This is a genomic window from Acinetobacter sp. MD2, from assembly GCF_035615575.1.
Classification (GTDB): Bacteria; Pseudomonadota; Gammaproteobacteria; order Pseudomonadales; family Moraxellaceae; genus Acinetobacter.
Genome location: NZ_VTDK01000001.1, coordinates 288357 through 403699 on the forward strand (window position 1 = coordinate 288357; position 115343 = coordinate 403699).

A 115343-nucleotide genomic window follows, 5' to 3' on the forward strand; every position below is an offset into this window, starting at 1 on the left:
TTTAACTCGTGCTTTGGCTGAAATGAGCCGTTTTGCAGTTGAACTGGGTGCAAATCCATTAACATTCTTAGGTTTGTCTGGAGTGGGCGATTTATTTGCCACTTGTAATAGTCCTCTGAGTCGTAATTATCAGGTGGGTTTTGCGCTAGGCAAAGGTAAGACACTTGCACAAGCAACGACCGAACTTGGACAAACCGCAGAAGGAATTAACACAATTGTGCAAGTGCGAACACGTGCACAAGAATTAAATGTTTATATGCCAATCACCAATGCTTTATATGAGGTGATTTTTGAAAATGCACCGCCGATGAATATTGCGTTGTCTTTAATGAAAAATGGACATCGTAGTGATGTTGAATTTGTGTTGCCACATCAAGCGGTATAAAAGTAATAGACTAATTTAATGAGATTTCTTGCAGCAATGCCTTTGTTTGTTATTCAATTTCCTACATAAATTCGTGTTGTTTTTTTTATGGCAGAATAAAACGATAGGCGGTTTAGGGGAAATACAAAGCCTATAAAAGGTAATGCAAGCAGTCGATTAATTTTATTGACATAAAATTTGGATGAATAGAAATGCAATTGACGTTAATTCGACATGGTGAAGCCATTCCTGCGGTGCATGGGCAAGACACCAAGCGCCCGCTTAGCCCGCGTGGTCATGCTCAAGCGCAGCAAACTGCAGAATTTGTAGCAAGTAAAATACAGCCCGACCTATTTGTAGTGAGTCCGCTGTTACGTGCGCAAGAAACATTAATCTATTTACAGCACAAATTTCCACAAGTGCCTGTGTTACTTTGTGATGCGATTAAACCTGAAGATGATGCCGCAGTTGCAGTGGAATGGTTGTCGAAGCTGCCATACGAGTCGATTGTGGTGGTGTGCCACATGAATGTGGTGGCATATATGGAAGAAATTTTATTAGAACAGTATTTTAATGCATTCGCTTTGGCTGAAGCACGAATTTACCAACAGCCTGTTATTGCACGTGGCTTATCGATCCCGCAAGTCGCCTTTGTACCAAGTGTTTAGAGGTGTTGATTTTCGGGCAGTTTTTATAAAGCTGCCCGAAAGTTTCAATAAGATGAAAAGGTTGAATGAATTAGCAACAGCTTTGTTACGAAACGTATAAATAAAGCGTTGTAGAGCATGGTGTTTTTTCGTTGTCATGCCTATAATAAGCCAAATTCAAATCTACAGACTTGATGACGTTATGATGTATTCTCTGGCTCGCCCTTTGTTGTTTTCTTTAGCACCAGAGCGTGCGCATGAACTTACATTGTCTTGGTTAAATACCGGTTATAAAATTGGACTGGTGAAAGCGCCGTTTATTTCAAAACCTGTGACCTGTATGGGCATTGAGTTTCCAAACCCTGTGGGTTTAGCTGCCGGCCTAGATAAAAATGGCGACCATATCGATGCCTTAGCTGCGCTCGGTTTTGGCTTTATTGAAATTGGAACTGTGACACCACGTCCGCAAGCAGGTAATCCACAGCCACGATTATTTAGACTACCCAAAGCCAAAGCGATTATTAACCGTATGGGCTTTAATAATGACGGGGTAGACAAATTAGTCGAAAATGTCAAAGCCGCCAATTATAAAGGTGTACTGGGCATTAATATTGGAAAGAATGCCGATACGCCCGTTGAAAATGCTGTAGATGATTATTTGATCTGTCTTGAAAAAGTTTATAATTACGCCTCTTACGTTACAGTCAATATCTCCTCTCCAAATACCAAAAATCTACGCAGTTTACAAAGCGGCGAAGCCTTAACCCAACTTCTTGAAACTTTAAAAAATCGCCAAGCAGAACTTGCCGAAGAATTTGGTCATTATGTGCCATTGGTGTTAAAAGTTGCCCCTGATTTAAGTACCGATGATATTGCGTTTATTGCTAAGCAGTTGTTGACTTATAAAGTAGATGGTTTAATTGTGACCAATACCACGCTGTCACGCGATGGGGTTGAAAACCTACCATTTGCTAAGGAAGCGGGCGGTTTATCTGGCGCACCTGTGTTTGATAAAAGCACGACTTGTTTAAAGAGTTTTGCCGCAGTATTAAAAAATCAGATTCCATTGATTGGTGTAGGTGGAATTTTATCGGGTGAACAAGCACATATTAAGCAACAGGCAGGTGCAGCCTTGGTGCAATTATATAGTGGTTTAATTTACACAGGCCCAAAGCTGATTCAGGACAGTGTAAAGGCGATGCAAATAGCATAAAATGAATGTGATTGATCTTGTTCTCGTCATTGTGCTTATTGTGGGTGGGCTAGGCGGTTTACGCCAAGGGCTAATCAAATCCTTAGCAAACCTGATTGGTTGGGTGTGTGCACTAATTTTAGGTGCGCGTTATACCAATGACTTAGCACCATTTATGACAGGACTCAGTCATGATGCAGTGGTGCAAAAAATTGCCGCTTTTGCATTTATTGTTTTAATTGTGGTGGTGTTTACTTGGTTGATTTCGGCAATTTGTAATAAATTGCTGAGTTCACTCAAGCTTGGGCCAGTGAATCGATTGGCAGGTGGTATTTTTGGTTCATTAAAAAGCTTACTGATTGTACTTATTACTATGCAAGGCATTGAGCCGTGGGTGCAAACCGCACAATTTTGGAAGCAGTCAAAAATGGTGCAAACCTTGCTGCCATATGCACCACTGGCAGCCGAAGCCTCAAAAGAAATTGCAAGTGATACAATTGAGCATTTGAACCAAAATGAATCGCAAGATGAAGTTTCTACGGTTGATCGTCCGTCTGAACAGGCGGTGACAACAAAACATCAATCGGGTCATTCAGCAGAAAACCCTTTTAATTAATCCAAGCGTGTTTGCGAGGTTGCTATGTGTGGTGTTGTTGGAATTGCTGGTAAGGCGCCAGTTAACCAATTGTTATTTGATGCTTTGACGATGTTGCAACATCGTGGACAAGATGCAGCAGGGATTGTGACTTGCGATAATGGTCGTCTGTTCTTACGCAAAGATAACGGTTTGGTTCGTGATGTGTTCCATACGCGCCATATGCGCGCTTTGCAAGGTAACTATGGTATTGGACATGTTCGTTACCCAACGGCAGGGTCATCAAGCAGTGCAGAAGCACAGCCATTTTATGTGAACTCACCTTACGGGATTACCTTGGCACATAATGGTAACTTAACCAATGCCGATGAAATTCGCCAAGATCTGTTCGAAACAGATTTACGCCACATGAATACCGATTCTGATTCAGAAGTGTTATTAAACGTTTTTGCGCATGAATTACAAAAATTAAGAACCTTGCATCCAACCGCTGAAGATATTTTCTATGCGGTGCATCGTGTTCATCAGCGTTGCCGCGGGGCTTATGGTGTCGTGGCGATGGTAACAGGCCAAGGTTTGGTGGGTTTTCGTGATCCAAACGGAATTCGTCCACTGATTTATGGTTCACGTGAAAATGACCAAGGGCAAAAAGAATATATTATTGCGTCCGAATCAGTTGCCATTACTGCACTTGGCTTTAAAGTTGAACGTGATATTGCACCAGGCGAAGCGATTTATATTAATGCTGAAGGTGAATTATTCTCTAAGCAATGTGCAACTGACCCAAAATATTTCCCATGTATTTTTGAGTATGTGTATTTTGCCCGTCCCGATGCGACTATTGATGGAATTTCGGTCTATAAAGCCCGTTTAAAAATGGGTGAAAAACTGGCCAATCGTATTTTGGCAGAATGGGGCGATGCACACGATATTGACGTGGTGATTCCAATTCCAGACACCAGTCGTACTTCGGCTTTAGAGCTTGCCAATGTGTTGGGTGTGAAATTCCGTGAAGGATTCATGAAAAACCGTTACATTGGGCGTACCTTCATTATGCCAGGTCAGCAACAACGCAAGAAGTCAGTGCGTCAAAAGCTAAACCCTGTTGAGCTTGAATTTAAAGACAAAAATGTCTTGCTTGTCGATGATTCAATCGTACGTGGTACGACCTGTAACGAAATTATTCAAATGGCACGTGATGCAGGCGCGAAAAAAGTATTTTTTGCATCGGCTGCGCCAATGGTGAAATATCCAAACGTTTACGGAATTGATATGCCTGCAAAAACGGAGCTGATTGCATCAGGTCGCAATGTAGATGAAATTCGTGACATTATTGGTGCAGATCGTTTAATTTTTCAAGACTTAGAAGATTTAAAAGAAGCGATTCGTATTCCAAAAGTACCAGAAGTAGCTGAATTTGATTGTTCAGTGTTTGACGGTGTTTATGTGACAGGCGATATTAGCGAACAATATTTAGATGACTTGCAACGTAGTCGCAGTGATTTAGCCAAAAAATCGAAAGATGGTTATATTGATGTAAATGTTGATGCCGCTTCAGTTGATTTAACTGGAATGTGATTCATCTTTAAGTGATGATAAAAAGCGGGAACTTCCCGCTTTTTTATTTTAAAATAAATGTGTTTTAACGTGCGTGAGGGTGTTTTAAGTTGGCAGTCAATACATTTTCTTCACAGCACCAGAAAAATCTATTCTGGCCAACAGCAATTTGTATTTTGGCAATTTTAATTACCTTAATTGTCTTAAATTTATCGTTTGGCTTACTTGCGCATTATATTGACCCTGAACAGTCTGTTTTTGGCTATCGTTATAGTCCTGCTGTGTTGTTGGTCATTTCAGGCGTTATGCTAAGTTCTGTCTTATACGAAGTTTATGTATTTCGTGAAGGCGGGCACTCTCTCGCTAAACAATTACGTGCGCGTTATGTCAATGCTTTAGAAAGCACGCCTGAAGAAATTACTGCCATTCATATTATTGAAAAATTCGCCGAGCAATTTCAGCTTAAAACGCCAAGTTTATATGTCTTACCAGATGAAGTCGGGGTAAATGCCCTAACTGCTGGTGTGCATGCCAGTGATACGGTGATTATCATTACGTGGGGTGCACTACAGAACCTTGATGAATTAGAATTATATGGTTTATTTAGCTATGCGTTTTATCAAATTTTAAGTGGTGAGACACAACAAAATACTCGTCTTAAAATTTTATTTAGTAGTTTAACTACATTTAATCAATTGGGTAGTAATGTTGCTCGGCTTGGGTTTAAGCCTTATCAACAGCAAAAACAGAATAAATTTGAAACCATTTTAGTCGCGCTTGGTGGCATTATTTGGTTGATGGGCAGTATGGGTTTACTCATTTCACGTCTGATTAAATTTATCACGTTATCGGGGCGTACGTTTAAAAATGATGGTTTGACCCATACCATGATTGGCAATGATGCGAATATTCAAACCTTATTACGAATTTATGTGCACCATGCGGGTTCACAAATTCATAGTCCATATTCAGAATCGATTTCTCACATGTGTTTTGCCAACTCATTAAGCCCACAAAGCTGGTTGAATATTCATCCGAGTAGCGAGCGTCGTATTTATGAACTTGACCCAAGTGTGTTGGAAGATTTACAGCTTGAAAATCTAAATAAACTGCGGACACAGCCGTGGTCAAGCTTGTTTATGCCTTTTGATGATACCAGTCCGGAAATTAATTTAAGTTGGTCAGCACCACAGCCATTGCCTTTGCTCCGCCTTTCTCCAATTAGTTTTTCGATGAAAGACGCCATCAAACCGTTAAATCCTGAAATTCGAGCGCAAATGGCACGACCCGATCAAATTAATCGGGCATTACAAACGGCAACAGGCTCAAGAGAGGTTTTAGTTGCAATTTTAATGATTCGCCAATATCGTGAATATATTCCGAAAAATGCGGCTGTGAGTAAGGCATTAGTCGATGCTTTATTAACGATTGATGGTCGTCAGCATGTGCAAATTTTTTATGATGCTTGTGATAATATCCATACGATGCCTGCCAGTTTCGCACGGCAATTTTTAACCAAGCTTGCACTGATTGTGCAGGCGGATGGCGAAATTGGTTTGCTTGATGCATTGTTGTTAGAGCGAGTGAAATATCAGTTAAACCTATTGCCAGAGCGAATGCCGACTGCATATGACGAAGTTTTACCTGAGGCGATGCGTTTAATGGATGCGTTATTGCATGTGCAGCAAATAAATAGTAGCAATCAATTAGAAGTGCGTGAAAAATTGCTTGTTGCCTTAATTGGCAAAGAACATCACGATTATGATCAAGATGTTGCAGATGAACCAATTGATTTGGGTGAAATTGTTCAAGATATTTCTGGCTTGTTGCTGCGTGATCGGTTAAAAATATTAGGACTCGCAGAGCAGTGTTTATGGCATGATCGAGTGATTACCCAAGATGAGCTAGATGTGTTGCAATTGCTGTATTGGCGGTTAGGCTTTGAATCGGAAGAAATAGTGAGTCATATTTTGAAAAAAAATAGCATCATGATTGTGTAGCAAATCGGCAGGATGACTATCCTTCACGCCCAAAAATGCCTAAACTAGCCATCCTTAAAATTTTTGAAGATAAACATGATTGAACATCGACAACAATTGCTGACCAGTATGGGAGTGGGGCTTTGGGCACCACGTCAGCTTGTTGCACGTTCAATTTCAGTCAATTCAATTTGGCGTGATCAAAACGAGGATTTGCCAGCCCTTAAAATTGAATTTCAGCTCGAGCAGCCATTAACTGAGATTCAGTCTAAATCATTTCCGATCATAGAAAAAACTCAAACGTCAATTGATGATACGTTTATTGAAGTTGCTTCAAGTAGCATTACACACGCTGTAACTGAGTCTGTACCGCTACAAATTACAGAGTTTCGTATATATGCACTCATTAATACACATTTTGTGGTGTTAGTAGAACAACAGCAATTGCCACCGGAATGTCAAAATTTATGGAAAAATATACAAACTAACCTGAATCTAGTTGAAGCTGATTTACAATGGCCTTTTCCGCTATTTGATTTACAAGATGGTAATTCAGCACAAGATTATATACATGGTTTCTTTGATGTAATTGCTACAGATAAACCACTTTTTTGTTTAGGAAATTTTCCAATTCGCATTATGCGTCCAATTGAAATTTTACCAAGCTTAACCGAAATGTTACAGCAACCTATTCGCAAACAAGTATTGTGGAAAACAATAGCGGCATTAATTGAATAAGAATAAGGTATATAAAAATAAGGGTCGTGTTTCAAAAAGTATGCTGGCATTAGACGAATCTATTGTTGATATAAAAGAAGACTAAATCAAAGGCTTTAAAAAGATTTTCGTGTAACATATGCTTAATTTGTATCGAATATTTAAGAACTCAGCTATCTCCAAGTGTTACTGATACATAAGTGGAACCCTACTTTAATTCAAATAGGATTCAGCGGAGGTTTACAGGCATAGCAATCTCAAGGCTTTCCTATTCTTCATTTGGGTTGGAATAGTTTCTGATTTATTTAAAACCATTGTGACAAATATGATGATATTCAACTATAGAGTATTTCTTAATTCTCGTGCCGTTTGTTGTAGTAAAGGCAAAATATGCTGAACTAAATATTCCTTTGTGGTTCGCATCGTTGGCGACACAATATTAAGTGCTGCCACAACACGTGATTGTTGTCCATAAATAGGAACAGCGAGTGCATGTACACCCAACTCATGTTCTTCACTTGAATAACACCAGTCTTGTTCTTTAATTGCCGATAGTAAGTCTAGAAAAATTAAATTATCGGTATGCGTATACTTAGTCAAACGTTGTAAAGGATATTGATCTAGCCATTCTTGCTGTGTAACCGTATCCAAATATGCCAATAAAATTTTACCTGCTGATGTGGCATGTGCGGGCAAGCGATTACCTAAATGTAAGCCATACGGATTAACGCGATCTGTTTGTTGATGTGCAGCACTTCGGGCAATCGTAATCGCTTCATAGCCATCGAGAACCATGACTGAATAGATCAGTGAGGTTTGTGTGGTCAATAAATTGAGTAAAGGCTGAGAAATTTTTGGGAGCTGAGCACCACCAAGATAAGAGCCTGAAAATTTTAATACTTTAGGTGATAAATAAAAAAAGTGTCCATCTGACTCTAAATAGCCTAAGTATTCTAAAGTCAATAAATGACGCCTTGCGGCTGCGCGTGTCATTCCTGTTTTTTCAGCAGCAGTACTAATATTTAAGCGCTGTCGATCTGTACCAAAACTATCCAAAATTGCCATGCCTTTACTGATGCCTGCAATAAAATCTTCGTGCCGAATATACTTTTTGTTATTGCTGTTGTAGAGCATATGATTTTGTCGTGACATTTTCTCGTCCATATATTGATATCCAAAGTGCTTACAAAAGAGAGCCGTATCTTGCTAAATAGGAGATCGCATTGTGGCATATTTTGTTCGATAATCGAATTAATACTTTAAATATCGAACAAAATAGCTAAAAGCCCACTAGAATTAAAAGTTAAATTTATAAAAAATGGTCGTATAAAGGAATTCATACTGAATAGCTAAGGAATAGTATTTCATTGATTTAAATTCGATTTCTTATGCCTTATAAATTTCATTTTTATTAAATTTGCTAAATGTGCACATTGGAGTTATCTGAATGATAGATAAAAGTGCAGCGACCCTTACGGAAGCGCTTTCCCACATTCAAGATGGAGCAACCATTTTAATTGGTGGTTTCGGCACAGCAGGTCAACCTGCAGAATTGATTGATGGTTTAATTGAATTGGGTCGTAAGGACTTAACTATTGTCAGTAATAATGCAGGCAATGGCGATTATGGTTTGGCAAAACTTCTTCAAACAGGTGCAGTCAAAAAAATTATCTGTTCTTTCCCACGTCAAGCAGACTCTTATGTGTTTGATGCGTTATATCGTGCAGGCAAAATTGAACTGGAAATTGTTCCACAAGGTAACTTGGCTTGCCGTATTCAAGCTGCTGGTATGGGTTTAGGACCCATCTATACCCCAACAGGTTTTGGAACATTGTTGGCAGAAGCTAAGCCGACCTTAAATTACGAAGGCAAAGATTACGTGCTTGAACATCCAATTAAAGCCGACTTTGCTTTAATTAAAGCGCATAAAGGCGATCGTTGGGGAAATTTGGTTTACCGCAAATCGGCGCGCAACTTTGGACCAATTATGGCAATGGCAGCCAGTGTTACCATTGCACAAGTGTCTGAAGTGGTTGGGTTGGGTGAGCTTGATCCAGAACATGTGGTGACCGCAGGGATTTTTGTTCAACACGTGGTTAAGGTTTAAGGAATATATATGAGCTATCAAAAACTAAGCCGCGACCAAATTGCCAAACGTGTTGCCCAAGATATTCCCGAAGGTGCTTATGTGAATTTAGGCATTGGATTACCAACCAAAATTGCCAGTTATTTACCCAGTGACAAAGAGATTTTTTTACATTCAGAAAATGGTTTATTGGCATTTGGTCCACCGCCTGTAGCGGGTGAAGAAGACCCTGAACTGATTAATGCAGGTAAAGAATTTGTCACCATGTTAGAAGGTGGTTGTTTCTTTCATCATGGTGATTCCTTTGCCATGATGCGTGGTGGACATTTGGATATTTGTGTTTTGGGTGCTTTTCAAATTGCAGCCAATGGTGATTTAGCCAATTGGCATACGGGTGCGCCTGATGCGATTCCTTCGGTTGGCGGTGCTATGGATTTAGCTGTGGGCGCTAAAAAAGTTTTTGTCACCACCGATCATGTCACCAAAACAGGTGAACCGAAAATCGTTGCAGAACTCACTTACCCTGCAACAGGTCAAAAATGTGTCGATCGTATTTATACCGATTTATGCATTATTGAGGTCACCCCAGAAGGTTTAAAAGTCACTGAAAAAGTGGACGGTTTAAGCTTTGCAGAATTACAACGTTTGACAGGTGCAGCATTAATTGATGCGACACAGGGATAAAACTTCTCAGCTTCTCTCCTAAAATGAAAGAAGCATGAATAGTCGTAAAAGTACCAAAGCTTAAAAGGATAGAACTTACAATGAAAAATGCTTATATCATTGATGCCATTCGTACCCCATTTGGACGTTATGCGGGTGGACTTGCCCCTGTCCGTGCAGATGATTTAGGTGCAGTACCCATTGCTGCATTAATTGAACGTCAGCCAACAGTAGATTGGTCACAAGTCGATGATGTGATTTATGGTTGTGCCAATCAGGCAGGTGAAGACAATCGTAATGTCGCACGGATGTCGGCATTATTGGCAGGACTACCCGTAGAAGTGCCTGCAACCACAGTGAATCGTTTATGTGGTTCATCGCTTGATGCGGTTGCACTGGCCGCACGTGCGATTAAAGCAGGTGAAGCACATTTAATCATCGCAGGTGGGGTTGAAAGCATGAGCCGTGCGCCCTATGTGATGGGGAAGTCCGAAGGTGTCTTTGGTCGTAGCCAAAAAATTGAAGATACCACGATGGGTTGGCGTTTTATTAATCCAAAACTTAAAGCCATGTATGGTGTAGACACTATGCCACAAACTGCTGAAAACGTGGCGGCACAGTTTCATATCAATCGTGAAGATCAAGACCAATTTGCGTACAACAGCCAGCAACGTACTGCGGTCGCACAGGCAAACGGTTATTTTGCCAAAGAAATTACGCCTGTGATCATTCCACAGCGCAAAGGCGATGCCATTGTGATTGATACAGATGAGCATCCACGCGCATCAACCACATTAGCAGCATTAGCCAAACTCAAAGGTGTGGTACAGCCTGAAGGTACAGTCACCGCAGGCAATGCGTCAGGCATTAACGATGGTGCGGCTGCTTTATTAATTGCATCTGATGACGCGATTGCACAATACAACTTAACGCCACGTGCCAAAATTATTGCATCGACCACAGTGGGAATTGAACCGCGAATTATGGGCTTTGCACCTGCACCTGCAATTCAAAAATTACTTAAACAAGCCAACATGACGCTTGATCAAATCGATGTAATCGAACTCAACGAAGCTTTTGCAGCACAAGCTTTGGCGTGTACGCGTGATCTAGGTTTAGCCGATGATGATGCTCGAGTTAATCCAAATGGTGGGGCGATTGCATTAGGTCATCCTTTAGGTGCATCGGGCGCACGTTTGGTCACCACCGCACTCAACCAATTGGAACAAACAGGGGGCAAATATGCACTGTGTTCAATGTGCATTGGTGTTGGTCAAGGAATTGCGCTCATTATTGAGCGAGTGAGCCAATAGGGGAACATGATGAGCCAGCTTTATGCCAGCCTGTTTTACCAAAAGGACGTGACGGAAATTTTCAGCGATCGTGCCTTGCTGTCTTATATGCTAGAGGCTGAAGTGGCTTTGGCGCAAGCTCAAGCCAGTATCGGAATTGTTCCACAAGCTGCTGCCGATTGTATTGCGCAAACAGCACACACCGCATTAGCGCAATTGGATATTGATGCATTGGTCATCGCCACAGGTTTGGCGGGTAATATTGCGATTCCCTTTGTTAAACAACTCACGGCAATGGTCAAAAATGTTGATGCTGATGCCGCACGCTATGTACATTGGGGTGCAACCAGTCAAGACATTTTAGATACTGCCTGTATGTTGCAATGTCGTGATGCACTGAAAATTGTGCAACAGCAAGTGCAAGCCTGTTATGCAACGGCGTTGCAACAGGCGCAGAAACATCGTGATCAAGTCATGATGGGGCGCACATGGTTGCAACAAGCCTTACCGATTACTTTTGGGCACAAGTTAGCGCGTTGGGCAGGTGTTTTTCAGCGCGATTTAGCCCGTATGGATGCCATGCAAACGCGTGTTTTGGTGGCACAGTTGGGTGGTGCAGTTGGTTCATTGGCATCCTTACAAGACCAAGGCACAGTAGTGCTACATGCTTATGCGCAACAATTAAATCTCGGCTATGCATCGTGTACATGGCACGGTGAGCGTGATCGTATTGTCGAAATTGCCAGTGTTTTGGCATTAATCACAGGCAATGTCGGCAAAATGGCACGTGATTGGTCATTGCTGATGCAAACCGAGATTGCTGAAGTATTTGAGCCCACTGCTCAAGGGCGTGGTGGCTCATCGACCATGCCACATAAACGTAATCCTGTGGCAGCGGCTTCGATATTGGCAGCCGCCAACCGTGTGCCTGTATTGATGTCGAGCATGTATCAAAGCATGGTGCAAGAACATGAACGCGGTTTGGGCGGTTGGCATGCAGAATGGTTGTCTTTGCCTGAAATTTTTCAGCTGACATCAGGTGCTTTAGAACGGACTTTGGATGTATTGCAAGGCATGCAAGTCAATGCCAAAAACATGCAAGCGAATATTGATTGCACTCACGGGCTGATCATGGCGGAAGCGGTGATGATGGCTTTAGCACCACATTTGGGTCGACTCAATGCACATCATGTGGTTGAAGCCGCCTGTCAAAAAGCAGTCGCAGAACAGCGACATTTAAAAGACATCATTGCGCGAGTCGATGCAGTGAATCAGCATTTCACGGCAACGCAATTGGACGATATTTTTAAGCCTGAACGTTATTTAGGCAATATTCAAGATCAAATTGATGCCGTATTGCAGGATGCACAAGGAGTGGCAACGTGAATATAAATCCTATTATGGTAAAAAATCGACAGGGAAAAATGTTGGCGGTGCAGGTGTACGGTCAATCCGATGCGCCTGTGGTGATGTTCTCCAATTCGTTGGGTACAGATCATCAAATGTGGCAATTGCAAGTGAAAGCATTAGAAGCACACTACAAAGTGGTGACCTATGACAGCCGTGGTCATGGTCAAAGTGATGTCATCAGTTCATCTACATTGCAAAATTTAGGTGAAGATGTCATCGATATCTTAGATGCACTTGATATTGAAAAAGCCCATTTTTGTGGTATTTCGATGGGTGGGATGATCGCACTATGGTTAGGCATTTATCAGCCGAGTCGTTTTAAGAGTATTACGGTGGCGAATTCAGCCGCAAAAATATGGACGTCTGAGGGTTGGAATGCCCGTGCAGCCAGTGTTGAAGCCAATGGCTTAGCTGATTTGGTCACATCGACACATACACGCTGGTTTAGTGACGCATTTGATTATCAACATAATGCCTTGGCACAGCAAACCATTCAAAGTTTAGCCGATACGCAAGCACAAGGTTATGCCAATGCCTGTCGTGCTTTGGCAACCGCAGATTTGCGTGAACAAATTGCGGACATTGCCATTGCGACCCTGATGATTGCGGGCAGTGCAGACCCTGTCACAACAGTGGCAGATGCGGAATTTATGCAACAGAAAATTGCAGGAAGTCAATTGGTGGTGTTGGATGCATCACATCTGTCGAATATCGAACAAGCAGATGAATTTAGTCAAAAATTGATAAAATTTATTCAATATACTCAATGATTTAGAGTGTAAAAAGGACTTTAAGCCCAAGGAGGCAATGATGGCGACTCAGGATTACGCTACTCAAAATAATAGTTTAGATGCGCAAGCACTCATTAATGATGCGCCTTTAAGTAAATATCAATGGTTAATCGCAATTATCTGTTTCTTAATTGTTTTTGTGGATGGCATTGATACTGCTGCTATGGGTTTTATTGCCCCCGCTTTGGCTCAGGATTGGGGGCTTGATCGTTCGCAGTTAGGTCCAGTCATGAGTGCGGCTTTAGGTGGCATGATTATTGGCGCATTGGTTTCTGGTCCAACAGCAGACCGTTTTGGACGCAAAATTGTTTTAGCAACTTCGATGCTTATTTTTGGTGGCTTTACCTTAGCCTGTGCCTATTCAAACAATTTAGATAGTTTGGTCATATTTCGTTTTTTAACAGGCATTGGTTTAGGTGCTGCGATGCCAAATGCGACGACATTATTTTCTGAATATTGTCCCGCACGAATTCGTTCATTGCTCGTGACCTGTATGTTTTGTGGTTATAACTTAGGCATGGCCATTGGTGGTTTCATTAGTAGTTGGTTGATTCCTGCTTTTGGCTGGCATAGCTTATTTTTATTAGGGGGTTGGGCTCCATTGGTGCTCATGCTGTTTGTGATTTTTGCATTGCCCGAATCCTATCGTTTCTTGATTGTTAAAAATCAGCCGGTTGAAAAAATAAAACGAATTTTGCAACGCATCGTCCCTGATCAAGTCCGTGATGTCACAAGCTTTCATGTACCACAAGAAAATGTAGAGCTTGCAAAAAAACATAATGTTTTTGGTATGTTGTTTTCGGCTAAATATGCCAAAGGTACAGTTTTGCTATGGCTCACTTATTTTATGGGCTTGGTTATGATTTACCTGCTCACCAGTTGGTTACCGACGTTAATGCGTGAAACAGGTGCAACCATGCAACGTGCTGCGTTTATTGGGGGATTATTCCAATTCGGTGGTGTGCTGAGTGCATTGTTTATTGGCTGGTCGATGGATCGTTTTAATCCTAACCGTATTATTGCAGGCTTTTATTTTGCCGCAGGGATTTTTGCCGTAATTGTTGGGCAAAGTCTATCGAATCCAACGCTATTGGCATTCTTTATTTTATGTGCAGGAATTGCAGTCAATGGCGCACAGTCTTCAATGCCTGTACTCAGCGCGCGCTTTTATCCAACCCAATGCCGTGCAACAGGTGTGGCGTGGATGTCAGGAATTGGTCGTTTTGGTGCAGTTTTTGGCGCGTGGATTGGTGCAGTACTTTTGGGCAACGGTTGGTCATTTAGCATGATTTTAAGCATGTTGATTATTCCTGCCTCTGCCGCAGCGATTGCTATTTTTGTGAAATCTGTTGTTGCACATACAGATGCAAGCTAACCCAACAAAGAGGATAAAGCGATGAATGATGAACAGCGTTATCAGCAAGGTATTCAAGTTCGTAGTGAGGTTTTAGGTGAAGCGCATGTTCATCGGTCACTGGAAAACTTAAATGATTTTAATGATGATTTTCAAAATTTTATTAGCCGTTTTGCATGGGGCGAAGTGTGGTCACGTCCGGGCTTGCCACGCCACACCCGCAGTCTTGTGACGATTGCAATTTTGTTGGGTTTAGGGCGAGAAGCCGAATTACGCATGCATTTACGGGCTTGTTTTAATAATGGCGTGAGTAAAGATGAACTGAAAGAGTTGATTTTACATTGTTCACTTTATGCAGGTTTACCTGCTGCCAATGCTGCGATGCATATGGCGGAAGAAGTATTTCAAGATCTAGGCATTGCCCCTGAAAAGATCAATCAGGATCAGTGAATTTAAAGGAATAAAGATATGTCGCAGTTGATATTAGGCAGTTATGCACAGCGTAATACTGAAGATCATCCACCAGCGTATGCACCGGGGTATAAAACCAGTGTGTTACGTTCACCTAAAAATGCACTCATTTCGATTGCAGAAACCTTAACAGAAGTGACAGCTCCTCATTTTAGTGCCGAGCAATTGGGTGCAAAAGACAACGATTTGATTTTGAATTTTGCCAAAGATGGTTTACCGGTTGGTGAACGCGTGATTGTACATGGTTATGTACGTGATCAATTTGGTCGTCCTGTCAAAAATGCCTTGATGGAAGTTTGGCAAGCCAATGCATCAGGTCGTTATCGCCATCCAAACGATCAATATATTGGGGCAATGGATCCTAATTTTGGTGGCTGTGGACGTATGCTCACCGACAGTAATGGTTATTATGTTTTTCGTACGATTAAGCCGGGACCTTATCCTTGGCGTAACCGAATTAATGAATGGCGACCTGCACATATTCATTTTTCATTAATTGCTGATGGTTGGGCACAGCGTCTCATTTCGCAATTTTATTTTGAAGGCGATACCTTAATTGATTCTTGCCCAATTTTAAAAACCATTCCATCGGAACAACAACGTCGTGCGCTGATTGCCTTGGAAGATAAGAGCAATTTTATTGAAGCAGATAGCCGTTGTTATCGTTTTGATATTACCTTACGTGGTCGTCGTGCGACCTACTTCGAAAATGATTTAACTTAATCGATGGAGTCAATCATGAACGGTTGGAATTTTCAGGAACTTAAAGAAACCCCATCGCAAACAGGCGGGCCATATGTGCATATTGGTTTATTGCCTCAACAAGCCAATATCGATGTGTTTGAACATAACTATGACAATAATTTAGTTCAACCACATACTCAAGGCGAGCGTATTCGCTTAGAAGGTCAGGTGTTTGATGGTTTAGGTTTGCCATTACGTGATGTATTGGTTGAAATTTGGCAAGCCGATGCCGATGGTGCATATCCAAGCCAAGCCGATACGCAAGATAAAACTGCCGATCCACATTTTTTAGGATGGGGGCGCACGGGGGCAGACTTTAATACTGGATTTTGGCATTTTGATACCATCAAACCCGGAGCAGTTGCAGGGCGTAAAGGTTCAACACAAGCGCCACATATTGCCCTGATTATTTTTGCCCGTGGCATCAATATTGGTCTAAATACCCGTGTTTATTTTGAGGATGAAGCTGAAGCGAATGGCAAAGACCCAGTATTAAATAGTATTGAATGGGCGGTGCGTCGGCAAACGCTGATCGCCAAACGAGAACAACGCGACGGAGAGATCGTATATCGATTTGATATTCGTGTGCAAGGTGAGGACGAAACGGTATTTTTTGATATCTAAACGATGTTGGAAAAGTTGCATGTGAAAGACATGCAACTGATTAACTTTACAAGGAAATGTAAAAATGAGAATGAATAAAATTTCAAAAAGTATGTACTTGAGTGCTGCTTTGCTGATGCCGATTGTGAGCGTCTCAAATAGTTATGCAACGGAACAGGTACAAACGACAGTCAAAGCATCATATCAGGTGAAAAATCTCAATATTGGTGAATTACCTGTTAAAACCATTGTGCCGATTACTGCTAAAACCAAAGAACAAGCGATTGCTCAAGCTAAAATTATTGCGGCTAACAAAAATGCAGATTTAGCAGAATTTCGAATTGATTTACTCGATTTTGCCAGTGATAGCAAACAAGTGATCGCATTAGGGCAAGAACTTAATCAAATTTTAAAAGATAAACCACTGCTTGCAACCATTCGCACAGCCAATGAAGGCGGTAAATTAAAGGTAACAGATGCTGAGTATGCGGCTATCTATCGTGCTTATTTAAAACAACCATTTATGCAACTGATTGATATTGAAATGATGCGTGATCCTCAAGTGGTTGCAGACCTGACGCGTTTAGCACATCAAAAAAAGGTATTGGTGGTGATGTCAAATCACGACTTTGATAAAACGCCAAGTGAACAAGAAATTGTGAGTCGATTACTCAAACAAGACCAAATGGGAGCAGATATTCTCAAAATTGCGGTGATGCCTAAATCAAAACAGGATGTATTTACCTTAATGAATGCCACCTTAAAGGTGAGCGAGCAGAGTCAAAAGCCTCTGTTGACTATGTCAATGGGGCGCTTAGGCACAATTTCTCGTATTGCAATTGCCAATACAGGAGGAAGTTTAAGCTTTGGTATGATTGGTGAAGCTTCTGCACCTGGTCAAATTGATGTGACCGACCTAAAAAAATTATTACAAACTGTACAACCCACCCCTTAATACATCGACAAAGGAATATGTCATGAAATTAACCTCTTTACGCCTCTCTTTATTGACGCTTAGCATCGTTACGTCTAGTTTTGCCGCAGCAGAAACCTATATTGTTGATCGTTATCAGGATGATAGTAATAAAGGAACATTACGTTGGGCGATTGAACAATCAAATGCGAATACCGCGCAAGCGAATGAAATTTTAATTCAGGCAGTCGGAAAAGCACCCTACGTCATCAAAGTAGATCAGCCTTTACCTCCAATTAAATCTGCTGTCAAAATTATAGGCACACAATGGGATAAAACTGGCGAATTCATTACCATTGATGGTTCAAATTATATTAAAGGTGAAGGCGAAAAAGCTTGTCCTGGGGCTGTTGAAGGCACGTATGGCACCAATGTACGCACCATGACTTTACCCGGTTTAGTCTTACAGGATGTGAATGGCGTTACACTTAAAGGTCTAGATATACACCGTTTTTGTATTGGTGTATTGGTCAATCGTTCCAGCAATAACCTGATTCAACATAACCGAATTACCAATAATTATGGTGGTTCAGGCATTATGATTACAGGTGATGATGGTAAAGGTAATCCAACGTCAACCACCACCAATAACAACAAAGTACTCGATAATGTTTTTCAGGATAACGGTGATGGACTTGAATTAACACGAGGCGCGGCTTTTAACTTAGTGGCGAATAATGTGTTTACCAATACCAAAGCGAACCCAGAGCCTTCACAAGGCATTGAAATTTTATGGGGAAATGACAATGCAGTGGTTGGAAATAAATTTGAAAACTATTCAGATGGTTTACAGATTAACTGGGGTAAACGTAATTACATTGCCTATAACGAATTAAGTAATAATTCATTAGGTCTTAACTTGACGGGCGATGGCAATATTTTTGATAGCAATAAAGTGCATGGAAACCGTATTGGCATTGCGATTCGTTCAGAAAAAGATGCCAATGCACGTATTACCCTCACTAAAAACCAAATTTGGGACAACGGTAAAGATATTAAGCGTTGTGAGGCGGGGGGAACGTGTGCACCAAATCAACACCTAGGCGCAATTGTATTCGGTGTACCTGGACTTGAGCATGAAGGCTTTGTCGGATCTCGTGGTGGCGGTGTCGTCATCGAGCCAAATAAACTACAAAAAACATGTACTCAGCCGAATCAACAAAGCTGTAATGCGGTGCCTAATCAGGGAATACAGCCACCAAAATTAACGCTGAATCACACACAAATTACCGTTGAAGTGCATGGATTCGCAAATCAGCGCTATCAAGTGGAATTCTTTGGAAATCACCAAGCATCTTCTTCTGAAGCCGAGCAATATTTAGATACCTTGGTTGTGGTCACTGATGCACAGGGGAATGCAAAAGCAAATTGGACACCTAAAGTGCGAATGGCATCGTTTACTGCTCATGTAACGGATTATTTAGGTGCTACATCAGCATTAAGTTCTGCAATAAAAATGAGATAATAGCGATATTCATTAGCATAGATTTGATTAAATTGAATAAATTTCTATGCTGATGAAATGGAAAAGGAATGAAATATGCAACATCTTTTTAAATTAGGTCTTTTATCGACCGCAATTTTAACCAGCCAAATTACACTGGCAAATGATTTTTGGTCGCAAGATCGTCAATGGTTATTGGGCGATTGGGGCGGAGAGCGTCAGCAATTAGAGCAGCAAGGCTATAAATTTAACGCGTCTATTATGAGTCAGGCAGCAACTAACTTAAGTGGTGGCTATAATGACAGTCATACAGTTGAAAATGCAGGGCAGTTGACTTTAGGTGCAACTTTCGATTTAAGTAAAATAGCAGGTTGGCAAGACACCACAGCATCGCTCATGATCACCAAACGTGATGGAAATGCATTAACTAATGAAACGATTAAAGACCCACGATCAACCACATTAAGTAATGCACAAGAGATTTATGGCCGTGGCAAAATTTGGCGTTTAAGTCAGGCGTGGATTAAAACAGGTTTGAATGACAATACGCTGCAACTCAAAATTGGTCGTATGGGCATGTCTGAGGATTTTAACAGTTCACAATGTGAATTCCAAAATTTACTGTTGTGTGGTGGACAACTGGGCAAATCGATTGGTTCAATTTGGTACAACAGTCCTGTGGGGATTTGGGGGGCGAATGTCAAATATCGCATTGCACCTGAGTGGACACTGGGCTTAGGTGTGTATGAGGTGAATCCAGATAATGTGAAAATCCAATCAAATCGTGATGGTTTTAATCTGGATATGAATAATGTTAAAGGTGCAACTATTCCTGTAGAGTTGGCATGGAAACCAAAACTTGCACTGTTCAATGGTTTAGCAGGCGAGTACAAAGTGGGGGCATTATATTCCACTGCTGATGCGAGTGATGTTGCAACAACGGCTAAAGTTCATGACGGTAAGCATAGTTTCTGGTTGAATACTCAACAGCAACTGACCGAACATGAAGGCGATGCTAAGCGTGGTCTCTTTGCAAGTTTAAATGTAGTGGTAAATGACAAAGCCACCACCATGGTACAAAGTACTCAGCAATTGGCATTGTGGTATAAAGGTGCTTTTGATCAGCGTCCAAATGATTCCATTGGCTTAGGTATTGCCAATTATGTGGTGAATAAGCGTGTACGAGATCGTCAAATTGCCACCAATATCAGCCGTGGCTATACCGAATACGATGCTGTCGCGTCAAATTATGTACCGATTCAGCGTGATGAGTTAAACCTTGAGCTGAATTACAGCTATCAGTGGTCACCAGCCGTGATGTTGCGCCCAAATCTGCAATATATTCATCATCCTGCTGGGGTTAAAGAAGTAGATAATGCATGGGTTGCAGGTTTATCGATGCGTGTAAATTTCTAAAATCATAGAAGATTTCATTTTATTGCTTTAAATATCAGCAATAGAGTGAATTCATTATCAGTTTAATTCGAACAGCTAAAGTTGCTAACACAGCTTTGGCTGAATGTGTTTTTACGTAATGATTATGGTGCAGAACAAACTGTCACGATAATCATTCCTATGGGTGGAGAAAGATGAATGTCTGACCCTCAAAAAAAATCGCACATCATATTGAAAATATGGTGTTTTATTCTTGGTTTGGCCTTACTCATTAGCGGTGCATTTTATGCTATTGGTGGTGGGAAACTGATTAGTTTAGGCGGATCTTGGTACTTCCTGATTACAGGTTTAATGATGCTTGCCTCGGCTTTTTTTATTTTCAAGAAAAAAGCAGCGGGGGTATGGCTGTATAGTGTTGCTTTTGTCGGTACTATCATTTGGGCGTTGATTGATGCTGGTTTTGAATTCTGGCCATTGCATTCACGTTTAATGTTTCCAGCAGGATTATTTGCGGCATTGATATTGACCTTACCTGCAATGCGTAAATACCAAAATCAAAACCCAATTACCGCACCTGCTTATATTATTGGTGGTTTAACCATCTTAGGTATGTTCGGTGGTTTGTATGGCATGTTTATTCCACATGCAACAGTACAAGCATCTGGTGAAGAGTTGCCTCTTGTCCCTGTTGATCCTGCTAAAAAACAGGTCAATTGGGAACATTATGGTAACGATAGCGGTGGTAGTCGCTTTGCCGCACTTGATCAGATTAACCGTAACAACGTAACGAAATTGAAAGAAGTTTGGCGTTTCCGTACAGGTGATTTGACCACAGGTACGGGGAATGGTGCGGAAGATCAAAGCACACCATTACAAATTGGAAGCAAAGTCTTCTTATGTACGCCACATAACAATATGATTGCTGTAGATGCAGATACAGGCAAACAAATTTGGAAAGCAGACGTCAACTCAACAGCCGATGCATGGGAACGTTGTCGTGGTGTAGCGTATTTTGATTCAACCAAAGCCATCGTTCAGCCAACCTTAAAAGGTGCAACCCCTGTTACGGCTGTTGCCAGTAATACTGTTTGCCCAAGACGTGTTTATACCAATACAGTTGATGGTCGACTGATTGCAGTGAATGCAGATACTGGCGCACGTTGTAAAGACTTTGGTGTCGATGGTACGGTCAATTTGCATGAAGGATTGGGCGAAGGCACGAAAGCACCGCGCTTTGAAGTAACGTCAGCACCAACCATTGCTGGAACAACGATTGTTGTGGGTAGTCGTATTGCAGATAACGTCGCGGCAGATATGCCAGGTGGTGTAATTCGCGCCTATGATGTAATTACAGGTAAATTACGTTGGGCATTCGATCCACGTAATCCAAATCCAAACCATGTGTTAAAAGCAGGCGAAACGTATAAGCGTAGTTCGACCAATTCATGGGCAGCAATGTCGTATGATCCACAAATGAATACCGTATTTTTGCCGATGGGGAGTTCATCAGTGGATGTTTGGGGTGGTAATCGTACTGCCGCAGATCATAAATATAATACCTCTGTTCTAGCACTTGATGCGACCACAGGCAAAGAAAAATGGGTTTATCAGACTGTACATAACGATCTTTGGGATTTTGACTTACCAATGCAACCAAGCTTGGTGGATTTCCCAATGAAAGATGGTTCGACTAAACCTGCCGTGGTGATTGGTACCAAGTCGGGTCAATTCTATGTATTAGACCGTGTGACGGGTCAACCGCTGACCAAAGTAGTAGACCAACAGGTTAAAGTTGCAGATATTCCAACTGAGCAATATAGTAAAGTACAACCGCGTTCAGTAGAAATGCCACAAATTGGCAACCAAACCATGAAAGAGTCTGATATGTGGGGTGCAACACCATTTGATCAGCTGATGTGTCGTATTAGCTTTAAGTCGATGCGTTACGATGGTTTGTATACAGCCCCTGGAACAGATGTCTCTTTAAGTTTCCCTGGTTCGTTAGGTGGCATGAATTGGGGCTCAATTGCCTTTGACCCGACTCATCGTTATATGTTTGTTAATGATATGCGTCTAGGACTTTGGATTCAGCTCATCAAACAAACACCTGAAGATATTAAAATTCAGGCAAATGGCGGTGAAAAAGTCAATACAGGTATGGGTGCTGTACCAATGAAAGGTACGCCGTATAAAGTTAATAAAAACCGTTTTATGTCAGCTTTAGGCATTCCGTGTCAGAAGCCTCCATTTGGAACGATGACCGCGATTGATATGAAAACGCGTCAAGTGGCTTGGCAAGTACCATTAGGAACGATTCAAGACACAGGTCCTATGGGTATTAAGATGGGCTTAAAAGCACCAATTGGGATGCCGACCATTGGTGGTCCAATGGCAACACAAGGTGGTTTAGTCTTCTTTGCAGCAACGCAAGATTATTACTTACGTGCCTTTGACTCATCAAATGGTAAAGAACTCTGGAAAGCTCGTTTACCTGTGGGTAGCCAAGGTACACCGATGAGCTATGTTTCACCAAAAACAGGCAAACAATATATCTTAATCTCTGCAGGCGGTGCACGCCAGTCACCAGATCATGGTGATTATGTGATTGCTTATGCTTTAGATAAATAAGTCATTCAAACTAGAAAAGGGGATTCAATTGAATCCCTTTTTTTATTTATAGCCAAGTTCTTAAATATTCAATACTATGAAAAACATAGGATATTCAAAAGATTTTAAAGAAAAAGTCATAGAAGCTATATTTAAATCAAGTGGTGATATCATTCAATACTCGCCCAAGAAATGTACTTGATTGGCATGATTCGCTATAAAAATTTATGCAATTATATGATTATTATAATAATTTCATTATCAATAATCCACTGATCTACCTAATACTAGTATGGTATAAAATATAAACAATTTATATTTATCATTTTATACAAGAGATCTGTAAGATGAATAACGCTACTATCCAACCCATAAATATTAAATATTATAGAGGCAGATATGAACAAAAAAGTAAAAAACGAAAAAATCAATCAGTTAGAACAAGAAGCGCACGTTGTTTCTGGTGGTCAGATATTGACCTCTTCTTTTGGTGTAGAGGTACTTGATAATCAAAATAGTTTAAAAGCGGGCGAGACTGGCCCGACCTTATTAGAGGATTTTTTGCTTCGAGATAAAATGATTCACTTTGACCGCGAACGTATTCCTGAACGGGTTGTTCATGCCCGTGGTTTGGGTGCACATGGCTATTTTGAAGCCTATGAAGGCAATGAAAAGTGGACGAAAGCACATTTCCTGACCGACACGAAAAATACCACGCCGTTGTTTATTCGCATATCGACCGTTCAAGGTGGCCGTGGCTCGGCCGATGTCGTTCGTGATGTACGTGGTTTTGCGATTAAATTTTATACCCAACAAGGCAATTACGATATTGTCGGAAATAACATTCCTGTCTTTTTTATTCAAGATGCCATTAAATTCCCAGATTTTGTCCATGCTGTGAAACCTGAAAATGGCAATGAAGTGCCAACAGGGCAATCCGCTCACGACAGTTTTTGGGATTTTATCTCGCTTAACACCGAAACTGCCCACATGACCACTTGGGTGATGTCAGATCGTGCTATTCCACGTAATTTAAGAAGTATTCAAGGTTTTGGTGTGCATACGTTTAGATTCATTAATGCCAATAATGACGCGTTTTTGATTAAATTTCACTGGACACCGAAACAAGGCGTTGCCCAAGTGTTGTGGGATGAAGCGTTAAAACTCAATGGTAAAGATCCAGATTTTCACCGCCGAGATTTTGAAGATGCCATTTTACAAGGCAATTATCCAGAGTGGGAATTAGGTGCGCAAATTTTTACCGAAGAAGAAGCTGCCCAGTGGGATTTTGATGTGTTAGACCCAACTAAACTGGTGCCTGAAGAACTAGTGCCCGTCACGCCATTGGGTAAAATCGTCATCAATAAATATACTGATGATTTCTTTGCAGAAACCGAACAAGTGGCTTTTAGCCCTGCCAATATTGTGCCTGGGATTGATTTTAGTAATGATCCGCTCCTTCAAGGTCGCTTATTTAGCTACACCGATACCCATTTGCATCGTTTAGGTGGTGCAAACTTCAATCAAATTCCAATTAATAAGCCTGTTTGCCCATATCACACCAACCGACGCGGTGGTTATGCCAACCATGAAATTCATCCTGGAAAAGCCAATTATGAGCCGAATACGCTTGATAATAATTGGCCACGAGAAGCAAAAAGTGATGCGACTGCTTTCAAAACACATCCAGAAAAAGTCCAAGGCAGTAAACTCCGAGTTCGTCCAGAAAGCTTTGCAGATCATTTCTCGCAAGCAACCTTGCATTATCAAAGCTTGGCTAAACACGAACAGCAACATATTAAAGACGCGTATGCTTTTGAACTGTCAAAAGTAAAATCTCAAGAAATTTGTGAACGTGTGATCAATGCAATTTTGGTTCATATCGATTTTGATTTAGCAAAATTTGTCGCTAATGAATTAGGCTTAGCCGTTCCAAAAAAATCTACGCTTCAAAAAGCGGCTGCTAAAATTAAAACCTCTAAAAAACTGAGTATTGAAGCTTTCCCTGCGCCCGACATTAAACAACGTAAAGTGGCACTGTTGGTACATGACAAAGCAAGTGCTCAATCTGTCGAGGCCATCAAGGTGTGGGCGGAAAGTGAAAATGTAATTATCAAGGTTTTAGCGCCGAATTCTGCCCCAATTCAATCGAAAGAGGGCAAAGAGATTGAGGTCGATGGTCGTCAAAATGGTGAACCATCGATCACTTTTGATGCTGTAGTGGTAATTGATGGTGATAATCTAGATGCTTTCCTCTCCGATGGTGTAGCTAAACATTATGTGTTAGAAAGTTATAAACATCTTAAACCGATTGTGCTATTAGGCGATAAACAAGTCTTGCTCAAACGACTCTTTCTTGAAAAAGATATTGCGTTATTTACAGCAGATTCATTTAAATCGGTGCAGGATAACTTCAAAAAAGCGATCCAAGCGCATCGTTTATGGGAGCGTGAAGACAAAACCGCAGCCATCCCAGCCTAGTATTCTGGCTGTTATAGCAATAAGCATAGCTAGTAGTTACTTATAAAGTCACCTTGTTGCATAAAGACTCTATAAGTATATGGTTAGACTCTAGATTGGCAGAACTTTATTTATATTTACCTGATGAGTATCCAAAGCTCTTTGGTCAACTTGTCAGGTTCTTTTAAATGATGCCTTCAAATGGAAGTTAAAATACTCTTTTTGAGATGCCATTAGATTTTTGGTAGTCAAAAAATTATACTGAAATAAAACAGGTAAGAGTTTGATAATATAGAAAAATTCTAGTCACTCTATAGATCAAATTTCCTACCTGTCTGAGCGACAGTATAAAGAAAAATGGCACAAAAGTGGATGGTAAACAAAATTATCAATGAATATGGACTGCTTACAATGTTATTGCTTCTGTAACAGCTGCTTGTAAAGTTGTTGTCGGTCGGCCAATTAATGCAGATAGTGTCTTTGTTTTATCGACCAATGCACCTGTAGGAATACCGCGACTCTCTATTTCTGCAACCATTTTTGCTACAAACAACGGTAATCCGACAGATTCTAAAAATAAAATATGCTCTGATTCATCAAGGTTTTTGTAGTGAAAATCCTTTTTTATTTGTCGTTCTACTTCATTTGCTAAGTCAGTCAGCGTATAAGATAAATCACCTGCGAGTTCATAGGTTTTTCCTTCATGTTTATCTTCTATTAATACTTGAACAGCTGCATCTGCATAGTCCTGACGTGTTGCCCAAGAAATTTTTGCATCACCTGCACTCCCTACAAACCCACCATGATCTAATGTTGCCATTAATCCACTCGTATGATTTTCCCAATACCAACCATTACGTAGAATAGTGAATTTTAATCCAGAGCTTTTAATCCATTTTTCTGTTGTAAGATGATCTTCTGCAAATGCAATACCCCATTGATCAGCATGCAATAGACTTGTATAAATAATACGTTGAACTCCTGCTTTCTGAGCCGCTTCAACGATATTTTTATGTTCTATTTGGCGTGTTTCAATTGAGCTTGAAGATATTAATAGCAAGGTATCAATGCCTGCAAATGCAGAGACCAAACTCTCGAAATCATTATAATCTGCTGCCCTGACAGCGATACCAAGATCACTTGCTTTGATAGGGTCTCGAGCTATTGCAATAATCTCTTCTAATTTGACCTTTTTAGACAAACTATCAATCACTTTCCGTCCAAGTTGTCCTGTTGCACCTGTAATGCCATAAGTTGTCATTAAGTAAATCTCCTAAAGCAATTCATTGAATAAGTTTAATTTATAAAGTCGTTTTTCTTAAATGTAAGTGCTTAATATCTAAAACATTAAACAATCTAGCATTACGCTAAATTATCTTATTGAGTATAAGGTTACTATTAAGAACTTAGGATGATATAGTTACTACTTTAAGACTACAAGAAGGCACATAGATGGAACCTAGTTACATGAATTTATCTAAGCCCACTGAAGATGAGTGCCGTGCAACAAGAGAAATATTAGATCGAATTGCTGACAAATGGACACTTTATGTTATTGGATCACTACATAATGGACCAAAACGTTTTAACGAATTAAGACGAGAAATTAATGGAGTATCACAGCGTATGCTCACTCTAACTTTAAGAGGACTAGAGCGAGATGGTTTAATTACACGCACAATTTTTCCATGTATTCCTCCACGTGTAGACTATGAATTAACAAAATTGGGATTCACTTTATTAGAACCAGTAGCTGTATTGATTAAATGGGTAGAAAAAAATCGTCCAATGATTCAATCAGCTCGCTTATGTTTTGATGAAAATAAAGATTGATTTAGTCAAATTAAAATTAAGGTGGTGTATCAAAAAGTATGCTGGCATTAGACGAATCCATTGTTGATATAAAAGAAGACTAAATCAAAGGCTTTGAGACGATGCTCAAGCTTTCAGGAGGAGTTAAACTTACCCTCAGTAGAATGGACGTGTTAAGAATTGCTTCAAAAATGAAATAAAAATCATTGTCAATATGGTCAATTTTATGCAAAATACTAAAAATAGTTTTGCGATTATTTTGCGATAGTTTTGTGGTGAGTGAAAAACAAACAGCAATAAGTTATATAAAAACAATAATTTAGTGAAATTTAGAATTTATTCTGATTTTTGTATAACTAATATCAATAAAAGGAATTGTTTGTTCCCCCCATTTTTGCCTACAATATCACAATTGAAGAAAACATGTTTTTTAGGTAGCTGCCGCCATGACCTTTGTTGTCACTGAAAATTGTATTAAATGTAAATTCCAAGATTGTGTTGAGGTTTGCCCTGTAGACTGTTTCTATGAAGGCCCAAACTTTTTAGTTATTAATCCCGATGAGTGTATTGACTGTGCTTTGTGTGAGCCAGAATGTCCTGCAAATGCAATTTTTTCTGAAGATGAATTACCAGAAGGTCAAGAAGTCTTTATCGAACTTAATGCAGAACTTGCGGTAAAATGGCCAAATATCACACAAATTGGCGATCAACCTGCGGATCGTGAAGAGTGGAATGGTAAAGCAGATAAATTGCAATATTTAGATAAAGGCGAATAATTTATTGTAGTTATTTGCATGCAATAAATGAGTATGCTAAGTGCATCTCATAAAAAAACCTGATCAATTCTAAGATCAGGTTTTTTTATTTTATCTTCAATTGAAATAGATTGATTCAATTATCATTGTAAATGATACGGAACGCCGTCATGCTAGAAAAAGATGTTAGCCTTGGTCATGGCATGACAACTGAGCTTGAGCCTAAAGACTGGCAAAATTTAAGTTTGATTGATATTCAAGCCTTGCAGCAAGATTATCCTATTTTAAAGGGTGAGATAACACTACTTTGGCATAGCCCGCGCCCATTTTCTTCTGCTGCATTGATACAAGTGAATGGACAAGCACGTTTTTTTATTAAGCGAAGTCACGGCTCTTTCCGTTCTGTGCAAGACCTTATGGAAGAGCATCAATTTATTGCGCACTTGGCGCAAAAAGGTTTGCATGTGCCAATAGTGATTTCAGCGCAAAATGGATGCAGTGCCATAGCGGTTAGCGCGTGGAGTTATGAGGTGCATCAATATACTGCTGCACAAGATATCTATGCCGATACGTTGTCATGGAAGCCTTTTTTCTGTCCTGAGCATGCTTATAAAACAGGTATAATCTTGGCAAAAATGCATCAAGCTGCACAAGATTATCCTGTACGAACGGGGCGTAGCACTTCTTATTTGTATTCGAACCAGAACTTACTTGAAAGTGAAGATATTATTACGGCATTGATGGACAAGATTCGTCAAAGTCCTGCACTATGTCATTATTTTAGTAATAAAGTGCTTGAACCTTTGTTTTTGCAACAGCTGCAATACACGCACCAAAATATTGCAATCCAACTGAGGCATTTTCCTAAAATTTGGACGCATAATGATTTACATGCTTCTAATTTGCTGTGGTGTTCTGATACCGCAGATTCAGAGATTGCACAAGTGATAGATTTTGGTTTGTGTGATTACACGTGTGCAGCTTATGATTTGGCTGTAACCGTAGAGCGAAACTTTATTGATTGGCTAGAATTATCTAAAACCAATGATTTATCGATTGATATGGCAGGGCTGACTCAATTTATTCATGCTTATGTTACGCAGAATGATCAGATTGACCAACTGTTGATTTTACCTGAATTATTGCCGATTATTCATGTCGATTTTGCATTGTCTGAGCTTGAATATTTCGTGGCCATTACGCAGAACATGCATCATGCTGATGCAGCATATTACGATTGGTTGATTGCGCATACTGCATGGTTCTTTTGCCCACAAGGTCAGATATTTAAAACTCAATTGATGGCGATCATTCATGAAACGGTGAAACGAATAAAGTTGTGAAATCGGTGTCTATTGCTATAGCTTTCTATGAGTTTAGCTTTTAATATTCTTTCTTTTTTGAATTAGCGTTTCATGGAACCGAAGCATTTCAAACCGCACGCCTTATATCAAGCCATTTCTTTCGCCCTTTTGCCATTGTGTTATGCCACTATAACGCATGCCAATTCTGAACAAATTCAACAATTAGCAACCATTCAGGTTAATGCTTCATCTGTAGATTCACGTTATGCTGCTCAAAATGTTGCGATACAAGGTTTTGGAACACAATCATTAAAAGAAATTCCTGCATCGGTTTCAGTGGTGACCTCTGAGCGTATGGCCGATCAACATGCCAAATTGCTTACCGATGTGGTTAAAAATGATGCCGCTGTCGGTGATGCTTATGCACCGATTGGTTATTATCCAAATTTTATTACCCGTGGATTTAGTTTAGACCAAGGTTCGAGCTATTTAATTAATGGGCATACGGTACGCGGTGAACAAAATGTTGCCTTAGAAAACAAAGATCAAATTGAAATTCTAAAAGGCATTTCAGCCATTCAAAGTAATGTATCCACGCCAGGCGGTGTAGTGAATTATGTCACCAAACGCCCGAAAGATATTCATAATATTACATTAGACGCCGATAATTATGGGGATAATACGATTTCGGCTGACGTAGGCGGTTTTTTAGGTACACAGCAGCAATTAGGTTATCGTGTTAACTTGGCACAACAAGCCATTCGTCCGTATGTCGAACATAGCAATGGTCAGCGTAGCTTCGGTTCTGTAGCACTCGATTGGAATATTTCAGAGCGTTCACAGTTGCAGTTTGATTTAGAATCTCAACGGCAGCAACAGCGCTCAGTTGCCGGTTATGAGTTGTTGGATGGAAAAACGGTTCCGTCAGATATCAATTCAGATCGTTTATTGGGTTACCAAAGCTGGAGCAAACCCGTTACGATGACCAGCTTAAATACCAGTGTGAAATATAATTATAAATTGAATGATGATTGGGCGATGAGTTTAAGTGCCGCGCATAGTAAAGTCAGAATTGATGATTATTCGGCATTTCCTTATGGTTTCTATGCCGATGGAACATATGATATTTATGATTATCAAAAACCCAATGATGCACGTACAACAGATGAGTTGAATGCTAACTTAACTGGCTATTTCCAAACAGGAAAGCTTGAACATCATTTAAATATGGCACTCACCCAAACGCAAAAAAATCAAAAACAATATAAAAGCATTAACAAATGGATTGGTACAGGTGATATTTATACGAATACCACAGATTTGAGTCCAAGTAGTGCAAGTTTAGGCCCTTACTATAAATCTTTAGATAGTCAGCAAACAGGTATGAGTGTGCAAGACCTGATTCAATGGAACACGCAGTGGTCAACCTTAATGGGGGGAAAATGGTTACATCTTAATGAGAAAGCCTACAATGCTGACGGTACAGAAAATCGTCACACTCAAATGGATAAATTTTTACCACAAATGGCTTTGATGTATCGCCCGTGGAAAAATACACATTTTTACGCATCTTATGCCAAAGGACTTGCTGATGGAGGTCAAGCACCTTGGTATGATGAAAATGCTGATGAGATATTGGCACCCATTGAGTCGATACAATATGAACTTGGCTTAAAGCAGCAAATTCAAAACTTTTTATTTACCGCTGCAATTTTTGATTTAACTCAGCAAAATCAATATAGTTGGCTAAATATACAAAATAATAAACAATACTTTATTCAACAAGGCAAACAGCATAATCTCGGTTTAGAGCTGTCTTTAAGTGGTGATATTACCCAGAATTTAGCAATCACATCATCGGTTGCATGGACACGTTCACGTTTAGAAGGTGTCGACGCTGCTGATTTAATGAACCATCAAACCCAAAATACACCAAAGCTGCGCGCAGCTGCACATTTGTCTTATGCAATACCACAAATGGAAGGTTTACGCTTACTGGGTGGCGTGCAATATAGCGCGCGTAAATATGCCAACAAAACAGGGTCGGTGAGTGTGCCTAGCTATACCATTTTTGATGCAGGTCTTGCCTATACTTTCAAATTATATAGCCATGACAGTACGTTACGTTTTAATGTTGATAACTTGTTAAATAAAAAATATTGGCGCGATGCAGGTGGTTATTTAGGCGATGACTATTTGTTTTTAGGCGCACCGCGTACCGCTAAATTATCATTTAGCTTTAACTTTTAAGCCATACTAATGCAAAGCAAAATCGCTATTGTTGGATTGGGTGGCGATTTTTGTTTAGCCTAAAACTTGATTTAAAAAAGAGGGAATTGATGCGAAATTTAGTACGTAGTGGTATTTTTTGGGGATTGAGTTGTATTAGCATACTGACTTATGCAGATACAGCGCAAAATCTGAATTGTTCGGCTGAACAATATAACATGAGCTTGAAATATCAGCAGTCAGCTGAAATTGAGGCTTTACAGTATCAAGCATATCAGCTTGCAACATATCGTTTAGAAGCAATTTTAAAACAACATCCCCATGCAAAAAACTTGGCGATAGTGACCGATTTAGATGAAACTGTTTTAGACAACAGTGCATTATTTGCGCGTGATGTGAAAAACTGCCAAGACTTTACCCAGTGGCATTCATGGGCAGAATGGGAGCGTACAGGGCATCCAAAGTTAATTACAGGCAGTTTAGATTTCTTTAATTTTGCGAGTCGGCATGGTGTTACCATTTATTATGTTTCTGACCGCTCGGAAGAAAATCGTCAGGCGACATTAAACACGCTTAAACATTTGGGTTTGCCACAAGTAAAATCTAAGCAATTGTTGTTGTATGGCACATCAAAACAACAGCGCCGTGAACAGGTGCAACAACAGCATAAAATTGTGATGTTGTTGGGTGATACATTGCATGATTTTTCTGAAGATTTTGAGCCGAAACTAAGCAAAACTGAAAAGCAAAAACGCATTGCTGCACAGCGTCAACATTTTGGGAAAAACTGGATTGTGCTGCCAAATTCAAGTTATGGCGCTTGGAGCGAAGATCCGCTTAATTCGACCAATGTTGAATAATTCTGGATAGATTGAACGAGTAAGGTCAGTGCTTCTTCAATGTGTGCTGACCATTCAAATGAACAATTAATTCTTAGAAAATGCTGCTGGGGGTTTAACAGATTAAACAATTGTGCGGGGGCAATGCTAATTTTAAACTGCAACAAGTATTGATAGATATACATGCTATTAAGATGTTCAGGTAGTTGAATCCATAGAAAATAACCACTTGGATAGTAAAAAACCTCGCAATTATTTGGTAGATGCTGAACCAAAAAACTGTAAAATTGTTTTTTACGGCTTTCTAATCGCCGTTTAAGTTGGCGTAGGTGCTGTTCATAGTGATGTCCCGACAAAAAATCGACCAAAGTATGTTGTATAAGATTATTGGCAGATAGGGTACTCATCAATTGTAAATGTTGAATAGTATTTGAAAACTTTCCTGCATGAATCCAGCCAATACGACAGTCTGCACCTAAGGTTTTTGAAAAAGAAGCACAATGTAGCACCCAATTGTCTTGATCGTAATATTTCATGGCACGAGGTTTAGTGTGTCCATAATACAGTTCTTCATAGACATCATCTTCAATTAAATAAACTTGATGTTGTTGTAATATCTGGGAAATTTTTAACTTAATTCCTTCATTTACGGTAAAGCCAATTGGATTATGGCTATTTAACATGAACCAACAAACTTTAATTGGATATGTGTTAAGGGCAGTACGGAAGGCTTCGAGATCAAAACCATCATGAGGATGCTCAGGAATGGTGATGACATTTAAACCTAAACGTTCTGCCGCTTGCCATGCACCATAAAAAATGGTCTGTTGTAATAAAATATAATCGCCCGCTTTGGCAACACTTTGTAAGGCGAGATTAAGCGCATCTAAACCACCAGAGGTAATGACAATATCATCGGCACTTGTTGCAACTCCTTGCATACGATAACGCTGCGCAATCTTTTCTCTTAATGCAAGTTGTCCTGGGGGAAGGCTATCCATAGGATTATAACGAGCAGGATGTCGTGCATGTTGTGCCATCATTTGTAGAAACTTGGGTGCATATAGCAACCGACTATCGGGGAAAGCTGAGCCAAATCCAATTATATCTGGCTGCTGTGTTGCTTTTAAATATTGAAATATTTTTGAGTTAATCTGAATTTTTTGATTTAAATTTGCACTCGGTTTTAACGTGGTGTTTGCTGAAATAAAGTATCCTGATTTTTCTTTGGCATAAATTAAACCTTGTGCTTCCAGTGTTTGATAGGCATTTCGAACGGTCATAAGACTAAAGCCAGAGCGTTGAGCTTGTTCACGCAAAGACGGTAATTTTTGATGACAATCCCATACACCATTTTGTATTTGCTGTTCGAGTTTTTGAGCCAGTTGTTTCGATTTATACATTTTAGATAAAATATTGAAATAAGAGAAAAAGAAGTTTTTAAACAAACTAAAACTTGTGCTAAAAGTATAACAGATGTACTCATAATTACCTATCTGTTATAGTTTTTTAGTCTCCGTCTGTGCCTGTTTCTTGTTTTTAAATCGGTTCACAATATAGATGAATGATGTAGGATTATGGAAAACGAGATGAAAAATACTGAACAAGAGCCGAAACCAAATACCAGTGGTATCTCTGAAAAAGCCTTTAAACGAATGATTTTGTTCTTTTTTATCTATGCTTCATTATTTTGTATTGGTGTGATTGTGGCTGTAAATTTGGATAAAGCTTAAGTTTACTCGCATGTTACACTACCGATATTATTCTCTATTTATTTGATATCGGTTGATTCATGCGTGTGTTTCCTTTAAATGACGTAAGTCAAATTAAATATCTGCCCCAAATGGCATTGGTTTTGATCACTGTCATTTGGGGTGGGACTTTTTTGGTAGTTCAACATGCATTAACTGCAAGCTCGCCAATGTTTTTTGTAGGATTCCGTTTTGCTACCGCAGCCGTTATTGTTGGCTTATTTTCAATTTCAGCTTTAAAGCAAATGACTTGTAAGGATGTTTTGGCAGGTAGTGCAATTGGCCTGAGCATTGCCGCAGGTTATGGTTCACAAACCATTGGTTTGCAGACTATTTCAAGCAGTGAATCGGCTTTTTTAACTGCTTTATATGTGCCAATGGTGCCGTTGTTACAGTTTATTCTGTTTCGAAAAAGCTTAAAAATAAGTACTTGGCTTGGTGTGTTATGTGCCTTTATTGGGTTGGTTTTACTGACAGGTAATGGGTGGCATGGGCTATCTTTTAATTTTGGACAAATGGTTACGCTTACAGGCTCAATTGCAATTGCACTTGAGATTTTACTGATTAGCCATTTTTCAAGTCAGGTACATGTAAAATGTGTGACGGTGATACAGCTCGCCGTGGCATCACTCGTGGCATTTATAAGCATGCCAATGGTGGGTGAAACGCAAATACCTGCAATCAGTACAACTTTGGTGGTTTCAGCAGTAGGATTAGGTCTTGCAAGTGCTTTGATCCAATTAACAATGAATTGGGCACAGCGTTCAGTTGAACCTTCACAAGCTGCGATTATCTATGCTGGAGAGCCTGTTTGGGCGGGGATTTTTGGGCGTATAGCAGGCGAGCGTTTAGGTACAGCTGCCTTATTGGGTGGTTTGTTTGTGGTGTTCGGCGTTGTGATTAGTGAGTTAAAATGGAAGTCGAAAAAAACAGCCAAAAACGTGTGCCTGTCTGAAGAAGGTTGAGCGTATTTTGTTAAAACTGAATTTAGGCTAATAAAAAAGCGAAGCACAGAGCTTCGCTTTTTTGCACGTTAGACTTAGATTTTTGCAATTAAGTCGTGAATTTGTTTGGCTTGTTCTGCCGCATTACCTGTGTAGCTTGCAGGTGTCATTTCAGCTAAACGCGCACGATCTTCAGCAGGAACTTGAGTCAATTCATTACCATTGACAAAGTTCACCATCATGTCGCGAGTCATTGCTTGACCACGTGTAAGCGCTTTTAATTTTTCATATGGTTTTTCAACATTGTAGCGACGCATAACAGTTTGAATTGGTTCTGCGAGTACTTCTTGTGCATTGTCTAAATCTTCATTTAAACGTAGTGCATTGAGTTCAAGTTTGCCAATACCTTTTAAGCATGCTTCAAATGCAATCAAACTTTGTGCAAAACCAACACCCATATTACGTAATACAGTTGAGTCAGTTAAGTCGCGCTGCCAACGAGAAATTGGAAGTTTCTCGCCTAAGTGTGCCAAGACTGCATTGGCAAGACCTAAGTTACCTTCAGAGTTTTCAAAGTCAATTGGATTTACTTTGTGCGGCATGGTTGATGAACCAACTTCACCTTCTTTTAAGCGTTGTTTGAAGAAACCTAACGAGATATAACCCCATACATCACGGTTAAAGTCGATTAGGATAGTATTGAAACGACGTAAGGCATCAAACAATTCTGCCATATAGTCATGTGGTTCAATTTGCGTGGTGTACGGGTTGAAATTTAAACCTAAAGATTCAACAAATGCTTGTGAATGTGCAGGCCAATCAATGTTTGGATAAGCAGAAAGGTGCGCGTTATAGTTACCTACAGCACCGTTAATTTTACCCAACAATTCAACATTGTTAAATTGTTTGATTTGGCGTGCCAAACGGTATGCAACGTTTGCCATTTCTTTACCCAAAGTGGTTGGGCTAGCCGTTTGACCATGTGTGCGAGACAACATTGGCTGTTCTGCATGTGTGGTTGCAAGTGCTGCAATATCAGTCACAATTTGCTGCATATTTTGCAATAAAACCTCACGGCCATTTTTAAGCATTAAAGCATGTGACAAGTTGTTAATGTCTTCAGAAGTACAGGCAAAGTGAATAAACTCACCTGCATTTTTGAGTTCATCAATATGTGCAATTTTTTCTTTTAAGAAATATTCAACGGCTTTCACATCATGATTGGTTGTGCGTTCAATTTCTTTAATACGTAAAGCATCATCTTCAGAGAATGCAGTTACAATGGCATCCAATGCTTGATTGGTGGCATCGCTAAATGCTGGAATTTCCAAAATTTCAGGATGTTTTGCAAGTGCTTGTAACCAGCGTACTTCAACGGTTACGCGGGCATGAATTAAACCAAACTCAGATAAGTAAGGACGTAGCGCGTCACATTTACTCGCATAGCGTCCATCTAATGGAGAGAGTGCAGTTAAAGCGTTCATAAAGTTTCCTTCAATATGGTGCAAAACACCTAAAACAAAACCGATTTACAGTTCACTAATTTGATATTGCAGGCGCGCAATGGCCTGAACATCTTGCAAAATTTTACGTTTCCCAAACATTAGTTGAATCGAGCTACCATGCATTTGTCGCCATAAATGTGCCATTTGTAAGCCAGTAAATAACAAAGCGCGAATACGATTGGTGTGTTGGGAATCTTTAAATGCTTCGGCATTACCACGCACTAAAATACGTGGATTAATTTGTCCTGCGGTATCGACATAGGTTTGGGCTAAATTGGCCAAAATGCTGGGGTGTAAATAATTTTGATCGAAAAAAGAAAGTTGCTTTAAAATTTTTTGTTGAGTCTGTTCAATAATTTTCACGAACTCTGGGTTTCGATAGACCTTTTTTTCTAAATGCAGTAATGCAATTGCATAACTCATGGGCAGTTTAGCGGCATTCAGTTTGGGAATTTTACTTTTAGGTAAAGGGCTAAACGGTTGGGTAATATTTTGTTCTAAGGTTTTTAGGCCTAAAGAAAGATCGGTAATTTGATGGAAAAAATCGAGGGTGTTACAGGCATTTTGTTGAATAGGGCGGATGTTTAAGCTAGCTTTGATGAGATGTTCAAAATAAAAATTCCCGCTTTCACCCATTCGACTCAGTCCTTTCATTGCCGTCATGTGCGTGAGCTGGGTGGCTTGAAACACTCCAGCTAACGCCAATACGCGGTTTTGTCGCGTAGTTAAATGCTGTGGCTGTTGAAAAGGAAGGTCAACCATGCCTGATTATTCCTACAAAAAAGCAGGTTTAGGTGCATTGGTATGATGAATCACACCCCCACCTAAACAATTGTCATCGATATAAAAGACCACGCTTTGACCTGGCGTAACCGCACGTTGAGCTTCGTCAAATTCGACACGAACACCATTTTCGCTATCGCGGAAAATTGTACATGCTTGGTCGGGCTGACGGTAACGAGTTTTAGCTGTGCAGCGTAAACCTTGGGTCGGAATGTCTTGTTCGCCTGCGACCCAATCAATTGCTTCGCTCCAAAGGGTAGTGCTTAGCATAAGTGGGTGTTCGTGACCTTGACCGACCACTAAACGATTTCCTGCAATATCCTTATGTAATACAAACCAAGCACCTTCTTCGGCATTACGCAAACCGCCCAAGCCAATCCCACCACGTTGCCCAAGCGTATAATACATTAAACCATGATGCTCACCGACTTCTTGGCCGTTATCAAGAACAATTTTACCCGGTTGTGCAGGCAAGTATTGTTTTAAGAAGTCATTAAAACGGCGTTCACCAATAAAACAAATACCAGTTGAGTCTTTTTTCTTGGCAGTGGCAAGATCAAGTTCGGCTGCAATTCGGCGTACTTCAGGCTTTTCAATTTCGCCAACAGGGAATAAGGTTTTATTAATCTCACGGCCATGTACGGCATGTAAGAAATAACTTTGATCTTTATTTTGGTCTAAACCACGTAGTAAAGGTGCATAGATGTCACCTTTACTATTGGTTTTGCTTTCACCGCGGCGTGTGTAATGACCTGTGGCAATAAAGTCTGCACCCAAAGTTACGGCATGGTCGATGAAGGCACGAAATTTAATTTCTTTATTACATAAAATATCGGGGTTAGGCGTGCGACCCGCTGCATATTCTGCAAGGAAGTGTTCAAAAACACGATCCCAATACTCCATGGCAAAGTTTGCAGTATGGAGTTTAATACCTAATTTATCTGCAACCGCTTGAGCATCGGCAAGGTCAGTCATTGCAGTGCAATATTCCGTTCCGTCATCTTCTTCCCAGTTCTTCATGAAAAGCCCTTCAACTTGATAACCTTGTTGAAGAAGTAATGCCGCAGAAACAGATGAATCTACACCACCAGACATACCGACGATGACACGTTGTTGCATAAAATTAAGCGTCCAATTGGGAAATAGGTTGAGAAGAAAAAGGATGTTCGTAAATCAGCGATAACGGAAATTTTTGTCCGTTGATTGCATCTTGTATTACTTTAATGACCAGTGGGCTGCGTGCACGACCAGAATTTCGTAACTCGTCTAAGCTCATCCAAACCGTTTGAATAATATCACGATCTAAGTTTGCACAGGGATGTTCTTGAGTAAGATGTGCTAAAAAGCAAAAGCGAAAATAGGTGCGATCAGGAAACATGGGTGGCGTGTAGGTATAAATTCCCAAAAAATGGTCAACTGCAATATCATGACCAGTTTCTTCTTTGGTTTCACGAATTGCTGCTTCGACTAAGCTTTCACCAACTTCAACATGCCCTGCGGGTTGATTAAATACAGCATGGGTAACCCCATCAGAATACTCTTCAACAAACAGATATTGACCATCTTTTTCAATCACTGTTGCAACAGTAACATGTGCTGTCCACGCAGTCATAAAAAAGCACCAAAGGCATTAAAAAGCGTATTTTACGAAATTTATGCCGTTGATGCTATGTTTGATTGTGAAAACAATCACAATCTAGTGATGTTTTTAAAATAATTTGCTAAAAAACTGCTTAACGTAATCAATCATACGAGAGAAAAAGCCTGCTTCATCAACTGCTTTGAGTGCAACGACAGGTTTTTCTGCAATCACTTTACCATCTAAAGTTGCCACTAATTTACCAATGACTTGACCTTGTTTAAGTGGTGCATTGAGTTCAGGTGAAACCTGTAGTTGGGTTTTAATGTCACCCGCCTGACCTTTAGGCATGGTCACATTAAAATCTTCCGCTAGACCTGCTGACACTTCATCTTCTTGGCCAAACCAAACGCGAACATTTTTAAGGGCTTGATTAGCAGGTTGTACTTTGACTGTTTCGTAATTTGCATAACCCCATGCCAATAATGTACGTGTTTGATTCGCCCGTTCATTGATACTTGGCGTGCCAAAAATAACGCTAATTAAACGCATAGGACCACGTTTACTTGACGTTGTTAAACAATAACCTGCTTCGTCAGTGTGACCTGTTTTTAAACCATCCACACTTGGGTCGGTATATAGCAGTGGGTTACGGTTGCCTTGTTTGATATTATTGAAGCTGAATGAACGTTCAGAGTAAATTGGGTAGTATTTAGCACTGTCGTGGATGATGTGCTGAGCCAAAATTGCCATGTCTTTTGCAGATGAATAATGTCCTTCAGCAGGTAAGCCTGTCGAATTAATAAAATGCGTATTATTCATGCCTAGACGTTTTGCTTCTTGGTTCATCATATCTGCAAAGGTACCTTCATTCCCTGCAATATGTTCGGCCATGGCTTTAGACGCATCATTTCCTGATTGGATGATAATCCCACGTAACATTTCTAAAGCAGTTGCAGTGCCATTCAAAGGCACATACATACACGATTCAGTACTGCTACCACGACACCATGCATCCTCATTCATGCGAACTTTTTCACCTTCGGTGAGTTGTCCTTTAAGAAGTTTTTGCTCAATGATGTAACTGGTCATCATTTTGGTCATTGATGCAGGTGCAAGTTTCTCATTTTCGTTTTTTGCCGCAAGTATTTGACCTGTTTCATAGTCCATCAGCACATAGGATTTATTATTTAAGTCCGGTGGCGAAGATAAGACAGTTGCTGCATAAGAAAAAGAAGGTAAAAGCAAGAGGGCAGCAAAGGCACTTTTTCGGCTCATTCGTGGTTTTCCAATCGTTATAAAAAGCGGATATGGCTTAGCATTGTAGGATAAAGCAAAGTTGACTGCTATAGCGTTGTCAACTTTACTCTTTAGGAATATTGTAACGAATTTATGGTGTTTGAGTATTACTTAACGTTGAAATTTCCTCACAAATTTCTTTGTTTTGTGCATCGCCTGCTTTTTTTGCATCCTGTTCGGCTTCTTTTAAATAAGGTTTAAATGCTTTGTCCTTGGCCATTTGTTCTAACGCATGTACAGGGTCATGCGTTTCGGGTAAGTTTTCTTTGACCAATGCGGCATAACCATTTTGGTATTTTTGATCTTTAAAACCATAACTTTTGCATAGTTTTGATAATACATAAATTGCAGCAAGTTCTTCTGAGGTTACGCTTGTTTGGGTTGGGGTAACTTCAATATTTTCGCTGTCGGTTGTATTTGAGCCTGCTTGTGGCTTGGCTTGAGCCATAGAAATGCAAAAAAATGATGCTGCACAAGCAGCTAGAATAAATTTTGTCATGAATTGATTCATAGAAATAAAGCTAAATATAAATAAATTATTTGAAAAGATTACCTTGTTTTTGCTGAAAGATCAGTAAAAAACTGTTGTTGAGATGTAGTTTTAGCAGGTGAGGTGGCCTGCTTGAGTGTGCGCAGCATACTTGGTGTTTCACCATAAAAAATTTAACGTATTGGCGCTAGAAAATGATGAATAATTTTATGGTTAAAGTGTGTGTTTTATGAACAGATAAAGAATGCGATGGCTGAAATTTAGATAAATGATACTGATGGCAGTCGTTAAAAAGTGTAGCGCTCTGTTGCGACTTTGTGAAAAAAATAGCAATTTCAGATTCTTTGAGCAAAATTTTGCTACTCTTATAATCTGTAACTAAATTATTTGGGTTGTTGAGAGGGTATCAAATGCCATTATTGCAATCGCCTTTTGTGAAAAATGAAGTTAAAAAATCAATGTTAAAACCTTTATCTTTATCGCTAGCATTACTTGCCGTTGCTGTACTTTCCGGTTGTGCTTCAAGACCTGAAGTACAGGCAACACACGCAATGAAAGCACCTGATTATTATACTGTGCGTAGTGGAGATACTTTAAGTGGTATCGCAAGTCGTTATGGTTTGAATTATATTACCGTAGCACAAATGAATGGTATTGCGCCGCCATATATTATTTACTTAAACCAATCATTGCGTTTAAAAGGTAGTACGGATAATTCACGTGTGGTGACTCAGCCAATGCAGAATACACCATCAATCCAACGACAACGTATTCCATTACCGAGTCAGCAAGCAGCGGCAACTGCGGCATCAAATACCATTGCCAATACCTCAGCGCCTGTGATCAGTAATCCTGCTGCGCCATTGAAGTGGGTACGACCTGCTAACGGTGCAATTGTAGATAATTTTAATTTAGCTAATAATATCAAAGGTATTCGTTTTGCAGGTCAACAGGGCGATCCTGTTTTTGCCGCAGCTGATGGACAAGTGGTATACGCAGATAGTGGCTTAAAAGAATATGGTAATTTAATTCTGATTAAGCACCGCAATGGTTATATCAGCGCGTATGCCTATAACAGTAAATTATTGGTGAAAAGTGGTATGGCAGTGAGTGTTGGTCAAAAAATTGCAGAAATGGGCTCAACAGGAAATGCTAATCGTGTAATGCTTGAATTCCAAATTCGTGCAGATGGTAAGCCAATTGACCCAATGCAAGTCATTCCACGTTCTTAAATCGATCAAACTGTAGTAAACCAATTGCTAAACATAAAGCCAATCATTAGATTGGCTTTATTGTATTGCTGATGCTGAATTATGCGGCTAAAAAGTCTTGAATGAGTGGGACTAAACGTGCAATTAAATCATCTGCTTCACTTTGCGTTAAATTAAGAGTGGGTAATAAACGAACAACATTGCCTGCGGTAACGTTAATAATTAATTGTTTTTGATCGCGTGCAATATTGACCAGTTCACCACAAGCCTTTGGTAGTTCAATACCAATCATTAAACCAAAACCACGTACAATGACATTGTTTTGCACCAATTGTGTACGCAATTGTTCAACAATATAAGCACCCATTTGGGCTGCATTTTCAACCAGATTTTCTTTTTGGATTTGATCAATTACGGTATAAACCACACGAGAACCGAGTGGTGTGCCCCCATAAGTCGAACCGTGATTACCTGCCTTTAAAACACCAACTGCACGACCTTGTGTCATCACTGCACCGACAGGAAACCCATTACCTAAACCCTTTGCGGTTGTGACTACATCTGGAATAATGTTGGTGTGTTGGTATGCAAAGTATTGACCTGTACGTCCATTGCCTGTTTGGACTTCATCTAGCATCATTAACCATTGGTTTTTATTGCAAATATCACGAATTTGTTCAAGATATTCAAACCCTTGTGGTGCAGTATTTACGCCACCTTCACCTTGAATCGGTTCAACTAAAATCGCGACAATATCAGGATGTACCAAAGCCAATTCTTCAATTGCTTCGATATCACCAAAAGGTACACGTAAAAAGCCTTCAACAAGTGGCGCAAAGCCTTCTTGAACTTTTTTGTTACCTGTTGCTGACAGCGTTGCTAAGGTACGACCGTGAAACGAGTGTTCAGCGACAATAATTTTAGGTAAAGCAACACCTTGTTCATGGCCATATTTACGGGCAATTTTAATGGCACCTTCGTTCGATTCTGCACCACTGTTCGAGAAAAACACTTCTTGCATGTCTGAAACTTCTGCAAGTTTTTGTGCCGCAGCCGTTTGCCATGGAATATCAAATAAATTACTGGTATGCACAAGCGTTTGGGCTTGCTCTGCAATTGCAGCAGCAATAACAGGATTAGCATGACCTAAACCACACACAGCAATACCTGTGAGTGCATCTAAATAGGCAGTGCCATCTTCGGTATATAAATAAGAACCTTGTCCTCGGACGAAACTGATTGGTTGGCGACCATAAGTTGCCATGACATGTGAGTTTTGATCAGTTTCAACAGGGGCAAGGGTAAATTGGTTCATTAAGATCTCGTATCAATTTAAACGGAGTAAAAGCTTTTTATATAAGCAAAATCTTAGGCAGATGAAAAGCAATAATTAAAGAAAAGTAGAAAAATTACCGTGCTTCATACCATCTTAGATAGATTAAGGTATAATAGCCCGATAATTGTTAAGGACTCAGATCTATGACTGAACAAGCACGAGACACAGAAGCATTAATTCGTGATCAAATCGCTAAACACGCAGTACTTCTTTATATGAAGGGCACACCACAATTTCCACAATGTGGTTTCTCTGCACGTGCTGTTGAAGCGCTCAGTCAAATTGGCCGTCCATTTGCATATGTAAATATTTTGGAAAACCAAGATATTCGTGCTGTACTGCCAAAAATTGCAAACTGGCCAACTTTTCCACAATTGTGGATTAATGGCGAACTGATTGGTGGTAGTGATATCATGTTAGACATGTTCCAAAAGGGTGAATTAAAAACTCTAGTTGAACAATACAGCGCAGCACCAGAAGCATAATTGTTTTAGTCTGCACAAAAAGCGCCAAATTGGCGCTTTTTTATTGGTTTGCAAATGAGTATTGGAAATAGACAAAGATGAAGATAAGTTTTGTGGGTTCGGGGAGAGTTGCAACACATTTAAGCGCTGCTTTACAACAGCAGGGGCATCAGATCATGCAAATTTGTAGCCCGAAACATGCAGCACAATTGGCACAAAAATACCAAGCTCAGGCAGTGAGTTGTATAAATGATTTAAATGCCGATATTGATGTGCTGATCATTTCGGTGAGTGACCAAGCGATTGCTACAGTAATTACAGCATTACCTCGTACTGTTGATGAGGTATGTGTGTTGCATACTTCAGGTAGTACCGATATACAGATTTTACTTGAGCATCATGCACATAGTGGTGTGTTGTATCCGTTACAAACGTTTAGTTTGGAAAAAAAAGTAAACTGGTCTGAAATTCCATTGTTAATTGAAGGTAGTACCCTAAAAGTACAAAATGTTGTGACTCAACTTGCAAATAGCCTAAGTAATAAGGTTTATCATTATTCGTCAAGTCAACGGTTAAGTTTGCATTTAGCAGCAGTATTTGCCTGCAACTTTAGTAATTATTGTTATGACATGGCAGATCAAATTACCGAAAAAGCGCAGATTGATTTTTCCTTGTTACATCCGCTTATTTTAGAAACGGCGCAAAAAGCTACACAGTTTAAGCCAAAAGATGTACAAACAGGGCCAGCCAAACGTCAAGATCAGAATATTTTGGCGCTGCATCAACAGCTACTTCAGCAGCAACAGCGCACAGATTTAGCCGAAATTTATCAAACCCTGAGTGAAGGAATTATCAAACAAGCCAATTAGTTTAGGACTATCTCAGTACAGTAGGGGCATATTGAATTAAATGTTCAGTCAATTTTGCCAAAGGTTCAGACTGACGTTTCCAATGGTGCCAATACAACTGCATTTCGGTATCTGCTTCAGGGAAAATTTCAATTAATCGCTGTTCTACTAAGGCGGTTTTAATTTGTAATTCGGGCACCATCCCATAGCCTAAACCGAGCTGAATGGCATGTACAAAAGATTCTGAAGATGGAACAAGGTGACAAGGATAAGTCCCTTTTGCTAATCCAAAAAATTGATATAGCAGTCGAATATGCATTTGATCATGATGGTTAAAAATCATGGCAGGCGCCGCCCGTAAAGCATCACGATGTACGCCTTGGCTAAACCATTTTTTATAAAACTGTGGAGAGGCAACCATTTTGTAACGAACCACGCCAAGTTTTTGGCTTTCACAGCCTTTCATTGCCTTACTTTCAATTGAAATACAGGCATTGGCTGCACCTGTTTCTAAAAGATGATAAGTGCGAGATTCATCATCTAGTTTCATCTCTAAGGCAATATTCTCACGTAATAACACAGGTTGTAACAGTGGTAAGAGCCATGTTGCCAAAGCATCGGCGTTGCTGGCCAATGTCACTTTAAAGAACTCTTGTTCACAATTTCCTTTTAAATGATGTAATAAATTCTGCTCTAAACGCTGACAATGTTGTAAGTGTTGAATGACTTCAAGCCCCGCTTGCGTGGGAACACAGGGACGACCACGAATCAGGAGCACATGCCCTAAGCTTTTTTCTAAAGCCTGCACGCGTAATGAAATGGCAGAAGGTGTAACGCAGAGTTTTAAGCCTGCGTGTTCAAATGAACCTGTTTCAATTACGGCTAAAAAGGCATCGGCTTGTCTGTAATCGAGCATAGCTAAAAATAATTTAGTTTCCCTGAGATGTTTTTAATTTTACTGAATTAAAATTAAGAAAACAGATAATAACACCAATAACTTTTTAATTTTTTGAGTAAAAATCATGTATGCATTTTTATATGGACTAAGCACGGGCTTTTCTTTGATTATTGCGATTGGGGCACAAAACGTTTTTGTTTTAAAGCAGGGATTAAAGAAACAATCAATTTTTTGGGTCTGTTTGATTTGTGCACTGTCAGATTCATTATTGATTCTGGCAGGAGTGCTTGGTATGTCTAAAGTTGTAGTTAAGTTTCCACAAGTTGTGATGATTGCAAAATATACGGGGGCGATATTTCTGGTCAGCTATGGTCTAATTCATTTAATTTCAGCAATTAAAAATAATGATCGGTTTGTGTTAGGTACAGAGCAGCATCAGTCGTTATATCGGGTTGTGTTGACATGCTTAGCATTTACTTGGCTGAATCCGCATGTGTATTTAGATGCGCTATTTTTAGTTGGTTCGATTTCACTTCAATTTGAAAGTTTTGCTTGGCAATTTGCTATTGGTGTGATTTTGGCATCATGGATTTTCTTTTTTAGTTTAGGTTATGGTGCACGTCTTTTATTGCCCTTACTGAAAAAAGCAGGCACATGGCGTTATTTAAATTTTTTAATTGCACTGATAATGTGGGGAATTGCTTACCGATTACTGGCCTTTACGGCCTAGTAATCGGTAGTAAAATGCAGGCTTAAATCTTTTTAAAAATAAAATCGTTAATTTTATGGCCTGCTTCTAAGCCGCGTTTCTCAAATTTGGTTAACGGACGCCATTCAGGACGTGGATAACTATTGCCTTTACCTGCGGTATTTTCAAGGTTTTCGCGGTTGTCTAAAACATCCAACATCCATTCTGCATATGGTTCCCAGTCGGTTGCTGCATGGAAGGTGCCGCCAAGTTTTAGTTTTTGCTCAACCAATGCCATACGCTCATGGCTGACAAAACGGCGTTTAAAGTGACGTTTTTTCTGCCAAGGATCTGGGAAATACAATTGCAATGTGTCGATGCTTGCATCTGGCATTTCACGTAAAACTTGAATGGCATCAGCATCAAGCACTTTTAGGTTATCTAGATTTGCCAAACCTGCTTCATACACACATTGTGCAATACCAGGAACATGAACTTCAATGCCAACATAGTTACGTTCAGGATTAGCCTGAGCCATGAGTACCAATGAACGCCCCATACCAAAACCAATTTCAACGGTTAGTGGACGTTCGGGATGGCTAAAATGTTGGCGTAAGTCGCCAACAGGGTATTCTAAAATAAAATGTTGATGCTGTTCCAACGCTGTTCGTTGTGAAGTGTTTAATGGCGCAGAACGGCGCATAAAGGTCACAATTTCACGGTGTTCATGTAAATTGTCCAAATCCACAATTTGGGTTTCTTCGATGAGATCGTTGGTCATAACGTTGCAGTCAATTCATTTATATTACAAAGGCGCTATTGTAAGTCTTAAGCGGGTGAAGTCAATTTTTTTAGGAAAATGAATTAAATATTTATGAGGGAAAGTAAAACAGGAGATTATTGCGCTATATTTAACATTAACGCATAACATGCAAATGCAATGACCGATGAGCAAATTCCCCCTAAACTGGCAATTATCTAGCCAATTTAGGGGGCTTAGATTATTTAAAGAAATAGCCAGTTTCAGGTGAACTGGCATTGGCCATACGTTTACGAGGCATACGTCCTGCTAAATAAGCTTCACGACCTGCTTCAACTGCTTTTTTCATGGCAGATGCCATTAAAATGGGTTGTTGTGCACCAGCAATTGCCGTATTCATCAACACGCCATCACAGCCAAGCTCCATCGCAATCGCAGCATCGCTTGCCGTGCCTACGCCTGCATCGACCAAGATTGGCACTTTGGCATTTTCTTTAATAATTGATAATGTGTGTGGATTTAAAATTCCCAAGCCTGAACCAATTAAACTGCCTAAAGGCATAATGGCAACACAGCCCATGCTTTCAAGTTCTTGCGCTACAATCGGATCGTCTGAGGTATACACCATCACTTCAAAACCATCGTCAATTAAGGTTTTGGCGGCTTTTAAGGTTTCTACAATATTCGGATAAAGCGTTTTTTCATCGCCCAAAACTTCAAGTTTCACCAAATTATGACCATCGAGCAGTTCGCGTGCCAACATGCAAGTGCGAACGGCGCTATTGGCATCAAAACAACCTGCTGTATTAGGTAAAATGGTGTATTTTTCAGGTGGAATCACCGACAATAAATTCGGTTGATCGGCATGTTGTCCAATATTAACGCGGCGAATGGCAACCGTCACAATTTCTGCGCCACTGGCTTGAATAGCAGCACCTGTTTCAGTTAAATCTTTGTATTTTCCCGTACCCACTAAAAGGCGCGATGAAAATTGGCGTGAACCAATAATTAACGGTGAATCTTGAACGAAATTTTGCATGATAACGACCTGTATTTAACCACCGCCCACAGCATGAATAATTTCAATGCGGTCTTGAGGCGAAATGGTTGTGCTTTCCAACCGAGATTTAGGAATAATCATTTCATTGTACTCAACCGCAAAACGTTTATTTTCTAAACCAAGCGATTGAACCAATTGTAAAAGATTGAGACAAGCAGTTTTAGTTGCTTGTCCATTTAAAAAAAATGCAGTCATTGAAGTGTCCTTACTTGCTCAGTTTGTAGGCATTCCAGGCTAGAAGTAGCCAACCTAAAATCATGAAGGTACCGCCAATCGGAGTGATTGCACCTAAAATACGTGGTAGGCCAAGTGCCATCAGGTAAAGTGAACCGCAAAAAAATACAATGCCAATTTGTAAGCATAGAAAGCTAGCTTTAATTGGAAATAGGGGGGAAACTTTGACTAAAATTGCAATGGCAAGTAAGCCAAGTGCATTATAAAAGAAATATTCGGTTGATGTATGCCACCAATTGAGTTGCTCTAAACTGGCTCGGCTTTTAAGGCCATGTGCGCCAAATGCACCCACGATTACAGCAATAGCTAAGTTGAGGGCAGAAATTGCAAGCCACATTGTGCGATTCCATCATTATTTTGCGCTATACCTTAGCATAAAACGCAGTTTTAATAATGGTTAAAATGTGCCAAAAATATAAAAAAAGGCTGATTTTTATCAGCCTTTTGAATGAAAAATTAGTTGGACGACATGGCCACTTTAATTTTTTCCATAGCATTTTTTTCAAGCTGACGAATGCGTTCAGCAGAAACATTATATTCTGCGGCAAGTTCATGCAAAGTCGACTTGTCGTCATCTAACCAACGGCGTTGTAAGATATTACGTGAACGATCGTCAAGTTGCTCCATCGCATCATGCAGTGCAGCATTACTTTGTTCTTCGTAATCTTCATCTTCGACTAATTTTGCTGGGTCATAACGATTATCTTCAAGGTAAAGTGCAGGCGCAACATGGGTTGAGCCTTCATCGTCATCGTCATTTTGTGCTTCAAATGCAGCATCATATGCCGTTAAGCGACCTTCCATTTCTAACACTTGTTCAGGTGTTACATTTAAGTCTTGGGCAATCGATTTTGCTTCTTCAAGTGTTAAACGTTTACTTGATTTCTTTAGGCTGCGTAAATTAAAAAACAGTTTTCGCTGTGCTTTGGTGGTCGCAATTTTGACAATCCGCCAGTTGCGAATCACGTATTCATGAATTTCAGCTTTAATCCAATGCACGGCAAAAGAGACTAAACGTACGCCCATATTGGGGTCAAAGCGTTTAACAGCTTTCATTAGCCCAAGGTTACCTTCTTGAATAAGGTCACCTTGCGGGAGTCCGTAACCTGCATAACTGCGTGCGATATGAACAACGAAGCGCAAATGTGACATAACTAATAATTTGGCCGCTTCTAAATCTTGATCGTAATAATAGCGATCAGCGAGTTCTTTTTCTTGCTCAGCAGTAAGGATAGGTAATTGATTCACAGTGCTGATGTATGCGCCAAGATTAATACCTGGTGCAGACAATGACAGGGGCATCAATTGATTGCTGCTGTCACTCATGGAGACTCCTTATAAGGATATTTGGCCTAAAGACCATTGGTTTTATCATAATCTGCTTAGATTACAGAATTAAGGAAAAAAGGGTAGAGAAATGTAAAAAAATATGCAACAAGGTATATGTTTTCGTATTTTACGCTTAAAGCTTAATCGAATAATGTAACTCGGTTTCAGACACTTTAATCATTTCACAAGATAACTGATGCATTTGACAATATCTTAAAATATCGATTTCACTATGTGGGTCAGACGATTTTAATAAAAATTGAGTCGGTATGGTTATAGATTTAATTGCACGCTTTAGCATGAGCAAAGGCATAGGACATGGTTTGCCTAAGGCATCAATTTCAATGATGGACAAATCATCCATTGGCTGAAGGGTCATGGCTTTAAATTAAATTATTAAAACTCAAATTTTAACAAAAAAATGCGCTTGAAAAAAGAGAAGAGGTTTAGATACGTTGTTCCACTTCGTATTGCTAAAAAATCCATATAATTCGCAAGATTTTACTACCAATTCTATATTAGCCATGCTAATCTCAGGAACGGATTACAGCAATGCTGATCATGAGAAATCACGATTATCATGCTGTAAAAATGTGGATATAACCGGAATTTGTTAATAGTTTTACAGAAATGTTCATAAGCTTAAAAATAATAACTATTTTTAAACTTTGTTCGCTTTGCTGTTTGCAACACCGGGGGAATCCTTTATTTGAATCACTGAGGATTAACTAATGACAGTACGTGAACAAGGCGTAGTTAAATGGTTTAACGATACTAAAGGTTTTGGTTTCATTCAACGTAGCGGTGGCGATGACGTTTTCGTTCATTTCCGCGCTATTATGGGTGAAGGTCACCGTTCTTTACGTGACGGCCAACGCGTTGAATTCAGCGTAGTAGAAGGTCAAAAAGGTTTTCAAGCTGAATCAGTTCAGCCACTTGACTAATCTTTATTGATTACGCATAAAAAAACGTCCCTCATTGGGGCGTTTTTTTGTGCTGCTTGTTTTAATTTAATTGCCTAAGTTGTTAAAAAATAGAGGTTTATTAAACATTATGATTGGTTTAAATCCCAGCTTTACTTAGGATTTCGATGCAGATGTGACACAAGCTTTAGGTATGCATTTTTGTAATTCTCGATTCAAATACTGAATAGACACGTGATTTATACAAACAAAATATGCTATTACACTTAAAATCAGGGAATATCTATTTGTATTTAGAGGCTAAATATTTTGAAAAAATTATTCATAGGCATGTTTATGGCTTTACCTATTCTTTTAACTGCATGTAGTTCAGTTCCATCAGATCAACATCAGCCGCAGGCAATCGGTATGGCTAATCCTGCAAGTGTCTATTGTGTCGAACAAGGAGGTAAGTTGATTCCACAAAAAGATAAAGATGGTGGAGAGTTTGCCCTTTGCCAACTACCAAATGGACAAACGATTGAGGAATGGCAATTATTTAGACAGAATCATCCACAGCCTCAAAAATAAAATCAATTAAATTTAGTCATTTAAAAGCAAGGAATATCTCCTTGCTTTTTCGTTTTGATTGAATATTGGGGGATTTGATTGATGTTAAGTATACTAAAGCGTATGACAACATCCTTATCTGAAAGCAAAAATAGATATTATTTTCGTTCAAGAATCCCATTTTTGGCGTTAGAGGTTAAATTTCTGTGGATAGTTATCTAATGCGCCTGTTAAGGCAGAAAGCAATATTGTTTTTGCTTCAATTGAAATTTCAGTTTGATTACTCATCCATTTTAATTGTTGTGTTGCTTTTTTTTCATTCACGCTTGAATAAACAGAAGTCATAGTCTTGCTCTGCGGTGAGTACAGTGTGGCAATTTGTTCACTGCTACAATCATGTGGTTTACATGCGTTAAAAACCAAATAATCTTTGCCTGCAATCTTTACACTTTTTGTTTCTGATGTCGTGCCGCCAGTCTTAATCCAACTAGGTAGGTTTTTATTTGCAGAAATTTTATTAAATTGTGCTTGAGCGATTTTATCCGAACTCAATGTTCTGGGTTGCTCTGCCTGTGCAAATGTTGTGGCTAAAATTGATGTGGTAAAGGTAAATAACATTATTTTTTTCATTAAGAAAGACCTTAAATAAGAAAGTGAAAGCATTACTTTAAACGGTTAAATTGATTTTTATAGATAAATAGTGTGGTGAATCTATAGGTTTTATATTGCGATAGTTTAACAGTGGCGCAGAAATTCAACCGAATCAAAATGATCAAGAGCATATTTAGTTGTTGTAAAACAGGTTAAAATATAAAAAATTTTAGAGCATTTGTCCCGTTCATGTCAGAAAAAATGATTTCACAGCAACATTTGTTAGTGCAGCTCAGTCAAATTGCTGAAGGTCTAAGCCAAACATTCAGTCCATTTTGTGAAGTTGTCGTACATGACTTAACCATGCCTGAACATGCAATTCATAATATTTATAATAATTTATCAGGGCGGCAACAAGGTGGTATGGCAACTGAACTTGGTCATGCACGCATTAATGATCCTGATTATCCTGCAATTATTGCCAATTATAAAAATCAATTTAAAGATGGTCGTCAGGTTAAAAGTACTTCGGTGGGAATTAAAAATGAAGCGGGCAACTATGTTGCAGCCTTATGTTTAAATGTTGATTTATCTATTTTTGCTGCGGTACAGAACATGCTAGGACAATTTACAGCATTTGAAAATCCTCATGCATTAGAATCTTTAGATCCATGCAGTTTGAACGGCTTGACCGAACGTATTGATCAATTTTCTGCACAAAAAGCCAGTGCTGTACAGGCACTTAAAACACAAGATCGTCGTGAGTTAATGCAAGTCTTAAAAGCAGAAGGATTTTTAGAGCTGCGCCATGCTATTGATACAATTGCAAATTATTTAGGTATTTCACGTACGACTGTTTATTCGTATATGAAAGCGCTTTAAGCGTGTGAGAGGAAAAATGCAAGCTCAATCACTTTGTTTCAATGATGTACTTGATGCAAGCCAACGGATCGCAGGCGTTGCAACGCAAACACCTGTATTGTGTTCTCGGCGTTTAAATGAGAAATTTTCCAGTGAAATCTTTTTCAAATGTGAGAATTTTCAGCGAACAGGGTCATTTAAATTTCGTGGTGCATTTAATGCATTATCTCGTTTAAATTCCGATCAAAAACAACGAGGTGTTGTGGCTTTTTCATCGGGGAATCATGCTCAAGGTATTGCACTCGCTGCGCACTTGTTAAATATTCCTACAACAATTGTCATGCCTAAGGATGCACCTAATATTAAAATTGCTGCAACCAAAGCCTATGGTGCAGACGTTATTTTTTATGATCGTTATACGCAAAATAGAGAACAAATTGCAGAGAAAATTGCATTAGAAAAAGGCTTAACGGTCATTCCTGCTTATGATCATGTGGATATTATCGCGGGGCAAGGCACAGCAGTCAAAGAGCTGATTGATGAGGTCGGGCATTTAGATATTTTACTCATTGGCTTGGGAGGAGGTGGTTTGCTTGCGGGAAGTTTACTTGCTGTGAAAGCATTATTACCCGCTTGTTTAGTTTATGGCGTGGAACCCGCTATGGGGGACGATGGGCAGCAATCGTTGCGTTCAGGTCGCATTGTGCATATTGATACGCCCGAAACGATTGCCGATGGCGCGCAAACACAACATGTGGGGCAATTAAATTTCCCAATTATTCAACAAAATGTAACGGATATTTTAACGGTACATGATGATGAATTAATTCAAGCGATGCAATGTTTAGCACGAACCATGAAAATTGTAGTTGAACCAACGGCGTGTTTGGGTGCAGCTGCATTATTACAACTTAAAGACAAAATTCAAGGCCAACGGGTCGGTACGATTTTAACGGGTGGAAATATCGATTTAAATTGTTATGCGCAGTATTTAAGCCAAGATATAGAATATTTGTTTGAATGATGATTTGCATAAAATAGTTTAAGTCTATGATATATATTGTTGTAAGTTTATATCCTTTTGTATATGCAGTGTCTAAATTTGAGTAGCAATTTAAAATGCTAAAATTGGCAGTAGGCTTAGCCGTATATGCGCTTCATTTCAAATTAGAATATAGTTTAGCGTAAATTTTAGCTGATTGTTAAAGCATAAAATAAGATGAGGGGCATAAGATGCAATAGACGTAGCTATAAATAGAATGTTATAGTGTTACATGTAATTGTGTGTTAATTTTATCTTATTGATTTTTATGTATTTAATGAATTAATCAAGGCTTAATTTAAACATGATTTAGTATATATACATTATTTGGGTGATGAAAAACACATGCCAATCCTATCTTCGTTGAAAAAAATAGAGCTCTCCCTCTCTCGTTTTAATCTATTGGTTGCTTGCTGGTTAGCGGGTGGACTAAATTTTAGTTTCTTCCAAAAAGTTTCTCAATTAAGTTCATATACAGGTATCGCATATTCATTGTTTATGTTTGCGACCTTTGTGTTGTTAGCAAGCTTTTATTTTTTAGTTTTACAACTCATTAATTGGAAACGGACAGCAAAATTGCTAAGTGCGATTTTAATTTTTGTGGGAGGCGGAGCGGCTTATTTTGTTAATCAGTTAGGTGCTGAGATTACCCGTAATCAAATGGAAAATGTAGCCCAAACCGATTTTCACGAGACACTCGATTTAGTTACAGCAACACCTTTTTTACTTTGGTTTGCTGGGATGGTGGTTTTACCTTTAATTGTTTTATTTTTTATCAAAATTAAAGCTTCAAGTTTTAAAAAGACTTTTATCACCAAAATTATCAGTATTGTATTAGCATTCGGTTGTATGGCAGGTAGTTTATTTGCCTTTTATGGTCAATATGCGCCTATTTTTCGTGAACATCGTGAGCTAAAAGCGAAAATTACCCCATTGAATGTATTGGCAAGTGGCCAAAGCTATTTAAAAAGTCGTTTTCATCACGCGACTAAACCACAGCCTTTGGTTCGTTATGGTGAAGATGCGCATGTAGTTCCAAGTGCCGCATCGAAACAGCCTAAAATTTTAGTGGTTGTTGTTGGCGAAACAGCACGTGCACAGAACTTTAGTTTAGATGGTTATGGAAAACTGACCAATCCTGAGCTGTCTAAGTTAGATATTATTAATTTTAGTAATGTTTCATCATGTGGTACACAAACTTCAGTGTCAGTACCTTGTATGTTCTCTGGTATGCCACGACATGAATACGATGAAGGTTTAGCCTCACATCGTGAAGGCTTGCTCGATATTGCACAGCGTGCAGGTTATAAAGTGACATGGATTGATAACAATTCAGGTTGTAAAGGGGCTTGTGATCGGATTAAAAATTATATTTCTCCGAAAGATGATCCGCGTTATAACAAGGCATGTAAAGATGGTGAATGTTATGATCAGGTTTTATTAGATGCATTAAATGATTATTTGAAAAGTTTGGATTTAAAAAACTTAAAGCAAAATCAGTTAATTGTATTGCATCAAGTGGGTAGTCATGGACCTGCGTATTATAAGCGTTATCCGCAAGAATTTAGAAAATTCACACCAACTTGCGACACCAACAATATTCAAAACTGTGACCACAACACTTTAATTAATACCTTTGATAATACCATTGTCTATACGGATCATATCTTGGCGACATTAATTCAAGATTTGAAGCAATTACCAATAGCAACAGGTATGATGTATTTGTCTGATCATGGTGAATCGACAGGTGAAAGTGGCATGTATTTGCATGGTGCACCTTATATGATGGCACCTAAAGAGCAAACCCATATTCCAATGATATTTTGGTTCTCTGGGCAATGGCCGCAAGAGGCAAAATTACGTAGTTGTCTAAATCAGCAACAAAAAGCCAAATTGAGTCAAGATAATTTATTCCCAACTGTTTTAGGCTTGTTAGACATTCAAACTCAAGTTTTAAATCCAAAATTAAACATGGCTGAGAATTGTCAGGTAGGAAATTAAGGTATTCACCGCAGTTATGAATAGTCGCCATTAGGTTACTTAAGTTAGAATAAACATGGGCTTAAACAATCAGTTTAGGCCCATTTTTTTGAGCGTTTTATAAGTATGGTTGATAAAAAATCTTGTCTTAACCATGTTTTGATTCGATTAAAAGCGCAGAACCACTTTTTAATTTTTATATGTTCAAATAATCAATAAAATTTTCATATTTCTTTAAATAGCCAGCGGAAATAGAATATATTCTCCTCCCTTTAAATATGATTTCAGTATATCTTAATGTCAATTAGCACATATGCTTACCAACGAGGAGAATAGGATGACTCACTTGAAAAAAATATTACCGCTGATGGTTTCAGGTTTGATGTATCTAACCGCAGCATCTACGGCGCAAGCGGCTTCATTTAATAATGTGGTGGTTTTTGGGGACAGTTTAAGTGATAGTGGTAATTTTTCTAAGAATTACTTGATTCCTTCATTTAAATTTACAACTAATTTCGGAAATACTACTGTTGAAAATGTGGCGGCAGCTTTAGGGCATCCCATCTCAGCATCTGAAATGGGTGGGACAAATTATGCTTGGGGGAGTGCGGGTGTAGAGAATAATTTTGATCCTAAGCATGAATATCTTAAAGTTAAAACATTACCCAATCAGTTAGATAGTTATTTGAGTAAAACGAATGGGCAAGCTGATTCCCATACCTTATATCAAGTTTGGGGTGGGGCAAATGATATTTTTGGTCTAGTAAGTAAAACGCAAGATCCAGTCATATTAATGTCTGGTGTTACAACTGCGGCAACCTCCGAATTAGGTTTACTGGCAAATTTAAAAGCAGCAGGTGCAAATTATGTTGTGGTCTATAATTTACCGAATATGGGACTAACGCCGCAGGCACATCAAGCAGAAAAAACCGTTCCTGGTTCAATTAAAGCTGCAACTCAGCTTTCTGGATTATATAACACGACATTAAATAGTGGTTTAGATTCACTGAGTGCTTCAGGGTTAAATATTATCCCTGTCAATGTCTATGGCTTACTCAATGAGGTGATTTCTAATCCAACAGCTTATGGCTTCAGCAATGTCACCGATGAAGCTTGTGGCAAAGCTTCACAATCTGTCGCATGTGGGCCTGTAGGTTCAGGTGCACTTTATACCTATGCAGCAGGAACGAACGATAGCTATTTATTTGCTGATCGTGTCCATCCAACAACAGCAGGACATCGTTTATTGGCACAAGCAGTGTTAGCCGAACTTGCTGCGCCTTCGCAAATGTCATTATTGTCAGAAGTGCCATTAAGTATTACCAAAGCACAGTACCGTGCCATAAAAAATGAGATGCTCAATGATGCTGATGGAAAGGATACTCGTGTCTTTTTAAATCTTGATTATAACCATCAAAAATTAACTGCATCGTCAGATTCGCCTGCGTTAAGTAATAACAATGTCAATTTAACTTTTGGCTCTGATGCAAAAGTAAATGATCAAGTCTCTGCGGGTGTTGGTATGAGTTTAAACCAACAAGATGGACATATTGCAGGTAATTTAGGGCAATATTCGTTATTTGATGTGAGTGCTTTGGGTTATGCGCTATATCATCAAGATAATATCTATTTGGGTGGTTTTGCAAATGCGGGCAGTTTGCACTTTAATAATATTAAACGCCGTATTCAATTAGGCAATGCAGAGCGAATTGAGACGGCAGATGCTCAAGGCTACCATATGGGTGCAGGGCTTGATGGGGGTTACTGGTTTAATATTCAAGACCTAAAAACAGGGCCATTTGTGCATGCAGAGTGGCAAACCATTAAGTTAAACAAATTTGCTGAAAAAGGCGCAGATAGCACTTCCATGTGGTTTGATGATCAGCAGCGCGATTCATTTGTAACCAGTCTAGGTTGGCGTTTAAAAGGTGATTGGGCCTATAACAATGTTATTTTCTCTCCATTTGCTGAACTTGCTTGGAATCACGATTTTCAAACTAATCCGCTGTCTGTACGTGCAGGTTTAAATACGATGGGCGGCAGTTTTGTAATGACGGGTTATACGCCTGAAAAAGACTGGGGAACTGTAAGTTTAGGTTTAAGCACGCAATATTCAAAAGATATGACCGCTTGGGTAAGTGCCAATAGCGACTTTTCTCATGCTAGTGCAGACAATTTAGGTTTGAATGTGGGGATGAAATATTCATTCTAATTCAGTAGCAAAAAGAAAAGGGAAAGCATTGTGCTTTCCCTTTTTTGATTCATCATTCACTGTTGAATCATCACGAAGTGATGAAGTTTTTTAACTTAAACCGAAGCCTTTGGTTGAATCATATTTTCAATGGCTAAAATTTCAGTCAATTGTTGTTCAGACAATAAGTTTTCTTCACGAATTAAATCTAAAACGCTTAGTTTTTCCTCATTGGCTTTCTTGGCAATACGGGTAGTATTTTCATATCCCAAATAAGGGTTAAGTGCTGTCACAATGCCAATTGAATTTTCGACTTGCTGTTTGCAATGCTCTTCATTTGCCGTAACAGTGCGAACACATTTGTCGTTAAACATGTGCATTGCTTTACTGAGAAGTTCAATTGATTCAAACAATTTAAAAGCAATTAAAGGTTCCATTGCATTAAGTTGTAACTGACCTGCATCGGCAGCAAGGGTAACTGCTAGGTCATTGGCAATCACTTGAAACGCTGCTAGGTTAACGGCTTCAGGAATTACAGGATTCACTTTACCCGGCATAATTGAGCTGCCCGGTTGGCGTGGTTCTAAATTAATTTCACCAATACCTGTGCGTGGGCCACTCGATAATAAACGTAAATCATTGGCAATTTTCGAAAGTTTGGTCGCCGTACGTTTTAAAATGCCTGAGAATAAAACAAAATCGCCCATGTCTGAAGTTGCTTCAACAAAATCAGGCGCAGCTTGAATGTTGTGCTGTGAAATTTTGCTTAAAGCTGCAATTGCAAGTGGGGTATAAGCAGCTTCTGTGGTAATTCCTGTACCAATTGCTGTGCCACCTAAATTCACATAGCCGAGCATTTCAGGCGCAATGCGATTCAATTGATTTAAGTCTTTTTGTAGGGTATGGGCAAAGGCTGCAAATTCCTGACCTAACGTCATTGGCACTGCATCTTGTAACTGTGTGCGTCCCATTTTTAAAACAGATTTAAACTCTTGTGCTTTTTGCTCAAAACCTTCAATTAGGGTTGCAAAAGCGTCTTGTAAACCTTTAAGGCTGAGTAAAAGACCAACACGAATTGCAGTTGGATATACGTCATTGGTTGATTGTGACATATTTACATCGTTATTTGGATGTAAGTTTTTATATTCGCCTTTAGCAAAGCCCATATGCTCTAAAGCAATATTGGCAATTACTTCATTGGCATTCATGTTAGTTGAAGTGCCTGCACCACCTTGTAGCATGTCTACAGGGAATTGCTCGTGATAATGGCCATCAATCAGTTTTTGGCATGCAGCAACAATCGCTTGATATTTTTCTTGGTTTAACGCGTTTAATGCATGATTTGCATCGGCACATGCCCATTTTACCATGGCCAAAGCACGGATAAAGTTTGGATGGTCACTAATCTTGCTTTGAGTCAAATTAAAATTTTCTATAGCTCTAAGTGTTTGAACCCCAAAATAAAATTGATTTGGAATATCACGATTGCCTAAAAGATCCTTTTCTGTACGAACAGCGACATTGGTATTCATTTGTTACACTTATTAAGATGTGGTGGAGTCATCATAGGAATAAAAACCACAAATTGATAATGTATAAAATGCAGTGTGTATGCAATTTTTGCATAAACCTTTATAATCGCGCTCACTTTAAAAAAACTTGTTAAAACGTGTGATATGAATTTGGAAATTCGTTGGGCGCTTGACCTTATTACCCTCGATCAGGAACGATCTATCTCAAAAGCAGCAGAAAAACGCTATATTTCACAATCAGCTTTTAGTCGTCGCTTACAACATTTGGAAGAAACCGTTGGTTTTAATTTAATTGAACGTCATTCGAAGGATATTTCCTTTACCGAGTTGGGGCAAATTTTGCTGACCACAGCACATTCATTACAATCTCAACTCAATGACAGTATGCATTTGATTAATCAAATCAAACAAACCAAAGAAAATACCATTAAATTTGCAGTGGCACATTCTTTGGTCAATAGCTTCTTTGCCGAATACTTACGCTTTATGCCAATAGAAGAACACGGTGTTAAATTTGAAATTATTGCCATTAATATTGGCGAAGGTTTGCAAATGCTAAAAGAAGGGAAAATTGATTTCTTAGTATCGTATTCTTCTAAAACCGTGAAACAAAAAGCGCAGTCGGATAGCTTGGTGGCAGTGAAAATTGGTGAAACCGAAATAATTCCTGTTTTTGCACCCGTCAATCATCGTCAAAGTTACGATTTAAATTCAGATTTTCCATTGTTGACCTATAGTCATCATGCTTACTTAAGGAATTTGGTTGATAAGGTGATTGAGGACAATAATTTAAATTGTCATATCTTATATGAAACCGATAATGCAGAAAATTTAAAGCAGTTGGTGTTGCAAGGTGCGGGCGTAGCATGGTTGCCTAGAATTACCATCACCGAAGAGTTGTTACAACAAAGACTGGTTGAGCTATCTACTGCACAAGTTGCGGTTACGCAAAATATTTTTATTTATAAAAATAAGCTAAACAACCATGAATTAACCAACTTGGTCTTTGAGCATTTTAAGCAGGAAGTAGAATGAAGGTGAAATAAGTCAGGATGAGATGCAACCATACCATCTTTAAAAGTTGTATGGTTGCTAATGGTTGTTTTAGAGATTCTAAATTTTGTTATAACATTCGGTATTTCATACACATAACGATATGATGATTGACGGTTTAAAAGAAAAATTTGGTTTATCTTGGCTAGAACTTGCCAATATTTCATTCTTTTTAAGTGTGTTTTATGCAGGTTTATATAAGTTAGGGTTTTATAGTAATCTTGGTATTTCATGGGTGTTAGGTATACTTCCTTTAAATTACATATTTTTCACTTCTGTTAAATATTTAATGTCTACAACTTTTGGAATCTTACTTGGTATTAGTATTGAAATTAAATCAAAGAATACTCGGTTTCACTTACCTATCATAATATTGTGGGCAGTGATTATTTGCATATTATTATTTATAAAAACATTTTATTTTGAACAAATAAAGCAAGTATTTGGTGGGAGTAGTATTTTATTTTTTATATTTTTAAATTGTATGCAGATTGCACAGTTAGCGTTTACTATAAAGTTATTTCGTGACAATAAAGCTAAAACAGCTATATGGATTTGGTGTCTAATAAGTTTATTTTCTCCCTTGGCTACTGGTTTTTTTGAAGCTGATGCATTGAGAAAATCACCTACCTATTTTACTAATATGGTTAAGCTAGAACGAGATCACACAAAGTGGTATTTAATTGAAATGTTAAATGATAAAGCCGTGATTAAAAAAGATGGTACAGATAAAATTTATAAAATTGTAGATGTCAAAGAGATTGAATTTTTTAAAGATACCAATAAATAAATTTGTTATTAGGTTGAACATTTATACTTTAAAATAAAAGGCTGATATTCAAATATCAGCCTTTTTTAGGTTTTATAAGATCTTTTTCAAGCGTTCAATCACTTGTTCACATTGGGCAATATCGGCAACCAACGCCATACGAACATGATTCTCTCCGGGATTACCCTGTAAGGTATCCCGCGATAAATACCGTCCCGGTAAGACTTTTACATTGGCTTCTTGTAATAACTTACGTGCAAATGCTTCATCATCTTCAACTTGTAACCAATAATAGAAACCTGCATCGGGTTTTTTCAGTGGTAACAGATGACCAAGTTCATTCTGGAATAAGTCAAATTTAGCACGATATTGGATACGGTTATCTTCAACATGTTGCTCGTCATCCCAAGCGGCAATAGATGCCCATTGGTGTTGAACAGGCATGGCAGCGCCGTGATAGGTTCTGTATTTTAAGTAAGGTGCAAGCAAATTAGCATCACCGGATACAAAACCTGAGCGCATACCGGGTAAATTAGAGCGTTTTGATAAAGAGTGGAACACCACACAGTTTTTATAATCGTGACGACCAATTTCGGCACAGACTTCTAATAAGCCAACAGGTGCTTGCTCGAACCAAAGCTCTGAATAGCATTCATCCGATGCAATCACAAAGTTATATTGGTCAGACAGTGCAATTAGTTTTTTAAATTGCTCTTTAGATAAAACAGCACCTGTTGGATTTCCTGGGGTACAAACCAATAATAATGCCGTTTTTTCCCAAACTTCGGCAGGTACGGCATCAAAGTCACCCAAATAGCCATTTTCTTGGGTACAGTTAATAAAATAGGGTTTGGCACCTGCAAGTAAAGCTGCACCTTCATAAATTTGGTAGAACGGATTTGGCATCACCACATAAGGGGCATCTTCTCGATTCACCAACGCTTGCACAAAAGAGAAAATAGCTTCGCGTGTACCCGAAACAGGTAAAATTTGTTGCTCTGCGCTCACGCTTTGTAAAGCGAAGCGGCGTGTGAGCCAATTGGCAATGCTTTGGCGCAGTTCAGGAATGCCTTTACTGTTTGGGTAAGTCGACAAATGCTGAAAATTGTTTTGCAGCGCTTGCTTGACAAATTCAGGCGCAGGATGTTTGGGTTCACCAATTGAAAGTGGAATTAAGGGTAAATTGACAGGTTGAATATCTTGAAATAACTGATTCAATTTTTCAAACGGATAAGGATGCAGCAAATCTAAACTCGAGTTCATGGAGATAACCAATGGCTAAAATTAATGGGGAATAACAACTTGATTGGATGCTTCATCTAAAGCGGCTTTGAGCTGTGCTGCAAAAACTTGTGCTTCATCATCATTCATCGGAATACCATTTTTCTTGGTCACAAAGAAAATATCCTCGGCACGTTCACCAAGGGTAGCAATTTTCGCAGAATGAATGTCAAAGCCTTGCATCATAAAAATACCACCGACGCGTGCCAATAAACCCGGATGATCAAGCGTGGCAATTTCAATCATATTTTGGTTTAAAACAGGATTTAAGCTAATTTCAACCGTGTTTTCAATGTCAAAATGGCGTAACTGACGTGGAATACGGCGTTGCATTAAACCTGGGTATTGGTCGGAGTGGCTTAAGGCTTGAATTAAGGCTTTTTTGACGGTCTTTTCTCGCTCAGGATCGGTAAGTAAAACCCCAAAACGATCTAGCAAAATATAGGTGTCCAAACTAAAGGCTTTAGTCGCAGTAATAATCCGTGCATCTTGCACATCCAAATTCATTCGGTCGAGTACCGCAACTGTGGTGGCAAATAAATTGGGTTGATCTTGGGTATAAATAAACAATTGCACCGCATCGGGGGCAGACTTACCGTGGGCACGTAGCATGACTAAGGGTTCAGGATTATCGCCATGTTCTAAAATTGCACGGGTGTGCCATGCAATATCCTCGGCAGATTCTTTGAGGAAATAATCATCACCAAGTTCTTGCCAGACTTTTTCAACATCGGCTAAGGAAAATTCATTGACTAATAATTCACTGGCAGTAAATTTGGTGTCTTCAATTAGCATTTGGTAGTCAACAGGGCGGTCGAGTCCTAAACGGATGCTGTCTCGTGTTTGAGCGTAAAGCTGACGCATTAAGGATGCGCGCCATGTATTCCAAAGTTTGGGATTGGTGGCATTAATATCGGCTACGGTTAAGGTATAAAGATGATCAAGATGCTCCATATCCCCAAGTTTTTCTGCAAAGGTTTTAATGACATCGGGGTCTGAAATATCTTTTTTCTGCGCCGTAAGCGACATAAGTAAATGGTTTTGAATCAGCCATGCAATCAGTTTACCTTCACGTTCAGTAAAACCATGCAAGCGACAAAACTCAAGCGCATCTTCTGCACCTAATTCGCTATGGTCACCACCACGACCTTTGGCAATGTCGTGAAAAAGTGCGGCAATCATAACAATGTCACGCCGTTGCATGCGTTGATACACTGAACTTACCACAGGGAACTGTTTGGCAAATTCAGGTTCTTTAAAGCGGCTTAAATTACGCAGTAATAACAGCGTGTGTTGATCTACGGTATAGATATGGAAGAGATCGTACTGCATTAAGCCCATAATCTGCCCAAAAGCAGGAATATAATTGCCTAAAATGCCGTAGCGCTTCATAGCAGACAATGTGTCGTATAAGCGTGATGAACTGCGAATAATCGACATAAATAAGGCTTGATGCTTAGGATTGTCACGAAAACCTTGGTCAATGCGTTTAGCGGCTAAAGACAATAAGCGCAATGTACGTGCACGAATACCTTGAATATCAGGATTTTGTGTAAGTAAGTAAAAGATTTCTAAAATGGCACTTGGGTCTTCGGCAAAGACTTTATGGTGTTGTACTGCAATTTTGCCATCGACCAATTTAAAGTTTTGATTAATTTCTTTAATATTGCGTTCGTAGTCGGGCAAACGCGGGGTAATGACCGATTCATTAAAATAGGCCAATAAAATTTCATTTAAGGTAAAGACTTGTTGCGCGGCGCGGTAATAGCGCTTCATAAATTGTTCAATTGGATAATTTGGAGACTTACCTTCTTCACGTAGATAACCAAATTTTGCCGCAATTTCACGTTGATAGTCGAATAATAAACGGTTTTCATCACGTTTGGTTAAGCGGTGTAAGTGATGGCGAATTTCCCAAAAGAATACTTCGGCATCTTCTAAGACTTTTAGTTCAAACTCGGAAATAAAACCCAAATGAACCAAGTCATAGACCCGATTGACCCGAAAATGACGTTTTGCAATCCAACCAATTTGGTTCATATCGCGAATGCCGCCTGGGGCGTTTTTAATATCAGGTTCTAAATTGCTTTCGGTGTTGTGATGCTGTGCATGGCGTTTGTCTTGCTCTTGCATTTTGGCATCAAAAAAGGTTTTGTCAGACCAAGTCTGTGCCACAATACGCCGTGGCCATTTACTCAGTTCTGCATTGCCAATAATCAGTCGTGCTTCAATTAGCGCCGTGGCAACGGTTAAATCGTCACGGGCTTGCTCAATACAGCTTTCAATTGAACGAACACTTACCCCAGGCTTGAAATTGCCGACATCCCATAAAGATGCAATAAACGCCGACACCTGTTGTTCGAGTTCAGGTGTGAGTTCATGTTCAGACAGTACCATCACATCGACGTCAGAGTACGGCAGCATTTCTTTACGGCCATAACCGCCTACAGCAAATAACGCTAAATTGCTGTGTTTTAAACCTGCATGTTGCCACAAAAAGGTCAGTGCTTCATCAATCATATTGGAGCGTGCCAAAATGATGTCACGAATGCTCTGACCTTGCTCAAATAATTGTTCGAGCTGTTGTTCTACCGCAGGTTTCCATTGGTTAATGGCTAAAATGTCTTGATCATGTTGAACATAATCCAAAAGGGGTAAGGTTTTTATCATGGCAAAGCCCTATTGTTATGCGTTTTGGTTAACCTGAACCTGTTCGGCTGCGTGTTGTGCAATCTCGCGTGCTTTGTCGGTCGTTTCGGCACGTGCGGTAACTACACCCATACGGCGGCGACGAAAGCCTTCAGGTTTACCAAATAGACGAATGTCAGTGTCTGCATGGCTTAAAGCTTGCTCAATATTGCTAAAGCTTAAGTTATTTGCATCTACACCTGCATAAATGACCGCACTTGCACCAACGCTATGGCATTTGGTATTCACAGGTAAACCCAAGATTGCACGTGCATGCAGTTCAAATTCGCTTTGGAACTGTGTAGCTAAAGTCACCAGTCCTGTATCGTGCGGACGTGGTGAAACTTCGCTAAACCAGACCTCATCACCTTTAATGAAAAGCTCAACTCCAAAAATGCCACAGCCACCTAATGCAACCGTTACTTTATCGGCAATTTGTTGTGAATTTGCCAATGCAATGGCAGACATTGGCTGTGGTTGCCAACTTTCGACATAATCGCCCGAGTCTTGACGATGTCCGATTGGGTCACAGAAATGAGTTTCGATATTACCTGTGATTGGATTTTTCGCGCGAACCGTGAGTAAGGTAATTTCAAAGTCAAAATCAATTTGACCTTCTACAATCACTTTGCCTTGATTGACACGCCCACCTTGCATGGCATATTCCCATGCAGCATCTACTTCATCAAAGTTTTTAACGCGCGATTGTCCTTTACCTGAAGATGACATGACAGGTTTAACAAAATTTGGATAACCAATATCGTCACATGCAGCACGGAAGCTTTCTAGGTTATCTGCAAAACGGTAGGCAGAGGTTGGTAAACCGAGTTCTTCGGCAGCCAAACGGCGGATACCTTCACGGTTCATGGTCAAGTTAACTGCTTTAGCAGATGGGATAATGGTTGCTTGTTGCGATTGCTCAATTTCAAGTAAAACTTCGGTTGCAATTGCTTCAATTTCAGGAACAATTAAATGCGGTTTGACTTGTTGAATAAGTGTTTTAAGTGCTTCAGGGTCTGCCATGTTAATGGCATAAGCAAAATGTGCAACTTGCATGGCAGGTGCATGTGGGTATCGGTCTGCGGCATGTACTTCTACGCCCAAACGTTGTAAAGAAATGACCACCTCTTTACCTAATTCACCAGAGCCTAAGAGTAAGACTTTAAATGCTGAAGATTGAAGAGGAGTACCGATCGTGACTTGCATGCAATTCATCCTTGTTTCAGGTGGACTTTTAGCATAACAGAACTGTGCGAGCTGTTAAGCCATGTTCGAAAAGAAAATTTAAAAAAACTGTTGAAATAAAAGACATTGTTTAAAATATATTCATCTTAAATTTTTATTGAAAAACATATAATAAGTATGGTTTAGTTTGAAATGATGCAATGCATTTATGGCTGATTTGTTCTGTTGATGATGAGGATGCATGTGCCACTCTGTGAGTGAAAGATGCAATATCAGCAAATATCCACTACACTACGCTTATGATATTCAATGAACTGATCCGCCTATTGCGGAACAATCAAATGGTTTAATGGCTATGTTACAAAAACACACGAACTTTATAAAAGTATTAAGTTTCGGCATTGTTTTGGCTTTGGCAGGTTGTCAACGTTCGAATGAACCTGAACATAAGGTTGAAATTAAGCCAGCACCAAAATTAAGTAATGATGCCACTGCATATGCAAAGCAGGCATGGCAGTTAATCAATCAAGTTGAGTCGGTTGTGAATTTGAATCAACCTCAGCAAATTAATGAACAATTGCGTAAGCCTTTACGTGAATTAGGCATTTCATGGAAAATTAATGTCAAAATGGGCGATGCGGTTACAGAAGGGAAATATGCCTTTTGCCGTAGAGCGTTAACCAGTTTGGATATGTGGGCAAAAGCGGTACAAGATCAAGATTCCAATACAGCACAAAGCAAGCAACAATATTTACAAGATAAAAATTTGTGTAAATATGCTTTGGATCATCCTGAATTAGGGAATACATCACCTAATTAAGCAGTTTTTCGGATATAAAAAAGCGGATTTATAATCCGCTTTTTTATATGTATAAAGATTAAACTTTTGGTTTTGCTGTAGGCGCAGGAGCCTCAGTTTTAGTTTTTTGAGTTTTTACAGCAGATTTATCTTTTTTCACGCCAGCCGAAGCAACACATTTCCCACCTTTATGGTGAGGACCTGTACCGCCTTGAAGTGAGCTTCCTTTTGGACATGCCATTGCACTCGCACTTGCAAGCGCCAGACTCAATACAGCTACAGATGCAAAAATTTTTTTCATTGTCTAAACATCGTTGGTTATCAGGTAAAAGTACCTAACAATTATCATAATCAAAATAATCATATAAAGAATGTAGTGAATGTGTATTTTTGATTTTTATTGGTTTTTATATTAGCAAAAGAAGAATGAATTGAATGGTTCTTTGTATCTTGTCTTTTTTGCTTATAAAAAAGGCTAGAAGAAAACTCTAGCCTTGAATAAAGTTATTCATTGTCTGTTCGCTTTCGATACTTTTGCTCGATTACTGCCCACAACGCAAATGCAGTTGAAACAACCAGTGCATATAAGAAATATTCAGCTTTTAAGTTTCCGCTAATGACACCTTGAAAGGCGAGGGTAAACATTAAAGCCATTGTGGTGACGCAATAGGTCAGCATGTGCTGATTGCTTTTTACGGCATTGATGAAGACTAATTTATGTGTTGAAGTCATCTTCATTTCTCCTGTTTGTCGAATGGACAACTGCGTTGAGGTGAGTAAATCAATTCTTACTGTTTTACTTTGTATTCGAATAAAGTTCAAGCGCTTTATCGCACTTTTATGAAACTAATATGACAAAAATGAAAAAATATTAATTTTTTTAAAGTGGTGGAAATTAAAGCGCAATTTTTTACAGCGGATATGCTGGTATTTAATAATATAAGCAAAAAAAATGCCTGAATCATTCAGGCATTTTTTTAAAAGGTGATTTATTTTTGTGCTTTTAATTTATCAAGCATAAAGCACAGCACGAAAACGATTACAGATGGCAATAACCATGCAAGGTTTTGCTCATTCAATGGTAAGTTCTGTAGTGCAGTCGGTACAATGTTGCTTAAGCTAGATGCTTTTAGACCTTCAAAAATACCAAAAAGGAAAGCAATTGCTGTTACAGGTAAGACAATCGTAGATGGCTTGTTAAAGAATTTCCAGAAGAAACTTAAAACAATCACGACAATTGCAGGTGGGTAAATTGCAGTTAACACAGGTACAGAAAAGGCGATCAGCTTATTTAAACCTAAGTTTGAAATAATTAATGCAAAGATCACCAAAACGAAGACTAAAACTTTATATGATATTTTAGTCAGTTCATGGAAATATTCTGCGCATGAGCAGGTTAAGCCAATTGCAGTAACTGTACATGCAAGGAAAATCAATGCGCTTAGGAATAATGCCCCCACATTACCAAAGGCATGCTGTACATATGCATGTAAAATAGCTGCGCCGTTACTGGCATTTGGAATAAAAGCATGGCTTTGTAAACCCAAACGGAATAAGCACAAGTACAATAAAGTTAAGCCTACGCCTGCAATTAAGCTTGCAATAATGGCATAACGCATCACTAATTTTTTGTCAGTTACGCCGCGCGAGTAAATCGCTTGAACAATTACAATACCAAAAACTAAAGCACCAAGCGTATCCATGGTTAAGTAACCATTGACTAAGCCTTCCGATACTGGGCGTTCTACATAATGCTGTACAGGCAACGATGAACCAATTACAGGAATGAGTAGTGTGGTAATACATAAAATTGCGAGTCCGACAATTTTAAGTGGTGCAAGAACCCGTCCGATGGTATCTAATAATTTATTTGGATATAACGAAACTGCGGCAACCAATGCAAAATAGATACAGCTATAGATAAACAAATGGCTGCTAGAATCACCAAAATAAGCAGAAAAACCAATTTCATAAGAAACAGTTGCGGTACGTGGTGTCGCAAACAATGGGCCAACTGCAAGATAACAGACAATAGTGAGGATTAAACTGGCTGTGCGGCCCAAAGGTTCACTCAGCTTTTCAATAGAGCCTTCAACGCGTGACAGCGCCATAATAGTCAGTACAGGTAAACCCACTGCGGTAATTAAGAAACCAAACGCAGCGAGCCAAACATTTGTGCCTGCTTGTTGTGCAACGATAGGAGGAAAAATAATATTGCCTGCACCAATAAAAAGTGCAAAGGTCATAAAACCAAGGGCAAGAATATCTCCATAATTAAGCTTAGTCATAGACGTGAATAATGCCTTCTAGATGAAGGGCTTGATTTTAGTGCAAAAACAATCTTTTTCAATCATTATTGCACTAAAAATACGCTAAGTTGGTTCGGTCTATGCCTTTATTTGCAACATTTTGGCTAAATTAAGACTGGATTAACTTGAGTAATTGTTCTGCAACTGCTTCAGAGCTGGCAGGGTTTTGACCTGTGATCAAATGACTATCTCTGACTGTAAATGATTGCCAATCTGTACCCTTAATATAATGTGCACCTTGTGCTTTAAATTCATCTTCAATTAAAAAGGGAACAATATGGCTTAACTGCACCGCGTCTTCTTCGCTATTAGAAAAGCCTGTAACTTGCTTATCTTTTACAAAAGCTTCGCCATTTGCTTTGGTTACATGTTTAAGTGCTGCAGGAGCATGACACACAAGACCAATAGGTTTATTGGTACGGTCGAAGGCTTGTATCAATTCAATTGAGTTTTGATCATTGGTCAAATCCCAAAGTGGCCCATGACCACCTGGATAAAACACCGCATCAAATTCTGAAGCATTGATTTCACTGAGTAGTTGTGTATGCGCTAATTGAGCTTGGGCTTCGGTATCTTGTTCAAAACGGCGGGTAGATTCTGTTTGGAAATCTGGAAGATTACTTTTAGGGTCAAGTGGTGGCTGTCCACCTTTAGGAGAGGCGAGTACGACACTTGCGCCTGCATCTTTAAAAACATAATAGGGTGCAGTGAATTCTTCTAACCAGAACCCTGTTTTTTCCGCTGTTTGACCCAGTTGGCTATGTGAGGTCAGTACCATTAAAATTTCCATTGTATTATCCTACTGCTGATGTTTGATTTGAATTTAGCATAAATTCTGTGGCAATTAATGCTTGGTGAAGTGGTGTTTTATCTTGATATAACTTGCTGAGTAACGCAGCTCCAAGCCACATTTGATAAATGGTCTGCGCCGTTACAATAGCGTTGGCTTGAGGTTGAATAGATTGATCTTCGATTCCTTGTTCAATCAGTTCAACAATGCGTGCAGTTAAACGCTTGGTACCTTGTTCCATAATGAGTCGCATATCTTCAGAAAGATCTGCAACTTCAGCTGCTAGTTTTACAATCAGACATCGATCAGCCCAGCTACTGGAATGATCTGGGTCGATAATCCATTTTTGGAAATAGGCCAAAAGATTGGCGTTGCCTGATTGAGGGTTGTCCCAAAGTACATTCAAGCGATTTTGGTAATTGAGGATATAGTGTTTGACCAGTTCGCAGCCAAACTCTTCTTTAGAATCGAAATAATGATAAAACGAACCTTTAGGGATGCCACATTTTTTCAAAATTTCTTGCAAACCAAGCCCAACAAAGCCTTTGGTTAAGACCAATTCAAGGCTTTGATCTAGGATATGTAAACGTTTGGCATCAGATTTTTTCATCTGAGGTGTGGACATACGAGAAATACCTTGCTTAAAATAGACCAGTCGTCTTGTTTTTAATTATAGCGTATACAATTATTGTGTAAAGCTTTAGATTGAAATCTAATTTGGCAGTTAATATGTGACTCAATCATTATTACTTTTGCATTACTGGATTATTCAGCATGATTATACTTCACCACTTAAATCAATCACGTTCATTACGCATTTTATGGTTGCTTGAGGAACTACAGCAGCCGTATCAACTCAAAACCTACGCACGCAATGCAAACACACGTTTAGCACCACCAAAGCTAAAACACATTCATCCATTGGGAAAGTCGCCTATTCTTGAGCTTAATGGCAAAGTAATTGCCGAATCTGGTGCCATCGTTGAGCTTTTGATTCAAAAGTTTGCACCACATTTAGCACCAACACCTGATACAGATGCCTATATGGACTATTTGCAGTGGATTCATTTTTCCGAAAGTTCAGCAATGGTGCCGTATTTATTAACTATTTTTAATGGTATTGAAAAGCAGAAGGGAACCCAACTGCAATTTTTAGATCAGTACGCATACAATGAATTACACAAAGTTTTTGCTTATTTAGATCAATCTTTAGCAGGCAAACAATTTCTAGTTGAAAACCGTCTTACGGGTGCAGATTTCATGTTGGGATTTGTCGTTCAAGGGGTTATCTATCATTTGCAACTAGCGGAACAATATCCAAATATTGCTCAATATCTTAAGAATCTTGAAGCATTACCAAGTTGGAAACGTGCATTAGACATTGAACAAAATCTTTAATTTTGATTGAAAATGATTGGCCTGAGCCTAGGCTGATCATTTTTAAATAGCCTAAGCATGATTTGATCTTTAAAATATAATTCATCAGCTAAATTTTTTGATTTTTATACATAGAATAGCTATTTCTAAAGATTCTATGTTACAACGAATAATTTGATTCAACTTCATTTATCAGGCTTTCATTCTCTTTTATGAGAATAAAAGCTCTGATTGATTATTTCGTAAAAATTAGACTGATTATTTTATTGAGTTTTTTGCCTCAATATTCAAGAGGAATGTAATATGCGCGCGTCAAAAGTGGTTATTAAAACCGAAAAAGATATCGAAAAATTAAGAATATCAGGACGTTTGGCGGCAGAAGTATTGGCAATGATTGGGGAATATATTCAGGTAGGCATAACAACGGCTGAATTAGATCGCATTTGTCACGAATTTATTGTGAATGTCCTTAAAGTAACGCCTGCAAATATTGGTTATCACGGTTATACAAAATCAACCTGTATTTCTCCAAATGAAGTTATCTGTCATGGAATACCCTCTGAAACGATTGTTTTAAAGGAAGGCGATATTGTAAATATCGATGTTGCGATTATTAAAGATGGTTACTATGGTGACACTAGCCGTATGTACTATGTTGGGCAGGTGAGTGCAGCTGCGCAAAAGCTGGTAGAAACTACCTATGCTGCAATGGTTGCAGGTATTCACGCCATTAAACCTGAAGCGACTTTGGGCGATGTTGGGCATGCAATTCAGCGTGTGGCTGAAAATGAAGGCTATAGCATTGTCCGAGAATATTGTGGGCATGGTATTGGTCAGGTTTATCATGAACAGCCAAGCGTTGTACATTATGGTACGCCGGGCATGGGGCTGAGTTTACGCAAAGGAATGGTATTTACCATTGAGCCGATGGTTAATATGGGTAAAAAACAAGTTAAAGAATTGGCAGATGGTTGGACAGTCGTTTCTGTAGATGGCTCATGGTCAGCACAATGGGAGCATATGGTTGCAGTGACGGATGATGGATTTGAATTATTAACGCCGTGGCCTGAAGGAACAGGAAATTTCCCTTTAATCTGATTATGCTAATTTTAAGGATGAAAAATGCAATATACCCAAAAGATCATTCAATTTAATAGCGTAGGTGAAACATTAGCGGCAGATCTATATGTGCCACAAACGGATGAACAGCCACCCGTAATTATTATGGCGAACGGTTTTGCTTGTGAACGCTGTTTTAGTTTACCTGATGTTGCGGCCGAACTTGCAAGTAATGGTTTTGCGGTCGTTCTATTTGATTACCGTGGGTTTGCAGAAAGTACGGGAGAGCCAAGGGAATTGGTTTCGCCGTCGCATCATTTAACTGATTGGCGTAATGTCATTCAGCAAGTTAGAACGTGGCAACATGTTGACTTAACCCGACTATTTTTATGGGGTGTTTCGTTTAGTGGAGGGCATGTATTGACGCTTGCAGCGGAACTTACGGGCATTCGTGCAATTATTGCTGTTGTTCCACATGTTGATGGTTTAGCCAGCGCGATGCGCTATCCTACAAAATACTTTTTTTCAGCACTCAAACTCTCTTTACAAGACCTTTGGCACTTAAAAACAGGGCAACCACCTGTGAGAATCCCTGTCGTTTCCAAAGATGGTGTGGCATGTTTGGCAGGTGAAGATAATTATCACGCATTTATGCAAACTGTTCCTGCCAGTTCAAATTGGAGCGGGGCAGTGCCTGCACGGATTATGCTTGATATCAATCGCTATCGTCCAATAACGACTGCACACAAAGTCAAATGTCCTGTGTTATTACTCGCTGCCGAAAATGATCGTCTTATTCCATTTCAATCAATTCAAAAAACCGTGAAAAAATTGGCAAATGTACAATTTTTTTATTTTCCAATGACCCATTTCGATCCTGTAAATAAGAATAGTCCTTTTTTTACACAGGTAATGCAGCATCAAATTGATTTCTTGAGTAGTCAAACCTAAGCTAATGCTTAGCTAAAAGGTTAGATTCTAATGTCTTTTAAAATAGCCTAAGCAAAAAATAAATTTTTGAATTTAACTGTAATCAAGTCAAATAAAAATATTTTTAAATAGAAATAGCTTTTTAAAAGCGTTGAATCTAAATTAGTTTAAATCAGAGGTCATAATCATGCAGAAGTTTTTATTGAGTTTAGTTTTGGCAATAACAACTATTTCAATGGCACATGCCAAAAGCCCGCTTCCACAGCCGAGTGATTATGCTGTGGAATCAGTCTATACAGGGCCAACCGCCAAATTGGATATTTCAGATCCAAGTGCAAATATATTTCGAACTCGACTCAGAGAGGCTTTAAAAGAAAAACCAGATTTTGCAGGAGAATATGTCACAACCATGTGGGGTTGTGGCGCAGATTGTCGTATGTATTCCTTTGTGAATAAGCGTACTGGACAACTTTTAGAAGATGGTTTTGGTGGTGAGGAGAACAGAGAGGATATTGTGTATACAAGTGCAAAGAGCCGTTTGCTGGTGACAGAAGAGGAGCATAGAGATCAAGACTTTAAGGTTGATCAGATCACAACGCATTTTTATGTGCTAGAAAAAAAACCGCTTAAAGTCGATCAAAACCATTGTTAAGCCTGTTGTAAAAGCCAAGAGATAAATGATTTTCAGTGCTGATTTAAAAAAAGGATTCAAAAATGAATCCTTTTTAGAACCAAACATTAACTAAAAATTAATGATTTTCTGAAGCATGGTTAATCGTATACTTTGGAATTTCGACTTCTAAGTCTTCATCTGTAATCACAACCTGACAAGATAAGCGAGAGTCAGGTTCTAATCCCCAAGCACGGTCAAGTAAATCTGCCTCGACATCATCCATTTCTTCTAGGCTGTCAAAACCTTTACGAACAACAACATGGCAGGTGGTACATGCAGATGACATATCGCAAGCATGTTCGATTTTAATCCCATTTTTTAATAGGCTTTGGCATAAATTGGCATTTTCTTCTACATTAAATTCCGCACCTTCTGGGCAAATTTGTGCATGAGGAAGAACTTTAATACGTGGCATCTGTCTTTACCTATTCAGAAGTTGAGTTTGACCAATCATCAAGTTTTGTACCTTTTAGTGCATGATCAATATGACTATTCATACGAACAGCAGCAAAAGCATCACTGTAGACTTTAAGCTGTTCGACTGCATGTTCGATGGCCTTAATGTCTTGAGTCTGTAATTGGTTTTGCAAATGATTTTTTGCAGTTTCAAGTGATTGTAATTGAGCTTGATTTAGTAATGCGGCATCTGCTTTTAAGGCTTGCTGCAAAGCTTCAAGTTCACGTTGAGCTTCTACTTTCGTTTCTTGCAAGTGGCGCAGTTGTTTATCTTGCTCGGCATATTCAAAACCTTCAAGTAACAAACGTTGCATGTCTTGGTCAGATAAACCATAAGACGGTTTAATATCAATGCTTGCTTCTACGCCTGATGTTGTTTCCTTGGCTGAAACTGCAAGTAACCCATCTGCATCGACTTGGAAAGTCACTTCAATACGTGCTTGACCCGCAGTCATCGGTGGAATACCGTGCAAAACAAAGCGTCCAAGCGAACGACAATGTTCAACCAAGTCACGCTCGCCTTGTACGACGTGAATGAGCATGGCACTTTGACCATCTTGATACGTAGTGAACTCTTGACGACGCGCAACAGGAATAGCGGTGTTTCTTGAAATCAAACGCTCAACCAAGCCGCCCATGGTTTCTAAACCAAGTGACAGTGGGGTAACATCAAGGAGTAATGCACCATCTTGGCGATTACCAATCAACTGATCTGCGGTAATTGCAGCACCAATCGCAACCACTTCATCTGGATTAATTGAGCAAAGCGGTGTTTGTTCAAAAAAAGCGGCAACTGCATTGCTAACTGCAAATGAACGTGTCGAACCACCCACCAAAACGACATTGTGAATGTCAGCCAAACTTAATTTAGCATCGCGCATTACACGTTTGCATACGCTAATGGTACGGTCTAATGCGACTTGAATAATATTGGAAAAGGTTGCTCGGTCAAGTGTAAGCGTGTGTTCTAGCAGCTGCAAGTCGACGTTTTCGGCTTCAGATAATTGTTCTTTCGCACGACGTGCTGCAATCATAAAATGTGCATATTCAACGTCAGTTAGCTGCTCTAGATGAAGTTGTTGTTTCGCCCATTTTACAATTAAGCGATCTAAGTCATCACCACCTAAAGCGGTATGTCCACCCGTGGCAAGTACTTCAAACACACCTTTAGAAAAACGTAAAATTGAAACATCAAAAGTACCACCACCTAAATCGTAAATTACATAATTACGATCGGTGGTCAAACTACTTTCTTGGTCTAAACCATAAGCAACAGCCGCCGCAGTCGGTTCATTTAGTAAACGTAGAACATTTAGACCCGCCAATTGTGCTGCGTCACGTGTAGCTTGGCGCTGTGCTTCATCAAAATATGCAGGAACAGTAATCACCGCACCATTAATCGGTTGTTGAATACTACTTTGAGCACGATCTTTTAACTGTTTTAATAGGTCTGCTGAAATCTCAACAGGGGTTTTTGCACCCAAAGTCGTTTGAAACGCCGGCATTTGATTCTCTTCACCCATCAATTCATACGGGTGTTGAAACTTAATATCGGTTTGCGAGCGACCCATAAAACGTTTGACTGATGCAATAGTATTTTTAGGATCTTGCGTTAAAAATGGTTTAGCTTCTTCGCCAAAAACCACTTCATGACCATAATGAACAATAGATGGTAACAGCACACGGCCTTGCTCATCTTGTAAAACTTTGGCTTGACCTGAACGCATCGTTGCAACCAAAGAATGTGTTGTTCCTAAGTCAATTCCAATCGCAATACGATGTTCGTGAGGAGCACTAGACTGACCTGGTTCAGCGATTTGCAAGAGCGCCATTGATAAAAATCCTTGAAAAATTAAACTTAAAACTCATCACTGAAATCAAATTGATCATCATCTAATAAACGATCTTCAGCTTTTTCGATGTCATTCATGACGCGTTGGAAAAATTTGAGTTTTCTTACGGTGTCGCGGGCTTCGGACCAATCTTCTGCGTCATAATCGATTTTAAATTCGCGTACTAAGCTTAAAATCCATTGCTCAACTTCTTGTTTTAGCCCGACAAGTTGATTTTCTGCAACAGCTTCGTCAAGTTGCTCACGAATCTCTAATGCCGATTGTAAAAATTCAAAATCATGAATAGATTGTTCTAAACCCTGATCTTGTTTTTTAAGCGACAATAAATAGGCTGCGCGACTATCAACCAATGAAAGGACTTTATAAGCTTGATTAATCTCACTTGATTGAATCAGGGCTTGTTGTTTATCTTGTGCTTTGTCGGGATGATATTGCTGCTGCAATTTTAAAAATTGCGATTTTAATACCGCTAAATCAATATCCAAAGCAGTTGTTAAGCCGAATAATTCAAAGTGATTCATGGGAATTTTCCACGAGCGATAAATATTAATAAAACAGCGCAATATACACTGTTTTATTAACGAAGGGGGAAGGGGAAGTGTTATACAGTGAATGATTCACCACAACCACATTCGCCCTTTTGATTTGGATTACTAAATTCAAAGCCTTCATTAAGACCATTTTTTACATAGTCCATCTCTAAACCATCAAGATAAACTAGGCTTTTCGGGTCAACAAAAACTTTCACACCAAAATGTTCAAACATTTTGTCATGCGGGTCGGTTTCATCAACAAACTCAAGTACATAGGCCAAACCTGAACAGCCTGAAGTTTTCACGCCAATACGGATACCTTCGCCTTTACCACGATTGAGTAAATAGTTGCGAATATGGGTTGCCGCATTTTCAGTTAAGTTAATCATGAAAACTCCATTTTGTCAGATTAGACATCTGCTTCTTGCTTGTTACGATAATCTTCAATTGCCGCTTTAATTGCATCTTCAGCGAGTACAGAACAGTGTACTTTTACAGGTGGAAGTGCAAGTTCAGTTGCAATATCAATGTTTTTAATGGCTTGTGCTTGATCAAGTGTTTTGCCTTTTAGCCACTCTGTTACAAGTGAGCTTGAAGCAATTGCAGAACCACAGCCATAAGTTTTAAAGCGTGCTTCTTCAATAATACCTTGTTCGTCTACTTGAATTTGTAGGCGCATCACGTCACCACATGCAGGTGCACCGACCATACCAGTACCAACATTGGCTGAGTTTTTGTCTAAAACGCCAACATTACGTGGGTTTTCATAATGGTCGATTACTTTTTCGCTGTATGCCATGTTATTTCTCCGAACCTAGGGTTTAGCCTGAGTATCAATATTTATATGCGGGTGAAAACATTAATCTCAAGATTAATGTTCAGCCCATTCAACTGTTGAAAGATCAATCCCTTCTTTATACATATCCCAAAGTGGAGAAAGTTCACGAAGTTTTTCTACAGCAGCTTTTGTTACGCCAATGACATGATCAATTTCTGCTTCGGTGGTGTATTTACCAAAACTAAAACGGATTGAACTGTGCGCCAATTCGTCTGAAAGACCTAATGCACGTAATACATAAGAAGGTTCAAGTGTTGCAGATGTACAAGCAGAACCACTTGAAACAGCGATATCTTTTAATGACATCATTAAAGATTCGCCTTCAACAAAGTTAAAGCTTACGTTTAAGTAGTTGGCTACGTTATATTCAGGATGACCATTTAAGAAGACTTGTTCTAAGTCTTGTAGGCCATTCCATAATCTGTCGCGTAGTACACGTAAACGCGCTTGTTCTTCTGCTAAGCTTTTGCCTGCAAGTTCAAATGCTTCACCCATACCTACAATTTGATGGGTTGCAAGCGTACCTGAACGCATACCACGTTCATGACCACCACCATGCATTTGTGCTTTTAAGCGTACACGTGGGCTACGGCGTACAAATAGTGCACCAATGCCTTTAGGGCCATAAACTTTGTGACCTGAAAAACTCATTAAGTCGACTTTAATTTGACTTAAATCAATTTCTACTTTACCTGCAGCTTGTGCGGCATCAACATGAAAAAACGTTTTGTTGGCACGTGTTAACTCGCCAATTGCGGCAACGTCAGTGACGGTACCAATTTCGTTGTTCACCATCATCAGTGAAACTAAAATAGTGTCAGGGCGTAATGCAGCTGCAACCATTTCAGGAGTAATTAAACCTGTTTGTGGTTGTGGCTCTAAATAAGTAATTTCGAAGCCTTCTTCTTCAAGCTCACGGCATGTATCTAAAACTGCCTTATGCTCAATTTTACTGGTAATAATGTGCTTACCTTTTGAACCGTAAAATTGTGCAATCCCTTTTAGCGCCAAGTTGTCAGATTCAGTTGCACCCGAAGTCCAAACAATTTCACGTGGGTCGGCTTTAACAAGGTTCGCAACTTGCTCTCGTGCATATTCAGCTTTTTCTTCTGCTTGCCAACCGTAAGCATGAGAACGTGAAGCAGGGTTACCAAAAGTACCCTCGAAAGTTAAACATTCCATCATGCGTTCAGCGACTTGTGGGTGAACAGGCGTCGTTGCTGCATAGTCAAGATAAATAGGGCGTGTCATGTTAAATACCTGTAACCGATAAAAGTTCTGAATCAAAATGAGCTGAATTTTGGCGTAGTGCAACGGTTTGAACATTGTCACGGACGAGTAGGTCAGCCAGTGAGATTTTGGCAAGGTAATCGGCGATATGGTTAGATAGGTTGTGCCATAAATCGTGAGTTAAACACATTGCACCATTTTGGCAGTTGCCTTGATGATCACAACGTGTTGCATCCACAGTTTCGTTTACAGCTTCAATAATTTCTAAAACGGTAATTTCTTCAGCGCGCTTCGCCAAATGGTAACCACCATTTGCGCCACGAACGCTAGAAACTAAGCCATGACGTTTAAGCTTTGCGAATAATTGCTCTAGATAAGCAACAGAGATCGTTTGACGCGTTGCAATTTCAGCGAGTGTAATCGTTTGATCGACAGGCTGTAATGCAAGATCAAGAAGAGCAGTCACCGCGTAGCGACCGCGAGTGGTTAAGCGCATGATTCGATACACATGTTTAGATGAGATATTTAAATTTTATGAATCCTGACTAAATTAGTCAAGTTTTTTTCATTTAAAAGTAAAATGGGATTTTTTTAAACAAATAAAGGACACTAGTGTGTCATTAAAGTATAACCTAAAATCACTGAAAGTACGATAATAATACTCATCAAGAAAAAGGTTAACTGCCGCTGTGAACTGCGTAGATGACGTATTCGATTCTTATATTGTTTAACTTCAATTTGTAGCGAATTAATTTTAGAGCGTTGAAACTCAATTTTTTCAAGTAAAGGATGAATACGATTTTTTGAAGCAATAACCTCATCTGAGCTTGGCTTGAAAAGCCATTTTTTCCAGTCAGAAATTAATTTAGGTAATGCAAGCTGGATTAATAAATCTTTAAATTGATCTTTAATTTCAGCATTAGTACCATACATTCGAATTGAACGAACACTTTTGGTGTTTCCTAAAACTAAGATTTGAATAAAACCAAAAAGAGTTGAGCTGATTTCTAAGTCCGGCTTTGTAGTTGGTGCTTGTAAATCAAATAAAATTCCTTTGTGGGTAAAACGCACATAAAAGTCTAAATAAGGCAGATAACAATTCACCTTTACGATCATTTCGTTATCAATCATTTTTTGCGCATGCATTTGCACGACATCATCATGCTTAAAAATAAAACTGTAGAAGGTTTCTAAAGCAATCATGCTGACATTTAATAAAAAATTAGGCTGTTCTTGTGTCTGCTGCGACTTATTCATATTGTTTCGAATTCCTCAAAGCGTATCTTTAAGACTATTAAATTAAATGATAAAGATAACCGTAAGGAGGGGTTTTAGATGAGTTTGATTAAATGTGCAAGTAATATATGTAACTTAAGCGCCATATTTGTAAAAATTAGCCAAATCATTTAGTCAGGTTGTTTTTTTAACTGGCGAATTCATGGCGTTATATGTGACCAGATCTTGAGAACCCATTATATAGCCGTCATTCGCTTAGAAGAAAGTTATACCAGCACAATGTAGAAGTTTTGGGCAATCATCCGATTTTTCCTGTTTTTTGTTCGGATTTACGCTGAATTTTCATAAAAGCATTTATAGAGTATTGCCTTTTGCCCCTAAGCATTGCTATAAAGGCGTTGTACGGTATATTTAAAAGCCTTGGACTTAAACAAACCCAATACTAAGAGGATTTAACCTTCATGAATAAATCAGAATTAATCGACGCGATTGCGACTAAAGGGGGATTGTCTAAAACTGATGCTGCTAAGGCATTGGACGCGACTATTGCTTCAATTACAGAAGCATTAAAAGGCGGTGATACCGTAACTTTAGTTGGTTTTGGTACTTTTAATGTAAAAGAGCGTAGCGCACGTACAGGTCGCAACCCGAAAACTGGTGAAGAACTACAAATTAAAGCAAGCAAAGTTCCAAGCTTTAAAGCAGGAAAAGGCTTGAAAGATTCTGTTGCTTAAGCCAGAGTCTATAGAGCGCGCCTTAAGGCGCGTTTTTTATTGGAATATGCAAAATAATGACTGTGAACGCATTCATTCATTTTGCGATTTCAGTTAAAATCGCACGCAAATAAAATATTGGAATACTTATGGAATCGTTTCGTAAACTGATTAAAGGTTGGTTGGGTATAGCATTGCTTGTGTTATTCCTGACCCCTTTGGCGTTAGTAGGTATTGAAGGATATTTTAGTGGATCGAAGAAAACCGATGTAGCTAAAACAGTCAATGGTCAAGATATCTTAAATAAAGACCTAGATGATTTGGTCAAAGCCTATCAGCAACAGTACCTACAATACGTACAAGGTGATGCATCACTTCTGAATATGGATGTGATTCGCAGTTCAGCCTTAGATACGCTCGTTGCTAAATCATTACTTCTACAACAAGCACAAAAACTAGGTATTCGTTTAAGCGATGCCCAATTTGTACAAATGTTGTCTCAAGTACCAGACTTTCAAGTGAATGGTAAATTTAGTGATGAAGTTTTTGGTAATTATTTACGTAGTAAAGGCATGACGAAAGATCAACTGATTGCAAGTTTACGTCAAGATAATTCACTAAAAATGCTATCAGGAACGATTTCGAGCTATGCAATTGTCAGTTCTACAGACATCGAACAATTGGCCAATATTGAAACTGAACAGCGTGAAATTTATTTAGCAAGCATTAAGCTTGATGAATATAAAAAGAATGTGCAGGTGAGCAACCAAGAGATTGCAACCTATTACAATCAGCATAAAAATAGCTTTAAACAAAATGCTGCTGTTGATGTTGATTATGTAATGCTTTCACCTGAAATGTATACGACAGCCGCTGCTGCACCCACAAATGCAGAGATTCAACAGGCATACCAAAAATATATCGATACATTAAATAAAAGTAATAATAAAATCGTACATCATATTTTGATTACTCACGATTCACGTAGTGATGCTGAAGCCTTAAAATTAGCAAATGACATTGAGGCAAAGATCAAAGCAGGACTGAGCTTTGAAGCAGCAGCTAAACAGTATTCAGAAGACCCAACCTCTAAAGCAAAAGGTGGCTTACTTGAAGGTTATCAAACAGGAACTTTAGGTTCAAAAGAATTTGATGCAGCCGTTGCTACTTTGGCGAATGGTCAAATCTCACAGCCAGTGAAAACAAGCTTTGGTTATCACATTATTGAAGCAAAAGCTGCTGATATTCACGTACCAAGTTTAGATAGCATGAAAGCACAACTGGTTACAGAGCTTGAAAAAGCTAAAAAAGCCAACGCATTTACGGATGCAGTCAATAGTTTGAATGAAACTGTCGTAAGCAGTGATGATTTAAATGTCATTACACAAAGCTTTAAAAGTGCAAAAGTAAATTCAGCCAAAAACTTAACAGCTTTAACCAAAGATCCTGTATTGGGTGATTTAAACGTTAAAGCAAAATTATTTAATGATGATGTTAAGAATGGCGACCGCAATATTTCGAGCAATATTCAGCTTGCAAATGGCAATGTGGTTTGGGTAAAAATTAAAAATTATTACCCAGCAGGCTTACAATCTTTAGCACAAGCAACATCTGCTATTAAAGCGAAAGTGATTGATCAAAAAGCTGAAGCTTTAGCACAGGCTAAAATTGCAGCAACGTTAAATGCTTTTAAAACACAGCCTGCCACACAAGTATTGGCAAATAGTCCAATTAAGTTTGAAAAAGCAGGTACTTTGGCCCGCCAAAACTTAAAAGCCAATATTGCCAATATTGCATTTACCTTACCTACACCAAAAGCAGGCATGTGGTCGGTTGGAACAGCAACTTTACCAAATGAAATGGCGGTGATTGCGGTGGCAAATGTGACGCGTACTGGTTCTAAAGGCATGAATGCTGAACAAGCATTACAACTTAAAAACTGGTATCAACAGTCACGCAATGAGCAAGAAATGGCAGATTATATTGAGTATTTGAAGTCTAAAGCCAAAATTAAGTAACAGCTTAATCTCATTTAATAAAGAGGCGCTTCGGCGCTTTTTTATTCGCAAAATTTTCTTGCTTTAGAAAAAAAAGTAGCGTATTTTGAAAATAGATTTTTTAATTTTGAAATTTATTATGTTACTTGTGCAACCTGTTCTTCAATACGCGTATTTTTGGCAATTTAGATAGTTGCCTAAACGTGTTTGGGCAAAATAGATAGGTTGCCCACAAGTGAAATTTAAACCTGACTGGCAACCCCAGTCAGGTTTTTTTATGTTTTTTTGATGAGGAATACAAAATGTTTAACGATTATTTTTCTTACTTTAGTTCATTTTTTGAGATGTCATTTTATATGCAGCATCAACAGCATAGAACACCTTTACATAGATAAATTAAAGAGGAGCAGTCCTCAGGATGAAGATCATGAACCAATGCCAGCCGATAACACAGCACTTAAGTACGCCACAGCAATTAAAACAAAATCTGCCTTTAGATTTTAATGCAGCCGAGCAAATTTCAACTCAGCGCAGAATTGTTCAAGAGATTTTAACAGGTCAGGATCCACGTTTATTGGTGATTGTTGGCCCTTGCTCAATTCACGATCCAATTGCAGCACTAGAATATGCTGAGAAACTACATACATTACAACAGCATGTACAAGATGATTTATTTATTGTGATGCGTGCTTATATTGAAAAACCAAGAACAACAATTGGCTGGAAAGGTTTCTTGTATGATCCTGATTTAGATGGGCAAGCAAATTTACAAAAAGGTTTAGAACAATCACGTCATTTATATTTGCAGTTAATTAAAATGGGCTTACCTATTGCAAGTGAAATTCTGAACCCGATGGTGACAGGATATTTCGATGATTTATTGGCATGGGGAGCAATAGGTGCACGCACTTCAGAATCGCAAACGCATCGTGAAATTAGCAGTGGTTTGAATTTCCCAATTGGTTTTAAAAATGGTACGGATGGTGCAATACAAATTGCACTTGATGCTATTCTTACTGCACAAAATGCACATCAGTTTTTTGCCATGAGCCAAATAGGCTTACCTTCAATTTTACAAACCCAAGGCAATCCACAGCCTCATTTAATTTTACGTGGTTCTAACACAGGCCCTAATTTTGATGTGCAACATGTTTCTGAAATAAAAAAACATCATCCAGATTGCCCAACAATCATTATTGATTGTAGCCATGGAAATAGCCAAAAAGACCCATTGAAACAACAATCTGTCTTAGACCAAATTATTGCAGAGCGTCATCAAACTGAAATTAAAGGGGTAATGCTCGAAAGTTTTTTAATCGATGGTCAGCAAAAAATTTCTGAAACTATGAACTATGGGCAATCTGTAACAGATGGCTGCTTAGGTTGGGAAAAAACAGAAAAATTATTGCTCAGGGCAGCTCAGCATTTACAACAGCACAAGCATGCAGAATTAATGAATCCATAACATTTAAAACAATGGAGCATTTCATTTAATGCTCCATTGTGACATCTAAAAAGAATTATAGACCAGCTTCATAGTCAGTATTTGACAATAAATTTTCAATATCTTGTAGATTCGTTGGTTTAATTTTATAGAGCCAACCTTTGCCATATGGATCATCATTTACAAAGTCTGGATCGTCTTCTAAATTTGTATTAATTTCAACAATGGTTCCTGCAACAGGAGCATAAATATCTGAAGCTGTTTTTACAGATTCAACCACACCTGTTTGTTCGCCTGCGGCAACTTCACGTCCAATTTCAGGTAACTCGATATATACCAAGTCGCCCAATGCATCTTGTGCATGGTCAGAAATACCCGTGACGATTACATCACCTTCAATTTTTGCCCATTCATGGCTTGCAGCATATTTTAGCTCGCTAGGATGTTGCATATAAAACTCCTTAAACTTCAAAAAATTGTGATTATTGAATGGTTCTAAGCATAAAACAAAATGCCAGAAAAAAACATCGCTTTTAAATGTAAGTCATAGATGATACCTGTGACAGCTTTTACTGCTTGTTTAAAACTTATTTTATCATTTAAATGAAAGTACTTTAAAATTACATTGTAATTACATTTCTATATAAAAATGCCCATATTAATGAGCATTTGAGAGGTTTGAATGAGCTAGAAGAATTACCACATTAAATCATCAGGAATGACATACGCTGCGTATGGGTCTTCTTCATCAGTTGTTTGTTGATTATCTTCAGATTTATTCCACAAAATAAAACCTACCATCTTTTGTTCAATACGTTCGGCAAGTGCATGTGGTAAGTACGCATATTGCTCATTTTCTTTGGCGATGACCAAACTGCCATTGACCAATGCATTATAAATCTGTTGATTTAAATAAACTTTTTTAATTTTATTTTCATCAATAAATTGATACGTGACATCACCTTCAAAATTTTTAATCTTATGCTGACCAATCATTTGAATAATATTGGCTTTTAGCGTTTTTACTTCAAGTACACGCTGTTTTTCAGCATCTAATTGCTGATCTTTACTGAGCTTGTCTAACTGATGTTGCTGAATACTTGCCTTTAAATCAGCACGATCGTCTCGTCCTAAGCGCTGCTCATGTTGTGCCTGTTTAGTCAGTTTTTTGGCTTTTTTATTGTCAACTAAACCCGACTTTAACAATTGAGCCTGTAATGCATTTTTGACCATGGAAACTCCGAAACTAATGATCTGTCACTTGTTGATGAATGTAAAGCATCCAATATACAAGGCTCATACTTAAGCTGAGAATGACAGGAATAAGAAAGGTATGTAGTTTAAGCTGAGGATAGAGAATTGCAACGATGATTCCTCCACATAAAAAACCACACAAAATTAAAACCAATAACCAAATACGGCGCTTTTCAATCTCTAATCCACGCATTAGATAACCCATCATTAAGCCCAAATCGGTAAGTAAGCCTGATAGGTGTGTAGTGCGAATAATGGCACCTTTATAATGACTGACCATTGCATTTTGTATACCCATAGCCACACAGGCCCATAGCAAAGCATAGCGTGGGTAATAAGGAATAATGGCCCAACAGAGCAAAATACATAGTGCAGTCAGAGTGAGTGGAATACCGTAACGGCGTCCCAATTGAAAATGGCTACTTCCTAAGATGTAGCCACTATATAAAGAACCAAGTATAAAACTAAAAATCACACAACAACCGTAAATGACTTGTTGTATTTGACCATTCGCTAGGGCAATGCCAAGTTGACTTACATTACCCGTCATATGTGAAACGGTCTGATGCCAGACACTGAGTAAACCAAGCGTATTGACCATGCCTGCATTACATGCAAGACCGAATGCGCCGAGTTGAACCCATTTAGGTAGTGTTTGAAATGGCATATAAGTCTAACAAACCATGTAGAATGACCTTGTATTACTTATCTTTATACCCTTGATCGACCGCAATAACAAATAGTACATCTGTTGATGAGTTAAGTGCTGTTTCAACTGAATCTTGTAACACGCTGATCACCATACCAATTGCAACTACTTTCATTGCCACTTCAGATGGAATACCAAATAGACCACAAGCCACAGGTACCAGTAACAATGAACCACCTGCAACACCCGAAGCACCACAAGCTGAAATTGTTGCAACAATACATAAAATAAGCATGGTTGAGAAATCAACATGAATACCTAGCGTATTCACCGTTGCTAGAGTAAGCGTGGTAATTGTAACTGCTGCGCCACACATATTGATGGTTGAACCTAAAGGCACAACAACATTGGTGGTCGACTCATCTACACCACAACTACGTGCTAACGCAAGGTTAACAGGAATATTGGCTGCTGAACTTCGTGTGAAGAATGCTGTAATCCCGCTTTCCTTTAAACATTTAAATACCAATGGATAAGGATTCGCTTTAATTACTAGCGCAACCATAATTGGATTAATCACTAAGCCAACAAAGAACATTGTGCCAAGTAATACCGCCAATAAATGCGTATAGCTTCTTAGCGTTTCTAAACCAGAAGACGCAAATGTTACGGTCACTAAACCAAAAATCCCGATTGGTGCAAATGCAATTACGAGTTTAATAACGCGACCAATCGCCTCTGCAGTATCGTGTAAGAAAACTTTGGTGGTCGCTGAACTATGGCGAAATGCAAAACCTAACACCAATGACCAAGCAAGAATACCAATAAAGTTTGCTTCAGAAAGTGCAACAACAGGATTAGATACGAAACTTAATACCAGATTTTTTAAGATAACGCTTAAACTACTTGGTGGTTGTACGGACTGTTCTGCGGTTAACTGTAGAATAAGTGTGGTCGGGAATAATTTATCTGCAACAACGGCACTGAACGCTGCAAGCAACATTCCAATGGTATACATAATGATAATTGGTTTAAAGTTTTTCGCACTTTGTGTCGTTTGGAAATTTGCAATAGAAGCAATGACCAAAACAAAAACTAAAATGGGAGCAACTGACTTTAAGCCTTTGATGAATAAATCACCAAGCAAGCTAAAATAAGGAGAAATATTGGGAGCGGTAAGCGCAACGATTATTCCTAGAATAATTGCAATGACAATTCTAGAAACTAAACTTAAGCGTTTAAGAGCTGACAGCATAAAGAAGCCTTAAGCCTATACAGGTTTTGAATTCGACAGGAGCAGTATTCTATACAAAAAAATGAGTTGCTTGAATTTAACTTGCACAAAAATAAGTCATTTTTTGCTCAAAAAAGGGGAGTTTTACTAAAAAAATGCGTTTTTTATAAAAATAAAGCGAGGATAAATAAGAATAATCTTTATAAGTAAAACAAATAAGAAGGTAATATCTTCTATTTCTAAATCAAGAAATTTAGAAATAGAAGATATTTGCTACGAGTTAATATTTTATGATTTAAACAACATGATGAAATTGATAGATATTGTTGAGTATTTGAATAAAGCGTTCATCTTTAATGGAATAAAAAATTTGTTTGCCAGCACGGCGTGTTTTGACCACATCATTTTTACGCAAAATCATGAGTTGCTGTGAAAGCGTTGGTTGTTGAATCGAACTTCTAGTTTCAATTTCTGAAACATTCAATTCATCTTTAAGCAAAAGCGTTAAAATTAATAAGCGATCTTTATTGGCTAAAGATTTTAATATACTCACGATATCGTCTGATAACTCACGAATAACTTCGACTTTAAGTTCTTCTGTCATGAGGGGATTCCTATTTATTACAACTAATTTAATCTATTAATAAATATACAAAAAATATGTGTATAAAAAATGGATTTTTCTGCATCAAAAGAAATTCATGCTCAAAATGACTGAGAAGATGAATATAAGTGGCTGTTTAATAAGAGCATAAATAAAACATTATTTAAATTTATATATTATAGTAGGTTATTGTATTTTTTATTTCATGAGTTTTGGGAAGTGAAAGCGAAATGATAGGGCTTGTCTAAAATTAAAAGCACTTGCATAAAAAAATTAATCGTGATTAAAATGCAAATGATTATTATTAACATAAATAATGGAGAATCCATGTCTTATCAACTGCCTGAACTTGCCTATGCATACGATGCACTAGAGCCGAATATTGATGCAAAAACCATGGAAATTCACTATACCAAGCATCATCAAACATATATTCAAAATATTAACGCAGCAATTGAAAATACGTCTTGGGCTTTGTTATCGGTTGAGGAATTATTAAGCCGTGTTAATGAGGTTCCTGAAAATTTAAAAAGTGCAGTCATGAATCATGCTGGTGGGCATGCCAATCACAGTTTATTTTGGAGTGTAATGAGTCCACAAGGCGGTGGTGCGCCTTTGGATGAATTAGCCAAAGCGATTGATCAACAACTCGGTGGCTTTGACGCCTTTAAACAAGCCTTTACCAAAGCAGCATTAAGCCGTTTTGGCAGTGGTTGGGCATGGTTGTCAGTCACGCCAGATCAGCAATTGGTCGTTGAAAGTAGTGCCAACCAAGATTCGCCTCTCACATGGGGCAATATTCCTATTTTAGGACTAGACGTCTGGGAACATGCTTATTATTTGCAATATCAAAACCGTCGACCTGAATATATTGCAGCATTTTATAATGTTATTGATTGGCCTGAAGTTTCACGGCGTTATCAAGCGGCTTTGGCGGCACGCGAACAGATTAAATAATAAAAAGAAGCCATAGTCAGCGTATGGAAAACAGGATAATTAATTATCTAGTTTTCCATCTTTAAAATGTTGCCGAATAATATTTAACCATGCTTGCACAGCAGGAGATTTTAGACTATTTTTTTTCCATGCCATCACTAAATGCCATGGAATATTGGGGTTTTCTAGTGGAATTGCAGCAAATAATTTGGGGTCAAGCATATTGGTATAATAGCTTGGGAGTAACGCAATGCCCATTCGCTGTTGCACCATGTCTGCCAACAAGCTCCATTGACTACTTCTGCAAATAATATTTGGCTTAAAACCGTGTTGATAGCAAGCATCTAAAATAATTTGATTTAACGAGAAGTTTTCAGGAAACATTAAAAAAGATTGATGTCTGAGTTCTTCCATATTTAGCACACGGCGTGTTGCCCATGCCGAACTTTGTGGTAAAACGACCCTTAATGGAAAGTTCACCAGTTCAACACAATCAAAAATTTCGCGATCAAATGGATCTAAAATCACACCGACATCTAACTGGTTGTCTATGAGGGCTTGTTCAATCGATTTTGATCCGACTTCTAAAAAAGAAAGCTCAATCTCAGGCCATTGCTGATGATAATCAAATAAAGCTGTTGTCAATAATTGCCCGCCTAAAGGTGGAACACCCAATTTAAGTTTTCCTGTTTTAAGCTGTTGGTAGTCTTTAATTTCTTCGAAAATATTTTGTTCGGCTTTTAGAAGTTCAACTGCATGTAGATAAACCTTTTCCCCAATTTCAGTCAGTTCAATTTGTCGTTTACGCCCATCTTTCGGCTTGAGCAACAATGGCACAGCGAGATCATCTTCAAGTTGCTGTAACATTTTACTAATGGTTGGTTGGGTTAAATTTAAAGCTTCGGCTGTACGAGTAAAGCTTTTACTTTGTACCACGTGCACAAAACACTGTAATGATTTTAATGACAGCATAATTTGATTTCAGATTATTCAATTTTGGAATAATTTTAACATGAACAATTCATATTGAAACAACTGAAACCAAGCTATTTTAGTTCTATCGTTTCCTTCTAACGAAATCACAATGAATATACAGCCAGAACCTCAATCTATTGCACTCAAAGCTTTTGAACTATTCAAGCAACTACTCATTTTAGGATGCTTTTGGGCCGCAGGTGAGGCATTAAACCAAATATTCCATATTCCTATTTCTGCGGGAATTTTAGGAATGTTTTTACTTTTAATCTGCTTATTTTTGAAGGTCATGAATATCGAACAAGTGGCAATCGGCGCATATGCCGTTTTAGGTGAATTATTATTGTTCTTCTTACCTGTTGTTGTGGCAGTGGTGCAATATAAAACTTTATTTTTAACCGAAGGTTGGCAAATTGTACTGTGCATTGTGATTGGCACAATGAGTGTAATGCTAAGCAGCTGCCTCACCATTTATTATTATCATACGATTCAGCGATATTGGCGGTTGCGTAAGCGCATACAGCATTTGTCTTAATATTTAGGAGCAATAGTAATGAATATTTGGGCAATTACTTGTTTGGTCTGGACATTATTGGCTTATGTTGTTGCCAAGAAAGTTTATGGTAAATATCCTAAAGTGGGTTTATCGCCTGCAATTACGGTACCCATTTTAACGCTGATTTTGATGGCGATATTTGGCATTTCATATCAAACCTATCAACAAGATACCACATGGTTAGTGCATTTAATTGGCCCTGCAACTGTCGCATTTGCAGTGCCTATTTATCGGTATAGAGCCACAATTCGTCAAAATATAGGCGTGCTGAGTTTAGCAATTTTAGTGAGCATGAGTGTTGGCGTGATTGGCGCTTATGAAATGTCTGAACTGTTTCATTTTAGCCCAGAAGTACGAAATAGTTTGATGGCCCGTTCAATTTCAACTCCTTTTGCGATGGAACTTGCTGATCATATTCAAGGTTCAAGCGCATTAGTGTCTTTATTTACGGTCATTACGGGTTTGGTTGGTATGATGTGTGGTGATTTTATTTTGGCAATCACTAAAATTCGTTCAAATATTGCAAATGGTGCAGCATTTGGCAGTAGTGCACACGGTTTTGGAACCATTCGCGCACAACAGCGCAATGAACAAGAAGGTGTAATTGCCAGTTTAACAATGGTGATGGCAGGTATTTTAATGGTGATTGCAGGCCCGAGCCTAATCCACTTATGGTTAATGTTATAAATCATTCAGCAGAATAAAAATCTTGGATAAAATGGATTCTATCCAAGATTTTTGATTTTAAGTGTAGTTAAGATTTAGATTGTGCCATCAACGCTTTAATTTCATCATCTGTTGGTGCTTGTAAGTCATATTTTTTAATTAAAGCCGCATATTCACCTGATTTTTTCAGTTTTTCTAAACCGTCACTAACGCGTTTAAAGGTTTCTGTATCGCCTTTACGCACTGCAATTCCACCCAAAAATGGAAAGAAGGGTTCTGTCGACGTCAATTCAACTTTGCCATTTAATTTTTTCACAGTATTACGTGCCACACTGCTGTCATCATATTGAGCATCTGCTGCTTTGGCCAAGACCGCTTGAATAGCTTGTGGTGAGGTATCAAATTCACGTACCGTAATGGCAGCTTTGCCTTTAGCCACACAGCTTTCTTTAGAGATTTGATTGAGTTGGTCAGGGTAGAGTGAACCTTTTTGGGTGGCGATGGTTTTGCCACATAAATCGTCACGAACTTTTGGTTTATAGCTTGAACTGCTTAAGACCAAAACGGCTTCGGTCGATTTAAAATATGGAATCATGTCTACTTTCTTTAATCGCTCAGGGGTAATATACATGCCTGAAATAACTGCATCATATTTTTTACCATCAAGCCCTGGAATCAAATTAGAAAAACGAGTATCAACAAAATTCGCTGTAATGTCCGATTGTTTTAAAATTGCGTGCATTAAGTCAATATCAAAACCAGCAGGTTGATTATTTTCAATATATTCAAAAGGTGGAAAGGTCATGTCTGAGCCAATATTAACCGTGGTTGTGGTTTTATTGGGACTCGACTCGGCACTTGTTTTTTCAGTTTGATTTTTATTACAAGCGGTTAAACTGCCCGCAAGCAACAGTGCAACAAAAGGATAAGCACAGCGTTTAATCATCGACATAACAAGCTCCAAAATAGGATTTTTTAGTATTGATTTATCTCTTGGTTATACTGGAGTTATTTTCAGAAAGTAATTTTGAAATTCCTATGTAGGGTTATTAAAAATCCGATCTAAGCTAAGCCAAAAAATCCATAAAATGAACCAAAGCCAATATGAGAGGAACGCTAGGTGGATGAGCAACAAATACGAATTGATTTAGCCGCATGTTTTCGCTTATTTGCCAAAATGGGGATGCACGAAGCGGTAGCCAATCATTTTAGTGCTGCGGTGTCGGCAGATGGTAAAAAGTTTTTATTGAACCCAAAGTGGAAACATTTTTCACGCATTAAAGCCAGTGACTTACTCTTGGTCGATGCTGATGACGAACATAGCTTTAAACGTGGCGATATTGACCCAACAGCTTGGGCTGTGCATGGACAAATTCATCGTTTACGTCCCGATATTCGTGTGGTACTGCATTTACATCCCATTTTTTGTACGGCAATCGCATGTTTAAATCATCCACAAATTTTGCCAATTGACCAAAATACGGCGCGCTATTTTAATCGAGTTGCCTATGACAGCCAATATGGCGGTATGGCAGATTCAAAAGCCGAAGGACAGCGTTTAGCACAGATTTTACAAGACAAAAAACGTTTAATGATGGGCAATCACGGCGTTTTAATTGGCTCGCACAGCATTGGGGTTGCTTTTGATGATATGTACACCATTGAACGTGCCTGTCAAATTCTTAGCACAGCGTATTCAACAGGGCAATCGTTAAAATTGTTGGCAGACGATGTCGCAGAAAAAACCGCGCAAGATTGGGAAAAGATTGAAGATTTTAGCGAAGCACATTTTGCTGAAATGAAATTATTGCTGGCAGAAGAAGACCCAAGTTTTATGGATTAATTGGTTTTGTTCCCTTAACAGAAAACATTCATGAAATTCACGGTATCTTTAGCACAACCATCTGTCTAGTTTTTATCGTATTGCAATTTTATAAATGTATGTTTAAAAGCAGGGCAATTCAGCCCTGTTTCACAATTTATCTACAACTGTATTACTTTTGAATAAACTGATGTAAACGAGGGTAATCGCCTTGTAATAAGACTTCAGGCGTATCATCAGCAACGACAATGCCATTTTCCATAAACATAACTCGGTCAGACACTTTAAACGCAAAGTTCATTTCATGAGTCACAATAATCATGGTTAAGCCTTCTTGTGCCAATTCTTCAATTACTTTTAAGACTTCATTGACTAATTCTGGGTCGAGTGCTGAGGTTGGTTCATCAAATAAAATAACCGCAGGTTGCATTGCAAGCGCACGTGCAATTGCGACGCGTTGTTGTTGCCCACCCGAAAGTTGATGCGGATATTTCTTGGCATGTTGTTTCATGCCGACTTTTTCAAGCATGGCAAGTGCAGTGACTTTATTGGCCATTTTTGTGTCAAGTCGATGATATTGTGGTGCTAACATCACATTTTCTAAAATCGTCTTATGCGGAAATAAGTTAAAACTTTGGAACACCATGCCGACATGCACAATTTGGTCTTTATAGGCTTGAGATGCGGTGGTGAGCTGTTGGTCTTGTAAAAATGGCTGTCCAAGCACATTAACGATGCCTTGATTTAGGCTTTCTAAACCATTTAAAGTGCGAATAAAGGTGGTTTTACCTGAACCAGATGGGCCAATAATGGAAATCACTTCGCCCCATTTTACATTTAAATGAATGCCTTTTAACACTTCATGTTCGGCATAAGACTTATGAATATTGATGGCTTGTAAAGCATATTTACCTTGTTGATCGGCTAAAATCTCTTTACGTTTAGAAATGGCAGGCACTGGAATATTCGCCAATAATGGATCATTGTCAGTGAATAAACCCGATTTTTTACGAGTCACATCCATACGTTTTTCTAAAAATTGCATGAGCCAGCCAAATAACGTCACAATCAACACATAGTAAAATGCTACGGCGAGCATGGTTTCCATTACCAAAAAGTTTTGTGTATACAGCCGTTGCCCAACCAGTAAAATTTCAGTCAGTGAAATGACTGATACTAACGATGTGAGTTTAACAATGGTGACGTATTCATTACCCAGTGAAGGTAGAGCAATGCGTAAGGCCTGTGGAATGACAATTAAGCGTTGAATCCCCGCATATTGCATACCCAGTGCTTTACCTGCCTCGATTTGACCTTTAGCCACCGCATTAAGCCCACCCCGATGAATTTCGGCAATATAAGCGGCTTCACTAAGTAACATGGCAACAAAACCTGCAAAAAATGGAGATGCCAAAACCTGACTTGTCGATGGGAAAATTTGCGGGAGGTTATAAATAAAGACCAGTAAAACCAGTAATGGCAAGCTTCTGAAAAACCAAATATAAAGTCCGCTGCTGACAGACAGTGCTTTGTATTGAGATTGTTTTGCCAGTGCCAATACAAAGCCCAAAATAATGGCGAATACCCATACCAAAACACTGAGTTCAACCACAGTCAATGTAGCATGCCAAAAGTCCGGATTACTGAGCAAACTGAGTGCATAATGCCAATCAAAAGTCATAAAAATCCCCAAAAACTCAAAATATCGTCTTAATATTTTTTATAACGGATTTGAATGAAAGATGTAATTTTGAAATCGTGATGTAGCTCTATGGAAAAGCTGAAGCGAAAACATGCAGCTTAAAATCATTTTCCTTCGCCTATAAAAAACGGCGAAGGAAAGACGCAGATGAATTATTGCAAACTGGCTAAGATTTTTTGTAAGAACCTATCGCACTGTAACAGTTGGTCAATCTCAACAAATTCATCGGGCTTATGTGCCACAGTAATAGAGCCAGGGCCACACACAATGACGGGGCAGTCGAGTGTTTGATAAAACAAACCACCTTCGGTACCAAAAGAGATTTTCTGTAACGGCATCGCTTCAGGCAATAAACTTTGCATAAATTTCACTGCTTGTAGCGTTGGTGATGTCAGTAAGCCTGGGTATTGATTAATTTCTTCAATATAAATAAATTTTTGAAACGGTTTTAGTGCAGCATGCTGTTGAATCGTCTGTTGAATGTGCTCGCTTGTATCTTGGGCAATATTTCGAATTTCATAATCAACCACACAATGATTCGGCACAATGTTCAGCGCCTTACCTCCTGAAATTTTGCCAACATGCACTGTTGTATAAGGCACATCATAGTCAAGATCTTGTTCGCCTGTTTGGGCAAGCTGTTGCTGCGTCTCAACTAAAGATTGCACCAAAGCGGTTGCAACATGAATGGCATTGGTAAATTGTGGCGCAAGTGCAGAATGTCCTTCTTGACCCGTACAGATTGCTTGAAATACCGCTTTACCTTTATGCCCCGTGGCAATTTGCATTAAGGTTGGTTCACCAATCACACAGCAAATTGGAGGAATCATATATTCCGATAAATGCTGCAAAATATCACGCACGCCAATACAGCCAATTTCTTCATCATAAGATAAACACAGATGCAGCGGTTTTGTTAACGTTTGCTGACTGGCTTGCAATAAAATATGAATTGCACAGGCAATAAAGCCTTTCATGTCGGCCGTACCACGCCCATAGATCTTGCCATTTTGTTCCAGTGCAATAAATGGATTACTATGCCAATTTTGTCCCTCTACAGGTACAACATCGCTATGTCCCGAAAGTAAAATACCAGCAACATCTTTTGGGCCAACGCTTGCAAACAAACAAGCTTTTTTTTGTTCATGATTGATTTTTAGTTTGACGTCAATACCCTGACTTTCAAGCAATTGCTGTACAAAATGAATCAATGCCAAATTACTTTTGCTTGAGGTGGTATCAAATTGAATCAGTTGTTTGAGTAATTCGACACTGCGTAAATCAGTCATGCGGTGCTTCCTCGGTACGTTTATACGGGTCATAAAAATGAGGTGCTGCCATTCCTGGAATGTATTGATCGGAAATAAACGCGCGGCAACGGCTAATGAAGGCTTGTGTCACAATATTTTGCACGGCATTTTTAGCCGTAGCTAAACCTATTTGCATAGGACGTTGTTCACCCGAAATTCGAACACGTACCAAGCGTTTTCCATCAAGAGAAGTGTTGATTTTGGGACGTACATTTAAAATGCTATAGCCAATATTATTGGCCACCATAGCGCGAATAACCTCCGAATTTTTTGAGGTTTTCACAATTTTAGGGTTCAAATTATTCTTTTTAAATAAAGAGATGAAATAATCATTGCTATATGGCATATCAAGCAGAATCATTGGCTGTTCGGAAAGTTCTTCTAAAGTCACAGCAGGAGCTTGTGCCAAAGGATGCTCTTCACTAAACAGTGCATACGGCGGTAACGATGCAAGTGGTTCAAAATGAATAAAATTGTCATCAATATTTAAATCGTAAGTCAACACCACATCTAAAACATTGCGCTGCAAACCGTTAATTAAAACTTCCTGATCACCCTCGCAGAGTTCTAAGTCTACGCTTTTATATAGATTGCTAAAACCATGAATAATTTCGGCATACAACATCGGTGCAAATGCGGTAAAACAGCCCAATTTTAATGGGCCACGAACCGAACCTGAAAAATTTGCTGCAAGTGCATATAAACTGCCAGCTTGAGCCAAAATCTGCTGACATTCCTTCATGACCTGTTCACCCACATTGGTGAGAATTAACCCTTTGGCATGTTGGCGAATAAACAGTTGCACCTGTAGTTCCGATTCAATATGGGCAATTGCCGCAGAAATGGAAGGTGAAGACACATGAATTTTTTCAGATGCGATAATAATGCTGCCACTTTCTGCTGTGGCAACAAAATATTCCATTTGACGAAGCGAAATACGATTTAACACGGTTTATTATTCCATTGGCTTTTTTATTTCGCTATGGATCACCCGCCACACCATAACTTGGAGAAGATGCAGGATTTAAAGCCCGTAATACATAATCTTCAACTTGTGGGGCATACATTTTCCAAAGCGCGCTTAGGGCTGCAATTGGGTCATCGTCAGACCAATCGACTCGTAAATCTACCACTGGCCAATCGACCTTGTCGACCACAAGCATTCCTGCCGAATGCACAGGGCCAGCTTCACCACCCGCAGCAAGTCCTGCTTGCATAGCAATTAATAGACGTTCTGCCAAAGCACCTTGGCTATATTCAAAAGCCTCACACATTACTTTAGGCACATCAGGATTAGCCAGTAAATTTCCTGCACAAGCGACATCTTGTCCTTGGTAGGACTGATAAATGCCTAAAGTATGTTCACCACTAAAGCATGCCGATTGACCTTGTGCATTGAGTACAAGTAATTGACGATACTCAATAAAATCGGTATTCGCAACCAATTCTTGAATGGCATCTGCTGCGGAAACATCGTATTTGATCAAATCTAGTAAAATATGCGCCAAATTGGGGTCGGTAATATTTTGACTGGCCGCCACACCCACCCCAGCTTTAGCACGAATACACCGTGCCGCAACCGCAGGTGAAGATGAACTGACTGCCGCACCTAGTTGTCCTGTCGCTTTACAGCGCGCAACAATTGAAAAGGTCATGGGGCATTCCTCTTAATCTGGAATAACCGCAGTGGCATCAATTTCAACCAACCATTCTGGACGTGCCAAAGCAGATACTACAATGCCTGTAGAAACAGGGTAAACCCCTTTTAGCCATTTACCCACGACACGGTAAACGTCTTCCCGAAAACGTGGGTCGGTAATATAAATGGTGATTTTGCAAATATCTTCTAATTCACCACCTGCTTCTTTTAACAGCATGTCAATATTAAACATCGCTTGTTCGGCTTGACCCTTGGCATCGCCAATACATACGCTCTCTGATGTATCTAAATTTTGCCCAATTTGCCCGCGCAAAAATACGGTGCGACCACGTGCGACCACCGCCTGACACAGGTCGTTATCTAAATTTTGCTCTGGATAAGTTGCTTTGGTATTAAAAGTACGGATGCGGGTGTGTTTCATGCTTAGCCCCTTATAAATGATGTTTTTAGTATGCGGATGCAATCGTTCAATACAATTTCTATTTTCCTAGTCCTTAATTCAGATAATCCTTACTAGATTGATTTTCATTAAAAAAATAAGACTGAACCACGATTCAGTTTTTTTGATGTAGTTCTTTTGGATATGTGATTTTCATTCTAAGGTGCAGTTTCTTAACATCGGAATAAATCAAGATATATCATGTGAAAAAATTCACATGAGGAATTAGTTTAAAGATAGGGCGGTGTAAGATGGATTTACCTAAAACAATAGACACAGTGGTCATTGGTGGTGGTCAGGCGGGTATTGCCGCAAGCGAGCATTTGGGGAATTTAGGCATTCCCTATATTGTATTGGAAAAAGCGCGTATTGCTGAAGCATGGCGCACACGGCGCTGGGATTCCTTAGTTGCAAATGGCCCATGTTGGCATGATCGTTTCCCGAATATGGAATTTACACATTCGCCCGAGGCCTTTGTCCATCACGACCAAGTTGCTGATTACTTTGAAGCCTATGCCAAGCAAATTCAAGCGCCTATTTTTAGTAATGTGGAAGTAATGCATTTAACCAAAAAAACCAATGATTTAGGCTATATTCTTAAAACCACACACGGCACAGTTGAAGCCAAACGCGTCATTATTGCTACAGGGCCATTTCAAAAAGCCATTATTCCTGCTATTGCACCGCAAAAGACAGCGTTATATCAAATTCACTCCGATCAATACAAAAATCCACAACAATTACCCGAAGGTAACGTGTTAGTGATTGGTGCAGGTTCATCAGGCGTGCAAATTGCCGATGAACTAAACCGTGCCGGCAAAAAAGTATTTTTATCGGTTGGAAAACATGAACGTCCACCACGGCGTTACCGCGGTCGTGATAATGTCTGGTGGTTAGGCGTATTGGGCGGTTGGGATGCTGAAAAACCAGACTCAGGGCCATTAAAAGGCTTTGCAGTGAGTGGCGCACATAATGGTCATACCGTTGACTTTAAAAAATTGGGGCAGCAGGGCATTACTTTAGTTGGAATGACCCAAGCTTTTGATGCGGATTGTGTAAGTTTTCAGCCCGATTTAGCTGAGAATATTCATCAAGCGGAGGAAAATTATTTAAAACTGCTTGATAAAGCTGATGCATTTATTGCCAATAATGGACTTAATTTACCTGAAGATCCCGATGCGCGTATTATATTAGATGATCCAGAATGTATTACTCATCCAATTTTAAAATTAAACTTTAATGATGAGAATATCACCAGCATTATTTGGGCATCGGGTTTTGGGTATGATTATGACTGGATTGATTTAGATATTTTTGATGAGAATAAACGTCCAAAACATAAGCAAGGCATAACGGCACAAGCAGGGATTTATTTTTTAGGTTTACCATATTTAACAGGTAGAGGTTCGAGTTTTATTTGGGGTGTTTGGCATGATGCAAAACGAATTGCTGAACATATTCAAATTAAGCATCAATATTTAAACTATCAACCTAATGATTAAATCGTCAGTTTATTTAAACCCCCACATTATGCAATGTATGTGGGGGGACTTCCAAAACAGTATCTTATTAAAATTATTATATATATCATAGTATTGAAACATCCAATTTAACATAATATACATTATACGAAATATTGCATTATAAGCCTTTGATTGTTATGGCTTTTTTGGAACTGGCTTAACGCTAAAAATCTGCATTTGCGCACCAAACTTGGTTTGTTGCTCTACAAACTGAATTTCAACCTCTTGGGCATTGTCTGCACATTCTTCTAAAATCGCTTGGATCTGTTCGACTGGCATCATTCCCGCAGTTGGCGTTAAGTTGTAACGCACTGGTGAGAAAACCGTGGTTGATAGATACGAGCGTTCTTTACCGTCTTTTTCAGAGCGATAAACAGTTGGCAAAATGGTGCGTGTATTGAATTGAACTTGCATGGTAATAGCCTCCTCAGGCAACTAAATGTAAGCCCTGATTTGGGCTGTATGGTGAAACTGGAATTTGATAGTCAGACGGCTGTTGATCGCACATCTTGAGTTCTAAAAGACGGACAAACGGAATAACCTTACCATTGGGGTTTTTAGCAAGATTCTGTAAATGAGCTTTTGAAATGCCAACATCTAAAAGAGATTTAACAGCGTCATAAAATGTTCGTTCGTTATAAAGAGCCTTTGTAGCGGTTAAGCCAATTTGACGCACTAATGCGTAAAATTTCATAGCATTGTTCGCTTTGGTATAGCTTGGTTTACCTGTCTTGGTATAAGTAACTAACTTAGATTTGAGTAAATCTAAGATTTCTCCATCACTTGAAAAATTCATATATTTACCCTTCATCGTGTCTAATATTGGATCAAACGCTACGTGCCATAGGCGTAGCAAAAGGTCTGGCTGTTGTTTCTGCAAATCAATTAATTGAAAAATATTGGTTGGATAACCATTTTTGGCTAAATATGTCTTGGTAATACGAGCTTCTAAACGGACAATTGCATTGGCAAATGGCAAAGCATCGTGCATAGCTACAACAAGTGCTTTAGAGCGCATACAACCCTTGTCTGCTTGTTTTTGAATCTTGTTTAATTGGGCTTTTACTTCTTCAAATTTGCCGTAGGCTTTTGGGCGAACACTGGCACCGTCATTACCCCAAGAAATATAGTTGTTGTATTTGACTTCACGGGCTTTACGATGACCAGATGCAAGATTAGCCATGTAATCTAAAACAGGCTGAACCATGTTCTGATGTGGCAATCTAAATAAATAGGTCGTATCAAGGCAGGATAATTCTGTATTTGCAACGTCTAAAATCGGGGCAAGCTTGGGAAATGCTGCGAGCAACATTCCAATCATGTGATATGTACCCAATTCAAGTGAATCAAAGCCATATACGTTATGACCCTGCAATAACTTCAAAGGCGAACCTTTAATCTCGACATAAGGCGCTGTGTTAAATGTTACGGTATAAAATTTAACTGCCATATCGGTGTAATCGCTTGGTAGCGATTCGTATGGGTGATAAAGCTCCCCTGTTGTTATTTTGCCTTCATCATCTTTAGAAACATGGCGAGTTGCAGCAGGCACACCAAAATCCAAAATATCGCCATTGAACCAATAACGATTGTCAAGGTTACAAACATGAGTCGGGATGATGGGAATCATTAAACGCTGAAAATCGTTCATAAGAATTAATTACCAAAAACACGAGAGCGAAATTGGTGAAACTCAATATCAGAAATCAAATTTGAAAAAAAACAAGCATCAATAAAGCCAATAGCAATACCCTTTTCAAGGTCAGTAACGGCAGCAAAAATAGCATTTTCAATATAATTTAAAGCTTGTTCTTTATTCATTATAAACCCTATTGGCAACATGCATGCATAAATGCATGTATTATTTTATGCAATCAACCAAAAGGTTAAAGAGAAAAGAAATGGTACAAAGCGTACGTCTAAATGACAAAGAGCAAGAAATGCTTAGAAAGAAAGCTGTTGAATTGAATAAAGTTCTAATTCAAAAAGGACAACAGCCAATTCGAGACAGCGAAGTAGTACATATATTAATAGAACATGGAATTGATCTAATAGAAGTAGGAAATAGTGGGAATTTAATAATACCAAAATAAGCATTAATGCGAATTAATCTCATTAATGCTAGAAGCTCCGTTATATATGGGTTACGGGGCAAATGTCGAAAAACTTTCCGCAGTCAGGCACACTATTTTAGATAGCAGTGTGCCCTTTCACAAAAATCGAATTTGCTCAATCAGTCGGTCGAACGTCCCTCCTCCCTCCCTCAATCGCATATTCGATTTTAAATAATAAACAGTATATTAAAAATATAATTTTATATTCGATTTCGCATAATAAAGATTGATGTTAAATAATAATTGGTGCATTAAAAAGATAATCGCATTTTATAAAAAGTTAATATCGAAACGATATTAACTTTTTATAAAAGATTATTATGTAACATAATCAAGACATTATGCGAAATGATGAATTGTAATCTTTGCAAGAATTATTTATGATTAGCGAGTACTTCCAATTATGACATTTAAAAATGGCCACAGTCGCATTCTTAGATTTAGAAGTGAATCCAGATAGCAAAAAAATTATTGATATTGGTGCGATTAAAACCAATGAAGAACAATTTCATCAAAACTCATTGCCAGCACTCACATCATTCTTATCTCAAACGGATTATCTGTGTGGTCATAATTTTATTCGGCACGATTTACATTATTTACAGCCAATTTTAAAGTCGCTTAATTTTCACCCAAACTGTATAATTGATACTTTATTTTTATCCGCATTATTATTTCCTGCACGCCCTTATCATGCATTAAATAAAAACTATAAATTACAGTTTGAATCGTCAAACTCGCCCTTAAACGATGCAATCATCACACGTGATTTATTACATAGCGAAATTGAAATTTTTTTAAGCTTAGATTTGCGCTTACAAGCCATTTTTTATTGGTTATTAAAAGATCAGATTGGTTTTAAGGCATTTTTTGAATATTTAAACTTTGTACCTGTGCAAGATGAACTGTTTGTACTTATTTATGAACTGTTTGCAGAAGAAATTTGTGAACAAGCCGATTTAGAAGGTTTTATTGAACGAAATCCTGTAGAACTTGCCTATACACTTTCATTAATTTATGTGAAAAATCGCTATTCAATTACACCCAAATGGTTATTGTTCCAATATCCTAAAATTGAAAGTATTTTATCTAAACTTAGAAGCACTCCATGTCGGCTAGGTTGTGCCTACTGCGCACAAAAGTTGAATCCTAAAATAGGATTAAAAAAGTTTTTTGGCTATGATAATTTCCGTCGTTATGACGATAAACCATTACAAGAACAAGCAGCCAAAGCCGCCATTGAAAATAAATCACTTTTGGCTATTTTCCCAACAGGCGGTGGTAAATCAATTACGTTTCAAGTTCCTGCATTAATGAGTGGCGAGAATAACAAAGGTTTAACGGTGGTTATTTCACCTTTACAGTCATTAATGAAAGACCAAGTCGATAATTTAGAACGTAATGGTATTACCGATGCAGTGACCATCAATGGCTTATTAGATCCGATTGAGCGCGCAAAATCGCTAGAACGTGTGATTGATGGATCAGCTGCCCTACTCTACATTTCGCCTGAATCGTTACGTTCACGCACCATCGAAAGAGCATTATTGGCGCGTAATGTGGTCAGGTTTGTGATTGATGAAGCACACTGTTTTTCTTCGTGGGGACAAGATTTTCGGGTTGATTATTTATATATTGCAGATTTCATTAAAAACCTACAAGAAACCAAACAATTAGCAGAACCTATAGCCGTTTCATGTTTCACTGCAACAGCTAAACAACGTGTGGTTGATGATATTTGTGCTTATTTTAAAACGCGCTTAGGACTTGAATTAGAAATTTTTTCTGCCAAAGTTTCTCGTAAAAACTTACGTTATCAAGTCTTTAACAAACAAGGACATGATGAAAAATATCAAACCTTACGCCAATTGATTGAAGATAAGAATTGTCCGACTATTATTTATGTTTCACGTACCAAACGAGTTAAAGCCCTTGTAGAACAACTCGGACAAGATGGATTTAATGTCCGTGGTTATCACGGAAAAATGCACAGCCAAGACAAAACGGCTAATCAAGAAGCCTTTATTGCGGGTGATGTGCAAATTATGGTGGCAACATCTGCTTTTGGTATGGGTGTTGATAAACGTGATGTTGGTGCTGTTATTCACTATGAAATTTCAGATTCATTAGAAAATTATGTGCAAGAAGCAGGTCGTGCGGGTCGAGATGAAAACCTGCAAGCTGAGTGTTTTGTTTTATTCGATGAAGAAGATTTAAGTAAGCATTTTATTTTGCTGAATCAAACTAAAATTTCAATTAAAGAGATTCAGCAAATTTGGAAAGCGATTAAAGATATGACCCGTGTACGTGCATCATTGTCGAATTCGGCATTAGAAATTGCCCGTAAAGCAGGTTGGGATGACACGGTAGACGATATCGAAAACCGCGTGACCACTGCAATTTCAGCGTTAGAAGACTCAGGTTATGTCAAACGCGGGCAAAATATGCCACGAGTTTTTGCCAATAGTATTTTGTGTAAGAATGCACAAGAAGCAATTGAAATTATTGAAAATTCTGAAAAATTAATTGAAGTGCAAAAACAAAAAGCTATTCGAATTATTAAAAAGCTGTTTTCCACCAAAAGTCGTAAGTTAGCCACTGATGAAGCCGCAGAGTCACGGGTTGATTATATCAGCGACCATCTTGGTATTGTGCGTGCAGAAGTCATCCAAATCATTAATATTTTTCGGGAAGAAAAAATTTTAGCCGACACACAAGACTTAACCGCTTTTATTAAGAAAACTGAAACGGCTAATAAATCATTCAATATTTTGAAAGATTTTATCGCCATTGAAAATGCCTTGTTGACACAGATTCATGCAGATGAAAATCACTACTCGGTCAAAGAGCTCAATCAGACGATTGATGAAATGAGCATACAACAAGTTACACCCAATAAAATTAAGACAATTCTCAACTTTTGGTCGATTAAAAACTGGGTGAAGAAAAAGAATATTGAACATCAACATCATCAAATTGCCCTGCTGTATCAAACTGAGCCTGCACAGCTATTAGAAAAAGTTGCCAAGCGTCACGCACTAGCACAATTCATTGTCGAATATTTATATCAACGTTATCAACAAGATCATTTATCTGCCCTAGAAAAAGAAGAATGCTTAATTGAATTTTCTATCCATGAACTCAAAGCGGCCTATGAAAAGACAGAAGATGTATTGACGTTAAAGATTGACTTAGATGATGTAGAAGACAGCTTATTTTATTTATCACGAATTGAAGCCATTAAAATTGAAGGTGGCTTTATGGTGATTTATAACCGTCTTAGCCTACAACGCCTTGAAAAAAACAACCTGAAAAAATACACCAAAGAAGATTATAAAAAGTTAGAACTTTATTACGACAACAAGGTGCAACAAATTCATATTGTCGGTGAATATGCCAAGAAAATGGTTGAAGATTATCAAGTTGCATTACAATTTGTAGAGGATTATTTTCAGCTTAATTATAGTAGTTTTTTAAGAAAATATTTCCCTGCCAGTAAAGGCGATTTTTTAAAACAAAAAATGACTGCTTCAAAATTCCAACGTCTTTTTGGTGAACTGTCCCCTGCACAACTTAAAATTATTAATGACAGTGAGAATCAGCATATTGTAGTTGCCGCTGGGCCTGGTAGTGGCAAAACCCGTGTTTTGGTGCATAAATTGGCATCTTTATTGATGATGGAAGATGTTAAACATGAGCAATTGTTAATGCTCACCTTCTCACGCGCCGCTGCATATGAGTTTAAATCACGCCTTATTCAGCTAATTGGGAATGCCGCAGCCTATGTTGAAATTAAAACCTTTCATTCATATTGTTTTGATTTACTTGGAAAAGTTGGAAGTTTGGAACAGTCAGATGCGATTGTACAACGTGCAACCGATAAAATTAAAACGGGCGATGTAGAGATCAATCGAATTAGCAAAATGGTGCTGGTGATTGATGAAGCGCAAGATATGAATGCGGTTCAATTTGAACTGGTTCAGACGCTTATGGAAAAAAATGAGGAAATGCGTGTTATTGCGGTTGGTGATGATGATCAAACCATTTATTCCTTCGCCCCTGTGTTTGCGAGCGCAAAACACCTACAAAGTTTGGTCGAGCAACACCATGCTGAGCAATATGAATTGGTCGAAAATTATCGGAGTAAGCAGAACTTGGTCGCTTTTAGCAACTATTTTGCCGACGGTATTCAGCAGCGGCTAAAAAAATTCCCAATTGTGGCCAAACAAACTGACAATGGCGAGATTCAACTGACACGTTACAGCAGCCATCACCTTATTCAGCCTTTAATTGAGCAGGTGCTGGCCACAAAGACAGATGGAAGTCGTTGTATTTTGGTGCAAACCAATGATGAAGCCGCACAAATTACCAGTCTGTTGTTACAACGTGGTATTGCCGCCAAACTTATTCAAAGTAATGAAGGTTTCAATGTCTTTGATTTACTTGAGATTCGAGCATTTTTTCATTATTTAGACTTAGGCGAACATGATTATATTATCTCGGCAGCGCGTTGGGATGATGCAATCATCAAACTCAAAAACAGATTCCAACGAAGCCAAAAGCTTGATCTATGCTTAAACCTGATTCAAATATTTGCCGCAATCCATCCCGAACAAAAATACCAATCTGACTTTCGGGTATTTGTACGAGAATCCAAACTTGAAGATTTTTACACCATCCAAGATGATATAGTTTTTGTATCGACCATTCACAAAAGTAAAGGCCGTGAATTTGATCAGGTCTTTTTAATGCTGAATCAATTTAAACTCAAAGATGATGATACAAAACGGCAACTGTATGTCGGATTAACCCGTGCAAAAAGTCACTTAAATATTTTATGTAATACCAATATTTTAGATGGGATTCAGGTCGAAAATTTAATTCTGATGAAAAATCAGACCAACTATGCCGCAACATCAGACTTTATCTTTTATTTAAATCATAAGAACATCTATTTAAATCATTTTATTCATCATGCAAGTGTTGTTCGCGACTTCGTCAGTGGCGATATTTTATTTGCCGATACAGACGGCTGTAAAAATGTAGAAGGTAGTTATGTCCTTAAATTTTCAAAGAGTTTTAAAGAGCAGTTACAAGCTAAATTAAAACAAGGCTATCACATTAAAAGTGCTAAAGTTAATTTTGTCGTGCTTTGGCATAAAGAAGATCATGCCGATGAATATCGTATTATTTTACCTGAACTGCACCTTATCAAAACACAATCTGATTATTAAAAATCTAATTGTGAATACTTATTTGCATAATCCTGACTTAATGCCTTGGCATCTTCAAGTGCATTATGCGGTATTGCAGAGAGCTGTGTACTCAATGACAAGTCAAGTAAAAAATGAATAGCAGGGACACTCAAACATTGACCCTGCCCAACCAGTAAGGTGCGATTAAATAATTCAATGTCTGAAGGATAATCGGCCACGATCGTGAGAGAACAAGATTCTACCGCATTTATTTCCCATAAGAAGCGACTTAACTTATTGGCCAACGCCCACAGTGGAATCGCATCTTTTCCAAGTACAGGTAAAACATGCTGTGCCACAAAAGGCAGTGGCTGACTACACGCTACAACTTCATAAAAACAGTATGTTGCATCGGCAGAAACCAATGCCAATGAAATAAGATCGCCTGTACTATGGTCATGCCAACCATTAAATTCACAATCTAAAAAAAGATGCATCCAATTCCTTGCCTGTTAATCTTTCAGATGTTGCTGTTGAAAGTCATGAATTGAAAGCTGATGCAATTGCCCTCTCCAAATCCATTTTAAAATACTCTCAGAAAAACAATCGCCTTCAAACCAAACAAAAACGCCTTCCATCATCTCAGGCCAATCACTCTTATTCAGTTGGGTCTGGTTATTCATAACCGCTAGCATTGCTGCAATAATAGTGTCGTGACTTACCGCCAAACTTAAACCGCCTGCTTGCTGCGGATGCGTCTGATAAATCAATTCCAATACATCAACCACCCCAGTAATCGGGTGTTTCATGCCAGGTAAGCCATTATTGACAAAACTATTCACAAAACCTAAAGCACCTTGTTGCTTAAAATAAGGGGCTGCTTGCTGAATATCGAGTACAAAACTACCCGGTTCGACCAATAAACCCTGTTCAATAATTTCAATATGATGCGTATTTTGCTGTATCGCAATTTGGTCAGCACCTTGAATCATTAATGCAGCAGTATCAATACAGCGCTGAATTGGACTTGAAATGCAGTGTTGTATCACACGGTCGGTATTTTGAATTAAATATTGTCCCCATGCTTGTGCAAGCTCACGCCCTTGTGTGGTGAGTTGTAAGTCGTATCCAGCCAAACCTTGCCCTGCTACAATCTCTCGAATCGAATGCCGAGTAAATAACGTCACAGGTGTATGTCTATCGGGCAGTAAATCAATTGCCTGAAACATACTTTTGGGGAGTAATTTTAAAGCCATTCCATGTGTTCGCATTTTATTTTAAGCATTAATATAACATGCTCTGGCAAAGTCCGTGGTTATTTTGCCATGTGCTGCAATGCTGTGATGCCTGCACTTTTACTGGCTTCAGAACGATAGGCCAAGAATCCTGAATTTAATAAGCTGCTGCGAATATTATAGCGAAATTTTTGACCATCTAAACCGATCAAACCACCACCAATGCTTTGAAGTAGACCTTGCCCTGCACTGGTGTCCCATTCACAAGTGGGATGAAAACGTGGATACAAGTCAATTTCCCCTTCAAGCATCAAACAAAACTTATAAGCGCTACCTGCGGTGATTGATTCAATACTATGATGCTGTGCTAAAAGTTCAGTAAATTGTTGATACTCAATCTGACGACTGCGATGACTTAAACCTAGCTTTAAGCAGTTTGATTCTAAAGGCGGCTGTGCTTGGTACTGCTGCCATGTGTTTTGATCTTGTAAGTATTTATAAGGCAATTGGTCGGTGTAACCCAAATAAACAATCCGTTGTGCAGGTACAGCAATCACTGAAAATAAGGTTTCACCTTGTTCAATTAAGCTTAAATTGATCGTAAACTCAGGGCGCTTTTTTAAAAATTCTTTCGTGCCGTCTAGCGGGTCAAGCAACCAGCATTTTTGCCATGTATGACGTAAATGCACATCTCCTTCTTCTGACAACACTGCAATTTCAGGGGTTATTTGCTGAAGTGCGTGTAAGATGAAATCATTACACTTTAGATCGGCTTGGGTAACAGGCGATAAATCATCTTTATGCTGTATTTTAAATGTTGCATCTGCCGCACAATAAGTTTGGTATTCTGCCTGCAATAACTGATTTGCACTGCAAATGATAGTTAAAATGTGCTGAATAAAAGCATCTTTTGGCGCAAGACATGGTGTAAACATAGGCATTCCTTAAATTTTGCAGCAAGTTAGGCTTGTAAATTTGAGCATCTACCTTATTGTATAATAGAGCTCTTGCACGATGAGTATCACTGCATTATTTTTGCATGATAGATCGCAATAAAACATAGGCTGCAAGAACTTTCATAGATGAATACGTTAAATTATTCATTTTGTATATATGATGAATAGGATGTATATGAAACAACATTCCGAACCAAAAGATAGTATGCGAGTCGACAAATGGCTTTGGGCAGCCCGATTTTTTAAAACTCGCTCAATTGCCAAAGCTGCAATTGAAGGTGGTAAAGTACATCATCAAAGTGAACGGGTTAAAGTTTCTAAAGAGATTCGTATCGGAATGGAATTGACTATTCAGCAAGGAATAGATAAAAAAACAGTGGTGATTACTGGCCTATCCGATATTCGTGGTCCTGCGCCTGTTGCACAATTACTTTACAGTGAAACAGAAACCAGTATTGCACGCCGTGAGCTCTTTGCATCGCAGCGGAAATTACAAAATTTAGCCCGCCCCGATCATCGTCCAAGTAAAAAAGATCGCCGTGACATTCATAAATTCAAACATCAGCATGATGCTCAATATGAAGCAACATGGGATGACTAATAGCGACAACTTATGTCGCACCCAATTAAATCAACATAGCCAATTTAAATTAAATCTGTCAGTATAATGCCCGTGGTGTCGAGATTCTTTTTCCTATACATCCACTTAAGTGTACAGACATAATCATCGTTTTGAGGTTGTAAGATGGATGAAAATAAAAGCAAAGCGTTAAATGCCGCTTTAAGTCAAATTGAAAAACAATTTGGTAAAAATACAGTAATGCGCCTCGGTGATAACACCGTTCAGGCGATAGAAGCCGTATCAACTGGTTCTTTAACGCTTGATATTGCACTTGGTATAGGTGGTTTACCTAAAGGCCGTATTGTTGAAATTTATGGCCCTGAATCGTCAGGTAAAACCACTATGACTTTGCAAGCGATTGCGCAATGTCAAAAAGCGGGTGGTACGTGTGCTTTTATTGATGCCGAACATGCACTTGACCCACAATATGCCCGCAAACTTGGCGTAGACATTGACAATTTATTGGTTTCACAGCCCGATAACGGTGAACAAGCACTCGAAATTGCCGATATGTTGGTTCGTTCAGGTGCAATTGATTTAATCGTGGTCGACTCTGTTGCCGCACTTACCCCGAAAGCTGAAATTGAAGGCGAAATGGGTGACTCGCACATGGGCTTACAAGCACGCTTAATGAGCCAAGCCTTGCGTAAAATTACTGGTAATGCCAAACGCCTCAATTGTATGGTGATTTTCATTAACCAAATCCGTATGAAAATTGGGGTTATGTTTGGTAGCCCTGAAACAACCACAGGTGGTAATGCATTAAAATTCTACGCTTCGGTGCGTTTAGACATTCGCCGTATTGGTCAAGTTAAAGAAGGCGATGAAATTATTGGTTCTGAAACCAAAGTAAAAGTCGTTAAAAACAAAATGGCACCACCATTTAAAGAAGCCCTTTTCCAAATTTTATATGGTAAAGGCGTTAATCAGCTAGGTGAAGTGGTTGACCTTGCGGTACAACAAGAAATTGTACAAAAAGCAGGTGCTTGGTACTCTTATCAAGGCAGTAAAATTGGCCAAGGTAAAAATAACGTGATTCGTTATTTAGAAGAGAATGCTCAGCTTGCAAAAGAAATTGAAACCCAAATTCGCGAGCAACTGTTAACCAAAAATGTGTCACCTACAGAGCAGACAGAAGAAGAAGCTGATTTCATTGAACCTTAATTAAATGTTTTATAGAACGCCCTTCGGGGCGTTTTTACTGTATAGAGAAACCGTTTATGTGGAAAAAATCATCTACTGAAATTGTAAAAACGCTGACAGGAACGCGGCTACGATCTTATGCTTTTGCACTTTTAGCCAAACGTGAATATTCCAAGCAAGAGCTACACAATAAGCTCGCTTGCTATGCTATTCATTTAGATGAAGTAATTGCATTGGTTGATGAGCTAGAACAGCAGCACTACCAAAGTGATGAGCGAATGGCGAAAATGGTTTTATCAAGTCAAGTTAGACAAGGTAAAGGTCCAAGACGTATTACGCAGGCTTTGCAAAAAAAAGCGATTGATCAAGAATATATTGAAACTGAACTTGATGAAATTGATTGGTTAAGTCAAGCATACCAATTAAAAGTAAAAAAATTTGGTGCTTTGGTCAGCCGTGATCAAAAGGAAATTGCGAAACAAATTCGTTATTTACAGTATCGTGGCTATGATATGGATGTGATTTTTAAGGCAATTAAGAAAGAAGCAGATGAGGATGAGTTCTTATAATATAAAATGGTGGCAGCCCTACTAGCAAAACCTCGGCACATCATATTTCTGTTACCGTTGCTACCTTCCGGTCCTGGCGGGGTTCACAGAGTACAATTGCGAAGCTACCAGCAGGGCTACCATTGCAACGACGATTATAGAGATTTTAAAATCTGATGCAAGATAAAATCAGATAAATTATTGAAATTTGGCATCGTTTGTCTGTAAAAAATACAATTCAATAAATTTACTCAATATTGTGTTTGTTTTTTCGGCTTACATTTTAAAAATGCTGTGAGATTGTAAATAGTTATTGCCTATTTTCAAAGAAACTTGATAATAAAACCATTCACTCTCTCGATTTATATTCGACTTTATCTTTTTTCAGGTTGTGTTATGAAGTTTAAAAAAACAGCGTTAGTATGTGTTGTCACCTGTCTAATGATTGGCTCGTTGTCAGCTGCACCCATTGAAAATGTCAATTTAAGCCAAAATACGGGTGCAAACACAACATCAGCTACCCCAGTTGCAACCACAACTGCTCCAAATATTCCAACCAATTTAAACTGGGAGTTGGTACAAAAAACAGAACGACTTGAAAATGAAGTACGTAGCTTACGTGGAAGTTTAGAAGAACAGCAAAACACTATTGACCAACTGAAAAAAGATGCTGAAAATCGTTACAATGATCTTGATCAACGGTTGCAATTATTACAGCAAAAGGTTGATCCAGAAAGTAATGCGAGTGAAGATGGCGATGATACTGCATCTGAACCAAGCAGCACAAATAGTACAAGCCCATCTGCCACAAGCGATAAAACAGCAACAACGACCGCAGCCGTACCTGTTACCCCTGTAAAAGCACCATCTACAAATACAGCAAGCTCAAATACAAATATAGATAAAACGACACCAACACCTAAACCTCAGAGTGAAAAGCAGGCCTACACCACCGCGCTAGATGCATATAAGCAAGGCGGGGCAAAATCTGCAATTTCACCAATGCAGAATTTTATTAAAACTTATCCAAATAGTATTTATATCGGAAATGCACATTTCTGGTTGGCTGAATTCAATTTAGCGATTGAACCGCCAAATTATACTGATGCCAAAAAAAACTATGAGATTGTTGCTAAGCAATATCCACAATCGGCCAAAGCTGCGCGCTCACTATATCAACTATATAGTATTGCCAAAAATATTGATAAAAATACCGTATCCGCTAATTTATATCGCCAGCAGCTGCTAACCAAATACCCTAAATCTGAAGAAGCAGGTTTTGTCAAAAAAGGCTGAAATAAAAAAGGCTAAACGGATGTTTAGCCTTTTTTATTTTGCAGAACAAACTTAACGTACGATACCACGCTCAGATTGCTCAATTGAGTCAATAAGTAACTGGACTTCTGCAACGTCAGCTAAAATTTCGGCACGAATACGCGCTACCGCTTCAACTGTCGTTAAGTTTTCTTTATACACCAACTTAAATGCTTCACGTAAGCCTTGAATCACTTCGCGTGACCAACCACGACGACGCATTCCCTCAAGATTCAAACCAAAAGCATGTGCAGGATTCCCTGACACTGTGACATAGGCAGGAACATCTTTTACAACTAAAGATGCTGCACCAATCATGCTGTACGCACCTACTCGACAGAATTGATGAATACCTGAGTTTCCACCGACAATGACATGACTGGCAATATGAACATGTCCAGCTACACCTACGTTATTGGCAAAAATATTGTGGTCACCGATTTGGCAATCGTGTGCAATATGGGTGTTTACCATTAATAAGTTATGACTGCCTAAGCGAGTCAGACTTTGGTCTTGCACTGTACCGCGATGTAAAGAAGCATGTTCACGAATGACATTATGGTCGCCAATTTCTAACCATGTTTCTTCGCCATTATATTTGAGGTCTTGGCAAACTTCACCAATACTGGCGAATTGAAAAATTTGATTGTGTTTACCAATACGAGTATATCCGCCAATCACAACATGTGAATGCAGTTTCGTCCCTGCACCAATCGTTACTTGTGGGCCAATAATACAGTATGGCCCGATTTCTACATCTGGTGCAATAACAGCAGATGAGTCAATAATAGCGGTTGGATGGATATATTCTTTACTACTCATGCCTGCTCTATGTTCTTTGGTGAGAGATAATAATTTCTGCAGCTGCAGCGACAACGCCGTCTACGCTTGCAGTACAATTATATTTGTAAATGCCGCGTTTTTGCATCAATAGTTCAGATTTTAGAACCAATTGATCGCCTGCAACGACTTGTTTTTTGAAACGGATTTTCTCTGCACCTGCAAACAGGAACAAAGATCCTGGTTTTGGTGTTTCATTATTCATCACAAAACCCAAAATTCCTGAAACTTGGGCTAAGGCTTCAATAATTAACACGCCTGGCATAATTGGATATTCAGGAAAATGTCCTTGAAGAAATTCTTCATTAATCGACACATTTTTATAACCAACAATGCTGTTATCTGTAATTTCAGTGACACGGTCAACCAATAAAAATGGATAACGATGTGGTAAATATTCACGAATTTTCTGAATTTTCATTGGTAATTCAGGAATTTCAAAAGCTGGAGTATTTGATTCTGTGATCATATTCATTTACGCGTATTCAAAGTTGATTCAAGGGACTCAATCTGAGCTTGTATATGATCTAATCGTTTCACGATATGGGTCAATGGCACATCTGCTAATTGTCGTAAGCGTACAACCGTTCTTTTCCATTGTGAATTTTCAAAAAGCCCTGTGCCTGAAGAATAGGTTCCTGCTTTAAAAATACTTTTTGTAGCTATTGACATTCCTGTCAATGTTACATTATCGGCAATTTCAATATGCCCTACAACCCCACATGCGCCTGCAAGTATACAGTTTTTGCCAATGGTTGTACTGCCAGCAATCCCAGATTTTGCAGCAATGGCGGTATTTTGCCCAATTTTTACGTTATGTGCGATTTGCACAAGGTTATCAATAATGACACCATCTTCTAAAATTGTGTCATCCAATGCACCACGGTCAATACTACAATTTGAACCAATTCTGACATTGTTTCCAATTTTAACTGAACCTAACTGTGCAATACGATGCCATTTGCCTTGATAAGGCGCAAAACCAAATCCCTCACCTCCAATTACAGTATTGGCGTGAATACGGACATGATGACCAATTTTGGTATAGCCCGTTAATGTTACATGCGAATCAATAAAGCAATGGTTACCAATTTCTACGCCATCATCAATTTTAACATGCGACTCAATGACACTGTCTTCCCCGACCACACAATCTTCACCAATCACGACATAATGGCCAATATAAGCACTATCGGCAATCATTGCTGAAGGATGAATTTTTGCTGTACTTTCAATGCCACGCATTGTTTTCTTTACTTCAAATGCATGGGTTAGAGTAGCAAAAGCCAAATAGGGATTACTCACCACAATAAAATTTTGATGCTGCGGAAGTTTATTTTGTAAATCTGCAGAAATAATCAATGCACCTGCTTTGGATGCCTGTGCTTTTTCTAGATATTTCTCACCATTTACAAAAGCAATCTGAGATTTGGTTGCATGTTCTAAACTGGCCAAGCCTGAAATTTTCATTTCAGGCTGACCAATTAACTCACCTTTGACAAGATGAGCTAATGCTTCTAATGAGTAAATTTGCTGATTCATGAATTATTTGATCGCATTAACCTTTTGAATCATTTTATCAGTTAAATCATTCTTAGCGTCATAGGCAAGAGCGGCATTTTTATTCAAAACAAGGTCTAAATTACCTTCTTTACGTAACTGCTCAGCAGTTTGTTGTACACGACTACTAAAGGTTTGA

116 protein-coding genes, 1 other RNA gene and 1 pseudogene (2 of these 118 cut by a window edge) are annotated in these 115343 nt (G+C 38.8%); 60 read left to right on the plus strand and 58 right to left on the minus strand.

The annotated features are described in order from the left end of the window. From FXN70_RS01365 to FXN70_RS01395, 7 genes are all read left to right on the plus strand, one after another. Positions 1-385, plus strand: partial view of an NAD(P)H-dependent glycerol-3-phosphate dehydrogenase gene (locus FXN70_RS01365; protein ID WP_324645621.1) — the 3' portion only. Its footprint begins 689 nt before the window's first position; the window shows 385 of its 1074 coding nt (coding positions 690-1074); its start codon lies off the left edge, out of view; it ends in the stop codon at positions 383-385. A gap of 191 nt (positions 386-576) precedes the next feature. Beyond that, positions 577-1032: a phosphoglycerate mutase family protein gene (locus FXN70_RS01370; protein ID WP_324645622.1), complete on the plus strand. Its 456-nt coding sequence runs from the start codon at positions 577-579 to the stop codon at positions 1030-1032. A 181-nt stretch (positions 1033-1213) separates the two neighbouring features. Then, positions 1214-2224 carry a quinone-dependent dihydroorotate dehydrogenase gene (locus tag FXN70_RS01375; protein WP_324645623.1) on the plus strand — a complete coding sequence of 337 codons (1011 nt, stop codon included), beginning with the start codon at positions 1214-1216 and terminating at the stop codon, positions 2222-2224. A gap of 1 nt (position 2225) precedes the next feature. Then, positions 2226-2819 (plus strand): CvpA family protein, encoded by a 594-nt coding sequence (locus tag FXN70_RS01380; protein WP_324645624.1) that lies wholly within the window; start codon positions 2226-2228, stop codon positions 2817-2819. A 24-nt stretch (positions 2820-2843) separates the two neighbouring features. Next, complete coding sequence (gene purF, locus FXN70_RS01385; RefSeq protein ID WP_324645625.1) at positions 2844-4376, plus strand: amidophosphoribosyltransferase; 1533 nt, start codon at positions 2844-2846, stop codon at positions 4374-4376. Between the two features lie 89 nt (positions 4377-4465). Next, positions 4466-6355 carry a peptidase M48 gene (locus FXN70_RS01390; protein WP_324645626.1) on the plus strand — a complete coding sequence of 630 codons (1890 nt, stop codon included), beginning with the start codon at positions 4466-4468 and terminating at the stop codon, positions 6353-6355. A 75-nt stretch (positions 6356-6430) separates the two neighbouring features. Next, positions 6431-7072, plus strand: coding sequence for a hypothetical protein (locus FXN70_RS01395; RefSeq protein ID WP_324645627.1), 642 nt, complete (start codon positions 6431-6433; stop codon positions 7070-7072). Positions 7073-7390: 318 nt separating this feature from the next. Here FXN70_RS01395 and pcaU read toward each other — a convergent pair whose 3' ends face one another. After that, a complete protein-coding gene (gene pcaU, locus FXN70_RS01400) occupies positions 7391-8203 on the minus strand; it encodes an IclR family transcriptional regulator PcaU (RefSeq protein WP_324645628.1) in 813 nt (270 codons plus the stop codon). A gap of 295 nt (positions 8204-8498) precedes the next feature. On the opposite strand from pcaU, the gene FXN70_RS01405 reads away from it, so the two are divergent. The 15 genes and pseudogenes from FXN70_RS01405 to FXN70_RS01475 all read left to right on the plus strand — a co-directional run. Then, a complete protein-coding gene (locus tag FXN70_RS01405; protein WP_324645629.1) occupies positions 8499-9158 on the plus strand; it encodes a 3-oxoacid CoA-transferase subunit A in 660 nt (219 codons plus the stop codon). Between the two features lie 9 nt (positions 9159-9167). Next, on the plus strand, positions 9168-9821 hold the full coding sequence (locus tag FXN70_RS01410) for a 3-oxoacid CoA-transferase subunit B (protein ID WP_324645630.1): 654 nt from the start codon (positions 9168-9170) through the stop codon (positions 9819-9821). 80 nt (positions 9822-9901) lie between these two features. Next, positions 9902-11113 (plus strand): 3-oxoadipyl-CoA thiolase, encoded by a 1212-nt coding sequence (pcaF, locus tag FXN70_RS01415; protein ID WP_324645631.1) that lies wholly within the window; start codon positions 9902-9904, stop codon positions 11111-11113. A 9-nt stretch (positions 11114-11122) separates the two neighbouring features. Then, positions 11123-12478, plus strand: coding sequence for a 3-carboxy-cis,cis-muconate cycloisomerase (gene pcaB, locus FXN70_RS01420; protein ID WP_324645632.1), 1356 nt, complete (start codon positions 11123-11125; stop codon positions 12476-12478). Positions 12479-12492: 14 nt separating this feature from the next. Continuing rightward, complete coding sequence (gene pcaD / locus FXN70_RS01425; protein ID WP_324646047.1) at positions 12493-13272, plus strand: 3-oxoadipate enol-lactonase; 780 nt, start codon at positions 12493-12495, stop codon at positions 13270-13272. 40 nt (positions 13273-13312) lie between these two features. Then, positions 13313-14668, plus strand: a complete 1356-nt coding sequence (locus FXN70_RS01430) for an MFS transporter (protein WP_324646048.1) — start codon at positions 13313-13315, stop codon at positions 14666-14668. 21 nt (positions 14669-14689) lie between these two features. Beyond that, positions 14690-15097, plus strand: a complete 408-nt coding sequence (pcaC, locus tag FXN70_RS01435) for a 4-carboxymuconolactone decarboxylase (protein WP_324645633.1) — start codon at positions 14690-14692, stop codon at positions 15095-15097. A gap of 18 nt (positions 15098-15115) precedes the next feature. Next, positions 15116-15841 carry a protocatechuate 3,4-dioxygenase subunit beta gene (gene pcaH, locus FXN70_RS01440; protein WP_324645634.1) on the plus strand — a complete coding sequence of 242 codons (726 nt, stop codon included), beginning with the start codon at positions 15116-15118 and terminating at the stop codon, positions 15839-15841. 15 nt (positions 15842-15856) lie between these two features. After that, positions 15857-16486 carry a protocatechuate 3,4-dioxygenase subunit alpha gene (gene pcaG / locus FXN70_RS01445; RefSeq protein ID WP_324645635.1) on the plus strand — a complete coding sequence of 210 codons (630 nt, stop codon included), beginning with the start codon at positions 15857-15859 and terminating at the stop codon, positions 16484-16486. A gap of 115 nt (positions 16487-16601) precedes the next feature. Continuing rightward, positions 16602-17420: a type I 3-dehydroquinate dehydratase gene (aroD, locus tag FXN70_RS01450; RefSeq protein ID WP_420714357.1), complete on the plus strand. Its 819-nt coding sequence runs from the start codon at positions 16602-16604 to the stop codon at positions 17418-17420. Between the two features lie 22 nt (positions 17421-17442). Continuing rightward, complete coding sequence (locus FXN70_RS01455; RefSeq protein ID WP_324645636.1) at positions 17443-18903, plus strand: right-handed parallel beta-helix repeat-containing protein; 1461 nt, start codon at positions 17443-17445, stop codon at positions 18901-18903. Positions 18904-18978: 75 nt separating this feature from the next. Continuing rightward, on the plus strand, positions 18979-20298 hold the full coding sequence (locus FXN70_RS01460; RefSeq protein ID WP_324645637.1) for a carbohydrate porin: 1320 nt from the start codon (positions 18979-18981) through the stop codon (positions 20296-20298). A 177-nt stretch (positions 20299-20475) separates the two neighbouring features. After that, positions 20476-22905 (plus strand): glucose/quinate/shikimate family membrane-bound PQQ-dependent dehydrogenase, encoded by a 2430-nt coding sequence (locus FXN70_RS01465; protein ID WP_324645638.1) that lies wholly within the window; start codon positions 20476-20478, stop codon positions 22903-22905. A gap of 378 nt (positions 22906-23283) precedes the next feature. Then, complete coding sequence (locus FXN70_RS01470) at positions 23284-25365, plus strand: catalase (RefSeq protein ID WP_324645639.1); 2082 nt, start codon at positions 23284-23286, stop codon at positions 25363-25365. A 296-nt stretch (positions 25366-25661) separates the two neighbouring features. Beyond that, positions 25662-25736: pseudogene (locus FXN70_RS01475) on the plus strand (transposase-like zinc-binding domain-containing protein); the annotation flags it as partial. 14 nt (positions 25737-25750) lie between these two features. Here FXN70_RS01475 and FXN70_RS01480 read toward each other — a convergent pair. Continuing rightward, the gene (locus FXN70_RS01480) at positions 25751-26605 is read right to left on the minus strand and encodes an SDR family oxidoreductase (RefSeq protein WP_324645640.1); all 855 of its coding nucleotides are present in this window, start codon (positions 26603-26605) and stop codon (positions 25751-25753) included. A gap of 206 nt (positions 26606-26811) precedes the next feature. On the opposite strand from FXN70_RS01480, the gene FXN70_RS01485 reads away from it, so the two are divergent. The 5 genes from FXN70_RS01485 (at position 26812) to FXN70_RS01505 (ending at position 32304) form a co-directional block, all read left to right on the plus strand. Further along, positions 26812-27177: a helix-turn-helix domain-containing protein gene (locus FXN70_RS01485; RefSeq protein WP_324645641.1), complete on the plus strand. Its 366-nt coding sequence runs from the start codon at positions 26812-26814 to the stop codon at positions 27175-27177. A gap of 425 nt (positions 27178-27602) precedes the next feature. Next, positions 27603-27932: a ferredoxin FdxA gene (gene fdxA / locus FXN70_RS01490; protein WP_324645642.1), complete on the plus strand. Its 330-nt coding sequence runs from the start codon at positions 27603-27605 to the stop codon at positions 27930-27932. 149 nt (positions 27933-28081) lie between these two features. Next, complete coding sequence (locus tag FXN70_RS01495; protein WP_324645643.1) at positions 28082-29254, plus strand: phosphotransferase enzyme family protein; 1173 nt, start codon at positions 28082-28084, stop codon at positions 29252-29254. A 72-nt stretch (positions 29255-29326) separates the two neighbouring features. Continuing rightward, positions 29327-31465: a TonB-dependent siderophore receptor gene (locus FXN70_RS01500; RefSeq protein WP_324645644.1), complete on the plus strand. Its 2139-nt coding sequence runs from the start codon at positions 29327-29329 to the stop codon at positions 31463-31465. 89 nt (positions 31466-31554) lie between these two features. Further along, a complete protein-coding gene (locus FXN70_RS01505; RefSeq protein ID WP_324645645.1) occupies positions 31555-32304 on the plus strand; it encodes a 5'-nucleotidase, lipoprotein e(P4) family in 750 nt (249 codons plus the stop codon). Here the strand turns inward: FXN70_RS01505 and FXN70_RS01510 are convergent. Further along, positions 32256-33686, minus strand: a complete 1431-nt coding sequence (locus tag FXN70_RS01510) for a PLP-dependent aminotransferase family protein (protein WP_324645646.1) — start codon at positions 33684-33686, stop codon at positions 32256-32258. The two genes, FXN70_RS01505 and FXN70_RS01510, sit on opposite strands and share 49 nt — an antisense overlap. A 186-nt stretch (positions 33687-33872) precedes the next feature. Between FXN70_RS01510 and FXN70_RS01515 the strand changes: the two genes are divergently transcribed. Next, positions 33873-34016 carry a hypothetical protein gene (locus tag FXN70_RS01515; RefSeq protein ID WP_324645647.1) on the plus strand — a complete coding sequence of 48 codons (144 nt, stop codon included), beginning with the start codon at positions 33873-33875 and terminating at the stop codon, positions 34014-34016. Positions 34017-34075: 59 nt separating this feature from the next. Further along, on the plus strand, positions 34076-34999 hold the full coding sequence (locus tag FXN70_RS01520) for a DMT family transporter (RefSeq protein ID WP_324645648.1): 924 nt from the start codon (positions 34076-34078) through the stop codon (positions 34997-34999). Positions 35000-35073: 74 nt separating this feature from the next. On the opposite strand, the gene purB is transcribed toward FXN70_RS01520, so the two are convergent. The 6 genes from purB to FXN70_RS01550 all read right to left on the minus strand — a co-directional run bounded on the left by purB (position 35074) and on the right by FXN70_RS01550 (position 40643). Beyond that, positions 35074-36462 carry an adenylosuccinate lyase gene (gene purB / locus FXN70_RS01525; RefSeq protein ID WP_324645649.1) on the minus strand — a complete coding sequence of 463 codons (1389 nt, stop codon included), beginning with the start codon at positions 36460-36462 and terminating at the stop codon, positions 35074-35076. A gap of 45 nt (positions 36463-36507) precedes the next feature. Beyond that, positions 36508-37245: a high frequency lysogenization protein HflD gene (gene hflD / locus FXN70_RS01530; RefSeq protein ID WP_324645650.1), complete on the minus strand. Its 738-nt coding sequence runs from the start codon at positions 37243-37245 to the stop codon at positions 36508-36510. 12 nt (positions 37246-37257) lie between these two features. After that, positions 37258-38385 carry a tRNA 2-thiouridine(34) synthase MnmA gene (gene mnmA / locus FXN70_RS01535; RefSeq protein WP_324645651.1) on the minus strand — a complete coding sequence of 376 codons (1128 nt, stop codon included), beginning with the start codon at positions 38383-38385 and terminating at the stop codon, positions 37258-37260. A 4-nt stretch (positions 38386-38389) separates the two neighbouring features. Further along, positions 38390-38878 (minus strand): NUDIX hydrolase, encoded by a 489-nt coding sequence (locus FXN70_RS01540; protein ID WP_324645652.1) that lies wholly within the window; start codon positions 38876-38878, stop codon positions 38390-38392. Positions 38879-38974: 96 nt separating this feature from the next. After that, positions 38975-40123 (minus strand): D-alanyl-D-alanine carboxypeptidase PBP5/6, encoded by a 1149-nt coding sequence (gene dacC / locus FXN70_RS01545; protein ID WP_324645653.1) that lies wholly within the window; start codon positions 40121-40123, stop codon positions 38975-38977. A 112-nt stretch (positions 40124-40235) separates the two neighbouring features. Further along, on the minus strand, positions 40236-40643 hold the full coding sequence (locus FXN70_RS01550; RefSeq protein WP_324645654.1) for an MCR_0457 family protein: 408 nt from the start codon (positions 40641-40643) through the stop codon (positions 40236-40238). A gap of 401 nt (positions 40644-41044) precedes the next feature. On the opposite strand from FXN70_RS01550, the gene FXN70_RS01555 reads away from it, so the two are divergent. Further along, complete coding sequence (locus tag FXN70_RS01555) at positions 41045-41866, plus strand: peptidoglycan DD-metalloendopeptidase family protein (protein ID WP_324645655.1); 822 nt, start codon at positions 41045-41047, stop codon at positions 41864-41866. Positions 41867-41945: 79 nt separating this feature from the next. Here the strand turns inward: FXN70_RS01555 and FXN70_RS01560 are convergent, their stop codons facing one another. After that, positions 41946-43160 carry an aspartate aminotransferase family protein gene (locus tag FXN70_RS01560; protein WP_324645656.1) on the minus strand — a complete coding sequence of 405 codons (1215 nt, stop codon included), beginning with the start codon at positions 43158-43160 and terminating at the stop codon, positions 41946-41948. A 164-nt stretch (positions 43161-43324) separates the two neighbouring features. On the opposite strand from FXN70_RS01560, the gene grxD reads away from it, so the two are divergent. Together grxD and FXN70_RS01570 are read left to right on the plus strand one after the other, a co-directional pair. After that, a complete protein-coding gene (gene grxD, locus FXN70_RS01565) occupies positions 43325-43666 on the plus strand; it encodes a Grx4 family monothiol glutaredoxin (RefSeq protein WP_324645657.1) in 342 nt (113 codons plus the stop codon). Positions 43667-43743: 77 nt separating this feature from the next. Further along, positions 43744-44514, plus strand: coding sequence for a Rossmann-like and DUF2520 domain-containing protein (locus FXN70_RS01570; RefSeq protein WP_324645658.1), 771 nt, complete (start codon positions 43744-43746; stop codon positions 44512-44514). Between the two features lie 7 nt (positions 44515-44521). On the opposite strand, the gene FXN70_RS01575 is transcribed toward FXN70_RS01570, so the two are convergent. Further along, positions 44522-45409, minus strand: coding sequence for a LysR family transcriptional regulator ArgP (locus FXN70_RS01575; protein ID WP_324645659.1), 888 nt, complete (start codon positions 45407-45409; stop codon positions 44522-44524). Positions 45410-45515: 106 nt separating this feature from the next. On the opposite strand from FXN70_RS01575, the gene FXN70_RS01580 reads away from it, so the two are divergent. Further along, positions 45516-46121, plus strand: coding sequence for a LysE/ArgO family amino acid transporter (locus FXN70_RS01580; protein WP_324645660.1), 606 nt, complete (start codon positions 45516-45518; stop codon positions 46119-46121). Between the two features lie 22 nt (positions 46122-46143). Here FXN70_RS01580 and trmB read toward each other — a convergent pair whose 3' ends face one another. From trmB to FXN70_RS01610, 6 genes are all read right to left on the minus strand, one after another. Next, the gene (trmB, locus tag FXN70_RS01585) at positions 46144-46860 is read right to left on the minus strand and encodes a tRNA (guanosine(46)-N7)-methyltransferase TrmB (RefSeq protein ID WP_324645661.1); all 717 of its coding nucleotides are present in this window, start codon (positions 46858-46860) and stop codon (positions 46144-46146) included. A gap of 220 nt (positions 46861-47080) precedes the next feature. Further along, positions 47081-47878 carry a thiazole synthase gene (locus FXN70_RS01590; RefSeq protein WP_324645662.1) on the minus strand — a complete coding sequence of 266 codons (798 nt, stop codon included), beginning with the start codon at positions 47876-47878 and terminating at the stop codon, positions 47081-47083. Positions 47879-47893: 15 nt separating this feature from the next. Continuing rightward, on the minus strand, positions 47894-48094 hold the full coding sequence (thiS, locus tag FXN70_RS01595) for a sulfur carrier protein ThiS (protein ID WP_324645663.1): 201 nt from the start codon (positions 48092-48094) through the stop codon (positions 47894-47896). Between the two features lie 10 nt (positions 48095-48104). Next, complete coding sequence (locus FXN70_RS01600) at positions 48105-48470, minus strand: DUF423 domain-containing protein (protein ID WP_324645664.1); 366 nt, start codon at positions 48468-48470, stop codon at positions 48105-48107. A 119-nt stretch (positions 48471-48589) separates the two neighbouring features. Then, positions 48590-49459 (minus strand): RNA polymerase sigma factor RpoH, encoded by an 870-nt coding sequence (gene rpoH, locus FXN70_RS01605; RefSeq protein ID WP_324645665.1) that lies wholly within the window; start codon positions 49457-49459, stop codon positions 48590-48592. A gap of 136 nt (positions 49460-49595) precedes the next feature. Next, the gene (locus FXN70_RS01610; protein ID WP_324646050.1) at positions 49596-49826 is read right to left on the minus strand and encodes a sulfurtransferase TusA family protein; all 231 of its coding nucleotides are present in this window, start codon (positions 49824-49826) and stop codon (positions 49596-49598) included. 367 nt (positions 49827-50193) lie between these two features. Here FXN70_RS01610 and FXN70_RS01615 point away from each other — a divergent pair, with 367 nt between their 5' ends. Both FXN70_RS01615 and FXN70_RS01620 read left to right on the plus strand, forming a co-directional pair. Next, positions 50194-50406, plus strand: a complete 213-nt coding sequence (locus FXN70_RS01615) for a cold-shock protein (RefSeq protein WP_324626020.1) — start codon at positions 50194-50196, stop codon at positions 50404-50406. A gap of 315 nt (positions 50407-50721) precedes the next feature. Then, the gene (locus tag FXN70_RS01620) at positions 50722-50955 is read left to right on the plus strand and encodes a DUF333 domain-containing protein (protein ID WP_324645666.1); all 234 of its coding nucleotides are present in this window, start codon (positions 50722-50724) and stop codon (positions 50953-50955) included. Positions 50956-51123: 168 nt separating this feature from the next. Here the strand turns inward: FXN70_RS01620 and FXN70_RS01625 are convergent, their stop codons facing one another. Next, a complete protein-coding gene (locus FXN70_RS01625; protein ID WP_324645667.1) occupies positions 51124-51564 on the minus strand; it encodes an Ivy family c-type lysozyme inhibitor in 441 nt (146 codons plus the stop codon). Positions 51565-51774: 210 nt separating this feature from the next. Here FXN70_RS01625 and FXN70_RS01630 point away from each other — a divergent pair, with 210 nt between their 5' ends. From FXN70_RS01630 to FXN70_RS01645, 4 genes are all read left to right on the plus strand, one after another. After that, positions 51775-52407: a helix-turn-helix transcriptional regulator gene (locus FXN70_RS01630; protein WP_324645668.1), complete on the plus strand. Its 633-nt coding sequence runs from the start codon at positions 51775-51777 to the stop codon at positions 52405-52407. A gap of 16 nt (positions 52408-52423) precedes the next feature. After that, a complete protein-coding gene (locus tag FXN70_RS01635; RefSeq protein WP_324645669.1) occupies positions 52424-53410 on the plus strand; it encodes a threo-3-hydroxy-L-aspartate ammonia-lyase in 987 nt (328 codons plus the stop codon). 363 nt (positions 53411-53773) lie between these two features. After that, a complete protein-coding gene (locus FXN70_RS01640; RefSeq protein WP_324645670.1) occupies positions 53774-55432 on the plus strand; it encodes a phosphoethanolamine--lipid A transferase in 1659 nt (552 codons plus the stop codon). A 316-nt stretch (positions 55433-55748) separates the two neighbouring features. Then, entirely contained in the window at positions 55749-57623 is a 1875-nt protein-coding gene (locus FXN70_RS01645; protein WP_324645671.1) for an autotransporter domain-containing protein, read from the plus strand. Positions 57624-57718: 95 nt separating this feature from the next. Here FXN70_RS01645 and FXN70_RS01650 read toward each other — a convergent pair whose 3' ends face one another. Further along, entirely contained in the window at positions 57719-59134 is a 1416-nt protein-coding gene (locus FXN70_RS01650) for an aspartate ammonia-lyase (protein WP_324645672.1), read from the minus strand. A gap of 144 nt (positions 59135-59278) precedes the next feature. Here FXN70_RS01650 and FXN70_RS01655 point away from each other — a divergent pair, with 144 nt between their 5' ends. Continuing rightward, the gene (locus tag FXN70_RS01655) at positions 59279-60169 is read left to right on the plus strand and encodes a LysR substrate-binding domain-containing protein (RefSeq protein WP_324645673.1); all 891 of its coding nucleotides are present in this window, start codon (positions 59279-59281) and stop codon (positions 60167-60169) included. A gap of 124 nt (positions 60170-60293) precedes the next feature. Further along, positions 60294-60977: a hypothetical protein gene (locus tag FXN70_RS01660; protein ID WP_324645674.1), complete on the plus strand. Its 684-nt coding sequence runs from the start codon at positions 60294-60296 to the stop codon at positions 60975-60977. A gap of 72 nt (positions 60978-61049) precedes the next feature. Here the strand turns inward: FXN70_RS01660 and dapC are convergent, their stop codons facing one another. The 3 genes from dapC to purT are packed head-to-tail and all read right to left on the minus strand — an operon-like array spanning position 61050 to position 66131. Beyond that, positions 61050-62219, minus strand: a complete 1170-nt coding sequence (dapC, locus tag FXN70_RS01665; protein ID WP_324645675.1) for a succinyldiaminopimelate transaminase — start codon at positions 62217-62219, stop codon at positions 61050-61052. A gap of 21 nt (positions 62220-62240) precedes the next feature. After that, positions 62241-64907, minus strand: coding sequence for a [protein-PII] uridylyltransferase (gene glnD / locus FXN70_RS01670; protein WP_324645676.1), 2667 nt, complete (start codon positions 64905-64907; stop codon positions 62241-62243). 15 nt (positions 64908-64922) lie between these two features. Then, positions 64923-66131 carry a formate-dependent phosphoribosylglycinamide formyltransferase gene (gene purT / locus FXN70_RS01675; protein WP_420714348.1) on the minus strand — a complete coding sequence of 403 codons (1209 nt, stop codon included), beginning with the start codon at positions 66129-66131 and terminating at the stop codon, positions 64923-64925. Between the two features lie 334 nt (positions 66132-66465). On the opposite strand from purT, the gene FXN70_RS01680 reads away from it, so the two are divergent. Next, positions 66466-66930 carry a hypothetical protein gene (locus tag FXN70_RS01680; protein WP_324645678.1) on the plus strand — a complete coding sequence of 155 codons (465 nt, stop codon included), beginning with the start codon at positions 66466-66468 and terminating at the stop codon, positions 66928-66930. Positions 66931-66988: 58 nt separating this feature from the next. On the opposite strand, the gene FXN70_RS01685 is transcribed toward FXN70_RS01680, so the two are convergent. The 5 genes from FXN70_RS01685 to FXN70_RS01705 all read right to left on the minus strand — a co-directional run bounded on the left by FXN70_RS01685 (position 66989) and on the right by FXN70_RS01705 (position 70633). After that, positions 66989-67210: a hypothetical protein gene (locus FXN70_RS01685; RefSeq protein ID WP_324645679.1), complete on the minus strand. Its 222-nt coding sequence runs from the start codon at positions 67208-67210 to the stop codon at positions 66989-66991. 203 nt (positions 67211-67413) lie between these two features. After that, positions 67414-67641, minus strand: a complete 228-nt coding sequence (locus FXN70_RS01690) for a hypothetical protein (protein ID WP_324645680.1) — start codon at positions 67639-67641, stop codon at positions 67414-67416. Between the two features lie 257 nt (positions 67642-67898). Continuing rightward, positions 67899-69197: a branched-chain amino acid transport system II carrier protein gene (gene brnQ, locus FXN70_RS01695; RefSeq protein WP_324645681.1), complete on the minus strand. Its 1299-nt coding sequence runs from the start codon at positions 69195-69197 to the stop codon at positions 67899-67901. A gap of 130 nt (positions 69198-69327) precedes the next feature. Then, the gene (locus FXN70_RS01700; RefSeq protein WP_324645682.1) at positions 69328-70008 is read right to left on the minus strand and encodes a type 1 glutamine amidotransferase domain-containing protein; all 681 of its coding nucleotides are present in this window, start codon (positions 70006-70008) and stop codon (positions 69328-69330) included. 4 nt (positions 70009-70012) lie between these two features. After that, positions 70013-70633, minus strand: coding sequence for a TetR/AcrR family transcriptional regulator (locus FXN70_RS01705; protein WP_324645683.1), 621 nt, complete (start codon positions 70631-70633; stop codon positions 70013-70015). Positions 70634-70782: 149 nt separating this feature from the next. On the opposite strand from FXN70_RS01705, the gene FXN70_RS01710 reads away from it, so the two are divergent. The 4 genes from FXN70_RS01710 to FXN70_RS01725 all read left to right on the plus strand — a co-directional run bounded on the left by FXN70_RS01710 (position 70783) and on the right by FXN70_RS01725 (position 74026). Next, positions 70783-71406: a glutathione S-transferase gene (locus FXN70_RS01710; RefSeq protein WP_324645684.1), complete on the plus strand. Its 624-nt coding sequence runs from the start codon at positions 70783-70785 to the stop codon at positions 71404-71406. A gap of 282 nt (positions 71407-71688) precedes the next feature. Beyond that, positions 71689-72483 (plus strand): type I methionyl aminopeptidase, encoded by a 795-nt coding sequence (gene map, locus FXN70_RS01715; RefSeq protein WP_324645685.1) that lies wholly within the window; start codon positions 71689-71691, stop codon positions 72481-72483. Between the two features lie 24 nt (positions 72484-72507). Then, complete coding sequence (locus tag FXN70_RS01720) at positions 72508-73395, plus strand: alpha/beta hydrolase (protein WP_324645686.1); 888 nt, start codon at positions 72508-72510, stop codon at positions 73393-73395. A 166-nt stretch (positions 73396-73561) separates the two neighbouring features. Continuing rightward, entirely contained in the window at positions 73562-74026 is a 465-nt protein-coding gene (locus FXN70_RS01725; RefSeq protein WP_324645687.1) for a hypothetical protein, read from the plus strand. A 97-nt stretch (positions 74027-74123) separates the two neighbouring features. On the opposite strand, the gene fdx is transcribed toward FXN70_RS01725, so the two are convergent. From fdx to FXN70_RS01765, 8 genes are all read right to left on the minus strand, one after another. Continuing rightward, a complete protein-coding gene (fdx, locus tag FXN70_RS01730; RefSeq protein WP_324645688.1) occupies positions 74124-74462 on the minus strand; it encodes an ISC system 2Fe-2S type ferredoxin in 339 nt (112 codons plus the stop codon). 10 nt (positions 74463-74472) lie between these two features. Continuing rightward, positions 74473-76335, minus strand: a complete 1863-nt coding sequence (gene hscA / locus FXN70_RS01735) for a Fe-S protein assembly chaperone HscA (protein ID WP_324645689.1) — start codon at positions 76333-76335, stop codon at positions 74473-74475. Positions 76336-76361: 26 nt separating this feature from the next. Then, a complete protein-coding gene (gene hscB / locus FXN70_RS01740; RefSeq protein WP_324645690.1) occupies positions 76362-76877 on the minus strand; it encodes a Fe-S protein assembly co-chaperone HscB in 516 nt (171 codons plus the stop codon). An 80-nt stretch (positions 76878-76957) separates the two neighbouring features. Continuing rightward, entirely contained in the window at positions 76958-77278 is a 321-nt protein-coding gene (gene iscA / locus FXN70_RS01745; protein WP_324645691.1) for an iron-sulfur cluster assembly protein IscA, read from the minus strand. 20 nt (positions 77279-77298) lie between these two features. Beyond that, a complete protein-coding gene (gene iscU, locus FXN70_RS01750; protein WP_324645692.1) occupies positions 77299-77688 on the minus strand; it encodes a Fe-S cluster assembly scaffold IscU in 390 nt (129 codons plus the stop codon). Between the two features lie 72 nt (positions 77689-77760). Next, complete coding sequence (locus FXN70_RS01755; RefSeq protein WP_324645693.1) at positions 77761-78978, minus strand: IscS subfamily cysteine desulfurase; 1218 nt, start codon at positions 78976-78978, stop codon at positions 77761-77763. 1 nt (position 78979) lies between these two features. Further along, a complete protein-coding gene (locus FXN70_RS01760; RefSeq protein ID WP_324645694.1) occupies positions 78980-79453 on the minus strand; it encodes an Rrf2 family transcriptional regulator in 474 nt (157 codons plus the stop codon). A gap of 113 nt (positions 79454-79566) precedes the next feature. Continuing rightward, a complete protein-coding gene (locus tag FXN70_RS01765) occupies positions 79567-80214 on the minus strand; it encodes a hypothetical protein (RefSeq protein ID WP_324645695.1) in 648 nt (215 codons plus the stop codon). Positions 80215-80654: 440 nt separating this feature from the next. Between FXN70_RS01765 and FXN70_RS01770 the strand changes: the two genes are divergently transcribed. The 3 genes from FXN70_RS01770 (at position 80655) to FXN70_RS01780 (ending at position 84368) form a co-directional block, all read left to right on the plus strand. Next, positions 80655-80927, plus strand: coding sequence for an HU family DNA-binding protein (locus FXN70_RS01770; protein ID WP_324645696.1), 273 nt, complete (start codon positions 80655-80657; stop codon positions 80925-80927). 128 nt (positions 80928-81055) lie between these two features. After that, complete coding sequence (locus tag FXN70_RS01775) at positions 81056-82924, plus strand: SurA N-terminal domain-containing protein (protein ID WP_324645697.1); 1869 nt, start codon at positions 81056-81058, stop codon at positions 82922-82924. Positions 82925-83330: 406 nt separating this feature from the next. Further along, on the plus strand, positions 83331-84368 hold the full coding sequence (locus FXN70_RS01780) for a 3-deoxy-7-phosphoheptulonate synthase (RefSeq protein WP_324645698.1): 1038 nt from the start codon (positions 83331-83333) through the stop codon (positions 84366-84368). A 55-nt stretch (positions 84369-84423) separates the two neighbouring features. Here FXN70_RS01780 and gcvH read toward each other — a convergent pair whose 3' ends face one another. The 5 genes from gcvH to FXN70_RS01805 form a co-directional block, all read right to left on the minus strand. Continuing rightward, positions 84424-84798 carry a glycine cleavage system protein GcvH gene (gene gcvH / locus FXN70_RS01785; RefSeq protein WP_324645699.1) on the minus strand — a complete coding sequence of 125 codons (375 nt, stop codon included), beginning with the start codon at positions 84796-84798 and terminating at the stop codon, positions 84424-84426. A 245-nt stretch (positions 84799-85043) separates the two neighbouring features. Next, complete coding sequence (locus FXN70_RS01790; protein WP_324645700.1) at positions 85044-85580, minus strand: DUF2058 domain-containing protein; 537 nt, start codon at positions 85578-85580, stop codon at positions 85044-85046. Between the two features lie 13 nt (positions 85581-85593). Next, entirely contained in the window at positions 85594-86268 is a 675-nt protein-coding gene (locus FXN70_RS01795) for a YoaK family protein (RefSeq protein WP_324645701.1), read from the minus strand. 34 nt (positions 86269-86302) lie between these two features. Continuing rightward, entirely contained in the window at positions 86303-87505 is a 1203-nt protein-coding gene (sstT, locus tag FXN70_RS01800) for a serine/threonine transporter SstT (RefSeq protein WP_324645702.1), read from the minus strand. Positions 87506-87779: 274 nt separating this feature from the next. Next, on the minus strand, positions 87780-88088 hold the full coding sequence (locus tag FXN70_RS01805) for a metalloregulator ArsR/SmtB family transcription factor (RefSeq protein WP_324645703.1): 309 nt from the start codon (positions 88086-88088) through the stop codon (positions 87780-87782). A gap of 327 nt (positions 88089-88415) precedes the next feature. Here FXN70_RS01805 and FXN70_RS01810 point away from each other — a divergent pair, with 327 nt between their 5' ends. Continuing rightward, positions 88416-89045, plus strand: coding sequence for a superoxide dismutase (locus tag FXN70_RS01810; protein WP_324645704.1), 630 nt, complete (start codon positions 88416-88418; stop codon positions 89043-89045). A 39-nt stretch (positions 89046-89084) separates the two neighbouring features. Here FXN70_RS01810 and FXN70_RS01815 read toward each other — a convergent pair whose 3' ends face one another. Continuing rightward, on the minus strand, positions 89085-89996 hold the full coding sequence (locus FXN70_RS01815) for a LysR family transcriptional regulator (RefSeq protein ID WP_324645705.1): 912 nt from the start codon (positions 89994-89996) through the stop codon (positions 89085-89087). A 112-nt stretch (positions 89997-90108) separates the two neighbouring features. On the opposite strand from FXN70_RS01815, the gene FXN70_RS01820 reads away from it, so the two are divergent. Further along, positions 90109-90534 carry a CidA/LrgA family protein gene (locus FXN70_RS01820; protein ID WP_324645706.1) on the plus strand — a complete coding sequence of 142 codons (426 nt, stop codon included), beginning with the start codon at positions 90109-90111 and terminating at the stop codon, positions 90532-90534. Between the two features lie 18 nt (positions 90535-90552). Next, positions 90553-91242 carry an LrgB family protein gene (locus FXN70_RS01825; RefSeq protein WP_324645707.1) on the plus strand — a complete coding sequence of 230 codons (690 nt, stop codon included), beginning with the start codon at positions 90553-90555 and terminating at the stop codon, positions 91240-91242. Positions 91243-91309: 67 nt separating this feature from the next. On the opposite strand, the gene FXN70_RS01830 is transcribed toward FXN70_RS01825, so the two are convergent. Beyond that, positions 91310-92173: an ABC transporter substrate-binding protein gene (locus FXN70_RS01830; protein WP_324645708.1), complete on the minus strand. Its 864-nt coding sequence runs from the start codon at positions 92171-92173 to the stop codon at positions 91310-91312. A 168-nt stretch (positions 92174-92341) separates the two neighbouring features. On the opposite strand from FXN70_RS01830, the gene FXN70_RS01835 reads away from it, so the two are divergent. After that, on the plus strand, positions 92342-93064 hold the full coding sequence (locus FXN70_RS01835; protein ID WP_324645709.1) for a class II aldolase and adducin N-terminal domain-containing protein: 723 nt from the start codon (positions 92342-92344) through the stop codon (positions 93062-93064). Between the two features lie 151 nt (positions 93065-93215). On the opposite strand, the gene FXN70_RS01840 is transcribed toward FXN70_RS01835, so the two are convergent. From FXN70_RS01840 to FXN70_RS01860, 5 genes are all read right to left on the minus strand, one after another. Next, positions 93216-94724, minus strand: coding sequence for an amino acid ABC transporter permease/ATP-binding protein (locus FXN70_RS01840; protein WP_324645710.1), 1509 nt, complete (start codon positions 94722-94724; stop codon positions 93216-93218). Between the two features lie 173 nt (positions 94725-94897). Continuing rightward, entirely contained in the window at positions 94898-96034 is a 1137-nt protein-coding gene (argE, locus tag FXN70_RS01845) for an acetylornithine deacetylase (RefSeq protein ID WP_324645711.1), read from the minus strand. Beyond that, on the minus strand, positions 96027-97004 hold the full coding sequence (locus tag FXN70_RS01850) for a LysR family transcriptional regulator (protein WP_324645712.1): 978 nt from the start codon (positions 97002-97004) through the stop codon (positions 96027-96029). Before FXN70_RS01850 ends, argE begins: the two co-directional genes overlap by 8 nt. 31 nt (positions 97005-97035) lie before the next feature. Next, positions 97036-97710, minus strand: a complete 675-nt coding sequence (locus FXN70_RS01855) for a DUF1028 domain-containing protein (protein ID WP_324645713.1) — start codon at positions 97708-97710, stop codon at positions 97036-97038. 12 nt (positions 97711-97722) lie between these two features. Beyond that, the gene (locus tag FXN70_RS01860) at positions 97723-98136 is read right to left on the minus strand and encodes a RidA family protein (RefSeq protein ID WP_324645714.1); all 414 of its coding nucleotides are present in this window, start codon (positions 98134-98136) and stop codon (positions 97723-97725) included. 269 nt (positions 98137-98405) lie between these two features. On the opposite strand from FXN70_RS01860, the gene FXN70_RS01865 reads away from it, so the two are divergent. Next, positions 98406-99656, plus strand: coding sequence for an NAD(P)/FAD-dependent oxidoreductase (locus FXN70_RS01865; RefSeq protein WP_324645715.1), 1251 nt, complete (start codon positions 98406-98408; stop codon positions 99654-99656). Positions 99657-99812: 156 nt separating this feature from the next. Here the strand turns inward: FXN70_RS01865 and FXN70_RS01870 are convergent, their stop codons facing one another. From FXN70_RS01870 to FXN70_RS01880, 3 genes are read right to left on the minus strand one after another with little or no spacing between them, the layout of a single operon-like run. Beyond that, positions 99813-100091: a hypothetical protein gene (locus FXN70_RS01870; RefSeq protein WP_324645716.1), complete on the minus strand. Its 279-nt coding sequence runs from the start codon at positions 100089-100091 to the stop codon at positions 99813-99815. 13 nt (positions 100092-100104) lie between these two features. Further along, complete coding sequence (locus FXN70_RS01875; protein WP_324645717.1) at positions 100105-101328, minus strand: phage/plasmid replication protein, II/X family; 1224 nt, start codon at positions 101326-101328, stop codon at positions 100105-100107. 5 nt (positions 101329-101333) lie between these two features. After that, positions 101334-101498 (minus strand): hypothetical protein, encoded by a 165-nt coding sequence (locus tag FXN70_RS01880; protein WP_324645718.1) that lies wholly within the window; start codon positions 101496-101498, stop codon positions 101334-101336. A 47-nt stretch (positions 101499-101545) separates the two neighbouring features. Between FXN70_RS01880 and FXN70_RS01885 the strand changes: the two genes are divergently transcribed. Together FXN70_RS01885 and FXN70_RS01890 are read left to right on the plus strand one after the other, a co-directional pair. Further along, on the plus strand, positions 101546-101770 hold the full coding sequence (locus FXN70_RS01885) for a hypothetical protein (RefSeq protein WP_324645719.1): 225 nt from the start codon (positions 101546-101548) through the stop codon (positions 101768-101770). 437 nt (positions 101771-102207) lie between these two features. Next, positions 102208-107025 (plus strand): RecQ family ATP-dependent DNA helicase, encoded by a 4818-nt coding sequence (locus tag FXN70_RS01890; protein ID WP_324645720.1) that lies wholly within the window; start codon positions 102208-102210, stop codon positions 107023-107025. Here FXN70_RS01890 and FXN70_RS01895 read toward each other — a convergent pair. Genes FXN70_RS01895 through FXN70_RS01905 form a run of 3 tightly spaced genes read right to left on the minus strand, consistent with a single transcriptional unit; the run spans position 107022 to position 109156 of the window. Then, a complete protein-coding gene (locus tag FXN70_RS01895) occupies positions 107022-107483 on the minus strand; it encodes a hypothetical protein (protein WP_324645721.1) in 462 nt (153 codons plus the stop codon). The genes FXN70_RS01890 and FXN70_RS01895 overlap by 4 nt on opposite strands. 15 nt (positions 107484-107498) lie before the next feature. Further along, the gene (locus FXN70_RS01900; RefSeq protein WP_324645722.1) at positions 107499-108242 is read right to left on the minus strand and encodes a phosphoglycerate mutase family protein; all 744 of its coding nucleotides are present in this window, start codon (positions 108240-108242) and stop codon (positions 107499-107501) included. Between the two features lie 59 nt (positions 108243-108301). Then, positions 108302-109156 carry a 3'(2'),5'-bisphosphate nucleotidase CysQ gene (locus tag FXN70_RS01905; protein WP_324645723.1) on the minus strand — a complete coding sequence of 285 codons (855 nt, stop codon included), beginning with the start codon at positions 109154-109156 and terminating at the stop codon, positions 108302-108304. Positions 109157-109352: 196 nt separating this feature from the next. Here FXN70_RS01905 and FXN70_RS01910 point away from each other — a divergent pair, with 196 nt between their 5' ends. The 3 genes from FXN70_RS01910 (at position 109353) to FXN70_RS01920 (ending at position 111511) form a co-directional block, all read left to right on the plus strand. Beyond that, the gene (locus FXN70_RS01910; protein ID WP_324645724.1) at positions 109353-109778 is read left to right on the plus strand and encodes an RNA-binding S4 domain-containing protein; all 426 of its coding nucleotides are present in this window, start codon (positions 109353-109355) and stop codon (positions 109776-109778) included. A 144-nt stretch (positions 109779-109922) separates the two neighbouring features. Next, on the plus strand, positions 109923-110963 hold the full coding sequence (gene recA, locus FXN70_RS01915; RefSeq protein WP_324645725.1) for a recombinase RecA: 1041 nt from the start codon (positions 109923-109925) through the stop codon (positions 110961-110963). A 56-nt stretch (positions 110964-111019) separates the two neighbouring features. Then, complete coding sequence (locus FXN70_RS01920; protein WP_324645726.1) at positions 111020-111511, plus strand: regulatory protein RecX; 492 nt, start codon at positions 111020-111022, stop codon at positions 111509-111511. A gap of 16 nt (positions 111512-111527) precedes the next feature. Here FXN70_RS01920 and ffs read toward each other — a convergent pair. Next, positions 111528-111624, minus strand: an RNA gene (gene ffs / locus FXN70_RS01925) — signal recognition particle sRNA small type. Between the two features lie 262 nt (positions 111625-111886). On the opposite strand from ffs, the gene FXN70_RS01930 reads away from it, so the two are divergent. After that, a complete protein-coding gene (locus FXN70_RS01930) occupies positions 111887-112786 on the plus strand; it encodes a YbgF trimerization domain-containing protein (RefSeq protein WP_324645727.1) in 900 nt (299 codons plus the stop codon). A 51-nt stretch (positions 112787-112837) separates the two neighbouring features. Here FXN70_RS01930 and lpxA read toward each other — a convergent pair whose 3' ends face one another. The 4 genes in view from lpxA to FXN70_RS01950 are tightly spaced (at most 7 nt apart) and all read right to left on the minus strand, a layout consistent with a single transcriptional unit that may run on beyond the window. Beyond that, a complete protein-coding gene (lpxA, locus tag FXN70_RS01935; protein WP_324645728.1) occupies positions 112838-113626 on the minus strand; it encodes an acyl-ACP--UDP-N-acetylglucosamine O-acyltransferase in 789 nt (262 codons plus the stop codon). A 7-nt stretch (positions 113627-113633) separates the two neighbouring features. Then, a complete protein-coding gene (fabZ, locus tag FXN70_RS01940; RefSeq protein ID WP_324646051.1) occupies positions 113634-114110 on the minus strand; it encodes a 3-hydroxyacyl-ACP dehydratase FabZ in 477 nt (158 codons plus the stop codon). A 5-nt stretch (positions 114111-114115) separates the two neighbouring features. Next, positions 114116-115186, minus strand: a complete 1071-nt coding sequence (gene lpxD / locus FXN70_RS01945; RefSeq protein ID WP_324645729.1) for a UDP-3-O-(3-hydroxymyristoyl)glucosamine N-acyltransferase — start codon at positions 115184-115186, stop codon at positions 114116-114118. 3 nt (positions 115187-115189) lie between these two features. Beyond that, a protein-coding gene (locus FXN70_RS01950) for an OmpH family outer membrane protein (protein WP_324645730.1) crosses the window boundary here: on the minus strand, positions 115190-115343 show its 3' portion. Its footprint extends 335 nt past the window's final position; only the last 154 of its 489 coding nucleotides appear in the window; its start codon lies off the right edge, out of view; the stop codon is at positions 115190-115192.

What these genes read in the sequence shown, in the direction of transcription:
- pcaB (WP_324645632.1), top strand. Translation starts at nt 11,123, where the DNA reads ATGAGCCAGCTTTATGCCAGCCTGTTTTACCAAAAGGACGTGACGGAA.
- FXN70_RS01625 (WP_324645667.1), bottom strand. Translation starts at nt 51,564, where the DNA reads ATGAAAAAAATAATGTTATTTACCTTTACCACATCAATTTTAGCCACA.
- lpxD (WP_324645729.1), bottom strand. Translation starts at nt 115,186, where the DNA reads ATGAATCAGCAAATTTACTCATTAGAAGCATTAGCTCATCTTGTCAAA.
- FXN70_RS01705 (WP_324645683.1), bottom strand. Translation starts at nt 70,633, where the DNA reads ATGTCCACACCTCAGATGAAAAAATCTGATGCCAAACGTTTACATATC.
- FXN70_RS01600 (WP_324645664.1), bottom strand. Translation starts at nt 48,470, where the DNA reads ATGTGGCTTGCAATTTCTGCCCTCAACTTAGCTATTGCTGTAATCGTG.
- FXN70_RS01455 (WP_324645636.1), top strand. Translation starts at nt 17,443, where the DNA reads ATGAAATTAACCTCTTTACGCCTCTCTTTATTGACGCTTAGCATCGTT.
- gcvH (WP_324645699.1), bottom strand. Translation starts at nt 84,798, where the DNA reads ATGCAACATCCTAGCGAGCTAAAATATGCTGCAAGCCATGAATGGGCA.
- rpoH (WP_324645665.1), bottom strand. Translation starts at nt 49,459, where the DNA reads ATGAGTGACAGCAGCAATCAATTGATGCCCCTGTCATTGTCTGCACCA.
- FXN70_RS01645 (WP_324645671.1), top strand. Translation starts at nt 55,749, where the DNA reads ATGACTCACTTGAAAAAAATATTACCGCTGATGGTTTCAGGTTTGATG.
- FXN70_RS01920 (WP_324645726.1), top strand. Translation starts at nt 111,020, where the DNA reads ATGTGGAAAAAATCATCTACTGAAATTGTAAAAACGCTGACAGGAACG.
- FXN70_RS01655 (WP_324645673.1), top strand. Translation starts at nt 59,279, where the DNA reads ATGAATTTGGAAATTCGTTGGGCGCTTGACCTTATTACCCTCGATCAG.
- FXN70_RS01630 (WP_324645668.1), top strand. Translation starts at nt 51,775, where the DNA reads ATGTCAGAAAAAATGATTTCACAGCAACATTTGTTAGTGCAGCTCAGT.
- FXN70_RS01580 (WP_324645660.1), top strand. Translation starts at nt 45,516, where the DNA reads ATGTATGCATTTTTATATGGACTAAGCACGGGCTTTTCTTTGATTATT.
- thiS (WP_324645663.1), bottom strand. Translation starts at nt 48,094, where the DNA reads ATGACTGCATTTTTTTTAAATGGACAAGCAACTAAAACTGCTTGTCTC.
- recA (WP_324645725.1), top strand. Translation starts at nt 109,923, where the DNA reads ATGGATGAAAATAAAAGCAAAGCGTTAAATGCCGCTTTAAGTCAAATT.
- FXN70_RS01855 (WP_324645713.1), bottom strand. Translation starts at nt 97,710, where the DNA reads ATGACCTTTTCAATTGTTGCGCGCTGTAAAGCGACAGGACAACTAGGT.
- FXN70_RS01780 (WP_324645698.1), top strand. Translation starts at nt 83,331, where the DNA reads ATGAACCAATGCCAGCCGATAACACAGCACTTAAGTACGCCACAGCAA.
- FXN70_RS01690 (WP_324645680.1), bottom strand. Translation starts at nt 67,641, where the DNA reads ATGACTTCAACACATAAATTAGTCTTCATCAATGCCGTAAAAAGCAAT.
- FXN70_RS01515 (WP_324645647.1), top strand. Translation starts at nt 33,873, where the DNA reads ATGAAAAATACTGAACAAGAGCCGAAACCAAATACCAGTGGTATCTCT.
- FXN70_RS01815 (WP_324645705.1), bottom strand. Translation starts at nt 89,996, where the DNA reads ATGCTGTCATTAAAATCATTACAGTGTTTTGTGCACGTGGTACAAAGT.
- FXN70_RS01820 (WP_324645706.1), top strand. Translation starts at nt 90,109, where the DNA reads ATGAATATACAGCCAGAACCTCAATCTATTGCACTCAAAGCTTTTGAA.
- FXN70_RS01650 (WP_324645672.1), bottom strand. Translation starts at nt 59,134, where the DNA reads ATGAATACCAATGTCGCTGTTCGTACAGAAAAGGATCTTTTAGGCAAT.
- FXN70_RS01875 (WP_324645717.1), bottom strand. Translation starts at nt 101,328, where the DNA reads ATGAACGATTTTCAGCGTTTAATGATTCCCATCATCCCGACTCATGTT.
- purT (WP_420714348.1), bottom strand. Translation starts at nt 66,131, where the DNA reads ATGCAAGTCACGATCGGTACTCCTCTTCAATCTTCAGCATTTAAAGTC.
- FXN70_RS01765 (WP_324645695.1), bottom strand. Translation starts at nt 80,214, where the DNA reads ATGAATAAGTCGCAGCAGACACAAGAACAGCCTAATTTTTTATTAAAT.
- FXN70_RS01620 (WP_324645666.1), top strand. Translation starts at nt 50,722, where the DNA reads ATGGCTTTACCTATTCTTTTAACTGCATGTAGTTCAGTTCCATCAGAT.
- FXN70_RS01590 (WP_324645662.1), bottom strand. Translation starts at nt 47,878, where the DNA reads ATGCAAAATTTCGTTCAAGATTCACCGTTAATTATTGGTTCACGCCAA.
- FXN70_RS01465 (WP_324645638.1), top strand. Translation starts at nt 20,476, where the DNA reads ATGTCTGACCCTCAAAAAAAATCGCACATCATATTGAAAATATGGTGT.
- FXN70_RS01405 (WP_324645629.1), top strand. Translation starts at nt 8,499, where the DNA reads ATGATAGATAAAAGTGCAGCGACCCTTACGGAAGCGCTTTCCCACATT.
- FXN70_RS01510 (WP_324645646.1), bottom strand. Translation starts at nt 33,686, where the DNA reads ATGTATAAATCGAAACAACTGGCTCAAAAACTCGAACAGCAAATACAA.
- FXN70_RS01485 (WP_324645641.1), top strand. Translation starts at nt 26,812, where the DNA reads ATGAATTTATCTAAGCCCACTGAAGATGAGTGCCGTGCAACAAGAGAA.
- FXN70_RS01795 (WP_324645701.1), bottom strand. Translation starts at nt 86,268, where the DNA reads ATGCCATTTCAAACACTACCTAAATGGGTTCAACTCGGCGCATTCGGT.
- FXN70_RS01905 (WP_324645723.1), bottom strand. Translation starts at nt 109,156, where the DNA reads ATGTTTACACCATGTCTTGCGCCAAAAGATGCTTTTATTCAGCACATT.
- FXN70_RS01865 (WP_324645715.1), top strand. Translation starts at nt 98,406, where the DNA reads ATGGATTTACCTAAAACAATAGACACAGTGGTCATTGGTGGTGGTCAG.
- pcaU (WP_324645628.1), bottom strand. Translation starts at nt 8,203, where the DNA reads ATGTCACGACAAAATCATATGCTCTACAACAGCAATAACAAAAAGTAT.
- FXN70_RS01575 (WP_324645659.1), bottom strand. Translation starts at nt 45,409, where the DNA reads ATGCTCGATTACAGACAAGCCGATGCCTTTTTAGCCGTAATTGAAACA.
- pcaG (WP_324645635.1), top strand. Translation starts at nt 15,857, where the DNA reads ATGAACGGTTGGAATTTTCAGGAACTTAAAGAAACCCCATCGCAAACA.
- FXN70_RS01790 (WP_324645700.1), bottom strand. Translation starts at nt 85,580, where the DNA reads ATGGTCAAAAATGCATTACAGGCTCAATTGTTAAAGTCGGGTTTAGTT.
- FXN70_RS01520 (WP_324645648.1), top strand. Translation starts at nt 34,076, where the DNA reads ATGCGTGTGTTTCCTTTAAATGACGTAAGTCAAATTAAATATCTGCCC.
- FXN70_RS01610 (WP_324646050.1), bottom strand. Translation starts at nt 49,826, where the DNA reads ATGGATGATTTGTCCATCATTGAAATTGATGCCTTAGGCAAACCATGT.
- FXN70_RS01870 (WP_324645716.1), bottom strand. Translation starts at nt 100,091, where the DNA reads ATGCAAGTTCAATTCAATACACGCACCATTTTGCCAACTGTTTATCGC.
- FXN70_RS01505 (WP_324645645.1), top strand. Translation starts at nt 31,555, where the DNA reads ATGCGAAATTTAGTACGTAGTGGTATTTTTTGGGGATTGAGTTGTATT.
- FXN70_RS01370 (WP_324645622.1), top strand. Translation starts at nt 577, where the DNA reads ATGCAATTGACGTTAATTCGACATGGTGAAGCCATTCCTGCGGTGCAT.
- purF (WP_324645625.1), top strand. Translation starts at nt 2,844, where the DNA reads ATGTGTGGTGTTGTTGGAATTGCTGGTAAGGCGCCAGTTAACCAATTG.
- iscU (WP_324645692.1), bottom strand. Translation starts at nt 77,688, where the DNA reads ATGGCATACAGCGAAAAAGTAATCGACCATTATGAAAACCCACGTAAT.
- trmB (WP_324645661.1), bottom strand. Translation starts at nt 46,860, where the DNA reads ATGACCAACGATCTCATCGAAGAAACCCAAATTGTGGATTTGGACAAT.
- FXN70_RS01720 (WP_324645686.1), top strand. Translation starts at nt 72,508, where the DNA reads ATGCAATATACCCAAAAGATCATTCAATTTAATAGCGTAGGTGAAACA.
- aroD (WP_420714357.1), top strand. Translation starts at nt 16,602, where the DNA reads ATGCCGATTGTGAGCGTCTCAAATAGTTATGCAACGGAACAGGTACAA.
- lpxA (WP_324645728.1), bottom strand. Translation starts at nt 113,626, where the DNA reads ATGAGTAGTAAAGAATATATCCATCCAACCGCTATTATTGACTCATCT.
- FXN70_RS01755 (WP_324645693.1), bottom strand. Translation starts at nt 78,978, where the DNA reads ATGACACGCCCTATTTATCTTGACTATGCAGCAACGACGCCTGTTCAC.
- map (WP_324645685.1), top strand. Translation starts at nt 71,689, where the DNA reads ATGCGCGCGTCAAAAGTGGTTATTAAAACCGAAAAAGATATCGAAAAA.
- FXN70_RS01810 (WP_324645704.1), top strand. Translation starts at nt 88,416, where the DNA reads ATGTCTTATCAACTGCCTGAACTTGCCTATGCATACGATGCACTAGAG.
- pcaH (WP_324645634.1), top strand. Translation starts at nt 15,116, where the DNA reads ATGTCGCAGTTGATATTAGGCAGTTATGCACAGCGTAATACTGAAGAT.
- dapC (WP_324645675.1), bottom strand. Translation starts at nt 62,219, where the DNA reads ATGAACTCGAGTTTAGATTTGCTGCATCCTTATCCGTTTGAAAAATTG.
- FXN70_RS01375 (WP_324645623.1), top strand. Translation starts at nt 1,214, where the DNA reads ATGATGTATTCTCTGGCTCGCCCTTTGTTGTTTTCTTTAGCACCAGAG.
- FXN70_RS01430 (WP_324646048.1), top strand. Translation starts at nt 13,313, where the DNA reads ATGGCGACTCAGGATTACGCTACTCAAAATAATAGTTTAGATGCGCAA.
- mnmA (WP_324645651.1), bottom strand. Translation starts at nt 38,385, where the DNA reads ATGCAACAACGTGTCATCGTCGGTATGTCTGGTGGTGTAGATTCATCT.
- FXN70_RS01635 (WP_324645669.1), top strand. Translation starts at nt 52,424, where the DNA reads ATGCAAGCTCAATCACTTTGTTTCAATGATGTACTTGATGCAAGCCAA.
- FXN70_RS01460 (WP_324645637.1), top strand. Translation starts at nt 18,979, where the DNA reads ATGCAACATCTTTTTAAATTAGGTCTTTTATCGACCGCAATTTTAACC.
- fdxA (WP_324645642.1), top strand. Translation starts at nt 27,603, where the DNA reads ATGACCTTTGTTGTCACTGAAAATTGTATTAAATGTAAATTCCAAGAT.
- FXN70_RS01880 (WP_324645718.1), bottom strand. Translation starts at nt 101,498, where the DNA reads ATGAATAAAGAACAAGCTTTAAATTATATTGAAAATGCTATTTTTGCT.
- FXN70_RS01900 (WP_324645722.1), bottom strand. Translation starts at nt 108,242, where the DNA reads ATGGCTTTAAAATTACTCCCCAAAAGTATGTTTCAGGCAATTGATTTA.
- sstT (WP_324645702.1), bottom strand. Translation starts at nt 87,505, where the DNA reads ATGCTGTCAGCTCTTAAACGCTTAAGTTTAGTTTCTAGAATTGTCATT.
- FXN70_RS01680 (WP_324645678.1), top strand. Translation starts at nt 66,466, where the DNA reads ATGTTACAAAAACACACGAACTTTATAAAAGTATTAAGTTTCGGCATT.
- argE (WP_324645711.1), bottom strand. Translation starts at nt 96,034, where the DNA reads ATGACTGATTTACGCAGTGTCGAATTACTCAAACAACTGATTCAATTT.
- grxD (WP_324645657.1), top strand. Translation starts at nt 43,325, where the DNA reads ATGACTGAACAAGCACGAGACACAGAAGCATTAATTCGTGATCAAATC.
- pcaF (WP_324645631.1), top strand. Translation starts at nt 9,902, where the DNA reads ATGAAAAATGCTTATATCATTGATGCCATTCGTACCCCATTTGGACGT.
- FXN70_RS01805 (WP_324645703.1), bottom strand. Translation starts at nt 88,088, where the DNA reads ATGACAGAAGAACTTAAAGTCGAAGTTATTCGTGAGTTATCAGACGAT.
- FXN70_RS01895 (WP_324645721.1), bottom strand. Translation starts at nt 107,483, where the DNA reads ATGCATCTTTTTTTAGATTGTGAATTTAATGGTTGGCATGACCATAGT.
- FXN70_RS01495 (WP_324645643.1), top strand. Translation starts at nt 28,082, where the DNA reads ATGCTAGAAAAAGATGTTAGCCTTGGTCATGGCATGACAACTGAGCTT.
- FXN70_RS01555 (WP_324645655.1), top strand. Translation starts at nt 41,045, where the DNA reads ATGCCATTATTGCAATCGCCTTTTGTGAAAAATGAAGTTAAAAAATCA.
- FXN70_RS01480 (WP_324645640.1), bottom strand. Translation starts at nt 26,605, where the DNA reads ATGACAACTTATGGCATTACAGGTGCAACAGGACAACTTGGACGGAAA.
- FXN70_RS01470 (WP_324645639.1), top strand. Translation starts at nt 23,284, where the DNA reads ATGAACAAAAAAGTAAAAAACGAAAAAATCAATCAGTTAGAACAAGAA.
- FXN70_RS01560 (WP_324645656.1), bottom strand. Translation starts at nt 43,160, where the DNA reads ATGAACCAATTTACCCTTGCCCCTGTTGAAACTGATCAAAACTCACAT.
- FXN70_RS01930 (WP_324645727.1), top strand. Translation starts at nt 111,887, where the DNA reads ATGAAGTTTAAAAAAACAGCGTTAGTATGTGTTGTCACCTGTCTAATG.
- FXN70_RS01380 (WP_324645624.1), top strand. Translation starts at nt 2,226, where the DNA reads ATGAATGTGATTGATCTTGTTCTCGTCATTGTGCTTATTGTGGGTGGG.
- FXN70_RS01540 (WP_324645652.1), bottom strand. Translation starts at nt 38,878, where the DNA reads ATGACTGCGTGGACAGCACATGTTACTGTTGCAACAGTGATTGAAAAA.
- hscA (WP_324645689.1), bottom strand. Translation starts at nt 76,335, where the DNA reads ATGGCGCTCTTGCAAATCGCTGAACCAGGTCAGTCTAGTGCTCCTCAC.
- FXN70_RS01725 (WP_324645687.1), top strand. Translation starts at nt 73,562, where the DNA reads ATGCAGAAGTTTTTATTGAGTTTAGTTTTGGCAATAACAACTATTTCA.
- glnD (WP_324645676.1), bottom strand. Translation starts at nt 64,907, where the DNA reads ATGATAAAAACCTTACCCCTTTTGGATTATGTTCAACATGATCAAGAC.
- FXN70_RS01890 (WP_324645720.1), top strand. Translation starts at nt 102,208, where the DNA reads ATGGCCACAGTCGCATTCTTAGATTTAGAAGTGAATCCAGATAGCAAA.
- FXN70_RS01410 (WP_324645630.1), top strand. Translation starts at nt 9,168, where the DNA reads ATGAGCTATCAAAAACTAAGCCGCGACCAAATTGCCAAACGTGTTGCC.
- pcaC (WP_324645633.1), top strand. Translation starts at nt 14,690, where the DNA reads ATGAATGATGAACAGCGTTATCAGCAAGGTATTCAAGTTCGTAGTGAG.
- FXN70_RS01860 (WP_324645714.1), bottom strand. Translation starts at nt 98,136, where the DNA reads ATGAAACACACCCGCATCCGTACTTTTAATACCAAAGCAACTTATCCA.
- FXN70_RS01700 (WP_324645682.1), bottom strand. Translation starts at nt 70,008, where the DNA reads ATGGAAATTTTAATGGTACTGACCTCACATAGCCAACTGGGTCAAACA.
- iscA (WP_324645691.1), bottom strand. Translation starts at nt 77,278, where the DNA reads ATGATTAACTTAACTGAAAATGCGGCAACCCATATTCGCAACTATTTA.
- FXN70_RS01685 (WP_324645679.1), bottom strand. Translation starts at nt 67,210, where the DNA reads ATGAAAAAAATTTTTGCATCTGTAGCTGTATTGAGTCTGGCGCTTGCA.
- FXN70_RS01395 (WP_324645627.1), top strand. Translation starts at nt 6,431, where the DNA reads ATGATTGAACATCGACAACAATTGCTGACCAGTATGGGAGTGGGGCTT.
- FXN70_RS01825 (WP_324645707.1), top strand. Translation starts at nt 90,553, where the DNA reads ATGAATATTTGGGCAATTACTTGTTTGGTCTGGACATTATTGGCTTAT.
- FXN70_RS01760 (WP_324645694.1), bottom strand. Translation starts at nt 79,453, where the DNA reads ATGCGCTTAACCACTCGCGGTCGCTACGCGGTGACTGCTCTTCTTGAT.
- FXN70_RS01660 (WP_324645674.1), top strand. Translation starts at nt 60,294, where the DNA reads ATGATTGACGGTTTAAAAGAAAAATTTGGTTTATCTTGGCTAGAACTT.
- FXN70_RS01640 (WP_324645670.1), top strand. Translation starts at nt 53,774, where the DNA reads ATGCCAATCCTATCTTCGTTGAAAAAAATAGAGCTCTCCCTCTCTCGT.
- FXN70_RS01840 (WP_324645710.1), bottom strand. Translation starts at nt 94,724, where the DNA reads ATGACTTTTGATTGGCATTATGCACTCAGTTTGCTCAGTAATCCGGAC.
- FXN70_RS01775 (WP_324645697.1), top strand. Translation starts at nt 81,056, where the DNA reads ATGGAATCGTTTCGTAAACTGATTAAAGGTTGGTTGGGTATAGCATTG.
- brnQ (WP_324645681.1), bottom strand. Translation starts at nt 69,197, where the DNA reads ATGACTAAGCTTAATTATGGAGATATTCTTGCCCTTGGTTTTATGACC.
- purB (WP_324645649.1), bottom strand. Translation starts at nt 36,462, where the DNA reads ATGAACGCTTTAACTGCACTCTCTCCATTAGATGGACGCTATGCGAGT.
- FXN70_RS01710 (WP_324645684.1), top strand. Translation starts at nt 70,783, where the DNA reads ATGATTATACTTCACCACTTAAATCAATCACGTTCATTACGCATTTTA.
- dacC (WP_324645653.1), bottom strand. Translation starts at nt 40,123, where the DNA reads ATGAGCCGAAAAAGTGCCTTTGCTGCCCTCTTGCTTTTACCTTCTTTT.
- FXN70_RS01910 (WP_324645724.1), top strand. Translation starts at nt 109,353, where the DNA reads ATGAAACAACATTCCGAACCAAAAGATAGTATGCGAGTCGACAAATGG.
- FXN70_RS01500 (WP_324645644.1), top strand. Translation starts at nt 29,327, where the DNA reads ATGGAACCGAAGCATTTCAAACCGCACGCCTTATATCAAGCCATTTCT.
- pcaD (WP_324646047.1), top strand. Translation starts at nt 12,493, where the DNA reads ATGGTAAAAAATCGACAGGGAAAAATGTTGGCGGTGCAGGTGTACGGT.
- FXN70_RS01885 (WP_324645719.1), top strand. Translation starts at nt 101,546, where the DNA reads ATGCAATCAACCAAAAGGTTAAAGAGAAAAGAAATGGTACAAAGCGTA.
- FXN70_RS01550 (WP_324645654.1), bottom strand. Translation starts at nt 40,643, where the DNA reads ATGACAAAATTTATTCTAGCTGCTTGTGCAGCATCATTTTTTTGCATT.
- hflD (WP_324645650.1), bottom strand. Translation starts at nt 37,245, where the DNA reads ATGGTTGACCTTCCTTTTCAACAGCCACAGCATTTAACTACGCGACAA.
- FXN70_RS01830 (WP_324645708.1), bottom strand. Translation starts at nt 92,173, where the DNA reads ATGTCGATGATTAAACGCTGTGCTTATCCTTTTGTTGCACTGTTGCTT.
- FXN70_RS01570 (WP_324645658.1), top strand. Translation starts at nt 43,744, where the DNA reads ATGAAGATAAGTTTTGTGGGTTCGGGGAGAGTTGCAACACATTTAAGC.
- hscB (WP_324645690.1), bottom strand. Translation starts at nt 76,877, where the DNA reads ATGAATCACTTTGAATTATTCGGCTTAACAACTGCTTTGGATATTGAT.
- fdx (WP_324645688.1), bottom strand. Translation starts at nt 74,462, where the DNA reads ATGCCACGTATTAAAGTTCTTCCTCATGCACAAATTTGCCCAGAAGGT.
- FXN70_RS01615 (WP_324626020.1), top strand. Translation starts at nt 50,194, where the DNA reads ATGACAGTACGTGAACAAGGCGTAGTTAAATGGTTTAACGATACTAAA.
- FXN70_RS01770 (WP_324645696.1), top strand. Translation starts at nt 80,655, where the DNA reads ATGAATAAATCAGAATTAATCGACGCGATTGCGACTAAAGGGGGATTG.